Source organism: Actinoplanes sp. NPDC049548 (assembly GCF_040676695.1).
In the GTDB taxonomy this organism is placed as follows: domain Bacteria; phylum Actinomycetota; class Actinomycetes; order Mycobacteriales; family Micromonosporaceae; genus Actinoplanes.
The window spans coordinates 57,672-173,014 of the sequence record NZ_JBFAPM010000016.1 but is presented as its reverse complement, the minus strand read 5'-3'; the positions used below and the strand labels follow the sequence as shown (position 1 = coordinate 173,014).

General features: G+C 71.7%; 79 protein-coding genes and 2 pseudogenes (2 of these 81 cut by a window edge). 46 read left to right on the top strand and 35 right to left on the bottom strand.

Annotation, left to right across the window (positions count from 1 at the left end):
- From AB0J80_RS27770 to AB0J80_RS27760, 3 genes are all read left to right on the top strand, one after another.
- Positions 1-475, top strand: the 3' portion of a protein-coding gene (locus AB0J80_RS27770) for a MauE/DoxX family redox-associated membrane protein (RefSeq protein WP_364710492.1). Its footprint begins 50 nt before the window's first position; only the last 475 of its 525 coding nucleotides appear in the window; the start codon falls outside the window, past its left edge; its stop codon occupies positions 473-475.
- A gap of 453 nt (positions 476-928) precedes the next feature.
- Positions 929-1,243 (top strand): STAS domain-containing protein, encoded by a 315-nt coding sequence (locus AB0J80_RS27765; RefSeq protein WP_364710490.1) that lies wholly within the window; start codon positions 929-931, stop codon positions 1,241-1,243.
- Entirely contained in the window at positions 1,134-1,643 is a 510-nt protein-coding gene (locus AB0J80_RS27760; RefSeq protein ID WP_364710487.1) for a protease inhibitor I42 family protein, read from the top strand. Before AB0J80_RS27765 ends, AB0J80_RS27760 begins: the two co-directional genes overlap by 110 nt.
- Positions 1,644-1,647: 4 nt before the next feature.
- Here AB0J80_RS27760 and AB0J80_RS27755 read toward each other — a convergent pair whose 3' ends face one another.
- Together AB0J80_RS27755 and AB0J80_RS27750 are read right to left on the bottom strand one after the other, a co-directional pair.
- Positions 1,648-2,085: a hypothetical protein gene (locus AB0J80_RS27755; protein ID WP_364710486.1), complete on the bottom strand. Its 438-nt coding sequence runs from the start codon at positions 2,083-2,085 to the stop codon at positions 1,648-1,650.
- 20 nt (positions 2,086-2,105) lie between these two features.
- Positions 2,106-3,197 carry a C1 family peptidase gene (locus AB0J80_RS27750; protein ID WP_364710485.1) on the bottom strand — a complete coding sequence of 364 codons (1,092 nt, stop codon included), beginning with the start codon at positions 3,195-3,197 and terminating at the stop codon, positions 2,106-2,108.
- Positions 3,198-3,797: 600 nt separating this feature from the next.
- Between AB0J80_RS27750 and AB0J80_RS27745 the strand changes: the two genes are divergently transcribed.
- A complete protein-coding gene (locus tag AB0J80_RS27745; RefSeq protein WP_364710483.1) occupies positions 3,798-4,460 on the top strand; it encodes a hypothetical protein in 663 nt (220 codons plus the stop codon).
- A gap of 104 nt (positions 4,461-4,564) precedes the next feature.
- Here the strand turns inward: AB0J80_RS27745 and AB0J80_RS27740 are convergent, their stop codons facing one another.
- Positions 4,565-5,371 (bottom strand): slipin family protein, encoded by an 807-nt coding sequence (locus tag AB0J80_RS27740; protein WP_364710481.1) that lies wholly within the window; start codon positions 5,369-5,371, stop codon positions 4,565-4,567.
- Positions 5,372-5,618: 247 nt separating this feature from the next.
- Positions 5,619-6,269, bottom strand: a complete 651-nt coding sequence (locus AB0J80_RS27735) for a fasciclin domain-containing protein (RefSeq protein WP_364710479.1) — start codon at positions 6,267-6,269, stop codon at positions 5,619-5,621.
- A 108-nt stretch (positions 6,270-6,377) separates the two neighbouring features.
- On the opposite strand from AB0J80_RS27735, the gene AB0J80_RS27730 reads away from it, so the two are divergent.
- Positions 6,378-6,758, top strand: a complete 381-nt coding sequence (locus tag AB0J80_RS27730) for a YccF domain-containing protein (RefSeq protein ID WP_364710476.1) — start codon at positions 6,378-6,380, stop codon at positions 6,756-6,758.
- 9 nt (positions 6,759-6,767) lie between these two features.
- Here the strand turns inward: AB0J80_RS27730 and AB0J80_RS27725 are convergent, their stop codons facing one another.
- The 4 genes from AB0J80_RS27725 to AB0J80_RS27710 form a co-directional block, all read right to left on the bottom strand.
- On the bottom strand, positions 6,768-7,448 hold the full coding sequence (locus AB0J80_RS27725) for an SGNH/GDSL hydrolase family protein (RefSeq protein ID WP_364710474.1): 681 nt from the start codon (positions 7,446-7,448) through the stop codon (positions 6,768-6,770).
- A 14-nt stretch (positions 7,449-7,462) separates the two neighbouring features.
- On the bottom strand, positions 7,463-8,473 hold the full coding sequence (locus AB0J80_RS27720; protein ID WP_364710470.1) for an alpha/beta hydrolase-fold protein: 1,011 nt from the start codon (positions 8,471-8,473) through the stop codon (positions 7,463-7,465).
- Positions 8,470-9,336, bottom strand: a complete 867-nt coding sequence (locus AB0J80_RS27715; RefSeq protein ID WP_364710467.1) for a hypothetical protein — start codon at positions 9,334-9,336, stop codon at positions 8,470-8,472. Before AB0J80_RS27715 ends, AB0J80_RS27720 begins: the two co-directional genes overlap by 4 nt.
- Positions 9,337-9,398: 62 nt before the next feature.
- The gene (locus AB0J80_RS27710; RefSeq protein ID WP_364710465.1) at positions 9,399-9,788 is read right to left on the bottom strand and encodes a hypothetical protein; all 390 of its coding nucleotides are present in this window, start codon (positions 9,786-9,788) and stop codon (positions 9,399-9,401) included.
- A gap of 135 nt (positions 9,789-9,923) precedes the next feature.
- Here AB0J80_RS27710 and lysX point away from each other — a divergent pair, with 135 nt between their 5' ends.
- The 3 genes from lysX (at position 9,924) to AB0J80_RS27695 (ending at position 14,803) form a co-directional block, all read left to right on the top strand.
- The gene (lysX, locus tag AB0J80_RS27705; protein ID WP_364710462.1) at positions 9,924-13,322 is read left to right on the top strand and encodes a bifunctional lysylphosphatidylglycerol synthetase/lysine--tRNA ligase LysX; all 3,399 of its coding nucleotides are present in this window, start codon (positions 9,924-9,926) and stop codon (positions 13,320-13,322) included.
- Between the two features lie 77 nt (positions 13,323-13,399).
- The gene (locus AB0J80_RS27700) at positions 13,400-14,416 is read left to right on the top strand and encodes a UDP-glucose--hexose-1-phosphate uridylyltransferase (RefSeq protein WP_364710460.1); all 1,017 of its coding nucleotides are present in this window, start codon (positions 13,400-13,402) and stop codon (positions 14,414-14,416) included.
- Between the two features lie 12 nt (positions 14,417-14,428).
- Entirely contained in the window at positions 14,429-14,803 is a 375-nt protein-coding gene (locus AB0J80_RS27695; protein ID WP_364710457.1) for a hypothetical protein, read from the top strand.
- On the opposite strand, the gene AB0J80_RS27690 is transcribed toward AB0J80_RS27695, so the two are convergent.
- Positions 14,772-14,981 (bottom strand): hypothetical protein, encoded by a 210-nt coding sequence (locus tag AB0J80_RS27690; RefSeq protein ID WP_364710456.1) that lies wholly within the window; start codon positions 14,979-14,981, stop codon positions 14,772-14,774. The two genes, AB0J80_RS27695 and AB0J80_RS27690, sit on opposite strands and share 32 nt — an antisense overlap.
- A 161-nt stretch (positions 14,982-15,142) precedes the next feature.
- On the opposite strand from AB0J80_RS27690, the gene AB0J80_RS27685 reads away from it, so the two are divergent.
- Complete coding sequence (locus tag AB0J80_RS27685; RefSeq protein ID WP_364710454.1) at positions 15,143-15,922, top strand: sigma factor-like helix-turn-helix DNA-binding protein; 780 nt, start codon at positions 15,143-15,145, stop codon at positions 15,920-15,922.
- Complete coding sequence (locus AB0J80_RS27680) at positions 15,909-16,826, top strand: hypothetical protein (RefSeq protein ID WP_364710452.1); 918 nt, start codon at positions 15,909-15,911, stop codon at positions 16,824-16,826. The genes AB0J80_RS27685 and AB0J80_RS27680 overlap by 14 nt, the downstream gene beginning before the upstream one ends.
- 9 nt (positions 16,827-16,835) lie before the next feature.
- On the opposite strand, the gene AB0J80_RS27675 is transcribed toward AB0J80_RS27680, so the two are convergent.
- Positions 16,836-17,327: an NAD(P)H-dependent oxidoreductase gene (locus AB0J80_RS27675; protein WP_364710449.1), complete on the bottom strand. Its 492-nt coding sequence runs from the start codon at positions 17,325-17,327 to the stop codon at positions 16,836-16,838.
- Between the two features lie 50 nt (positions 17,328-17,377).
- Positions 17,378-19,423, bottom strand: coding sequence for a GGDEF domain-containing protein (locus tag AB0J80_RS27670; RefSeq protein WP_364710447.1), 2,046 nt, complete (start codon positions 19,421-19,423; stop codon positions 17,378-17,380).
- Between the two features lie 264 nt (positions 19,424-19,687).
- Between AB0J80_RS27670 and AB0J80_RS27665 the strand changes: the two genes are divergently transcribed.
- From AB0J80_RS27665 to AB0J80_RS27655, 3 genes are all read left to right on the top strand, one after another.
- On the top strand, positions 19,688-20,977 hold the full coding sequence (locus AB0J80_RS27665; protein ID WP_364710446.1) for a salicylate synthase: 1,290 nt from the start codon (positions 19,688-19,690) through the stop codon (positions 20,975-20,977).
- Positions 20,978-21,040: 63 nt separating this feature from the next.
- Positions 21,041-21,691 (top strand): DUF2238 domain-containing protein, encoded by a 651-nt coding sequence (locus AB0J80_RS27660; protein ID WP_364710443.1) that lies wholly within the window; start codon positions 21,041-21,043, stop codon positions 21,689-21,691.
- 119 nt (positions 21,692-21,810) lie between these two features.
- Positions 21,811-23,436, top strand: coding sequence for an FG-GAP-like repeat-containing protein (locus AB0J80_RS27655; protein ID WP_364710440.1), 1,626 nt, complete (start codon positions 21,811-21,813; stop codon positions 23,434-23,436).
- Between the two features lie 69 nt (positions 23,437-23,505).
- Here the strand turns inward: AB0J80_RS27655 and AB0J80_RS27650 are convergent, their stop codons facing one another.
- The 6 genes and pseudogenes from AB0J80_RS27650 to AB0J80_RS27625 form a co-directional block, all read right to left on the bottom strand.
- Positions 23,506-24,963: a hypothetical protein gene (locus AB0J80_RS27650; protein ID WP_364710439.1), complete on the bottom strand. Its 1,458-nt coding sequence runs from the start codon at positions 24,961-24,963 to the stop codon at positions 23,506-23,508.
- Positions 24,964-24,967: 4 nt separating this feature from the next.
- A pseudogene (locus AB0J80_RS27645) lies at positions 24,968-26,644 on the bottom strand (CHAT domain-containing protein); the annotation flags it as partial.
- A 188-nt stretch (positions 26,645-26,832) separates the two neighbouring features.
- Complete coding sequence (locus tag AB0J80_RS27640; protein ID WP_364710436.1) at positions 26,833-26,973, bottom strand: hypothetical protein; 141 nt, start codon at positions 26,971-26,973, stop codon at positions 26,833-26,835.
- Positions 26,974-27,130: 157 nt separating this feature from the next.
- Entirely contained in the window at positions 27,131-27,499 is a 369-nt protein-coding gene (locus AB0J80_RS27635) for a peptidase inhibitor family I36 protein (protein WP_364710434.1), read from the bottom strand.
- A gap of 15 nt (positions 27,500-27,514) precedes the next feature.
- Positions 27,515-29,965, bottom strand: a complete 2,451-nt coding sequence (locus AB0J80_RS27630) for an ABC transporter permease (protein WP_364710431.1) — start codon at positions 29,963-29,965, stop codon at positions 27,515-27,517.
- Positions 29,959-30,651: an ABC transporter ATP-binding protein gene (locus AB0J80_RS27625; RefSeq protein WP_364710429.1), complete on the bottom strand. Its 693-nt coding sequence runs from the start codon at positions 30,649-30,651 to the stop codon at positions 29,959-29,961. The genes AB0J80_RS27630 and AB0J80_RS27625 overlap by 7 nt, the downstream gene beginning before the upstream one ends.
- A 109-nt stretch (positions 30,652-30,760) precedes the next feature.
- Between AB0J80_RS27625 and AB0J80_RS27620 the strand changes: the two genes are divergently transcribed.
- Genes AB0J80_RS27620 through AB0J80_RS27610 form a run of 3 tightly spaced genes read left to right on the top strand, consistent with a single transcriptional unit; the run spans position 30,761 to position 32,981 of the window.
- Positions 30,761-31,930, top strand: coding sequence for a histidine kinase (locus AB0J80_RS27620; RefSeq protein WP_364710426.1), 1,170 nt, complete (start codon positions 30,761-30,763; stop codon positions 31,928-31,930).
- Positions 31,918-32,571: a response regulator transcription factor gene (locus tag AB0J80_RS27615; protein ID WP_364710423.1), complete on the top strand. Its 654-nt coding sequence runs from the start codon at positions 31,918-31,920 to the stop codon at positions 32,569-32,571. Before AB0J80_RS27620 ends, AB0J80_RS27615 begins: the two co-directional genes overlap by 13 nt.
- Positions 32,572-32,600: 29 nt before the next feature.
- A complete protein-coding gene (locus tag AB0J80_RS27610) occupies positions 32,601-32,981 on the top strand; it encodes a VOC family protein (protein ID WP_364710420.1) in 381 nt (126 codons plus the stop codon).
- A gap of 8 nt (positions 32,982-32,989) precedes the next feature.
- Here AB0J80_RS27610 and AB0J80_RS27605 read toward each other — a convergent pair whose 3' ends face one another.
- Entirely contained in the window at positions 32,990-33,571 is a 582-nt protein-coding gene (locus AB0J80_RS27605; RefSeq protein ID WP_364710417.1) for a TetR/AcrR family transcriptional regulator, read from the bottom strand.
- A 67-nt stretch (positions 33,572-33,638) separates the two neighbouring features.
- On the opposite strand from AB0J80_RS27605, the gene AB0J80_RS27600 reads away from it, so the two are divergent.
- On the top strand, positions 33,639-34,643 hold the full coding sequence (locus AB0J80_RS27600; RefSeq protein ID WP_364710414.1) for a hypothetical protein: 1,005 nt from the start codon (positions 33,639-33,641) through the stop codon (positions 34,641-34,643).
- Here the strand turns inward: AB0J80_RS27600 and AB0J80_RS27595 are convergent.
- Together AB0J80_RS27595 and AB0J80_RS27590 are read right to left on the bottom strand one after the other, a co-directional pair.
- On the bottom strand, positions 34,630-35,457 hold the full coding sequence (locus AB0J80_RS27595) for a hypothetical protein (protein ID WP_364710412.1): 828 nt from the start codon (positions 35,455-35,457) through the stop codon (positions 34,630-34,632). The genes AB0J80_RS27600 and AB0J80_RS27595 overlap by 14 nt on opposite strands.
- The gene (locus tag AB0J80_RS27590) at positions 35,454-35,891 is read right to left on the bottom strand and encodes a DUF4247 domain-containing protein (protein WP_364710410.1); all 438 of its coding nucleotides are present in this window, start codon (positions 35,889-35,891) and stop codon (positions 35,454-35,456) included. Before AB0J80_RS27590 ends, AB0J80_RS27595 begins: the two co-directional genes overlap by 4 nt.
- A 136-nt stretch (positions 35,892-36,027) precedes the next feature.
- On the opposite strand from AB0J80_RS27590, the gene AB0J80_RS27585 reads away from it, so the two are divergent.
- Complete coding sequence (locus AB0J80_RS27585; RefSeq protein WP_364710407.1) at positions 36,028-36,291, top strand: hypothetical protein; 264 nt, start codon at positions 36,028-36,030, stop codon at positions 36,289-36,291.
- A gap of 7 nt (positions 36,292-36,298) precedes the next feature.
- Here the strand turns inward: AB0J80_RS27585 and AB0J80_RS27580 are convergent, their stop codons facing one another.
- The 5 genes from AB0J80_RS27580 to AB0J80_RS27560 all read right to left on the bottom strand — a co-directional run bounded on the left by AB0J80_RS27580 (position 36,299) and on the right by AB0J80_RS27560 (position 42,173).
- Entirely contained in the window at positions 36,299-37,717 is a 1,419-nt protein-coding gene (locus AB0J80_RS27580) for a HAMP domain-containing sensor histidine kinase (RefSeq protein ID WP_364710405.1), read from the bottom strand.
- A complete protein-coding gene (locus AB0J80_RS27575; RefSeq protein ID WP_364710402.1) occupies positions 37,714-38,430 on the bottom strand; it encodes a response regulator in 717 nt (238 codons plus the stop codon). Before AB0J80_RS27575 ends, AB0J80_RS27580 begins: the two co-directional genes overlap by 4 nt.
- 86 nt (positions 38,431-38,516) lie before the next feature.
- Positions 38,517-40,055: an FAD-dependent oxidoreductase gene (locus AB0J80_RS27570; protein ID WP_364710400.1), complete on the bottom strand. Its 1,539-nt coding sequence runs from the start codon at positions 40,053-40,055 to the stop codon at positions 38,517-38,519.
- Between the two features lie 69 nt (positions 40,056-40,124).
- Positions 40,125-41,453 carry a dipeptidase gene (locus AB0J80_RS27565; RefSeq protein WP_364710397.1) on the bottom strand — a complete coding sequence of 443 codons (1,329 nt, stop codon included), beginning with the start codon at positions 41,451-41,453 and terminating at the stop codon, positions 40,125-40,127.
- 18 nt (positions 41,454-41,471) lie between these two features.
- The gene (locus AB0J80_RS27560) at positions 41,472-42,173 is read right to left on the bottom strand and encodes a VOC family protein (RefSeq protein WP_364710394.1); all 702 of its coding nucleotides are present in this window, start codon (positions 42,171-42,173) and stop codon (positions 41,472-41,474) included.
- A 321-nt stretch (positions 42,174-42,494) separates the two neighbouring features.
- Between AB0J80_RS27560 and AB0J80_RS27555 the strand changes: the two genes are divergently transcribed.
- The 3 genes from AB0J80_RS27555 to AB0J80_RS27545 are packed head-to-tail and all read left to right on the top strand — an operon-like array spanning position 42,495 to position 47,912.
- On the top strand, positions 42,495-44,294 hold the full coding sequence (locus tag AB0J80_RS27555; RefSeq protein WP_364710391.1) for a stealth family protein: 1,800 nt from the start codon (positions 42,495-42,497) through the stop codon (positions 44,292-44,294).
- The gene (locus AB0J80_RS27550; protein ID WP_364710388.1) at positions 44,287-45,843 is read left to right on the top strand and encodes a stealth family protein; all 1,557 of its coding nucleotides are present in this window, start codon (positions 44,287-44,289) and stop codon (positions 45,841-45,843) included. Before AB0J80_RS27555 ends, AB0J80_RS27550 begins: the two co-directional genes overlap by 8 nt.
- 8 nt (positions 45,844-45,851) lie before the next feature.
- On the top strand, positions 45,852-47,912 hold the full coding sequence (locus AB0J80_RS27545; RefSeq protein ID WP_364710385.1) for a glycosyltransferase family 4 protein: 2,061 nt from the start codon (positions 45,852-45,854) through the stop codon (positions 47,910-47,912).
- A 19-nt stretch (positions 47,913-47,931) separates the two neighbouring features.
- Here the strand turns inward: AB0J80_RS27545 and AB0J80_RS27540 are convergent, their stop codons facing one another.
- Positions 47,932-49,971, bottom strand: coding sequence for a PIG-L family deacetylase (locus AB0J80_RS27540; RefSeq protein WP_364710382.1), 2,040 nt, complete (start codon positions 49,969-49,971; stop codon positions 47,932-47,934).
- 177 nt (positions 49,972-50,148) lie between these two features.
- On the opposite strand from AB0J80_RS27540, the pseudogene gvpJ reads away from it, so the two are divergent.
- The 8 genes and pseudogenes from gvpJ to AB0J80_RS27500 form a co-directional block, all read left to right on the top strand.
- Positions 50,149-50,343, top strand: a pseudogene (gvpJ, locus tag AB0J80_RS27535) (gas vesicle protein GvpJ); the annotation flags it as partial.
- 182 nt (positions 50,344-50,525) lie between these two features.
- Positions 50,526-51,281: a GvpL/GvpF family gas vesicle protein gene (locus AB0J80_RS27530; RefSeq protein WP_364710379.1), complete on the top strand. Its 756-nt coding sequence runs from the start codon at positions 50,526-50,528 to the stop codon at positions 51,279-51,281.
- Entirely contained in the window at positions 51,281-51,526 is a 246-nt protein-coding gene (locus AB0J80_RS27525; protein WP_364710376.1) for a gas vesicle protein GvpG, read from the top strand. Before AB0J80_RS27530 ends, AB0J80_RS27525 begins: the two co-directional genes overlap by 1 nt.
- A gap of 6 nt (positions 51,527-51,532) precedes the next feature.
- Positions 51,533-51,790, top strand: a complete 258-nt coding sequence (locus tag AB0J80_RS27520) for a gas vesicle protein (protein WP_364710374.1) — start codon at positions 51,533-51,535, stop codon at positions 51,788-51,790.
- Complete coding sequence (locus AB0J80_RS27515; protein WP_364710372.1) at positions 51,787-52,527, top strand: GvpL/GvpF family gas vesicle protein; 741 nt, start codon at positions 51,787-51,789, stop codon at positions 52,525-52,527. The genes AB0J80_RS27520 and AB0J80_RS27515 overlap by 4 nt, the downstream gene beginning before the upstream one ends.
- Positions 52,524-52,706, top strand: a complete 183-nt coding sequence (locus AB0J80_RS27510; RefSeq protein ID WP_364710369.1) for a gas vesicle protein — start codon at positions 52,524-52,526, stop codon at positions 52,704-52,706. The genes AB0J80_RS27515 and AB0J80_RS27510 overlap by 4 nt, the downstream gene beginning before the upstream one ends.
- Positions 52,700-53,050 (top strand): gas vesicle protein K, encoded by a 351-nt coding sequence (locus AB0J80_RS27505; RefSeq protein WP_364710367.1) that lies wholly within the window; start codon positions 52,700-52,702, stop codon positions 53,048-53,050. Before AB0J80_RS27510 ends, AB0J80_RS27505 begins: the two co-directional genes overlap by 7 nt.
- Positions 53,004-53,513 carry a GNAT family N-acetyltransferase gene (locus tag AB0J80_RS27500; RefSeq protein ID WP_364710365.1) on the top strand — a complete coding sequence of 170 codons (510 nt, stop codon included), beginning with the start codon at positions 53,004-53,006 and terminating at the stop codon, positions 53,511-53,513. The genes AB0J80_RS27505 and AB0J80_RS27500 overlap by 47 nt, the downstream gene beginning before the upstream one ends.
- Here AB0J80_RS27500 and AB0J80_RS27495 read toward each other — a convergent pair.
- From AB0J80_RS27495 to AB0J80_RS27485, 3 genes are all read right to left on the bottom strand, one after another.
- A complete protein-coding gene (locus tag AB0J80_RS27495) occupies positions 53,501-55,147 on the bottom strand; it encodes a sodium:solute symporter (protein WP_364710363.1) in 1,647 nt (548 codons plus the stop codon). The two genes, AB0J80_RS27500 and AB0J80_RS27495, sit on opposite strands and share 13 nt — an antisense overlap.
- A gap of 1 nt (position 55,148) precedes the next feature.
- Positions 55,149-55,406 carry a DUF3311 domain-containing protein gene (locus tag AB0J80_RS27490; protein WP_364710361.1) on the bottom strand — a complete coding sequence of 86 codons (258 nt, stop codon included), beginning with the start codon at positions 55,404-55,406 and terminating at the stop codon, positions 55,149-55,151.
- A gap of 89 nt (positions 55,407-55,495) precedes the next feature.
- Positions 55,496-56,725 carry a helix-turn-helix domain-containing protein gene (locus AB0J80_RS27485; RefSeq protein ID WP_364710358.1) on the bottom strand — a complete coding sequence of 410 codons (1,230 nt, stop codon included), beginning with the start codon at positions 56,723-56,725 and terminating at the stop codon, positions 55,496-55,498.
- 65 nt (positions 56,726-56,790) lie between these two features.
- On the opposite strand from AB0J80_RS27485, the gene AB0J80_RS27480 reads away from it, so the two are divergent.
- The 7 genes from AB0J80_RS27480 to AB0J80_RS27450 all read left to right on the top strand — a co-directional run bounded on the left by AB0J80_RS27480 (position 56,791) and on the right by AB0J80_RS27450 (position 63,496).
- Positions 56,791-57,417, top strand: a complete 627-nt coding sequence (locus tag AB0J80_RS27480; protein WP_364710355.1) for a hypothetical protein — start codon at positions 56,791-56,793, stop codon at positions 57,415-57,417.
- Positions 57,417-58,124 (top strand): TetR/AcrR family transcriptional regulator, encoded by a 708-nt coding sequence (locus AB0J80_RS27475; RefSeq protein ID WP_364710352.1) that lies wholly within the window; start codon positions 57,417-57,419, stop codon positions 58,122-58,124. Before AB0J80_RS27480 ends, AB0J80_RS27475 begins: the two co-directional genes overlap by 1 nt.
- A gap of 109 nt (positions 58,125-58,233) precedes the next feature.
- The gene (locus tag AB0J80_RS27470) at positions 58,234-59,472 is read left to right on the top strand and encodes a hypothetical protein (protein WP_364710350.1); all 1,239 of its coding nucleotides are present in this window, start codon (positions 58,234-58,236) and stop codon (positions 59,470-59,472) included.
- 266 nt (positions 59,473-59,738) lie between these two features.
- Complete coding sequence (locus AB0J80_RS27465) at positions 59,739-60,209, top strand: hypothetical protein (protein WP_364710349.1); 471 nt, start codon at positions 59,739-59,741, stop codon at positions 60,207-60,209.
- A 126-nt stretch (positions 60,210-60,335) separates the two neighbouring features.
- A complete protein-coding gene (locus tag AB0J80_RS27460; RefSeq protein ID WP_364710347.1) occupies positions 60,336-61,607 on the top strand; it encodes an alkaline phosphatase in 1,272 nt (423 codons plus the stop codon).
- Positions 61,608-61,700: 93 nt separating this feature from the next.
- Complete coding sequence (locus AB0J80_RS27455) at positions 61,701-62,354, top strand: response regulator transcription factor (RefSeq protein WP_364710343.1); 654 nt, start codon at positions 61,701-61,703, stop codon at positions 62,352-62,354.
- A 32-nt stretch (positions 62,355-62,386) separates the two neighbouring features.
- The gene (locus AB0J80_RS27450; RefSeq protein ID WP_364710340.1) at positions 62,387-63,496 is read left to right on the top strand and encodes an ATP-binding protein; all 1,110 of its coding nucleotides are present in this window, start codon (positions 62,387-62,389) and stop codon (positions 63,494-63,496) included.
- Here AB0J80_RS27450 and AB0J80_RS27445 read toward each other — a convergent pair.
- Genes AB0J80_RS27445 through AB0J80_RS27435 form a run of 3 tightly spaced genes read right to left on the bottom strand, consistent with a single transcriptional unit; the run spans position 63,465 to position 66,207 of the window.
- A complete protein-coding gene (locus AB0J80_RS27445; protein ID WP_364710337.1) occupies positions 63,465-64,658 on the bottom strand; it encodes an ABC transporter permease in 1,194 nt (397 codons plus the stop codon). The genes AB0J80_RS27450 and AB0J80_RS27445 overlap by 32 nt on opposite strands.
- Positions 64,655-65,728: a peptidoglycan-binding protein gene (locus tag AB0J80_RS27440; RefSeq protein WP_364710335.1), complete on the bottom strand. Its 1,074-nt coding sequence runs from the start codon at positions 65,726-65,728 to the stop codon at positions 64,655-64,657. Before AB0J80_RS27440 ends, AB0J80_RS27445 begins: the two co-directional genes overlap by 4 nt.
- Positions 65,728-66,207, bottom strand: coding sequence for a hypothetical protein (locus AB0J80_RS27435; protein ID WP_364710332.1), 480 nt, complete (start codon positions 66,205-66,207; stop codon positions 65,728-65,730). Before AB0J80_RS27435 ends, AB0J80_RS27440 begins: the two co-directional genes overlap by 1 nt.
- Positions 66,208-66,328: 121 nt before the next feature.
- On the opposite strand from AB0J80_RS27435, the gene AB0J80_RS27430 reads away from it, so the two are divergent.
- On the top strand, positions 66,329-66,823 hold the full coding sequence (locus AB0J80_RS27430) for a YbaK/EbsC family protein (RefSeq protein WP_364710330.1): 495 nt from the start codon (positions 66,329-66,331) through the stop codon (positions 66,821-66,823).
- A gap of 12 nt (positions 66,824-66,835) precedes the next feature.
- Here AB0J80_RS27430 and AB0J80_RS27425 read toward each other — a convergent pair whose 3' ends face one another.
- A complete protein-coding gene (locus AB0J80_RS27425; RefSeq protein ID WP_364710328.1) occupies positions 66,836-67,780 on the bottom strand; it encodes a TauD/TfdA family dioxygenase in 945 nt (314 codons plus the stop codon).
- A gap of 159 nt (positions 67,781-67,939) precedes the next feature.
- Between AB0J80_RS27425 and aroF the strand changes: the two genes are divergently transcribed.
- Entirely contained in the window at positions 67,940-68,995 is a 1,056-nt protein-coding gene (gene aroF, locus AB0J80_RS27420; RefSeq protein ID WP_364710325.1) for a 3-deoxy-7-phosphoheptulonate synthase, read from the top strand.
- Here aroF and AB0J80_RS27415 read toward each other — a convergent pair.
- Together AB0J80_RS27415 and hppD are read right to left on the bottom strand one after the other, a co-directional pair.
- Positions 68,984-70,114, bottom strand: a complete 1,131-nt coding sequence (locus tag AB0J80_RS27415) for an alpha-hydroxy acid oxidase (protein ID WP_364710323.1) — start codon at positions 70,112-70,114, stop codon at positions 68,984-68,986. The two genes, aroF and AB0J80_RS27415, sit on opposite strands and share 12 nt — an antisense overlap.
- Entirely contained in the window at positions 70,098-71,192 is a 1,095-nt protein-coding gene (gene hppD / locus AB0J80_RS27410) for a 4-hydroxyphenylpyruvate dioxygenase (RefSeq protein WP_364710320.1), read from the bottom strand. The genes AB0J80_RS27415 and hppD overlap by 17 nt, the downstream gene beginning before the upstream one ends.
- A gap of 81 nt (positions 71,193-71,273) precedes the next feature.
- Between hppD and AB0J80_RS27405 the strand changes: the two genes are divergently transcribed.
- The 8 genes from AB0J80_RS27405 to AB0J80_RS27370 all read left to right on the top strand — a co-directional run.
- Positions 71,274-72,143 carry a prephenate dehydrogenase gene (locus AB0J80_RS27405; protein ID WP_364710317.1) on the top strand — a complete coding sequence of 290 codons (870 nt, stop codon included), beginning with the start codon at positions 71,274-71,276 and terminating at the stop codon, positions 72,141-72,143.
- 84 nt (positions 72,144-72,227) lie between these two features.
- Positions 72,228-72,881: a response regulator transcription factor gene (locus AB0J80_RS27400; RefSeq protein WP_364710314.1), complete on the top strand. Its 654-nt coding sequence runs from the start codon at positions 72,228-72,230 to the stop codon at positions 72,879-72,881.
- Positions 72,882-72,898: 17 nt separating this feature from the next.
- Positions 72,899-74,095 carry an ATP-binding protein gene (locus AB0J80_RS27395; protein WP_364710311.1) on the top strand — a complete coding sequence of 399 codons (1,197 nt, stop codon included), beginning with the start codon at positions 72,899-72,901 and terminating at the stop codon, positions 74,093-74,095.
- Between the two features lie 80 nt (positions 74,096-74,175).
- Positions 74,176-74,700 (top strand): hypothetical protein, encoded by a 525-nt coding sequence (locus tag AB0J80_RS27390; protein WP_364710308.1) that lies wholly within the window; start codon positions 74,176-74,178, stop codon positions 74,698-74,700.
- Complete coding sequence (locus AB0J80_RS27385) at positions 74,700-75,752, top strand: peptidoglycan-binding protein (RefSeq protein WP_364710305.1); 1,053 nt, start codon at positions 74,700-74,702, stop codon at positions 75,750-75,752. Before AB0J80_RS27390 ends, AB0J80_RS27385 begins: the two co-directional genes overlap by 1 nt.
- A gap of 50 nt (positions 75,753-75,802) precedes the next feature.
- On the top strand, positions 75,803-76,453 hold the full coding sequence (locus tag AB0J80_RS27380) for an ABC transporter ATP-binding protein (protein WP_364710561.1): 651 nt from the start codon (positions 75,803-75,805) through the stop codon (positions 76,451-76,453).
- Position 76,454: 1 nt separating this feature from the next.
- Positions 76,455-77,651 (top strand): ABC transporter permease, encoded by a 1,197-nt coding sequence (locus AB0J80_RS27375; protein ID WP_364710303.1) that lies wholly within the window; start codon positions 76,455-76,457, stop codon positions 77,649-77,651.
- Positions 77,652-77,942: 291 nt separating this feature from the next.
- On the top strand, positions 77,943-115,343 hold the 5' portion of the coding sequence (locus AB0J80_RS27370; protein ID WP_364710300.1) for a non-ribosomal peptide synthase/polyketide synthase. Its footprint extends 2,553 nt past the window's final position; 37,401 of the gene's 39,954 nt are visible here — the first part of the coding sequence; it begins with the start codon at positions 77,943-77,945; its stop codon lies off the right edge, out of view.

Below are 115,343 nucleotides of genomic sequence, written 5' to 3'. Positions count from 1 at the left end.
CACGGCAGCCATCGGCAAGATGCGGCCCGGCGGCTTCGCCGGCTTCGTGGCGTCCCTGGCGCCGATCCGATGGATCGGCGCGGCGGCCCGCCGCCCGGCGGCTGTCGCCACGGTGGCGGCCGAGGCAGCGGCCATCCTGCTTCTCTGGATTCCCGGTACGGCCTTGGCCGGCTACCTGCTCGCCGTGGGAGCCCTGGCCGTCTTCACCGCCACCCTGGTCATAGGTCTACGACAGGGTACGACGCTGCGGTGCCGCTGCTTCGGTTACGACGCCGGACCGGTTCGGCCGCATCATGTGGCCCGCAATCTCGGACTCGGCGTCGTGGCTGTGCTGGGCCTCGCCGCCGCGGCCACGACCACGATGGCCACCGACCCGGCAGGCTGGGCCATCGCGATCCTCGTCGGAGCCGTCGCCGGGTTGGTGACGATCCGATGGGACGACCTCGCCTTCGTGCTCAGCTCACCCACCCGATAGTCGACCATCCGGCACGCGAGGCATCGCGTCCCCGCACCGTCAGGCTCCGCGGAAGGTTCTGTTCGTGTGTTCAGTGCATGGAAGGGCTGTCGCGCCGAGCGGAGGCCAGCCGTTGTTCGGCGCGGTGGACGGCTGCGCGGAGCAGGGGCGCGCGCCGGGCGTGTGCTGCGGGCGTCGGCGACCGCTGATCGTTCGTGGGGGAAGGGCGCGAGCTGCTCGGCGAGTCCGCGGACTCCGGCGACGATGAGCGCTTCCGAGTGGTGTGCCATGAGTGCGGCGAGCCGCAGCTGGCACCCGTGGGCGAGCAGGTAGCGGGCGCCGTCGAGTGGCGCGCTGGAAGCGCAGGTTCACGTCGAGGTAGCGGTGGCGGCGCGATCCGTGAAGACCGACAGTTTCGTACAGAGCCCCCTCGGGTAGGCAGCTGCGCACAAGTAGCGGAACGAAGGGGTCCGGATGTTCTCCATGGTGCGTCTCGACCGGGCGGCTCTGTTCTGGGCCGACGGCCCCCTCGGCGGCGCCGAGGCGCCGGGCCTGCACTCCGCCCTGGAGGCGGCCATCACCGACGGTGCGAAGCCGGTGGTCGTCGACCTCGTCTCCGTGCCGGGCGTCGACGAGGGTGTCGTCGCGGTTCTCGCGGCGGCGGCGGACCGGCTCGGCCATGCCGGCCAGAGCCTCGAGCTGCGCCTCGCGAGGGGCCGCCGTTTCAAGATCAAGAATGCGTTCGAGCTTCGCACCGCCATCGCGCAGGGGTACCCCAGCGCGGCGTGACGAGTGGTTGCCGCATCCCCGCGACGGTGCCATAGTGCACCGAGACGTGCAGTTCGCCGTGGTGAACCCTTGCGGGGGGTCCAGCATGCACACCTTGACCGAGACCGACAGCGGGCGTGAGATCAGCCTGCGGCCAGCCGAGTCCGTCGTGGTGGAACTCGAGGAGAACGCAACTACCGGCTTCCAATGGACGGCCGCCGCGAGTGCAGGCTGCGTCGTGGTGGAGGACTCGGGGTCCCTGGCTCCGTCCGGAGCGGCGCCCGGCGCCGCGGGAGCCCGTACCTTTCAGGTTCGGGCCGCGACGCCGGGCACATGCGATGTGGAGTTCCGACTCGGAAGATCGTGGGAGTCCGACCGCCCACCGGCGCGATCGGTACGGATGCGCTTCCGGGTCGAATGACGATCTACCAGAGGTAGATCTCGTAGATCATTGCGTCCGCCTCTTCGCGCATCGAGGTGGCCCGCCCGGTCTGCCGGGCCTGGCCGGCCAGGGCGACGAGCGCCATGTACGCGCCGTCACGGCCGTTGTAGATCTTCCGCCAGCCCACGTTCTGGATGTTGATCCAGGCGTTACGGGTCTCGTTGATCGACCACATCGCCGTGACGGTGAGGTTGGTGTGCCAGGTCGCCGTGACGGCCTGGGCCGCCGCGAGCGCTCCCTCCGCCCCCTCGGCGGACGGCGGCAGGAGCGTCGGCCGGGTGGACTGCTCGGCCGCCGTGGTCCGTGCCTCCACCTCGTCCGGCGAGAAGCGCGCCGGCCGGGTCTGTCCCGGGATGTCGGTGACGACCGCGTCTCCCGACGGCGGTGACTGCTGCGGTCCGGTCTCCGTTTCGGTGCTCATGGGTCCTCCTTGGGCTGCGGTCACCAGGCGTAGATCTGCTGGACGGATCCGTCGTCCTCGAACAGGCCGACGGCACGGTTCGCGGCCTTCGAGGCGGCGAGTTCGGCGAGCATGGCCTGGTTGGTCACCAGGTTGCCGCCATCGAGCTTGAGCCAGCCCCGTACGGACCCGTAGGTCCACACGTTGCCGTCGGCCTCGTTGCTCCAGAGGCTCACGACCTGCTGGTCGGGCAGCCACGCGCGGAGCCGGACGCCGGTGGCGCCGATGGTCTGGTAGCTCTCGATCCGGCACTCGCCGTACGCGATCTTGAAGTAGCCACCCGTTCCCCAGCCGCGACCCCAGCTGTTCTTGGCGATCCAGCAACCCGCGCTGTCGTCGTAGCCGACCAGCACCACGCAGTGTCCGCCGGCGTACCCGCCGCTGACGTGCCGGTAGACGCCTCCGCCGTAGCTGAAGAAGTCCTGGAAGACGTCGAGGCAGGCGGTGATCGACCCGTACGTGGAGATGAACTCCTTCATCCGGGCGGGATTGTTGTTCAGGTTCTCCCAGCTCACGACGCGGGCCAGCCGGTTCGGCCAGTCGGCGTTGAGCCCGCTGCAGGCCTGGTCGCCCGCGGTGTACGGGTAGTAGTCCCCGAACGTGATCCCGATGTCCCGGCACGCGTTGTAGGCCTGGTCGGGCCACCAACCCGTGTTGCACCGCGCACCGGCGTTCCGGCCGTGACAGTAGAAGAGATGAGCCTCGGAGAAGTCGACGGCCAGGCCGGCCGCCCGCCGCGTGTAACGCGCGACGTGTTCCATGGCGCCGGCGACACCGAACGCCACGCACGACCCGCAGCCGCCCTGGTCCTTCACCCGCGTGGTGTAGTCCGCCCCGGCGCTGCGCAGGTCGAACGCCGCCGGCGCACCTACGGAGTCGGCGGTCGCCATGCGAGCCGCCTGTGCCCGGGACTCCTTGTCGTTCTCCAGCTCCTCCGGGTCGAGGCCGGGGGTCGGCGGGACACCGAGCCGCAGAACGCGCTCCTCTTCCGTGAGCGCCGTCATCGAGGTGTAGGAGATCTGCCAGGGAGCGCCGGCATCGTCGAGTGCCGCCCGCAGCAGTCCCAGGTCCATTGATTGATTGATGGGCATATTTCATCCCTCCGGAAAGGTGGTGATCGGCGGCGCCGCCACCAAGGGGGGATCCATTGCGGCCGGAGGTGTCGGCGTCATGCAGCCAAAGGCGCGCGCCAAATTAGGTTCGGTCCGCGACTCGCATTTCCGCAACCGCACTGTCGTTGATCGGACGCCGAGGGCGGCGAGAAATGCCAGATGCCCGAAAACGCAATCCGCGCCGAGCACTGGAAAAGGTCTCACCGCTGCGCGGTTGTCCGGTCGGCCGCTCAGCCGCCTGCACATCCTCCGAACGGTCCTCCGCGCCTCGGGCGGCCGTCGAATGTGGCGGCTCCCCGATAGTCGAATGTCGGCGAACGGCGTGTCCGCACCGCTTTATCTCTTTCCCCGTGACTCGTGAGAACGACGGCTTCCCGGTTCAGTCTTCGGTGGACGAGCGGATCACGGGTGCGTGGACCCATGGGGGAACCCGGCCGGAGTGCCGCCGGTGCAGTCACGCCCGGATGCCCGGCGCGTCGGGAGCGTCTTGGCTCTGGTGGCCGAGACTGAGAGACTCTGCTGGGTCACGTTCCGGGTGGTACGGGACCAGGTCATACGTGAGTGGAATTCGCGCTGGGGGCGTTTATGAACGGGTGGGTCATCGCGCTGGTTGCGTACTTGTCTCTCGCGATTCTGACTTTTCTGCCCGTCCTGCGAACCATTCTCAAGAAGGTGCCGCTCTTCGCCGGCGGACCCTCCTTCGAGGACTCTCCACACTTCAGCGAGAGCTGCCGGCAGGTCCTGGCGCAGAACTTCAAGCGGATCAACGGAACTCTGGTCTTCTGGAAGACGCGCGCCGAGCGTTACCGCCGGTTCCACCTGTACTCGCTCATCTGGGTGACCATCTCCACGGTGAGCGTTCCCGTCCTGGCGCAGACCATCACCGCCGATCCCTGGGCCAAGTGGCTGCTGACCGTCGTGTCAGGCCATGCGGCCCTGCTCCTGGCCCTGACGCGCGGCTTCCGCGTGGAGGCCAACTACAAGGCGTTCAGGAACGGCGAGTCCGACTTCTACGACCTCTACCGCCGCATGCTGGACCGGCCGCAGACTTTCGGGGCTACCGAAGCCGAACAGGTGGCCCGTTATCTGGAGCAGGTGGAGATCGTGCGGCGGGTCGTCAGGTCGGCCGAGACGGACAACCTGCCGGCCATTGAAGAGGTGGCGGCGTCCAGGCCGCCACGGTCACCGATGCTGCCGGCCGATGAGCCGGCGCCGAAGCCATGACGTGATCGGATCGCCGGCGGCGAAATCTGACCGATGAAGCCTGGGGCCCCGCGCTGCACCGGGGAGGCGACGAACGCCACCCGGTGCCGCGCGGGGAGTGCCGGTCAGTCGGCCACGTGCTTGTCGAAGCCGATGTACAGGCGGGCCGCCGCGTTCTCGCCCAGCGCGCCTAGCGTCTCCAGTTCCCGGAGCCGCAGCAGGGCCGGGTGCTGCGCGTACGCCTCGGCTGCCGCCGCCAGCCGGCGCAGGGCGTCCACCTCGGCGTCGGCGCGGATGCGCTTGGCCTCGGCGTCCGCCTCGGCGCCCACCCGGGTCGACTCGGCGCGGGCGGTGGCCTCGAGGGTTTCGCGGTCGGCGCGAGTGCGGGCCTCGACCATCTGGGCCTCGGCCATTCGCTGGGCGGTGAGGACGCGGTTCATGACCTCCTGGAGGTTGCCCGGGAAGACCAGGTCCTTCACGTCGGCGCGGATGATCTCGACGCCGTAGCCGGCCGAGACGCCTTCGACGTCGCGGAGGATGTCCTCGCTGAGCTGGTTGCGGTTGGTCAGGATGGCCTCGAGGGTCATCGAGGCGAGCGACCGGCGTGCGGCCAGCTGGACATCGCTGTAGATGCGGTCGTCGAAGTCGGCGACGCGCTCCTTCGCGGCGACGGGGTCGACCACCCGGAAGTGCGTGATGATGTTGACCCGCACGGCCACCTTGTCGGCGGTCAGGATCTCCTGGCCCTTGATGTTGAGCTCGCGTTCGCGGACGTCGACCGGCACGATCTCGACCTGCGGTACGCGCCGGTCCCAGACGCGCCGACGGGGCAGCTCGTAGCGGCCCGGCTCGAGCACCTCGTCGAACCGGCCGTCGACGTAACGAAGGCCACGGAAACCGCTGCGAATGATCACCTCTGGGTGGTTCTTCATGGAGCACCTCAATACGAAAAGACAAGAATGGGGTGGCCCCGTAGCGGATCCGATGGGAAGGATCGGTCGCCATGAAGGCGGGCGGATAAGCGTGGTGTGATCGCCAGTGCATCCGCCGCGGAGGCGCTTTCTTCTGAGTCCGCCGGGGCCGAGAAAAGGATCTCAAGGCCCCCGGTCATCCACAACGCAATATCCACGGGGGAGGGGCGCGGTCCGTGACGGACCGCGCCCCTCTTCCGCTGGTGGCTCAGGGCAGGTCGGACGGGCGCAGCACGCGGTCGATGGCGTGGGCGATCTGCTTGTTGCCCTTGTTGATGTCGAAGCGGACCACCCGCGGGTTGCGGTCGCTGCGGTCGGCGTCGATCAGGGCGATGCGCTTGTGCCGGTGGCCGTAGACGTCGACCTTGATCGACGCGCCGGTGGCCGTCTTCAGGGCGGCGCCGTCGGACTTGAGCGCGGCCTTGCGGTCGATCGTGCTGCCCGGGACGACGTGGTAGAGCAACACAGCTTCGACGGTGTCGATGCCGAGGCCGGCGACGGCGGTGAACGCCTTGCTCTCGCTGGGCAGGCACCGGGTGCGCTGGATGTCGGCGACCAGCCTCTCGAATGCGCGGTCGTTCGGGATGAACGCGGTCAGCGCCGTGCCGCCGTCGGCGAGGACACCGACCGGGCTGGACGGCTTGGCCTTCAGCACCGCCTGGACGGCGGCGGTCAGGACGTCGAAGTCGTTGCCGTTGCGGTCGAAGCCGCTCTTGTCCGCGGTCAGCACCGCGGCGAGGGACCTGGTACCCGGCTGGGTCTTGCCGTGCGCGGCGGCCGGTGCGGCGGAGAGGGCGGAGGCGACGACGGCGGCGGTTGCCACGACGGCGGCCTGCATGCCGACTCGGGTGATCCTCATCTACGTGCGTCCTTCCGGAAAAGGGAACAGGAACCATCCACCCCGTCCTTCGCCGCCCGGGAGCCGGTTGGATGCACCCGGGTGGCGTGCCCCGGTCATGCTGAACGTGTGCGCTTGATCCTGAACGTCCTGTGGTTCGTCCTCGGTAGCGGCTTCGTGCTCGCCCTGGGCTACGGCCTGGCCGCGCTGATCTGCTTCGCGCTGATCGTCACCATCCCGTTCGGGATCGCGTCGATGCGCCTGGCCGTCTACTCGCTGTGGCCGTTCGGCCGCACGATCGTCAGCCGCCCCGACGCGGGCGTGGGCTCGGGCATCGCCAACGTCCTGTGGGTGGTCGTGGCGGGCTGGTGGCTCGCCCTGACCCACATCGCCGCCGGGATCGCCCTGTGCGTGACGATCATCGGGATTCCGTTCGGCATCGCCAACTTCAAGCTGGTGCCCGCCGCGTTCTGGCCGCTGGGACGCGAGATCGTGGAGCTCGAGGGCTGAGAGACGGCGTCAGGAGCGGCTGACCGGCGGCAGGAGCCGCGCGATCGCGTTGTGGCCGGCGGAGTTGGGGTGGTCGCCGTCGGCGATGAGCAGCGCCGTCGGGTCCTGGCTGCCGTCGAGGCCGTGGAACGCCGGCTCGGTGGAGAGGTAGACGGCGCCGCCGTCGTCGGCGGCCGCGGCGAGCGCGTCGTTGACGGTCCCGGTCGCCCGGGTGGAGACCTCGACCCCTTTCTCCCCGTACGTCGTGACGCCGACCCGGCCGTCGCGGACGACGTTCCAGTAGCCGAGCACGATGACGAGGGTGTGGTGGAGCTGCTGGATGCCGTCGATGGTCGCCCGGACGTTGGTGCGGATCGTTCTCGCCCCGGACGCCACCGCATCGTCGTCGGTGAACGAGTCCGCCACGTCGTTGGCGCCGATCATGATGACGACCTCGTCGGCCTGCAGCAGGGAGTCGCGGACGGCCGGGAGGCGCAGCTCGGCGCGTACGTCGGCGGAGGTCAGGCCGGGTGCCGCCAGGTTGATCGACACCGCGTGTTCGTGGCGGGCGTACAGCTCGGGGAAGGCGGCGCAGGTGCATCCCGTCCCCGCCGGTACCGAGTCGCCGAGCGTGACGATCGTGGGCGGCTGGGGCGTCGCCCGGGGCTCGGGGCTGTGCGGCCCACATCCGCTCAGAAGCCCCAGCAGCAAGGCCGCCGCCGCGGTCAGGGCAGCGGCCGGGCCAGGTGGGCGGAGAGCCAGTCGAAGGCCGGGCCCTCCATCTGGCGCCAGACCGCGTGGCTGTGGCCGCCGCGTTGCACCATGGCCGTGGTCACGGAGACCGGCGGCCGGGCGGCGCGGGCGATGCGCAGGGCGTCGCGGCGGGTGCCCTGTTCGTCGTCCGCCCACCCGATCCAGAGTGCCACAGGCGGGCGGGGCAGGTGCTCCAGCCGCCAGACCACGTTGTGCAGCGTGTCCTCCGTACCGTCTCCCACGACGATCTCCGGTCCGGCCAGGCCCGACATGCTGGCGGCGGCCGCGTAGCGGTCGGGATGCCGCAGGGCCAGGCTGCTGGCGCAGTAGCCGCCGGCCGAGTAGCCGATCAGGCCCCACCCGGCGCGGTCGGTGCGGACCCGGAAATGGGCCATCGCGTACGCCGGCACGTCGACGGTGAGGAAGGTCTCGGACTGCGGGCCGCCACGCAGGTTCGTGCACTCCGTGTCCAGCAGTTGCCGCGGCGTGTTCGGGGCGAACAGCACGACGGCCGGTGCCATCCGTCCCTCCGCTATCTCGGTGTCCAGGCGGGATCTGACCTGCAGCTTCCTCAGCCACGTACGCGGAGATCCCGGGTAGCCGTGCAGCGCTTCCATCACCGGGAACCGTTGCGTCCCGGTGCGGTAGGCGGCGGGCAGGTAGACGTACATGGTCGAGGTGAGACCGCTCGCCTTCCCCGCGACGGTGACCGTCAGGAGCTGGCTGCCGCCCGGCGTCTCCTCGGCGGCGGGCTCCGGCCCCGCCTCGGGCTCCGGCTCGGCGTCCGTCGAGTACGCCTCCGTCATCCGGTTGAGCTGGACCAGCACCGTGGCGCTCACGCTGAGCAGGGCCGCGACGACGGCGACCAGGCGCAGGGGCCAGCGCAGCCGGCCTCCGCGATCCCAGCCGACCGCGATGAGGACGGCCGTCAGCGCCACCGCCACCAGGGCGAGGACCAGCAGCGGGGTCCCGTCGGGGCTCACGGCGCGGAGCCCGTCGGCAACAGCAACGGCGGCGTCAGGGCGGGGCCGAGCTGGGTGCCCGTCCAGGTCATGGCCGTCTGCCAGGCCGTCGGTGCGCCGGCGGTCAGCGTGACCACGCCGGGCGCCGACGTGCCGGTGTGCCCGGGGGCGGCGGCCGGGCGCACGATCGCCAGCGCGGTCCCGGGCGGTGTGCGGCCCAGGGACGCGAGCGTGGCCACTGGTGACCGCTCCACCACGGCGATCGCCCGGAACAGCCCCGGCGAGGTCCGCGCGAGGTGCCCGGCGAGCGCAGCCTGGTCCGCGCCGGCCACCATGACCCAGCCGCCCGGTGTGACCCGGACGTCCTTGCCGAGATCGGCGACCAGGCTGCGCAGGGCCGTGGCGGTCGTGGCCGCGGTGGGCCTCAGCGCGACCGTCACCGCCCCGGCTTCCGGCGCGGTGACGGCGGTGTCACCCAGCACGAGGAGGACGGGGAAGCGGGCGGTGCCGCGGGTGGGATAGTCCGGCGGCACGAAGGCTTTCGGGGGTGCCGCCAGGTGCCAGCGGCGCAGGTCGCGGGGGTGCCAGTCCAGCTCGGACCGTCCGGCGAGGGCCGAGTCCAACGCCCCGGCGCGTACCGGGGCGGTCGCCGATCGTGTGCCGGTGTCGCCGGCCAACGCAGCCCACGACGGGTAGAACTGCTGGGACCGGTTGACCACCAGCCCGGCGCAGAGGACCAGCGCGGCCTCGGTCACCAGGATGCCGAGGGTACGGACGACGTAGCGCCCGCGCCCGGACCTGGACCAGAGCAGGGCAGTCGCGGCACCACACACGACCGCCGACAGCGCCACCACGATGATCAGAGGGATCCCCGTCAGGCTCATGAACCTGCCCGCTGCCGTGTCATGCAGGCCATGATTGCCGCTGAACGCAAGTCTGACGGTTGTCAGGTGTGCCGGCGCAGCGCCACCCGCCCGAGCATCAGGGCCAGCGGCACCTCGACCGCCGCGCAGGCCAGGCCGATCAGCAGGTCCGGGGTGCCGGCCGCGGTCATCACGTCGAACCAGGCGTCGCAGAGCAGCAGGACCGCACTGGTCTGGGCGGCCAGCGGCAGCAGGGCCGCGCGGCGCCAGGCGGTGTAACCCACGGCGGCGAAGCTGCACAGCAGAAGGACGTCGAAGCCGATCCAGGCGGCGTTCCACCGGTGCACGACGTACCGGGCCGGCAGGTGCTGCGCGAGGACGACGATCCACACCGCGAGGGCCGCGCAGGCGGAGGCCGCCAGCACGACGAGCCGGCGGCGCCGGCTGGAAGGGTGTGCCGTCGATATCGCCATGGGTCCTCCCGCCGTTCGTGCCCTCTCATTACCGCTGCGGCGGGCCGGTAATCCTGGGAGTGGCGGCCGTCTCGTATCGTCGCCTCTCGTCGATGACAGGGGCGGAGATACAGGGTGCATGCCACGGCCGAAAAGGTGACTGACCGGGACGAACGGCCGCCCGAGGCGCCGCGGGCCCCGGGCCGGGACTGGCGTACCGCCGTGCCCAAGGTGTCCGCCGGGGTCCTGTTCGCGGTGGCGGTCGTCTGCGCGCTGGCCGCCGTCAGCGCCGCGTTCGGCGCCCGCCTGCTTCCGATCCGCCGGCTGGTCGACGAGCTGCTGATGCCGGCGCCGGCGAACCTCGGGTACGCGGTGTTCCTCGGCATGCTGGCCGTCGGCGTCAACCACCGCAAGCGGGTGGCGTACTGGTTGCTGACCACCTATTTCGCGCTGCAGCTCGGCACCGACGTGGTGCTGGCGGTCGTGCTGGCCCAGCGGCCGGCGACGCGCTGGGCCCGCGTCCCCGTCGAGCACCTGTGGCTGCTCGGCGGCAACCTGCTGATCACGGCGGTGGTGCTCGTCGTGCTCGCGCGTACGCATCGGCAGTTCTACGCCAGGGTGCAGCGCGCCAGCGTTCCCAAGGCCCTCGCCACCGTGACCGGTCTGATCGCCGTCTTCTCCGTGATCGGCTGGGGCCTGGTGGCCGCCTTCCCGGGCTCGCTGCACCCGGGCGGCGGTCGCCGGCTCGCGTACGCGTTCCGGCAGGTCACCGGCGGCGCCCTGGAGTTCCACGTGCACCGGTCCGGGATGGCGCCCGGCTGGATCAACCTGGTCCTCGGCTTCTTCGGGGCCCTCACGCTGCTCACGGGGCTCGCCGTGCTGTTGCGGTCCCAGCGCGCAGCCGCGTCGCTGGACGCCGAGGAGGAGCGCCGGGTCCGGGAGCTGATCGACGCCCACGGCCGGGACGACTCGCTCGGCTACTTCGCGACCCGGCGGGACAAGGAAGTCGTCTTCTCCCCGTGCGGCCGGGCCGCCGTGACCTACCGGGTGGTCGGCGGGGTGAGCCTGGCCAGCGGTGACCCGATCGGCGAGCAGCGGGTGTGGCCGGCCGCCATCGGGGCCTGGCTGCAGGAGGCCCGGGAGTACGCCTGGACGCCCGCGGTCATGGGCGCCGGGGAGGCCGGTGCGACCGCGTACGCGCGAGCCGGCATGCGGGTCCTCGAGCTCGGCGACGAGGCGATCCTGCACCCCGCGGAGTTCAGCCTCGAGGGCCGGCAGATGCGGCACGTCCGGCAGGCCGTCGCGCGGGTCGAGCGGGCCGGCTACACCGTCCGTATCCGCCGGCACGGCGACATCCCCGCCGCCGAGATGGACCGCATCGTCTCGCTGGCGGCCCGCTGGCGGGACACCGAGACCGAACGGGGCTTCTCGATGGCCCTCGGCCGGCTCGGTGACCCCGCCGACGGCGCGTGTGTCCTCGTGGAGGCGCTGGGGCGGGACGGCACCGAGGCGGCGTTGCTCTCCTTCGTGCCGTGGGGCCCCGACGGTCTGTCGCTCGACCTCATGCGCCGCGACCGTACCCTCGACAACGGCCTCGTGGAGTTCATGGTCGCCACCCTCATGGCCGAGGCGCCGCGGCTGGGCGTGACCCGGGTGTCGCTGAACTTCGCCGTGTTCCGGGCGGTCTTCGAGGAGGGCGCGCGCATCGGTGCCGGGCCGGTGCTGCTGGCGTGGCGGCGGTTGCTGCTGTTTTTGTCCCGGTGGTTCCAGCTGGAGTCGCTGTACCGGTCGAACATCAAGTATCAGCCCCGGTGGATCCCGCGCTTCCTCTGCTTCGAGGACGTCCGCGACCTGGCGAAGGTGGGGTTCGCGTCGGCCGTCGCCGAGGGCTTCGTCGAGGTACCGAGCCTCCGGACGCTCCGGCGGCGGGGAAAGCTCGTCACGGACCCGGCGGCGGCACCCGTGCCACGGATCCCGTTGCCGCGCGTACCCTTGCCCGCCGAGACCGACCTGCCGCTGCCCGCCGCCGCGACCGCGGGGCGCAGTGAGCAGACACGAATCCGGCTGGCGAAGGTGTCGGCGTTGCGCGCCGAGGGGGTTGATCCTTACCCCCCGGGATTCGACCGTACGCACACCTGCGACGCGGTCCGGGCGGCGCACGCAGGCTTGGAGCCCGGCGCCGTCACGGGGGAGCGGGTGTCCGTCGCCGGACGGCTCGTCCTGCAGCGCGACCACGGCGGCGTATGTTTCGCGACGCTGCGCGACGGAAGCGGTGACCTGCAGATCATGCTGACCGTCGACCGGCTGGGACGGCAGCAGCTCGGCCGCTGGCGCCGCAGCGTGGACCTCGGGGACCACATCGGCGTCGCCGGCGAGGTGGTCGCCTCACGCCGCGGCGAGCTGTCCGTGCTGGCGGACTCCTGGACCGTCACCGCGAAGTGCCTGCACCCGCTGCCCGACAAGCGCCGCGGACTCGCCGATCCGGAGATGCTGGGCCGGCGGCGGCACCTCGATCTCATCGTGCACCCGGCCGCCCGGGACATGCTGCGGATCCGGTCGGCGGCCGTGCACGCGGTGCGGACGACGCTCATCGGGCGCGACTTCCTCGAGGTCGAGACCCCGATCCTGCAGCCGGTCCACGGCGGCGCCAACGCCCGGCCGTTCGTCACGCACAGCAACGCGTACGCCATGCCGCTCTACCTGCGCATCGCGCCGGAGCTCTACCTCAAGCGGCTGGCGGTGGGCGGCGTCGAGAAGGTCTTCGAGATCGGCCGGGACTTCCGCAACGAGGGCGTGGACGCCACCCACAACCCCGAGTTCACCATGCTGGAGGCGTACGAGGCGTACGGCGACTACTCCTCCATGCGGACGCTGGCCCGTACCCTCATCCTGGCGGCGGCGACGGCCGCGCACGGCGCCCCGGTGGCCCGCCGCGACGGCGTGGAGATCGACCTGGACACGCCGTGGCCGGTGGTCACCGTTCACGACGCGGTGTCGAAGGCCGTCGGCTCGCCGGTCGGTCCCGGCACCGGCGTCGCCGAGCTGCGCCGCCTCGCGGCGGGCGCGGGCGTGGCTCTGCAGCCGGAGTGGAGCGCCGGGCAGATCGTCCTGGAGATGTACGAGAAGCTGGTGGAGAAGCAGACCGAGGCGCCCACCTTCTACACCGACTTCCCGATCGAGGTCTCCCCGCTGACCCGCAGCCACCGGCGGGATCCCCGGCTCGCCGAACGCTGGGACCTCGTCGCCTTCGGAATGGAGCTGGGCACGGCCTACACCGAGCTGGTCGATCCCGTCGAACAGCGCCGCCGGCTCACCGCCCAGTCCCTGTGCGCGGCCGGAGGCGACCCGGAGGCGATGCAGCTCGACGAGGACTTCCTGCAGGTCCTGGAGCACGCCATGCCCCCGACCGGCGGGCTCGGGCTCGGCGTGGACCGCCTGATCATGATGCTGACCGGCCGGAGCATCCGCGACACCCTGGCGTTTCCGCTGCATCGCCCGGCGGCCGCCGGCGTGGCCGCCCCCGATCAGGGAGGCCATGGATTATTTTCAATCTGATGGTTGATAGCTCCGGTGAGAGGTGTCTCCGCCGCGGATGCTGACACTCCTCACGCCCTACCGGCGAAGGAGACACGATGGCCACCACCATGGACGCCGTCCCGCACCGCCGTCTCAACCGGCTCACCGGCGAGTACGTCCTGGTGTCGCCGCACCGCACGGCGCGCCCGTGGCAGGGCCAGGTCGAGGAACCGGTGCGGGAGAGCCGGCCCGCGTACGACCCCGCCTGCTACCTGTGCCCGGGCAACACCCGGGCAGGGGGAGCGCGTACGGCCACCTACTCCTCGACGTACGTCTTCGACAACGACTTCGCGGCGCTGCTGCCGGACATCGCCGCGGCCGAGTCACCGGCGCACGGCCTGCTGCAGGCCGAACCTGAGCGGGGGATCTGCCGCGTCCTCTGCTTCTCACCCCGCCACGACCTGACCCTCGGCGCGATGGACACCGCGGCGATCCGGCGGGTGGTCGACGCCTGGACCGGGCAGTACGCCGAGCTCGGCGCGATCCCGTGGGTCCGCCACGTCCTGATCTTCGAGAACCGCGGCGCGATGATGGGTGCCAGCAACCCACACCCGCACGGACAGATCTGGGCCGAGGAACGGCTGCCGAACGAAGCGGTGAAGGAGCTGGCCCAGCAGGAGGCGTACGACGGCTGCCTGCTCTGCGACTACCTGGCGGTGGAGCTGTCGGAGGGCACGCGCATCGTCACGGCGAACCCGGAGTTCGTGGCGCTGGTGCCGTTCTGGGCGGTGTGGCCGTTCGAGACGCTCGTCCTGCCCCGGACCCACACCGGGGCGCTGCCCGCCCTGACCGGCGCCGGCCGCGACGGGCTCGCCGACATCCTGGGGCGGCTCACCCGTCGCTACGACCGGCTGTTCGGCGTGACATTCCCGTACTCGATGGGTCTGCACCAGACGCCGACCGACGGGACGCCGTATCCCTCGTGGCATCTGCACGCGCACTTCTATCCGCCGTTGCTGCGGTCGGCGACCGTCCGGAAGTTCATGGTGGGCTACGAGCTGCTCGCCGGACCGCAAAGGGACATCACACCGGAGCGGGCCGCGGCACAGCTGCGCGGCATGCCCGAGGACTGAGGAGAGTGCCTCATGCCGACGAGCCCGGCCGTACCGCTGCACTGGCGTGCCGACGGGGTGAGCCTCGTGCTGGACTGCGCCGCCCCGCTGCTGCCCCGGGTGCTGCACTGGGGCGCCACCGGCGCGTGGTCACCGCCCGGACGGGTACGCCTGCCGGGCCTCGACCCCGACGCCGTCTACCAGGTCCGGCCGCTGCCGCCGGGCGAGGAGCCGCATGGGCCGACGGGGCATCCGCTGCCATGGTGGAGCAAAGACGTCCAGCTCAGCGGGCAGCTGCTCGGCGTCGTCGGCGTGCAGGCCCCCGTCCTGTTTCCCGAGCGGCTGGTACTCATCCGCAGCCCGGATGGGGAACACCTCATGAGGCCGACCGTTCGTCGTCGCCGATGATGCTGTGGAGGAGGAGCACCGCGCTGCCGGCTGCGCCGGCGCCCACGAGTACGGCCTGCGAAACCGACGCCGAGTCCAGGTACGACAGCACACCGGCGACGACACCGACGACCACCGCTGCCAGGAACACAACTGTTGCCCGTACGGTCAGGAGCGGGCGGCTTTGAGACGAGTTCACGGTGACCTCCGACGATGAGTTGTGGTCATTCGTAGGAGCCGTTCGTGCGACCGACCCCCGCTGGACGCCGGACGAATCCACAATCGGCCGACCGTGGGGTGCCGAGCTGTGCGTACCTATGACGGGATGAGCGCGGCATTGGCGGGAGGAGGTGGCCGACGGTGGCTTACGACGATCGCGAGGGCCTCCGCGCCGTCGCACGGTGGTCGGACCTGACCGGCGCGGACGGCGGCGAGCTGACGACCGCCGACCGGCGCGCCGCCGACCAGGAGCTGGTCGAGGTTCTCGCCGTGCGCGGCTTCGAAGGACCGGCCTACGAACGTTTCGAGGCTGCGCTGGCCGCCTACGCTCTGGCGCGGCTTCCGGGCATGATCCGGACCGGAGCCGTCTCCGTGCGTATCGCAGGGGCCGGACCGCCGGTCCGGCCTACCACGACCGAGCTCGATGCCATGTCCCGCGATGCGGCCATCCTGGACGACCTGACCGACATGACGGTCGCCAGGGCACTCGTCCTGTTCCGCCGACGCGCCATGATCGGCGGCGAGTGGCGACCCGGCGGCGGCGCCAGCCTCACGACCTACTTCATCGGCGCATGCAAGCTCATGTTTCGCGCTGAGATGTCCGGTTACCGCGCCGCACTGGCGCGGGACAGCAGGAGTTCGCCCTCCACGCCGGAACAGTTCGCGGGCGTTGCCGACGGCACGCCGGAGGGCGACCCCGCCTCAACCGTCGTGGCGAACCAGCAGGTCCGGGAAGAGCTCGACCGGCTGGAGGAGCCGGCCCGGACTATGGTGGCGATGACGCTCGACGGACACAGCCAGAGGAAGATCGCCGATCGTCTGGGCACGTCCGAGCGGGCTGTGGAGGGGGTCCTGCGCCGGTGGCGAAGGAAGGCCCAGCGCCGTAGGTCCGACGGAGGTGACGAGCATGACCAGCGCTGATGACGCCCGGATCGAGGAGCTGATCGAGCGGTCCTCGCTCGGCACGCCGGAAGCCCGCGCAGCACGCGACCGCGTCGACGAATCACGGGTGGTCGCCGTTCAGCGTATGGCCCGGCTGCGCGACCGCGTCGAGCATGCCGCGCAGGTGACCGACGTGGTCGCCGCCGCCGTCGAGCTCGTCGACCTCCTCGAGGAGTCGGGCCGCGTACACGCCGTCAGTCCGGTGTTCGCGGCTGCGATCACGGCCTGCCGCCCGCAGGTCGGAGCCGCAGGTGCCCGCCGTTTGATCGCCGAGCGGTACCGGGCCACCGAGCGGCCGGTTCCGGCGATCCTCTGGTTCGTCGATGCCGCGAAGGCCGGTGACCGAGCCGCCTTCGACGAGGCGTTCGCGCTTCTCCGCGAGCTGGATCTGCCACCGGCCGGTGCCGACATGCGAGAGCGGCTCGTGGAGCTGGTGGAACCGCAGCGGAAGATAGTCGCGATGACCACGTTCCTGGACGTCGAGCTGCCGGAGGCTGCCCAGATCGCAGGAATGTCACCCGAGGCGACGCGTACTCATGAGTTGGCGGGGCTGGCGACGCTCGCCGGGCGCGCCGCGACGGGTACCGCCCTGCTGGAGCGCCCGGTCACCGCACCGCTGGACCCGCCCACCATCGGCGGCGTCGTGCGTACCGGCGGTTTCGACGCGGACTTCGAGGATCCCGCGAACATGCCGGGCCAGGTCATCGGCGGCACGCTCAGCGACGACGAGCGGGCGATGATCCGGCTGATGGATCCGAAGGACCGCGCGCGGTACCTGCTCCGTAAGCGCATCCAGGAGAAGGCTGAAATGGCGGTGCTGCTCTCCGAACTGCAGTCCCTTCGCCACCGGACCGCGCTGGCGGTCATCGCCGACATCCGCTGAACCCGCTGGTCAGGAGCCGTAAGCCGCCACGTACTGGTCGGCGACGAAGGAGGGGTCGATCAACTCCGACTGGGTCGCGGTGAGTCCGAAGTCGACGACGTCGGCGCCGAGGGCGCCGAGCAGCCTGGCCAGGAACGTCTCCGCGAGGTCCGCCATCGGCTGGACGTCCGCGGTCACGACGGGGACCGCCACCACGCCGGCCAGGGCGTTGGCCGGCAGGCGGTCGAGGAGCGCCTTCAGCGCGCCGGCGTAGGAGCCCTTGCACGCCGGCGACGCGACCACCAGCACGGTCGCCTCCTGGACGTCCAGAAGAGCCTGATCGCTGGCCTCGTCACCCGGCGTGAGGACGCCTGCGCCGAGCTCGGCGACGTCCACGAGGACCGGCGGCGTGTGCCCGCGCTGTTCGGCGAGTCGCTCGCCCACCAGGGTGGCCAGGTGCAGAGTCCGCGATCCGGGCTGGGGGTCTCCCGACACCACGACGATGTCCGACACTGAGCGCATCCTCTCCTTCACGGATAGGAAACAAGCATGACGCTCCGGCCGGTGGTTGGCTACTCGGCGAACGGCCGACCCCGTGTCAGTTGCGGAAGGTGGCGGCCAGGCGGGTGAGCTCGGTCGACATGCTCCTCACCTCGGTGGTGAGCCTTCTCTGCGTACAGGCGGGCGTCGGCAGCGGTGTAGAGGGTGTCGAAGTCCTCGCCGTCGATGTCGAGGACGGCGGCGCCGATGCTTGCGGGAGTACGTTCGGCCAGGGCGGTGCGGAGGTGCTCGGCGGTGGCGGTGGCCTCGTCCGGGGGGCAGTTGCCCACGAAGGCGACGAACTCGTCACCGCCGAGACGGCCGACGACGTCGTGCGGGTGGAGCCGCCCGGTCATCGTGCTCGCCACCCAGCGGAGCAGCTCGTCACCGGCGGCGTGGCCGTGCCGGTCGTTGAGCTGCTTGAAGTCGTCCAGGTCGAGCAGGAACAGAGTGGCCGGGCGGCGGGTGCGGCGCGCGTGGGCCGCCTCGGCGATGAAGCGCTCGGTGAAGCCCCGCCGGTTGAGCACCCCGGTGAGTGGGTCGTCCTTCGACATCCGGGTCAGCAGCGACCGCTGCCGTGCGGCGGTACGGCCCTGGGTGGCGCAGGCGACGCCGACGGCCAGCATGCCGAGCAGATGCGTCACGACGTACCAGGCGCTCGAGACACCCACCGTGACGGCGACGCCGATGTACAGGGCGGAGGCGCCGGCCACGATGGGAACGGCCGTACGGACCGGCATGCCGAGGGTGATCAGCGGCAGCGACAGCAGCATGCCGAGGCCCAGCGCCGAGCCGACGCCGCCGTCGAGGGCGGCGATCAGCATCGAGCTGAGGAACTGACTGACGGTGAAGGCCATCATCAGCCACCGCCGGGCGGGCGCCCGGCTGAGCCGGCCCGCTCCCAGGAGTACGGCCACCGCCAGCACCGTGCCCCACAGGCACAGCACCGCGATCTCCGTCCGGAACGGGTGTCCGGTGGCGAAGAGCAGCAGGTACGTGAAGCCGATCGTGGTCTGTGCCAGCGAGATCCAGCCGGCGTCGGCGATGGCGTGGCGGCGGCGTTCCCCGTGCGAGACCACGGCGGGGCTGTCCGCGACGAGCTTCTTCCGGGCCGCCGCTACTCCGTCGCCGGTGGGCGGCTGCCGGTCATGGGAGACCTTGTCGGCGTAGAGCCGCTCGTCGGCCAGCGGGGTCAGCTCCTCGGCCGTCTGCGCATCGGCCGGGTACACGGCGAAACCGAAGCTGGCCGGGGCGCCCGGGCCGAGCCTCGCGCGGAGCCGGTCGACGACGACCTCGGCCCCCTCGCCGGCGGTGTCGGCCAGGACGGCGGCGAACTCGTCGCCGCCGAGGCGGCCGATGGCGTCGTGCACGCGCAGCTCGTCGCGGAGCGTGCCACCGATCCAGGCCAGCAGGTCGTCGCCGGCGCGGTGGCCCCAGGAGTCGTTGACCTCCTTGAACCGGTCCAGGTCGAGCAGCACCAGCGTCACCGCGTCGCCGGTGCGCGCCGCCTCGGCCAGCTCCTGATCCAGCCGCTCGGAGAAGCCGCGACGGTTCAGGCAACCGGTGAGAGGGTCGGTCCGGGAGATGTCGGCGAGGCGGTGACGCAGCGACACCAGGGCACCGGAGTACCGCAGACACAGGTACGCGACGCCGCCGCAGCCGAGCGTGTACACCAGCGGGTAGCCCGCCGGCGCCGGCCCACCGGCCGCGACGACGGTCCAGTACGCGGCCAGGCCCAGCGCTGCCGCACCGGCGAACACCCGAGGCGGCACCACGCTCGCCAGGAACAGCAGCCACATCGGCACCAGCGCTCCCAGGGGTCCGGCGACACCCCCGTCGAGGATGCCCAGGGCCGCGGAGCCGCCCACGGTGATCACCATGCTGGCGACCTGCACGAGGACACGCCAGCGGGACCGGGCCAGGGCTGCCGCCGTCCACCAGCCCACGCCGGCACCGGCGAGCAGGACGCCGGCTATGGCGAGCATCACGGGACGGTGGGGTTCTGCCGGCGTACCCAGCAGGTAGATCACCGCCAGCCCGGGGCCGACCGCAGCCCGTACCGCGCCGGCACGGATCACCGATATCCGCGCCGACGGCGTCCCCAGCGGCCTCAGCAGAGACCTGGTGATCCTCAGCAAGCGCTTCTCGGCCTTTCCGATGACAGAGCGGCGGAAAGCCGCTATCCGTCCATCGGTTCCGGCGACCGGATCCTGAGGGAAGGACCGAAGGGGCACGCCCGGCGATCGTCGGTGCACGACGCCCGCGGTCCCGAAGACAAGCGGGTCGTATCCCACTAGATCTTGATACCGGTACGTGTGCACGAGATGCGGAGGAGAGTTCCTGTGGTTCTACCCGGTGTCGAGGATCCGCTCCAGCTGGCCACCGCGCTGGCCCGGTCGACGCGTGGGCCGTTCGTCCTCTATGAGAACGACGGCACATGGTCGCTGGCTTCGGGACCGGCGTACGAGCTGGTGCTCCACGCCGACGAGATGCGGGTCCGCGACGGCGACGGCTGGTCGGCCCGCCCCGTCGGTGCGGATCCGCTGCAGAGCGTGGCGGATGCCCTCGAGGATCGCCTGGCCGGGGGAGCGCGGGCGTACGGCTGGGCGGGATTCGGCCTCAGCCACCTGCTCCACGGCGATCCGGCCGCGGCCGACGGACCCCTGCTGCATCTCGTCGTCCCGAGCCGGGAGGTACGCGTCTCCGCCGACGCCGTCGAGGTCCGCACGGACGACGCCGCGGATCTGGTGATGCTGACGTCCGCGGTGGAAGCCGCCTCCCGGGCCGTCGCCGCTCCCGCCACGCCGGTGCCGCCGCCGAGCGCCGAGCATGATGCCGAGTTCTACCGCAAGGCGGTGGCGTGTGCGGTCGACGAGATCGAGGACGGGCGGTACCGCAAGGTGATCCTGTCCCGGCTCGTGCCCGTCGAGGGTGACGTCGACCTGTTCGCGACCTACGAGGCGGGGCGCCGGGCCAACACTCCGGCGCGCTCGTACGTGCTGGAGCTCGGCGGCGTACGCTGCGCCGGTTTCAGCCCGGAGACGGTCGTGGAGGTCACCGCGGCCGGTCAGGTCTCCACGCAGCCGCTCGCGGGAACGCGGGCCCGGCACGGCGACCCGGTGCGCGACGGCGCGCTGCGGGCCGATCTGGAGGCGGACCCGAAGGAGGTCTTCGAGCACGCGATCAGCGTCAAGCTGGCCCTGGACGAGCTCACCGCGGTCGCCGCACCCGGAAGCCTCACGGTCGACGACTTCATGGACGTCAAGGAGCGAGGCAGCGTGCAGCACCTCGCATCGCGGTTCAGCGCCACCCTGAGAAACGGGCTGAACGCCTGGCACGCGCTCGCCGTGCTGTTCCCGGCGATCACCGCCTCCGGTGTGCCCAAGGCCGCCGCGTGCGAGGCCATCGACCGCCTCGAGAACGCGCCGCGGGGCCTGTACAGCGGGGCGGTGCTCACGGTCGGCGCGGACGGCTCGATGGACGCGGCTCTGGTGCTGCGGTCGGTGTTCCAGCAGGGTGACCGGACCTGGCTGCGCGCGGGCGCCGGCATCGTCCCACAGTCCACGCCGGAGCGCGAGCTCGAGGAGACCGCCGAGAAGCTGCGCAGCGTCAGCCGCTACCTGCACCGCTGATGCGCAGGGCCGGTGCGAGGTGTTTCCGTACGAGAGCTGCAGACGATCATTAGAGTGCGCGGGGTGCCTACGTTCCCTCCCGCGTACCGTTGGACCCTCGGCGTCTTCCTGATCGTGGTGGCCGCGACCTGGTGGCGGCCCCTGTACCCGGCCGAGCAGGCCCTGCATCACTCGCTCACCGTGCTCGGGCTGGTGGCGCTGGTCCTCGTGCAGCGCCGCCGGCCGCTCCCGTACCCTTCGTTCCTGCTGATCGTGATCTTCCTGGTCCTGCACTCGGTGGCGGCCCGGTGGATCTACTCGTTCGTGCCCTACGACGACTGGACCGACTCGCTGCTCGGCGTACGCCTCAACGAGCTGTTCGGCTGGCGGCGCAACAACTTCGACCGCCTGGTGCACCTGTCGTACGGCCTGTGCTTCGGTCCCGTGCTGTTCGCCCGGCTGCGGGAGTCCGGGCGCGGCATTCGCTCGGCGGCGCTGACGTCGGTCGAGGTGGTGCTGTCCACGAGTGCGGCGTACGAGCTGTTCGAGTGGGCTGTCGCGCTGACCCTCGCGCCGGGGGCGGCCGAGGCCTACAACGGCCAGCAGGGCGACATGTGGGATGCGCACAAGGACATGGCGCTGGCCACGTGCGGAGCCGTGGTCGCGGTGGCGGCCGCCGCCGCGGTCGCCTACCGGCGCATCGGCTCCATAGCAGCTCAGTCGTCGCCCGGCTGACTGTATCCCGGCTTTGTGCCACATAGAGAACTTTGATGGTCCACAGGCGACGGTAAGTTATTGGATCGCACCATCCGCTTCGCAAGGAGCGGCGTACGTTCGTGAACGGGGAGAAAGTCTTGATCAAGAAGTATGCGGCTGCGGCCGCAATGTCCAGCACCGTCCTCGCCGTCCTGGCTCCGGCCGCCGCCCACGCCGCCCCGGCGGCCCAGACCATCACCCGGGACGGGGCGTCCATCACGTTCCAGCGGGTCGACGCGCCCGCGACGCCGAAGTCCGGCACCGGACCGACCTCGTCCGACTTCGACGGCGACGGTCTCGACGACATCGCCGCGGCGGCTCGCGGCGGCGTGGTGGTGCGCTACTCGTCCGGCGGGCACACCGACTACATCGGGAAGACCGCCGGCGGCGGCGCCATCACGCTGGGCGCCGCCATCGCCGGCGGCGACTTCGACAATGACGGATACGACGACCTGGTGGTCGGTGACCCCACGGAGGCCGACGGCGCCAACGGTACGTCCGCAGGCGGCCTGTGGATCCTGCCCGGCTCGTCCGGCGGCCTGCGGGCGTCCGCGATCCGCCACCTCAACCAGAGCAGCGCCGGTGTGCCCGGCACCGCCGAGGGCGGCGACGAGTTCGGCGCGGCGCTCGCGGCCGGCGACATCAACGGTGACGGCCGCGCCGACCTGGCCGTCGGCGTGCCCGGCCAGAACATCGGATCCGCCTCCGACGCCGGTGGGGTGGTCACGTTCCTGAGCAACGCCCAGGGTGTCAGCACGACCGGTGCGCGCTGGCTGGACCAGGGCACGGCGTACATGCCCGGATCGCCGACCAGCTTCGACCGCTTCGGTGGCGAGCTGGCGATCGGCCACTTCAACCATGACAAGTACGGCGACCTCGCGATCGCCAGCCCCGGCGAGAACGAGGGCGGAACGGGCCCGAGCCGCGGCATGGTCAACCTGATCCTCGGCGGCAGCAGCGGCCTCAACGTGATCGGCGTCTTCTCCGTCGAGGGCGACGACTTCGGCAAGGTGGCCCCGACCGTGCGCCCGGTGCGCCTCGGCTACGGCGGCCTCACCCTGGCCGACGTCAACGGCGACGGCGCGGACGAGCTGGTCGCCGGTACGCCCGAGGCGACCGTGGCCGGGCAGGCCAACGCCGGCATGGTGGCGGTCCTGGAAGGCAACAACGACGGCATCTTCGTCACCGCGTCCTCGGTCGTGACCCGCAACACCGCCGGCGTACCGGCCGACCCCAAGGCGGGCGACGCGTTCGGCGCCGCGGTGGCCGCCGGTGACGTCACCGGCGACGGCCTCGGCGACCTGGTGGTCGGCGTACCCGGTCAGGACGTCGTGGACGCCCCGACGGCACCGCCCGGCACGGTCCGCGACGCCGGTGTGGTCAGCCTGTTCCGCGGCTCGGCGGCCGGTCTCGTGTCCCACGGCTACGACATCTCCCAGGGCTACGAGTACGTCGACGGCACCTCGGAGGCCGGCGACCGCTTCGGCCACGACGTCCGCATCGTCAACCTGGACGGCCGCGACGGCCTCGACGCGGTGATCGCCTCCCCGGGCGAGCGCGGCATCGACCGGGGAGCCCCGGCCCCGCCGGCGGGCGACACCCCGGGCGCGATCTACGAGTGCCTCGGCGGCGACCCGAACTTCATGTACGGCACCCACCGCACCACCGGCACGGAGGTCGCGGTGCCGGGCTTCAACACCAACATCTACGGCTACGTGCTCTGACGGCGAGGCCGCCCGGATCAGCGATCCGGGCGGCCTTCGCCGTTCAGGGCTGTGCTCCGGGCCCGCACGCTACGGCCTCAGAAGAAGTTCGGCGACCTCGGTCAACACATCAGAGTGGTTGGCCTGGATGAAGAGGCGGGCCCCCGCGGGGATGCGCCAACCCTTCTCTTGGAGATAGTCGCGATGACGGCCATAGGGCACCGGCGAGGCGAACGTGAAGAGCTGTTGCGCTCCTGGCGCCCAGCTGGGTGATGCGGCCGCCGGCAGGGATCGCACTCGCTCTACTACATCCACTGGGCCGATGTAACAGGAAACGATCGTGGCCCCGGCGCGCCGCAGAGAGGCGATCTCCGCCAGCGGCTCCCCGTCGGTGCTCTCGCCATCCGAGATGATGAAGAGGATCTCCGAGGCGCCCCGCGCCGCGGACCGTCGTGTACGCGTGATCTTTCGCCAGAGCATGAGGCGGACAGCAGCTCGCACGTATGCCCGAACACGCGGCGGACCTGCCTGTGCGATCCGGAAGACCGCCTTGACCATGGCCGAGAGGGTCGCCCGGCCGGCAGCACGAACGGCACCCGGAAAGGCGCGGACGGCAGCCCGAGCGGCAATCAACCATTCACCAAGGCTCCACCTCGCCATCGGCTTCGCCACCTCACGGCCCCCGAGTCCCCAGCGTGTGGCAATGCGTTCCGCCCTGAACCGTTGGGCTGCGCCATGCACCGCCGCAGTCAGCGGCGTGACCCCGTACAGGAATTCGCCCAGCTCAGAGTCCACCGAACCCGCTCGGGCCAATCGGCTGAGGATGCCCGCCAACTCCCCGACTGTGAGCATCGTGGAGCCGGCGGCTTTGAGGCGTTCCTCGAGTAGGTCAGCGAACGTCATCCGCCGGCTCGCCACCGTACGAACCATTCGCTCCGCCTCGCGGGTCTTCGCGCGGAAACCGCTCAGCTCGGCTTTCAACCACAGCCTGAAGGCGCGATAGGCGTACAGGGGCCCGCCGGTGATCAGTTTCCGCCAGTTGTGCGCATCGGCAACCTCGAACTCCTTCTCGGAGAGGTTGGGAAGGCTACTGGCGATCTCGCGCTGCACCCGCGGTGAATTCTGCACGTTGGCCAGGAGCGTCGTGGCCTGACGCCAGTCCAGATGCTTCCGAGCCCACAGTGCCCACCCCTCCTTACCATGATGCATGGCGAGACGCGCGAGCTCGGCGTACGGATCGTCGAGCGGCCTGCCCCGCAGGCTGCGCGGCTCTGCAGGCCCGCTGTCGCCGTGCTTGTCGCGGAGACTCAGCAAGGTCAGCAGGTCGATCACCGGTCCGATGCGCCGGGTGCCGAATGCTAGAGCGAATACTCTGATGGACGGCGTCTCGGACGGCTTTTCCGACACTTCGGCGTGAGACTTCTGCGCGGCCCGGCGTAAGGCTTCCGTCCAGCCGTCCAGGCGGCTGAGGGTCTCCTTCGTGTCGTTGCGCAAGCTGGTCTGCATCGACGCGGAGACGTCGACCAGCAGTCCGACGAGAGTCGGCAAGGCGTCAGCGACCCTTGGGCAGCATGTGAGCCATGCCAGGGGCAGGCGTGGGAAGCGCGCGGACGAAACCGTCCAGGGCGTCGGAGTGGTTCACTTGGACGAAGCAGGCCGCATGACGTTCGATTGCCCATCCCTCTCGCAGAAGCCGGCGGCCCAGGGGCGAATCGATGTCGAGTCGAGACGCCATGCGGAACAGACGGGCGGCGCCGTCGGGCCAATCGGCCGACTCTCTTGCACGCATTCGCTTGGGTGAGGCGAGGTCGAAGCTCGTCAGATAGCAGGAGACGATCGTGACGCCCATGCCACGGATCTCGGCGGCCAACGGTTCCGGATCACCATCGGTTGGCTCACCGTCGGAGACCAGTAGGAGCAGGGCGTTCGCGTCGGGAGTCTTGTTCAACTCCCGTGCGAATCGGTCACGGACCGCGGTGAGGGCGGCTCGCATTGGGGTATTCCCGTAGATCAAGGGCTCGGCATCGGCCAGTCGTTGGGAGCTGCCCTGCCACAGCCTTGCGAAGTCCCGGATGTCCAGAGTGCTGTCACCGAGAACAGCGAGGCGCTGGTTCAACCTCCGCTGGGCCTCTCGCGCGACTCGCTGCTTGATCTCGTGGCGAGCGAGGTCCTCAGCCTGATTGACAAGCGCACCCAGGCCGAATTCTCGGGCCAGCCCGCCGAGGTTGCCCCAGCCGCCGCCCGCATACTGGGCCTTCAACTCCGCGGCGTACTCCTCGCCGAGAGCCCGCGCCTCGTCCGGCGACATCACCTCGGAGGCGGCTTCAAGCAGCGAGAACAAGTCACAGACTTCGCCACTGCGGAGCCCGAACGCGTACCCGAAGATCAAGGCACCGTGCTCAGGCGAAGTGTCCGCTCTCAGGTCGGCGTCCGCGAATCGGCTCAACGACTGGCGTACTGACTCCAGCCGGCTTCTCACGTCCCCATCGCGGTTGTCGAAGCTCTCTTCCATGGACCCCGATACATCAAGGGCCAAGCCGATCATCAGCCGTCCGGGAGCATCGGCGACCTGGCTTCGGCCGCCGGTCGCGGGTGTAGGGGCGGCCGGCTCATGCGTCTCGTGCCGCCGGAGAAGCACCGGGACGTCGCGGTCCGGGTCGGACGACAGTCGCAACTGGTGAATGCCTTGACGAAAAGAGAATTCGACGTCCTTGCCGGCTCCGATCGAGTCGTAGAAGGCGGCGGAGAAGTTGATTGCTGCGCGGTCCGAGATCGGCTGTTCCATCCCGATGGTGAAGGGGACGCCCATGGACACCAACCGACCTTGGCTCACTGAGTAACATGCGTTCAGCAGCACGCACTCCAAAGGTGGCGCGTATTCGGCGAGCAGATCAGCGAGTGCGTCCATGGGGGGCACCGCCCATGCCTGGCTCGCGTCCTCGAAGATCAGCCCCGTCCTCGTGCCGTGACCCGAGAAATGCACGATGGTGTAGTCATCTTCGAGTAGAGCACGGCGAACATCGTCGACGGTCGCGGCAAGGCATGAGTGCAGGCTGATGCCGTCTCGGTAGCGACTGCGCTTGATGCACTCGCGGATCGCGCGCTCCTCCGCGTCCAGGCGCAGCCGGGTACTTCCGCTGGGATTGGCGAAGACCGCCAAGACCTTCTTCATGACGGGAGAAGCGTAAGGGATGACAAACCGCTGGACTCTGTCGGAACTTCGACAGCGACGGGACGATGGGGCAGTGACCTCCCTCGATCATCCACCGCACGCTTCCCGGCCGCCGGCATACGCCGACCAAGTCGCCTCAAAATAGGCCGCGACCAAATCGTTTCCGTCCTCCGATCCCAGGTGATCACGTTTCGGGTCACGACTCGCTGAGTGTCGCCGCCCGAGGGCCCGCGGGAGCCCGCCGCCTAGTTGTCGTGCGGCGGCTCGAGGGCCGTCTGCTCGGGAGGCTCGATGCCGAGGCGTCGCAGGGCGGACGCCTGCACCTGCCACACCCACAGACATTCCGCGCCGCTGCCGTCGCGTGTCGGCACGCGGGAGTGGCTCATGCGGTCCTCGCCGATGCGGAAAGGGTCCCAGTCGATGCCCCAGAGCCGCAGTCAACCCTGCCGGGCGCGGTGGACCTCTCGCGCCGGTACGCCGCTGCGCCACCACAGGATCGTCACCCAGCCGGACTGTTTCACGCGCTCACGATACCGGCCGTTCTCAACACCAGACGCTGTGGTACGTGGCGCTGGTCGTCTTGTCGTTGGCGGCGTCGCCCACGTTCGCGGCGGCGGAGTTGGGGGCGATGACCATGAGCTTCTGGCCTCCGTAGCCGTCGTGCTCGAACAGGCACCACTGCATGCCCGTGTGGTTGCTGAAGGAGGTCGTCTTGTCGTTGAACCACGAGCCGATGTTCGTGGTGCTGGAGGTGAGGATCATGACGTTCCCGCCCCAGGACGTGTGCTCGTACAGGCAGAGCACGTTGGCCGGGCAGTCGGCCGCCTGCGCCGGCCAGGCCTGCGCCACCGCGGCGCCGGTCGCGGCCAGCATCACCGCCATCGAGAGCGCGATCTTGTTCCTGGTTCGCATCGGATTTCCTCTCGGTCAGAGTCTCGGGGATGCGTATCCAACGGGCCGACGCCGGGCCGGGTTCACGCTCGAGCGGGCGGGCAGCACGCTGGACACCAGGGCCAGCAGCAGGCAGAGCCCGATGGTCAGCGCCATGGTGGACCAGGGCAGGTTCAGGCTGACGTCGGTGCCCAGCTGTGCGGAGAGCCCGGACCGGATGCCCAGCAGGGCGACCAGCGCGACGCCGAGCCCCAGCGCTGCGCCGATGCCGGCCGAGAGGGTGGACTCCGCCGCGACGATGCCCAGCACCTGCCGCGGGGTGGCGCCCGAGAGCCGCAGCACGGCGAGGTCGGGCGCCCGGTCCGCGGTCGCCATCAGCATCGTGGTGGCGATCGCGAGGCAGGTGTATCCGAGCGACGTCCCGATGAGGACCAGCAGGAAGATCTGGACCAGGCGGTCGTCATGGGCGTCCGTGCGCTCGGCGTACTCCCGGGCGCTCATCGCCTCGGCTCCCAGCGTGGCGGGCACGTCGGGCCGTTTCGCGCCGGCGACGAAGACGACCTGGGTGAGCGCGTCCGGTGCGTGCCGGCGGACGGTACGGCGGGGGAGCAGCACGCTCGCCGAGGACGAGTCGTCGGTGATCACGGTGGCCACCCGTACCGTCCCGGTGGTGCCGTCCTCGAACGTGACCGGCACCGGGCGGCCGGGGGTCCAGCCCAGCCACGCCGATGTGGAGGCGCGGACGATCATCGTGTCGTCGTCGAGCCCGTCCAGCGAGCCGGTCACGACGGTCATCCGCTCGCGGGCCCTGGCAAACGCCGCGTCGCTCATGCCGACCGCGCCGATGTGCCGGCCGTCGCCCGCGTACAGCTCGGTGGGCAGCAACGACGCTCCGGAGGGGACGGCCTCGACCGCGGCGTCCGACAGCCCCGGTGTGTCCCGCGGGGTGACCACGGAGGTGGCCTGCTGGGACACCGTCTCCTCCAGCGCGTAGCCGCGGGCCCGGATCTGGAACATTCCGGCGATCAGGACCGCGAAACCCACCGTCACGAGGACGGGCGCGGCCGTGGACGCGGTACGCCGTACCGATGTCAGCGCGCTCTCCCGGGCAACCAGGCCGGTCGCGCCGCGCAGCCGGCCCAGCGGCCACCAGGCGGCCCTGACGGCGAGCGGGATCACCGCCGGCGCGGCCAGCGTCAGCCCCACGATGAGGGCCATCGCCGCGTACAGGACATTGTTGATCATCCGGTCGGGGTCGCCGGTCGCCGCGACGAGCACGAGGGCCAGGCCGAGCGTGGTGCAGCCGATCGCGCCGATCCAGCGGGTGCGCGTCATCGGCCGCTTCTCCAGCGCTGCCTCCCGCAGCGCTTCCAGCGGGGCGATGCGGGCTGCCCGGCGCGACGCGGCCCGGACCCCGGCCAGGGCCACCACGAGACCCAGAACGAACGAGCCGATCAACGGCGGCGGCTGCAGCCGGACCGTGAACCCTTCCGGTTCCAGGCCGCCGGAGACCAGCAGGCGCGCGAGCATCGGAGCGAGCACGATGCCCAGGACCACGCCGGCGACGGCCGCGGTCACGCCGACCGCGAGGGCCTCGCCGTGGATCATCCGGCGGATCTGCCGCGGGGTCGCGCCGATCGTGCGGAGCAGCCCGAGCTCCCGGCGCCGCTGGACGATGCCGAACGCGAAGGTCGAGGCCACGACGAAGATCGACACGAACGTCGTCAGGCCGGCCATGGCGGTCAGGATCTGCATGCCGATCCACCGGGTCTCCGCGGCGAAGGTGGCCTCCAGCCGGGTGAGCGCGTTCCCGGTGAGGACCTCGCCGGCGCTGCCGACGACACCGGCGGCCGCGGAGGCCACGGCTGCGGGGCCGGCGCCCGGCTCGGTGATCAGGCCGATGATCCGTACGCCCGGAGCCAGCCGCTCGGCGGTGCCCTCGGACAGGTAGAACGCGGTCGAGTCCACGGTTCCCGAGACGGTGTAGACAGCCGGCCCGTCGGCGGTCAGCAGGGTTACGCGGGAGCCGGGCTGCACGCCGAGGGCGGAGGGCACGACCGCCTGGCTGGCGCCCTCCGGTGCCGCACCCGCCGTGAGCTCGTCGGGGCCCAGGGCGGCGGCCGACCAGGGGTGGCCGCGAAGGTCCGCACCGGGGTTGCCGACCGGCTGGCCGCCCACGACCGCCTGGACGTAGAAGGAGCGGTCCGGCACCGCGGACGCCACGCCCGGCACCGACGTCAGTGCGGTGACCAGCTCCCGCGTCCGGGCGGGCGGCCAGGGCAGGGTGTCGGTGAACGTGCCGTCCGACTGGTCGACGGCGGGGCTCTGCACCACCACCCGGACGCCGGCGTACCGCTGCGGCGTCGCCGGTCGGGCCGAGGTGAGCACCAGTGCGGTCATGCACAGGATGGTGACGCCGAGGAACAGGGCGGTGAACGTACCGAGGAACGACGCCCAGCGCCGGCGTACGGTCGCGAGGCTCAGCACGGGCCCGCCTCGTCGACGACGCGCCCGTCGGCGAGCAGCAGCACGCGGTCCGCGTAGGCCGCCGCGGCCGGGTCGTGGGTGACCATGACGACGGTCTGGTGGTGCCGGTCGACGATGCCTCGCAGCAGGGCGAGCACGTCCCGCGACGTTTCCGTGTCGAGCGCGCCCGTCGGCTCGTCGGCGAAGAGCACCGCGGGACGGGTGACCAGGGCCCGCGCGATCGCAACGCGCTGCTGCTCGCCGCCGGACAGCTCGCTCGGCCGGTGGGTGGCGCGATGGCCGAGCCCCACCTCGGCGAGCGCCGCCCGCAGCTGCTCGCGGCCGGGCCGCCGGCCCGCCAGCCGCAGCGGCAGGGCGATGTTCTGTTCCGCCGTGAGCGCGGAGACGAGGTTGAAGGCCTGGAAGACGAATCCGACGCGGTCCCGGCGTACCAGGGTCAGCGCGGTCTCGCCGAGGCCGCCGAGCTCGGTGCCGTCGATCTCGACCGTGCCGTCGCTGACCCGGTCCAGTCCGGCCGCGCAGTGCAGCAACGTCGACTTGCCGGAGCCCGAGGGCCCCATGACGGCGGTGAAGGTGCCACGGGTGAAGGTCGTGGTGACGTTGTCGAGGGCGGTGACGGTCTGCGGACCCGAGCCGTACCGCTTCGTCGCGGACGACAGCCGCACGACGTCAGGGGAATTCTTCATGGTTCCAGCGAAACGTGCCGGAGGACCTCGCCGCAGGGGCGTTGAGGGGAGACCCGGGGTAGACCTAGCACCACTGCGGGCCTCCCGTACGAGGCTCTACGGTCGGTGGGTGATCGCGCGCAACACGCTGGATGCCTTGGCTCAACGCCCGTTGAGGTTCCTCGTGTCCGGGTGGCCGTGGCGGTCTGCCGGCTACCTGCTGACGAGCGCGGCGATCGGCGCCGGCGCGGGCCTGCACGCCTGGGCGTTTGCCCGGGTGTGGGGTGGTCCGGGTCCGTCGGCCGCCGCGCTTCTGCTGGTGCCGCTGCTCGGGACGGCGTGGGTGGTGTCGGCGTACGAACGCCTTCGCCTGCCGCTGGTGATGGACCGGGCGACGTTGCTGCGGTCCCGGGGAACGCTCCGCGAGATCGCGTACGGCCTGGTCGCCGTCCTGCTGCTGTGGTGGATCGACCTGGGCGTGCTCGGCGTCGCGGCCGGCCTGCCGCTCTTCCTGATGGCGGCACCCCTGCAGCCCACCGCGAACGCCGCCGTCGCGTGGTCACTCGCGGTCCTCGGCGTCGTGCTGCTGCCGATCGCGGCCTATCCGGTCGCCACGTGGGCGGGGGTCCGCGCCGCCATGGCCCGGGCGGTGCTCATGCCCGGCGACAGCGAGCTGCACCGGGTCATCGAGTCGCGCGCCCGGCTGGTGGACGCGTTCGAGGTGGAACGCCGTCGCATCGAACGCGACCTGCACGACGGCGCCCAGCAGCGGCTGGTGACGCTCGCGATGAGGCTGGGACTGACCGGACTGGACCTCCCGCCGGAGTCGAAGGCCGCCCGCGAGGTCCGCGAGGCGCGCGACCAGGTCCGGCTGGCACTGGCCGAGATCCGCGAGCTCATCCACGACATCCATCCCCGGGTGCTCACCGACGTGGGCCTGGAGGCGGCGGTCCGCGACGTCGCCGGCCGGTCGATGGTGCCGGTCGACGTGGACGTCGTCCTGCCGGTGCGGCTCTCCACCCAGGTGGAGACCACGGCGTACTTCGCCGTCTGCGAGGCGCTGGCGAACGTCAGTAAACACAGCGGGGCCGCTTCGGCGGGTGTACGCGGCCGGCTCGTCGATGGGCGCCTCGTGATGGAGATACGCGACGACGGCACCGGTGGCGCGGACGCGGATGCCGGTGGCACAGGCCTGGTCGGCATCGCGGACCGTCTCGCCGTCGTCGACGGCCGGATGGAGCTGCATTCGCCCGCCGGCGGACCGACCGTTCTGCGGATGGAGATTCCGTGCGACCCCTGAGACTGGTCATCGCCGAGGACTCGGTTCTGCTGCGCGAGGGGCTTGCCGGCCTGCTGGAGCGCTTCGGGCACGAGGTCCTCGCCGCAGTCGGTGACGCGACCTCGCTCGTCGCCGCCGTCGCGGATCACCGTCCGGATGCGATCGTCGTCGACGTCCGTATGCCGCCCGGCAACACCGACGACGGGCTGCGGGCGGCGCACGCGTTGCGTTCGGCGTACCCGGATCTGGCCGTGCTGGTCCTGAGCCAGTACGTCTCCCAGGGGTACGCGTCGGAGCTGATCGCCTCCAGCGCCTCCGGGGCGGGCCTGGGTTATCTGCTCAAGGACCGGATCGCTGAGGTCGAGGAGTTCATCACCGCTCTCGACGACGTCGCGGGCGGTGGCACCGTGGTCGACCCGGAGGTGGTGCGGCAGCTGCTCAGCCGCCGGCACGCGCCGATGCAGCGGCTGAGCCCGAAGGAGCGGGAGGTGCTGCAGCTGATCGCCGAGGGCCGGTCGAACGCCGCCATCGCCCGGCGGCTGGTCGTCACCGAGGCCACCGTCTCGAAACGGATCGCGGCGATCTTCACCAAGCTGGACCTCGCTCAGGCCCCCGATGACCACCGCCGGGTGCTGGCCGTGCTGGCCTACCTCGGATCATGACGCGTACGGGTGCCCTCTATGGTGGGTCGATGGCGTCGGTCAGGCAGTTCCAGGTCACCTTCGACTGTGCGGATCCCGGGCGTGTGGCCCGGTTCTGGGCTGAGGTCTTGGGGTACGTCGTACCGCCGGACCAGGACTCCTCGTTCGCCTGCACCGACCCGACGGGCGTGGGCCCGCGGCTGTACTTCCAGCGCGTACCCGAAGGCAAGGTCGTCAAGAACCGGGTGCATCTCGACGTGCGGGTCGGCACCGGGCTCGTGGGTGAGGAGCGCCTGGCCGTCCTCGAGGCCGAATGCGCGCGCCTGGTCGCGCTCGGGGCGACGCGCGGGCCGCTGCTGCTCGCCGACGAGGAGAACGAGTCGTGCCAGGTGATGCAGGACGTCGAGGGCAACGAGTTCTGCCTCGACTGAGGGGCATGTCAGCCGCGGCCGCGGACGAGGGGCAGGAAGACCTCGTCCACGATCTCGACCAGCACCTCGTCGGGGACCGACGGGATGCCCCGCATCGCGTACTCGGCGCGCAGCAGCATCATCGGCGTGGTCGCCACCCGGGGGTGTGAGGCCGCCGGGGGCGCCTCGCCGCGGGCGGCGGCCCGTTCGAGCATCGCCAGCCAGGCGCGGTCCATGGTGTCCGCGCCCGAGCGTTCCCGCATGAGGGTGAGGAGCTCCGGGTCGTCGGCCGCGGCGGCGAGCAGACCGCGCAGCACCGCTCCGTGCGGCGAGGACCAGGTCTCGTTCGCGCGCCGCAGCATCTCCAGCGCGTCGCCGCGCAGGGTGCCGGTGTCCGGGTTCGGCATCACCGCGTCGGACAGGTGGCGGTACGCCGCGACGCCCAGCGCCGCCCGATGCGGCCAGCGCCGGTAGATGGCGTTCTTGTTCGTGCCGGCCCGGGCGGCGACCCGGTCCATGGTCATCTTCGCGTAGCCGTTCTGCCGCAGCTCCTCCGCCGCCGCGTGCAGGATCGCGCGTTCCAGCTCCTCGCCCCGGCGCCTCGTGCTCATGGCTTGCAGGGTACTGGACGTACCTTGTAGGGTACGGGGCGTACCTTACGGACGGGGGAGGCTTCCCATGCGCGTCTTCGGCATGAACTACGACACCGGCTTCGTGAGCGCCGGTTCCACGACCCACGAACCCTTCGACCCCGACACCGTGCGGCGGGACCTGCGTGTCATCCGCGACGAGCTGCACTGCGACGCGGTACGCATCACCGGCGGTGTCCAGGACCGGCTCGAGCTCACCGCACACCTCGCGGCCGAAGCCGGGCTGGAGGTGTGGTGCTGCCCGTTCACCAACGGCCTCGACCGCGACGAGCTCCTGGCGTTCCTCCTCGACGGTGCCGAGCGGGCCGAGCGGCTGCGGCGCAGCGGAGCCTCGGTCGTCTACCTCACCGGTTCCGAGATCTCTCTGTTCACCGACGGCTTCCTGCCCGGGCGCGACCTGACCGAGCGCATGGCGCTGGTCACCGATCCGCTGCGGATACGCGAAGCAGTCCCGGCCGCCCGCGCCGCGGTGCGCGACTTCTTCGCCGAGGCGGTGCCCGCGGTGCGGGAGCGGTTCGGCGGCCCGGTCGGCTACGCGTCGATCCCGCTCGAGGGCGTCGACTGGGCGGCGTTCGACATCATCGCCAGTGACGCCGGCTACCGTGACGCCACCAACGCCGCGACGTTCCCGCAGACCCTGGCGGCGGCGGTCGGCCAGGGCAAGCCGTACGCGGCGACCGAGTTCGGCTGTTGCACGTTCCGCGGCGCCGCCGACGTCGCGGGCGGAACCGAGCCGGTGACGTTCGACGAGCACGGCCGCGCCGCCAAGCTCACCGCGGCGCTGGAGCGTGACGAGGAGGGCCAGGCCCGCTATCTCGTGGACCTGCTGCGCGACTACGAGAGCGGCGGGGCCGAGGCGGCGTTCGTGTACACGTTCGCGAACCGTCATCTGCCGACCACCGGCGACCCGGAGCGCGACTTCGACCTGGCCGCGCGCGGGATCGTCCGGGTGCTGCCGGACGGTTCCTGGACGCCCAAGGCCGCCTTCCACGCTGTCGCCGCGTACGGTCGCTCGCGGGCTACGTCCGCCTGACGGGACGACTTCGTGAAGGCCGGGTGCGCCACCGCCGCGCCGGTGGGAGCCTGACGTACCGGTCCTTCCGGGTCCACCGCCAGATCCCGCGGGCGGCCACCGCCGACGGGATGGCGCCGACCAGGGTGAGCGCCAGACCCAGGAGCAGGGTGAAGAACCGATCGCGGAGGAGATCGCCGTCCACCGCGGGCAGCTGCTGAGCGGGGGCGGCCACCGGAGCAACGGGTACGGTCACCGCCGCCTGCCCTCGCTTCTCCCGGACGAGCAGGGGCAGCGCGAGTGCCGCGCGTACCGTGTGGACGCTCGGCCGCCAGTCGATGTCGTCCTCGTCGAAGCCGATGGCGGCGAGGTCCGCGGTGCTCGGTGCGTCGGCGCCGAGCCCGCCCGATCGAACGCGGACCTTCGTGTGATGGCCGCCGCCACGCCCGCTCCACCTCCGGATGCCGACCTGAACCTCGGCCCAACGCGGACAGCTCGGCGCGCCGGATGCTCGGATCGTGGCGCCGAGGTTGGAGCCGCCCGTCTCCCTGGGTGCCTTGTAGGTGGCCTTGTCCTCGGAGGAGAACCAGCCGTAGCAGACGCCGTCCGCCGTCGAGGCGCGCGAGAGCTCCGCGACGGCGGCCGCCACCTGATCGTCGTCCGGTGGACCGAACGGATCGGGATGGTCGGAGGTGGTCAGCTCGATGCGGCCGAGGACGTACCCGAAACCGCTCAGTCCGCCTACGCACGTGGCGACGAGGATCAGCGCCAGCAGAGCACCGAACAGCGAACCCCGGCCGGACTCCCGCCGATGCGTGCGTGGGATGCGGCTCATCGCTCGGCCTCCCACACCGGATCCGGCCCGGGTGGCTCGGGCCATCGGCGCCACGGCCCCTCGAGGACAGACCGGTAGCGCGGGTACGCCGTCGACGTGGCCTCGACGAGGATCAGCGTGCCACCACCGGCCAGCGGCCGGATCACCACCGTGTCGTCCGCATAGCGCAGGTACACCCCGCTCGCATCGACGTGCCGGGCGGCGGGCCGCCACGCATCGATCACTTCGGCGGTCACCCGGCTCACCGGCTCGGTGGCGACGAAGGCGCGCGCCTGCCCGTCGATGTCACGGGCCGGATCCCGGCGGTAGCGATCGACGACCAGCCCGGCCGGGGACCCGCCGCCGGCCAGCAGCGCCGCCCCGGTGAGGACGAGGCCCGCAAGAAGCCCTGCGAAGGCGAGCGCATACAGACCGAGACGCACTTTCCGGGACACCGCTCCATGGTCGGGCCCGGCGTATCCCGCCGGCATCCGTGCGTGCACGGATCTTCCGTGCTCCGGGCTTGCATCCGGTACCGCGGTACGGGCTTACCGTCGATCGGACAAGCCACCGACTCCCCGGAGGAACCGCATGGGCCAGCCCGTCGACAACGCACCACCACGGCGTACCAGGATCACCGGAGGTCTCGCCGCGCTGGCGTGCGCGGCCTGCTGCGCGCTGCCGGTTCTCATCGCCGCCGGTGTGCTGACCGGCGCGGGCGCCGCGATGGTCCGCCAGACGCTCCTCGCCGTCGCGGCGGGCCTGGCCGTCCTCGCTCTGGGCATGTGGTGGCTGCACCGGCGCGGCTCGGCTCGGCGTGGGACAAGGACGGAATGCGGCTGCGGCTGCGGCTGACGGCTTGTCACAGCAGGGCGAGATGCTCCGATACGACGGTGGGGTCCGCGGTCGGCGGTTCCGTGTCCCCGGGAAGGACGACGATGGCGTCCAGCCCTGCCGTGGTGCGCGGTTGCAGCCGGGCGTGGCCACCTCCCGCCTCGGCGAGCTTGCGGACCAGCGGCAGGCCGAGGCCGGTGCCGTCGTTGGCGCTGCCGGGCGCCCGCCAGAACGGGTCCATGGCCCGGCGGCACTGTTCGGCGCTCAGGCCGGGGCCGTCGTCGCTCACCTGGATGCGTACCGTCGGATCGGCGCCGGTCTCCGGCAGCCAGCTGATGGCGACGGTGCCGCCGGGTGGGGTCGCGCGGAGCGCGTTGGAGAGCAGGTTGTCGAGGATCTGGTCGACGGCCGTGGGCAGCGTCCAGACGTGCGCGGCAGGACCGGAGGCGGTGAGCCGGACGGCTCGGCGGGTGGCCAGAGGTGTCCAGAAGTCGATGCGTTGCGCGACCGCCGACCGCAGGTCGATGCGCTCGCGCGGCAGGGTGGTCTGCTCGCAGCGGGCCATCACCAGCAGCGCCTCGACCATCTGGGCGAGCCGGTCGGTCTCCACCAGCGCCGCCCGCAGGTTCTTGTCCCCGGCCGGGGCGATGTCGGGCTCCAGGTTCTCCAGCCGCAGCCGCAGCGCGGCCAGCGGCGTCTTCAGCTGGTGCGAGGCGTGCCCGATGAAGGACCGCTGGGAGGCGATCAGGTCGCGCAGACGTTCGGCGGTGGCGGCGAACGTCGCCGCGAGCCGGCGCAGCTCCGGAGGCCCGTCGGTGACGCAGATCGGCGGCGGGGTCGTGGTGTCGTCGGCGAGGCTGCGGGTCGCCTGCTCCAGCGCCCGGACCGGGCGGCTGATCCACCGGGCCAGCGCGACGGCGATCAGGGCCGCGGCGGCGAGGGCGAGCAGGCCGACCGTCGCCAGGATGAGCCACACCTGGTGGACCCGCTGGTCGACGAAGGTGGACGGGACGGTGACGCGGATCGCGCCCTGCGGCACCAGGCCGGGGTGAACGGTCACCGCCACCGACATCATGCGCCCGGTGCCCGAGCCGGTTATCCGCGAGCTGACCCGTCCCCGTCCGCGCAGCACGGCACGGATGTCGGCGTCCTCGGCGGCGCCGTCCGACGGCAGCGTGGTCACCAGCATCCTGCCGAGGCCGTCGACGATCTCCACGCGGCCGCCCAGCCGCTGCGCGGTCGCCTGGGCCAGCGCGTCGACGTGGGGCAGGTCGTGCCGGTGCAGGTCGGCGTCCACCACCACGGCCAGCACCTCGGCGTCGTGCTCCAGCTGGGACAACGCCTGGTGCTGTTCGCTGCGCTGCTGCAGCAGACCGAGCGGTACCTCCAGGCCCAGGACGATCAGGAGCGCGAAGGTCAGGTACGTCAGCAGCAGCCGGTGGGTCATGCGATGCGCCCCGCGTAGGTGCGGCGGCCCACGGCGCGGATCCGGGCGACCAGCTCCCGCACGCTGAACGGCTTCGCCAGATAGTCGTCCGCGCCCAGCTCCAGCCCGACCACCCGGTCCGTCTCGTCGCCGCGGGCGGTCAACATGATCACGGGTACGTCGTGGGCCGAGCGCAGCTCGCGGCACACCTGCAGCCCGTCCATGTCCGGCAGCCCCAGGTCCAGGAGCACGAGCGCCGCCGGTGGGGCCGCGAGCGCCGCCGCCCCGGTGGACACCCGGTCCACGCGGATGCCGTACCGGGCCAGACCGTCGATCAGCGGCTCGGCGATCGCGTCGTCGTCCTCCACCAGCAGCACCCGGTCCCGCACCGCCCCGGCGCCGGCCGCCAGCGCGGCAGCGACCGTCGTCTCCAGGGCCGCGGGAGTCAGCTGCGTGCTCACCACCCGCCGGCCGCCGGGCACGACGGGATCGCAGACCACGATCGGGATGTCGGCGGTGGCCGGCTGGGCGTCCATCGCCTCGCACACCTGCGCCACGCTGAGGCCGGGGACCCGGCCGTCCACGATCAGCAGATCGGCGGTCCCGTCCGCCACTTCCGCCACAGCCGTCGCAGCATCACCGAAGACCAGGTACGTGTGACCGGCCCGCTGCAAGGTCTGCTCGGCCACGTGCCGCCTCTGCGAGGTCGCGAATACGGCAACAACGAACGCCATGAGTGTCAGCCCTTCACCGGCGGTGATCCGAGGTGGCCCACCTTCTCGCTTCGTGCTTTGGGACGGCTGAGCGCCGGCTGAGAGGTCTACCCGTCGGCGATGTCGCGCTGTTCGAGGGGCTCGTTGGCCGGGCCTTGGAGGACGGCGCCGTCGATGCCGAACCGGGAGCCGTGGCAGGGGCACTCCCAGGCCCGCTCGGCGTCGTTGAAGTGGACGATGCAGCCGAGGTGCGTGCATCGGGCCGAGACGGCGTGGATCTGACCGGTGTCGTCGCGGTAGGCCGCGCACTGCCGTCCGCGTACCCGGACGACGGCGCCGGTGCCCGGCTCGATGTCGTCGACCGAGTCGGCGTGGGACGGCCGGACCCGGTCACCGACGAAATGGCCGGCCACCTTGGCCTGCAGTTTCAGCATCGAGGCCGCCTCGCGCACCGGGTGGAGCCGGCGAGGGTCGTACAGGCCGGCCCAGGGTGGTTCGGCTCCGGTGATGCAGGCGGCGAGCAGCTGGCCGGTCAGGACGCCGGTGCTCATTCCCCAGCCGCCGAAGCCCGTGGCGACGTGGACCCGGTCCGTGCCGGGATGGAAACGACCGATGAAGGGCACCTGGTCGGTCGTGGTGTTGTCCTGGGTCGCCCAGCGGTAGGCGATCTCCGTGCCGGGGAAGCGCTGCCGGGTCCACTCGGCGAGGCGCTGCCAATGGTCGGTGACGTCTCCGCTGCCGGGCGTGAAGTGCTCACCGGTGACGATGAGCAGGCGGCGGCCGTCGCCGTACGGGGCGGTGCGGACCGATCGGGTGTTCTGCTCGGGGGTGAGGTACACGCCGCCGGGGTCCTTGTCGGCCGGAATCGCCGCGGCGACCACCAGCTCACGCCGTGGCTCGAGGCGGGCGAACAGCAGCGCGCGGTCGAAGACCGGGTAGTGGGTGGCGACGACGACCTGCAGGGCGGTGATCGTGTGCCCACCCTCGGTGGTCACCGTGCACGGGTCTCCTTCGCCGAGCCCGGTCGCGCGGGTCCGCTCGAAGATGTGCCCGCCGCGGCGGGTGAGGTCCTCCGCGAGGGCGAGCAGGTACTTGCGGGGATGGAACTGGGCCTGGTCCTCGACCCGGACGGCGCCGGCGACCGGGAACGGCAGGCCCGTCTCCGTGACGAACGAGGCGGCCAGCCCGGCCTCGGCGGCGGCCTCGGCCTCGGCGCGGATCCGGTCCAGGCCGCCGGGGGACTCGGCGTACGTGAACGCGGGCACCCGTTCCAGGTCGCAGTCGATCGCCAGCCGCGCGGTCACCGCGGCGACCCGCTCGACCGCCGCCTGCTGGGACTCGGCGTAGAGCCGTGCCGCCTCCGGACCGGACGAGGAGCGGATCTTCTGGTAGATCAGCGTATGCAGCACCGACAGTTTCGCCGTGGTGTACCCGGTGACGCCCGCCGCGATCCGGTCCGCCTCCACCAGCGCCACGGTGAGCCCGGCCTCGGTGAGCTCCCACGCGGTGCAGAGTCCGGCGATGCCGCCGCCGACGACGGCCACGTCGACGTCGAGACCGGAGGTCAGCGCCGGGTAGGCGGTCGCCGAGGCGGTCTCCATCCAGTACGAGTCGTCGGTTCCCGGCAGCGTGAACGAGTCGGCCACGAGGCGCTCCTAACGGTGTCGTCAGCTCGGGGACCGGCGCGTACCCGGACATCGGGCGGGCAAACAGGTCTACCGCCGGCCCAGGTACTGCAGCAGGAGCGCCTCGGCGAGGCAGGTCCGGGTGAAGTCGGCGAGATGCAGGCTCTCGTTCGGCCCGTGGGCGGCGCAGAACGGGTCCTCGATGCCGGTGACCAGGATCGCCGCGTCGGGGAACCGGGCCTGCAGCAGCGCCACGCAGGGAATCGAGCCGCCGATACCGACCTCGACCGGGGCGGTGCCGTCCCAGGCGTCGCTGAGGGCGGCACGCGCCGCGTCGTACACCGGACCGGTCGCATCGATGACGCACGGTGCCCCGCCGCTCTCGAGCGTCACGGTCAGTCGCGCTCCCCACGGCACATGCTTCTCGAGGTGGGCGCGGACGGCCGCGTACGCGGAGGAGGGGTCGTCGCCGGGCGCCAGCCGTACGCTGATCTTGGCCGTTGCCGAGGACACCAGGGCGTTGGGCGCCGCACCGGTGGCTGGTGCGTCGATACCGAGCACCGCGATGGCGGGCTTGGTCCACAGCCGGTCGGCGAGCCGGCCGCGACCGGTCAGCCGAACGCCGTGCAGGACCCCGGCCTCACGACGGAAACGGTCCTCCGGATACTCCACTGTGGTGGCCTCGCGGCCGGCGAGGCCCTCGACGGCCACCTCGCCGTCGTCGTCGTGCAGGCTGCCGAGGAGGCGGGCCAGCACGAGGAGCGCATCCGGCACCGGGCCGCCGAACATGCCGCTGTGCACGGCGCTGTCCAGGGTCCGGACCTCGGCGAAGCAGCTGACCATGCCGCGCAGTGACGTCGTCAGGGCCGGCCGGCCGATCTCCCAGTTGTCGGAGTCGGCGACGACGATCACGTCGGCGCGCAGCCGGTCCGCGTGCTCCGTGAGGATCCGGTCCAGGGACTGCGAGCCGTACTCCTCCTCGCCCTCGATGAGCACGACGACGCCGACGGCAAGGTCGTCGCCCAGGGCCCGCAGAGCCGCGACATGGGCCATCACGCCGGCCTTGTCGTCCGCGGCGCCCCGGCCGTAGAGCCGTCCGTCGCGCTCGACCGGTGCGAACGGGTCGCCGTCCCAGAGGGCGGGGTCGCCGGCCGGCTGGACGTCGTGGTGGGCGTACAGCAGCACGGTGGGCGCGCCGGGCGGTGCCGGCCGGTGCGCGATGACCGCGGGCTGGCCGCCGGAGCGTACGACGCCCACGTCGAGTCCGCAGCCGCTCAGCAGCTCGGCGACGGCCGCCGCGGACCGCTCGACCGCTGAGTGGTCGAAGCCATCGAACGCGATGCCCGGGATGCGGATCAGGCGTTCCAGGTCGGCGCGGACTCCCGGCATCACCCGCTCGACCGCCGCGCGCACATCCATCCCAGCCGGCATGGCCCCTCAGTCCCGTACGCAGAACTCGTTGCCGTCCGGATCCGAGAGCACGACCGCGCCGTCCCGGCCGGCCGGCGGTCGGCCGGCCCCCAGGGCGATCAGCCCGTCGACGGTCGCCGGCAGGTCGCCGGTGACCGGGACGAGCTCGAAGCGCTGGCGGTTCGGCTCCTCCCTCGGGGCTACGGGCGGGCCGCCCCAGGCGACCTTCGTGCCGCCGAGCGGTGACTGGACGGCGGTCTCCCCGTCCTGGTCCCACACCAACGGCCAGCCCAGCACCTCGCTCCAGAACAGGCCGACGTCCCGGGTGCCGTCACACGCGACCTCACCGAGGAAGCCGCACCCGGCGAGGTAGGCGTTGTCCGGCTCGATCACGCAGAACTCGTAGCCCGCGGGGTCGGCCAGGACGATGTGCCCCTCCTCGGGGCGCTGCCCGACGTCGAGATGGCGGCCGCCGAGCTTCAGCGCCGTCGCCACCGTGCGCTGCTGGTCGTCGAGGTCGCTGCTGGTCAGGTGCAGGTGCATGCGGTTCGCTCCGAGGCGTCCCGCGCGGCCGGGGACGAACCGGAGACCGAGCTGGGTGTCCGTGCCCGGCAGAAGGACGCCGGAGGCGTTCTCCACGATGTCCCGGCGGAGCAGTCCGGCCCAGAACTCGGCCGCACGCATCGGGTCTTGCGTCTCGGTCCTCACTGCCAGCAGTCGCGCACGCATCGTCAGACAATACGCGTGCGGACAATGGGCAGACGCGGGAACGCTCCCAGGTAAGACCGAGGATTCCGTCTATTCCCCGACTCTCGCGCCCGTAAAAGTCCTATATCGCGGACTTGCCTGTAGCTATCGACTGAGACGCTCGACACAAACCCGTCGATGTGCGGTGGATCAGCAAAACAGAGATTGTCTCGCTTCTGGAGTTTGACTACCCTGCAACAGCCCGAGGCGGGATCGAGACATGCTCATGCTTGGGTGAACGACAGGTAACTCACGGGGGAATGGCACGGTGCTGCACAAATACATTCTTGAAAGTAAGAGCGCATGATCGCGCTGCGTCTGTACCGGCTGCTTCCCAAGACGCATCGCCTGCGGCTGATCGAGCTGCTGCCGCCGCATCGCCAGCTGTGGCTGGTCCGCCGGCTCACCCGGCAGCGGCCGCTGCCCACACCGGCCAAGGCCGGCGAGCTCGTCAAGGTGCGGGACAACGGCCGCACCCTGCGTGCCCGCGTCGTGCCCGACATGACGCCCGCCGCCGCGTGGCAGCGCAATCTCGACGCGGTCACCGCGGTCCTCGACCGAGCCGGCATCGACTACTTCTGCGTCCGTCCACTGAAGGACGTGCACAGCGCGGTGGCGGTGCACCGCCGCGACCGCGAGCGGACCCTGGCGGCATTGCGGGCGGACCCCGAGCTTGCGGGAGCCGAGATCTGCCCCGGTGAGGTGGGGGACGAGGGTTTCCGCGCGACCCGGAACGGCAAGACAGGCGTCCAGGTGTACTTCGCGATCACCAGCCCGTACGGCACCACCGTCCTCGGCCGGGGCTCGGCGTGCGAGATCGAGTTCTGGCACACCGTGAAGGGCAAGGACGGCGCTCCCGACGTCATCGCCTCGCCGCGCCGGAACCGGGTGGGCAGCACGCTGCCCGCGGAGGGGGAGCACCGCCTGGCCCCGCCGACCGCTCTCAGCTCCGTCATGCCGCTGTCGGACACCGTGGCGCGTTACCGGACCCGTTCGGAGTTCGCGGAGGTTCCCGCCGAGGACGTCCGGTTCCCGATCGACATCGTCTACACGTGGGTCGACGGCAGCGACCCCGACTGGCTGCAGCGCAAGAACGCCTCCCTCGCGGCCGTCGGCGAGCAGCAGATCAACACCATCGCCACGAACGCGTCGCGCTTCATCAGCCGGGACGAGCTGAAGTACTCGCTGCGGTCGATCGTCGCGTACGCGCCCTGGGTGCGCCGCATCTTCCTGGTGACCGACGACCAGATGCCGCCGTGGCTGGACCACACCGATCCCCGGCTCACCGTGGTCAGCCACCGGGAGCTGTTCGGCGACACCGGTGTGCTGCCCACGTTCAACTCGCACGCGATCGAGTCCCGGCTGCACCGCATCCCCGGCCTCGCGGAGCACTTCATCTACTTCAACGACGACATGTTCCTCGGGCGTCCGGTGCCGCCCAGCGCGTTCTTCCACGCCAACGGCATCGCCAAGTTCTTCCCGTCGTCGGCGCAGCTGGAGGCCGGCGCGGCCAGTGTCTTCGACGCCCCGGTCACGGCGGCCGGCAAGAACAACCGCCGGCACATCCTGGAACGCTTCGGGCGCACCATCACGCAGAAGATGCAGCACGTGCCGTACCCGTTGCAGAAGAGCGTGCTCGAGGAGATCGAGCGGGTCCTGCCGGCCGAGGTGCGGCAGACCTCGGAACATCCGTTCCGGCACCCGGGCGACCTGTCGATCCCCTCCTCCCTGCAGCACTACTGGGCGTTCCTGACCCAGCGGGCGGTGCCGGGATCCATCAAGTACACGTACGCGGACCTGGCGCACGCCTCGACGCCCGTCCAGCTGGCGTTCCTGCTGTCGCGCCGGCACTGCGACGTGTTCTGCCTCAACGACACCGACTCGGCGGTCGTCGCGCACAGCGAGCAGGCCGCGATGCTGGCAGACTTCCTTCCCCAGTACTTCCCGTTCCGCTCGCCGTTCGAGCTGCCCGACGACGTCGCCGCGCAACGGGCGGCGTCCAGCGCGACCGCACTGGCCCGGGCGGCGCAGGCGGCCCGGCCGTCGGTTCCCAGCCAGCGCATCGCGCTGCCCGACACGCGGACGGGTGGCCGGCGTGCCTGAGGTGAACGTGGCGGACAGGGTGGAGCTGCCCATCCACCTGATGCCGCGGACCGTGCATGTGCATCCCGGGCTGACCCCGCTTGCCGCGCGGGCCCTGAACCATGCCGCGGTGGCGCAGGCCCTGACGGCCGCGGGCATCGACCACTTCACCGTGCGCGGTCTCGACGACCGGAACCCCGTGATCGGCGTACGCGCGACCGACCGTTCCGCGGTCCTGGCCACGCTGGCGGAACTGGGCCGCGCGACGGCGGCGTACCTGGCGCCGGTGCTGCCCAAGCCGGCCGTTCGCGACCTGCTGTCCGACGCCGCCGACGACGGCGCCTGGGCGGGCGTGGCCGACGCCAAGGTCCTGCGCCTGGTGTGGTTCCGCACCGATCCCACGCACAGCCTGATCTTCGGGCGTGAGTACGGCTGCGACATCGAGTTCTGGGGCCTGGGCCGCGACCGGCAGCGCATCTGGGCGCCGCGACCCAACCGCGTGACCCGGATGCTGCCCGCCGACGGCGAACCGGTCGAGGCCCCGGCGGAGCAGTTCACCCGGCTGGCCGGGCGGCCGGGCGGCGCCACGCGGGTACGCACCCGCCGCGAGATGACCCCGGCGCTGCCGGACGACGTCACCTTCCCGATCGACGTGGTCTACACCTGGGTCGACGGCACGGACCCGGTGTGGCAGCAGAAGCGCGCGGGCGTGACCGGCGAGTCGTACCACGCCGAGTCGGCGAGCGCCGCCCGCTTCCTCAGCCGCGACGAGCTGCGCTACTCGTTGCGGTCGATCCACGCCAACGCGCCCTGGGTCCGCAACGTCTACATCGTCACCGACGAGCAGACGCCGCCGTGGCTGGACACGAGCCGCCCCAACCTTCGGGTGGTCAGTCACAAGGAGATCTTCGGCGACGCCGGTGTGCTGCCGGTCTTCAACTCGCACGCCATCGAGAGCCAGCTGCACCACATCGACGGCATGGCCGAGCACTTCCTGTACTTCAACGACGACATGTTCATCGGCCGGCCCCTTGCACCGCAGGCCTTCTTCCTGGCCAACGGGTTGTCGAAGTTCTTCCTCTCGCAGGGGCGGGTGCCGATCGGCCCGATCACCGCGGAGGACACCCCGGTCGACGCCGCGCACAAGAACAACCGCCGCCTCCTCGAGGGCAGGTTCGGCCCGACCAGCGTCCAGGTGTTCCAGCACGTGCCGTACGCGCTGCGGCGCAGCATCATGACGGAGATCGAGACGGAGTTCGCCGACGAGTACGCCGCCACGATGGCGTCGAGGTTCCGCAGCACGACGGACCTGTCCCCGGTCTCGAACCTGTATCACTACTACGCGTTCCTCAGCGGCCGTGCCGTGCCGGGCACGGTGAAGTACGGCTACATCCAGCTCGCCGTGCCGGACCTCGCCGCACGGTTGGCGCGTGCCCTGGACCGCCGCGACTGGGACGCCTTCTGCCTCAACGACGCCTACTCGACCGAGGAGGAGCTCGAGTCCCAGGCCACCATCCTGCGGCCGTTCCTGGAGAGCTACTTCCCGGTGCCCAGCCCGTACGAGAAGTGAGGGGCGAGATGCGCATCTCCATCCTCGTCCACAACGTCTACGGCGTCGGTGGCACCAACCGCACGGTCATCAACCTGGCGACCGAGCTGTCGCGGCGGCACGACGTGGAGATCGTGTCGATCCTGCGCCGCCTCGACAGCCCGATGCTGGACGTCCCGGCGCGCGTCACCGTCACCGGGCTGGTCGATCTGCGCAAGGGGTCCGCTGACCTGAAGGATCCCCGCCATCGCGAAGTGTCGAAACTGGTGCCGCGGGAGGAGGAGTTCTTCCGCTTCTACAGCCGGCTCACCGACGAGCGCGTCTCCGAGTATCTGAGCCGTACCCCGTACGACGTGGTCGTAGGCACGCGTTCCGCCCTCAACCTGTACGTGGCCAAGCTGGGCCGGGCGACCAGCGTCCGCATCGCTCAGGAGCACATGACCCAGGACATGATCCCGGCGTCCGTGCACGAGGAGATGCGCCTGCACTATCCCGAGCTCTCCGCCGTCACGACTGTCACCGAGGCGGACGCGGCTGCGGTGCGCACCGCGCTGGGGGCGGCCGGCCCCACCGTCGTGGCCGTCCCGAACAGCGTCCCGCGGCCCGAGGTCGCGCCGGCCGACGGCGCCAGCAAGATCGTCGTGGCGGCCGGCCGGCTCGACCCGATCAAGCGCTACGACCTTCTGGTACGCGCCTTCGCGAAGGTCGTCACCGAGCGCCCGGACTGGACGCTGCGCATCTACGGCAGCGGCGGCCAGTCCACCCCGCTCGGCATCCTCATCGCCGACCTGGGCCTGCAGAACCACGTCTTCCGGATGGGCAGCTACACCCCGCTCGACGCGGAATGGGTGAAGGGATCGATCGCCGCGGTCACGTCGGACAAGGAGTCGTTCGGCATGACGATCGTCGAGGCGATGCGCTGCGGGCTGCCCGTGGTCAGCACCCGGTGCCCGGTGGGTCCGCAGGAGATCATCCAGGACGGGGTGGACGGCCTGCTCGTGCCGATGGGTGACGTCGACGCCATCGCCGGGGCCCTGCTGCGGCTGATGAACGACCAGGAGCTGAGAACCGAGCTGGGGAGAGCCGCGCTGGAGAATTCCGCCCGCTACGACCCGGTGTCCATCTCGGCCCGGTACGAGCAGCTGTTCGAGCAGTGCCGGGCGAACGGGCCTCGGCGGACGCGCGTGGCGCGGCTCCGGATGCCGACAGGCCGGGCGCTGATGCGCCGGCTGTCCGATGCCGGCGCCGGTCTCCGGCGGAACCCCGCACCGGTGGGGCATGTCCGGACGCAGGACGGGCGGGCCGTCGTCATGGTGCCCGGCGACGGACTGCCCCGTCACATGAGCCATCTGCTCTGCCGGCCACGCCGGATCGAGGGCGTCCGCAAGGCGGTCAAGCTGTCGTTCGACGGCGGCCCGCAGCAGTGGCAGGCCGCCTTCCCCACCGGTTCGGGCGTCTTCGCCGAAGGCCGCTGGGACCTGTTCGCCGTGGACCGCCGGAACCGGACGTACCGGCTCCGTGCGGGTGTCCTCGACGTCCGGGACCTCATCGGCGGCGCGTTCGAAGCGCCGTTCGCCCGTAACGTTCCCTATCGGACGGCGGACGGCTACCTCGCCGTGGCCGCCTGGCAGCGCCCCGAGCACGCCGAGCTCGGCTCCCTCTGGTTCGGGTCCCGGGCGATCACGGTGACGGGCCGGCTGACCGGCGGGGACTTCGGCGAACACGCGCCGGTCCTGACGCTGAGCCGGCGCGAGGTCCCGGGCGAGCTCGTCGTCCCCGGTGTCAGCACCGATCCGGGACACTTCCGTTTCGAGGTGCCGGTCGAGCGCCTGGCCGCCCTGCGCATCCGCCGGTACGAGGACTGGGACGCCGCGGTGAGCCGAGGTCCGGACGGCGAGCCCGTACCGGTCGCACGGCTGATGGACGACATCGTGGAGCGCAAGCGGATCCACGCCTTCACGTCGGTGCTCGTCCCGGACGACCAGCCGGTCGACTGGTACGAGGAGACGCCCTCGGCCGAGATCCGCGTGCGTCCCTACCTGACCGTGCAGAGCGGCCTGTCGTTCGTCGTGACCGACCGCCCGGCCTGACCGCCGCCGGGCCGGCCGGTCACACCGTCGTCCACGGACCGAACCGGCTCGAGGGGTCCGCCTCGCTCTGGCGGCGGACATGCAGGCGCCCGTCGAGCCCGATCACGGCCAGCACCGCCCGCCCCGTGACATCGGCGGCGAGGGCGGGACCACCGCTGATCATCCCCGGCAGCGGCCGCCAGGAAGCGCCGTCGGGGGAGGCCGGCGGAACGGACACCCGTACCGTCCACGAGCCGTCCCGCTGCGCCATCACGAGGTCGGCGGCGCCGGCGTCACTGCGGCCCAGCACGGCGACCGGTCCCACCCCGTCCGTATCGCCGAGATCGCGCGAGCGTCCCGGCCAGGTGCCGGGAACCGCGTGCTCGCGGTAGGCCTGGACCCGCCCGGTCTCGTCCTTGCCGACGCCGTCACCCGGCCGGAATCCCCGGCGGAAGAAGAGGCACGCCCGATCGCCGGCGGTGAAAGCGACGTGCAGTCCGCCGCTGGCCACCGGCGCGGTCTTGAGCGAGTCGTCCGGCTCCAGCGGACCACCGTGCTTCTGCTGCCGCCAGTGCATCACCGAGTGCTTGCCCGCGGCGAACACTCGGACCAGTCCGTCCTCTGTGGTGGCCGCCGCCGCGACGTCCTGCAGCAGAATGCCCCCGAGCGACTCCCACGGTTGCCATTCACCGCCCGCCTGACGCCGGAAGGCCATCCGGCCCGAGAACCCGCGCGCGAAGACCCACAGGTCACCGTCGCCGTCCACCGTCGCCGCCGGAGCGCCGACCTCCCGCTGCCGGCGCCGGTCGAAGTGTGCTGTGTCCGGGCCGGCGAGCGACTGCCATCCGGACAACCGGCCTGTCCCGTCCACGGTGAAGTGCCCGAGCTCGACCTCGGCGGAGGTCCGCACATCGGTGCGGCGCATCGCCACCACGTGCACGGGTCCCGTACGCCCGGCCGCTACCGCCGGGTGCGGCATGAACCCGGACTCGGCGCTGAGATGCGGTCCCTGCCACCGATCCGACCCGGGCGCCGACTCGTGCCACACCGCCAGCCGGTCGCCGAGCACCGCGAACGCCGCCAGCGCGCCGGAGGGCAGCCGCGTCAGCCAGGTCGACCGGGGGACGTAGCGCTCGGCCATCGAGTACATGTGGCTGCTGCGGTACGGGTCGGTGCCCAGCTGGTAGTCGCCGTGGCCGTACGGCAGCTCGGGCTTGGGCTCGCCGTCCGCCCCGGCGTAGGTCGCCAGGTACTGCGCCTTCTCGTCGTGCGAGCGCGGCGAGAGGTTGGCGGGCCAATAGCGGTTCGCGTACGCCCGGTAATACTCCACCACCGGCGGCGCGGACGAGGTCCGGCTCACCGCGCTCACGGCCTCGATGGCGAACCGGGCGGTCGCGGTGTGATCGGCGTGGTCCGAGACGACGAAGTCCTCGCGACCCCAGTCGTGCTCCGGGTCGGGGTCCATCGTCCGGATCACGGCCGGCCGGTGCGCCTCGATCACGTCGACCAGCGACGCCACGAGCAGGCACCGGGTGACCAGCTGGGGGTCCGCGGGCGTGTCGAGGGCGGCCATCGTGAAGAGCCGGTCCATCGTCCCGTCGTACAGGGGAAGCAGTGACGTGCGCCGCTTGCCGTCGATCTCACGATGCGCGGCGTTGAAGAAGTAGAGCACCACCTCCGGCCGTGCCTCGAGATGCGCCCGCGCGACCGCCAGTCCTGAGGCGAGCGTCACGAGCTCCTGCTTCCAGGGGCTCGCCACGGGCAGGCCGGCCATCCGCGCGTACGCCCGGCGCAGGCCCACCTGCCGCGCGGTCGCATAGCCGGCGTGGTCCACCGGCGTCTCGTTGCGACCCGGATCGTTCGTGTCGACGTTCCGGCCGTCCCCCTCCGCCGACGTGAGCACGACGCCGACCACGGGCACGCCGGCGCCGATCGCCACGCTGATGCCGGGATTGAGGAAGTAGAGGTCGTCGTCCGGATGGGCGACGATGCTCATCACCGTGCCGGGCTCCCAGCCCTCCTCCGGCTGCTCGAGCGTGCGCCCGGCCATCCGGCGAATGCGCTCGGTGAAGCTCGTCAACTCGTCACCCCGTTCCGACGTGCAGATCTCCACCAACCTAGCGGCCCCGGTCAAATGTCGATCTTGACAGTACGGCCGGAATGCGGAGGTTTATCGACCTTCATCCTGGCAACGACATCGAGACCTCTCAATGTCGCGGGGTTTCACGGTCATGTCGTCGCTGAAGGTGGTGGGGGAATGAACCTGCAGACCGGCCAACTCGAACGGGCCGCCTCGGGCGGACTCTCGGAGGTCGTCGGGATGATCCTGGACAAGGGCGTCGTGGTCGACGCGTTCGCGCGGGTCTCGTTGGTCGGCATCGAGGTGCTGACCGTGGAGGCCAAGATCGTGGTGTCCAGCATCGACACGTATCTCCGGTACGCCGACGCGATCGCGCAGCTCGACGGCGCCCGTCCGGCGGCGCCGGGTATCGCCGGGATCGTCGAAGGCGTGGCGGGCGGCCTGAGCACGGCGGCCATCGCGGTGCAGCAGGCGGCGGGTGCGGCCGGGAATGCCGCCGAGTCCGTCGTCGGACTCGTCGCCGCCGCCGAGGAGCCGGCCCCGGAGGGACTGCGATGAGCACGGCGACCGTCAACGGCTGGTATCTCTACGGCATCGTCCCCTCGGCGGCCCGCCTGCCCGCCTCCCTGCTCGGCGTCGGCGCGGCCGCTCCGCACACGGTGACCCACGGCGCGATCGCCGCCGTGGTCAGCCGGGTGGATCAGCCCCGGGCTCTCGGCAGCCGCCGTGACCTGCTCGCGCACGCCCGGATCCTCGACGAGCTGGCCGGGTCCACGTCCGTGCTGCCGGCGCGCTTCGGCACGGTCTTCGACGAGCCCGAGGCCATCGTCTCGCACCTGCTGGAACCACGCCGGGAGTCGTTCTCGGACGCCCTCGCCCGGCTCGCCGGCCTGGTGCAGTTCACCGTGTCCGTGCGCCACGTCTCCGCGGTCGTGCTGAGGGAGATCCTGGATGCGGAACCCGAGATCGCCCGGCTTCGCGATCTGGTCCGGGCCGGTGCCGGGCGGCCGGAGGTACGGGTACGCCTCGGCGAGCTGGTCGCCGGCGCGGTCGCGCGTACCCGGGCCGAGGACGCGCGGCACCTCCACGCGGTGCTGGAGCCGTACCGGGAGGCGGCAGTCGATCGCCCGGTGACCGGCGGCGAGCCGGCCGTGACGGCGGCGTTCCTGGTGCAGCGGCACGGCCGGGCACGGTTCGAGATGGCCGTCGCCCAGCTGGCCGCGGAATGGGCCGGGCGGACCCGGGTACGGCTGCTCGGACCGCTCGCCCCGTACGACTTCGCCGGCGCGGTGCTGGAAGGAGCGCAGTGATGGGGCTGCTCACCTTGCCGCTGGCGCCGCTGCACGGGCTGGTGTGGCTGGCCCGGATCCTCGCCGACCAGGCGGCGGCCGAGTGCGACCCGGCGGTGGCGATCCGCGGACGGCTGGCCGAGGCGGAGCAGGCCCTGGCCGCCGGGCTCATCACCGAGGACGAGTGCGCGGCCGTCCAGGACGAGCTCCTGGAACGGCTGCTGCAGCTGACGAAGGCGCCGGTCGCCGGCGCGCCGGGGGAGTGAACCGCCGTGACCGACCTGTTCGCCGCCCGGGGCGCCGCCACGCCGCAGCCGGCCGACCTCGGCGACATCCTCGAGCGCGTCCTGAACACGGGAGTCGTGATCGCGGGCGACATCAAGGTGAAGCTGCTCGACATCGAGCTGCTGACGATCCAGCTCCGGCTGCTCGTCGTCTCCGTCGACAAGGCCCGGGACATGGGCATCGACTGGTGGGAGCACGACCGGTCGCTGTCGTCCGGACCCCGCCGACCGGAGGTACGGCGATGAGCGACGCCTGCGGCATGTGGGTCTATGCGGCCGTACCGCCGCACAGCCCGGTTCCTGAGCTGACCGGGGTGGCGGGTGAGCCGTTGTCGGTGGTCCGCGCGTCCTCGCTGGGCGCGGTCGTCGGCTGGGTGCCCTTCACCGTGGCAGAGGGCGACCGGGACCGCGTCGAAGGGATCGCGCGCGCTCACCATCGGGTCGTCACCGAACTGCACCGGCACACCGCGGTGGTCCCCTTCCGGCTCGGCACGGTCGTCGCCGACGAGGCGGGCGTCGGGGCGATGCTGGAGGCGTACGCGTCTCAGCTCCTGGACGGCATCCGGCTGGCGACCGGTCGTACCGAATGGGGTGTCAAGGTGTTCCTGCGCGATGTGCCCGCGCAAGCCGCCGGGCAGCCGGCCGCGAGCGGTGGTAGCGGGAAGGCGTACCTGATGCGGCGCCGGGCCGAGCGGCAAGCGAGCGAGGTGCACCGCCACCGGGTGGCCCAGCACGCGGATCGCGTCCACGAGGCTCTGAGCCGATATGCCGCGGTGAGTCGCCGTTATCCGGCGCACGGCCCGCAGATCGCCGTGCTCAACGCCGCCTATCTCGTGCCTGCCGACGACAGCAGCCGCTTCGTCGCAGCGGTTGCGGAGGTGGAGAACGCGAACCCAGCGCTGCGGACGGAGCTGACCGGGCCGTGGCCACCGTACTGTGTCGCGGTGCGCCTCGATGACCGGGCGGGAGCGGGGCGGCGGTGAGCGCCCCGCCGGTCCCCCTGGTCGACATCCTCGACCGGGTGCTCGCCCGGGGCGTGGTGGTCGAGGGAGACATCGTGCTCTCCATCGCGGACATCGACCTGGTACGCATCTCGCTGCGGGCACTGGTCAGCTCGGTGCACGCGCAGCTGTCCGGCATGCCGGAGGAGGAACGGTGGTGACCCGTGACGCCACGCGCCTGGCGCTGGAGGAGGAAACCGTGGGCCGGGGGCTCGCGACTCTGGTGCTGACCGTCGTCGAGCTGCTCCGCCGGCTGATGGAGCAGCAGGCGTTGCGCCGCGTCGACGAGGGGGACCTGTCCGAGGAGCAGATCGAGAAGCTGGGCAGCACGCTCATGGCGCTGGAAGAGGCGATGGTCGAGGTGTGCGGGCGGTTCGGGCTGACGCTTGCCGACGTCGACATCGACCTGGGGCCGCTCGGGCCCCTGCTCGGTCCGGCCTGCCCGCAGAATGACTGCCATGACCATCGAGACGGAACGCCTGGAACTGCGCCCGATCTCCACTGAGGACCTCCCGGGCTTCCTCGGCCTGCACGCCGACCCGGAGGTCAGCCGCTTCATCGGCAGGCACGACGCCGAGTCCGCCGCACGGCGCCTCCGGGAGGCCGAGGAGAGCTGGGCGGCGTCCGGCTACGGCATGTTCGCCGTGCTCGAGCGGCGGACGGGCGAGTTCCTCGGCCGCTGCGGCCTGGTCCACTGGCCGGAGCTCGACGAGACGGAGATCGGGTGGGCGCTGCACCGGCAGGCGTGGGGCCGCGGCTACGCCACCGAGGCGGCGCGCGCGTGCATCGCCTGGACCTTCGCGAACACGCCGCTGACCCGGATCACCGCCATGATCAACCCGGCCAACCCGCGCTCCCGGGCGGTCGCCGAGCGCCTGGGCATGACGTGGTCGCGGTCCACCCCGTTCCACGGGGCGGTCGTCGACGTCTACGAGCTACGCAAGCCCCGGGTCACTCATCGGGCGTGAGTCGGCAGTCCCGCGTCGCCGTCGACCAGTTCGGTCATGCGGTGCAGCGCCGGGTCGCCCTCGTCGGCGGTGTAGTCCTCGGGGTGGGTGACGTCGGGGCCGGACGGGACGCCGCGCCGGCGCAGCAGGGGAGTGACGGCGACGGCGACGGCGAGGTTCACCACCAGCGCGAGCACGCCGACGTAGACGGCGGCGTCCGTCGGCAGGCCCAGATGGGACAGCGGCCAGGCCGAGCCGCCGAAGTGGGCCCGCACGACGGTCCGCCCGTCGGCGCCGAGCTGGGGGATCTGGTAGAGCATGACGAGGCCCGTGAGCAGGCCCGCGACGAGGCCGGCGAGCAGCGCCCGGCGGTGGAACCAGGCGGTGAACAGGCCCAGGCCGACGGCCGGAACCGTCTGCAGGACGATGACGCCGCCGATGAGCTGCAGATCCACCGCGAACTGCGGGTCGAGGAGCAGGATGCAGCCGACGGCGCCGAGCTTCACGCCGAGGGACGCGTACCGGCTCACCCGGGCCTCCTGGGCCGGCGTGGCGTGCGGCCGCAGGTACTCCCGGTAGATGCTGCGGGTGTAGAGGTTGCCGGCGGCGATGGACATGACGGCGGCGGGCACCAGGGCGCCGACGCCGATCGCGGCCAGGGCGATGCCGGCGAACCAGTCCGGGAACACCTGGTGGAACAGCATGGGCACGACGGTGTTCAGGTCGCCGTCGAGCGGCACGACGCCCTTCGACAGCGCGACGTAGCCCAGCAGCGCGATCAGGCCGAGGGCGATGGTGTAGACGGGGAGTGCCGCCATGTTGCGCTGCAGCGTCGCCCGGTTGCGGGCGGCGAGGACGCCGGTGAGGACGTGCGGATAGGCGAACATCGCCAGTGCCGAGCCGACCGCGAGGGTGGCGTAGCTCAGGTGGTTGGCCGATCCCAGCAGCAGGCCGTCGCCGCTGTTCGGGGTGAGGTCGAAGTGCTCCTTGGCCGTCCGGAACGCGTTCGCCAGCCCGCGGGGCGTCATCGCGATGACGAGCATCGCGGCCAGCACGGTCCAGAGCAGCAGGAGGTCCTTGACGATGGACATCAACGCGGGGGCGCGCAGCCCGGACCGGAAGGTACAGGCCGCCAGCAGCGTGAACGCCGCCACGAGCGGCCAGTCGCCGGTGATGCCCATCGTCGCGAGCACGACGCTGAGGCCGACGAGCTGCAGGGCCACGTACGGCATGGTGGCGACCAGTCCGGTCACCGCGACCATCCCGGCGAGGCTGCGGGAACCGAACCGGGCGCGGACGAACTCGGCCGGGGTGACGAAGCCGTGCACGTGCGCGACCGACCAGGCGCGGGTGACCAGCAGGTACACCAGCGGCGTGGTCAGGACGGCGAACGGCACGGCGAAGAACCCCACCGCGCCGATGCCGTAGACCAGCGCCGGCACCGCCACCAGCGTGTACGCCGTGTAGATGTCGCCGCCGAGCAGGAACCACGTGACCCAGTTGCCGAAGGCGCGGCCGCCCAGCCCCCATTCCTCGAGGCTGTGCATGTCCTGCGGGCGGCGCCAGCGCGCGGCCCAGAAGCCGAGCATGACGACGAGGGCCAGCACGGCGGCGAAGACGGTGAACTCGATGCGATGTCCGGCGAGCACGTGCATGTCAGTCCCGCACCCGGGTGAGCTGGTACACCAGGGCGGTGGTCACCATGGTCAGCACGATCCCGACTAGCTGCACCCAGTAGAAGAACGGGATGCCCCACAGCTGCGGCTCGGCCCGGTCGTACAGGGGCGTGAGCAGCGGAAAGACCACCGGTACGGCGAGCAGCCAGTGCCACCGGCTCCGGTCGCGCCCGGCGCGCCGCCGCGTCCGGGCACCGTAGCCGGGGAAGGGGTCGGGGCGTGGCGTGCGGGGAGGCATGGTGAGAGAGCATCGGGCCGACCCGCGCACTCGACAATGTCCGCGGTGCACAGCTTTGGCGGTGCCCGGCTGGGCACTGTGCACTCCGCTCAGGAGGCGGATGCCAGCCCCGGCGCCGGTGTATCGAGGGGCATCTCTGCCGGCAGGAGCCGTACGGCCGTCAGGGCGAGGAAGCAGCACAGGACGTGCCGGTCGTCGTCGAGCGAGCCACCGGTCATGGCCTCGATCCGGCGGAGCCGGTTGGTGACCGTGTTGCGGTGGCAGTGCAGGGCCGCGGCGGCCGCGGCCACCGAGCGCCCGCCCCGCAGCCAGACCTCCAGCGTGTCGACGAGGATGCGGCGCTCGGCCGGGGCCTGCTCCAGCAGCCGGCCGAGGACGCGTTCGCTCAGCCGGCCGGCGAGCCGGGGCTGCGAGACCACCAGCGCCTCCGGCAGCCGGTCGTCGATCCGGTACACCCGGGGCGGTCCGGGTGCCGCGGTGGCGAGCGCCGTCTCCGCGGCCCACCGCGCCTCGGCCAGCGAGCCTAGACCGGTGACCGGCCACGACACTCCGGCGCAGCGGGGCAGCAGCGACTCCAGCAGGGCGTCGACGGTGGCCGGCGAGTGCTCACCCAGGGCGAGGACCCCGAACTCCCGGTCGCCTGTGGTGCGCCAGGCCGATGGGATGCCCCGCACGGCGAGGGCGTCGCCCGGCACCGTCAGCGGGCGGTCGACGGCAGCGTCGTAGCGCAGCGCCACCACCGCGAACCGGCCGTGCGGCGGCAGGCCCAGCGCGACGGCGGCCGCGGCGGCGGTGGCCGGGTCCGGGGCGGTGTCGTTCAGCAGGGCGTCGACCAGGGCGGCCCGGCGGTCGTCGTCGCGGGTGCCGAGCTCCGCCTCGGTCGCCCGGTAGGCGTCGGCGACGACGAGGGAGTAGCGGTGCACCAGCTCCAGCACGCTGCTCGTCGCCTCGGTCGCCACCTCCACGCAGCCCGGCGGCCCGTTGCGCGCCTCGCTGAGCAGCGCCTCCCAGATGGTGGAGGTGCCCAGCCGGTACGCGTGCAGCACCGCCTCGAGCGGAACGCCCTGCACGGCGCGCCGGCGGCCGGTGGCGCGCGGCGCCTCGAGCGGATCGACGCCGTCCGGCACCGAGCCGGCGAGGACCTGCAGGATCCGCTCGAGGTTGTCGTGGCAGGAGTCGAGCAGGTCCGCGCGGGTCACCCGGTCCCGGTGGCCGTACGCCCGGTTCTCGTCCTCGATGCGCTCAGCGAGGTCCCGTGCCAGGTCGGGCAGGCGGCCGAGCAACGCCGAGACGAGCAGCCGCAGCGATGTCTGCGCCATCACACCACGCTACTTGACACCTCTGTCAGTTTCAATGACGCTGTGTCAAACCGGGAGGGGGCGCGATGGCGGCAGCGGACACACAGGTCGCGGTGGTGGTCGGCGCGGACCCGGTGGCGCCCGCGCTCGCACGGCGCCTGCGCGCCGACGGGACCCGCGTCTGCCTGGTCGGCGCCGAGCCGGCCGACGGGGACGCCGACGCCGACTGGACGCTGACGGGTGACCCGGCCGACGTCGACCTGCAGAGCCGGGCCATCCGGGCGGTCGTGGACCGCTGGGGGCGGCTCGACCTGCTCGTCGTCCACACGCCCGAGCTGGGCTCCGAGCCACTGCTCGAATGTGACCCGATCGCCCTCCAAGCGCTGGTACGAGGCAGCGTGGCCGCGCCGCTCGGGTGGGCGCAGCGGGCGTACTGGCTGGCGATGGCGGGCGGAGGCGGACGCGTCCTGCACCTGGCCACCTCCGTGCGGACGGGCGGCGTGGCCCTCGGTGCCTCGATGCTGCGCGGGCTGACCCGGCTGATCGCCGCCGAGCTCGCCCCGGCGGTACGGGTCAACGGGCTGACCGTGCCGGCGGGAACCGCTCCCGAGCTGTTCGCCGACCTCGCGTACCTGCTGTCGCGCAGCACGGTGGCCAGCGGCGAGGTGGTCGAGGCCGGCACCGCCGCCGACCAGCTCCAGCAGGTGGCCTGATGCCCGCGCAGGCGACCGGGCGTACCCGCCGTCGCCGCGGCATCGTCGAACAGGAGATCTACGAGCACGCCGCGCGGCTCTTCGCCGAACGCGGCTTCGCCGCCACCAGCCTGCAGGACATCGCCGTGTCGATGGGGCTGACCCGCACCGCGATGTACCACTACGTCGACAGCAAGGACGCCCTGCTCGAGAAGATCGTCACCGAGGTGACGCTCGAGGGTGTGGCACTGTTGCGCGCGATCCGTGGCCGCGCCGACCTCGACCCGCGCGGCCGGCTGCGCCTGGCGGCGTACGAGATGGCCAGCCGCAACGCCGCCAACCCGGCACGCTTCCGGCTCTGGCACATCGGCCAGATGGAGCTGGGCGAGCCGCTCGCCGGCCGCAACGAGCGGGCCAAGCGAGGGGTCCTGGCCGAGCTGCGCGGACTCATCGACGACGGTGTGCGGGCCGGAGTCCTGCGTCCCGTCGACTCCCGCACCGCCGCCCTGGGCATCCTCGGCATGTGCAACTGGATCGCCTGGTGGTTCCGGCCCTCCCCGGAGCACCCGGTGGAGCCGGTGGCGGACGCGCTCGCCGAGATGGCGGTGCAGGGGCTCCTCGCCGCACCCGCCGGAGTCGCCGGCCCGCAGCCGGAGGCGGCATCGGCCCTCGCGGCGGTCCGTGCAGAGCTCGACCGGCTGGAGGCCGTGCTGCACGCCGCGGGATAGCGACGTCTCGCGCATTTGGTCATAGCCACGGATGGATGCTTGGATCCCCGTCGTGGAAGATCGTTCACTTTCGCGAGGGCGCCGTCGTGTCCTCGCGATCATCGCCGGTGTGGCAGTCGCTCTCGTGGCGTTCAGTGCTGGGGTCGTCCTGCTGTGGCCGCATGGCGAGTCCGCGGCGGTGGCCCAGCACCACCCGGAAGCGAGCTCGCCGACGCCGTTCGAACAGGCCGTCAAGATCCTGGACCAGCAGGCGGCGGCTTTGCTGAAGGGCGATGAGAAGGGGTGGATCGCCCCTGTCGATCGAAGCCGGCCGGCGCTGGTGGCCCGGTACCGAAGAATCTTCCGGAACCTGCGTGCCCTCGACGTGAGCCACGCCGAGTACCACGCCTTCCCGAGACAGGACGGCAAGCCCGGCGCCGTGACCGCCAACGCGGTGTTCGGCTACTGCTTCAGCGGCGTCGTCTGTCCCGGCTGGCGCGATGAGTTCAGCGAAGGGCCACCGAAGACCGCTCAGCTTCTCACCTTCGAGCTGATCAAGGGCCGATACGTGGTCACCGACATGGCGGCCGGCATGGGCGCCGGCGGAAACCACCTGCAGCGGGCCCCGTGGGACGGCGGCGACCTGGTCGTCGCCCGCGGCGAGCGGGTCACGGTCGCCGCCACTCGCAGCCAGAGCAAGCACGTGCGGGAAGTGCTGACAGCTGCCGAGAAGGCGGTGGTCGTCGCCGACCACTTCGCGGGCTACGTGGGCGGATCGCAGCGGCACCACCGCATCTACCTGGCCGACGAGCAGGCATGGGATTCCTGGTACGGCGGGGGACCCGACTGGGCATTCGGCCACGCGCTGCCCTTGAACGCGGTGGGCGCCGACGTGGTGCTGAGAGCCGGCGAGGTGCTGAGAACCCGCCGCCAGCTCGCCTTCTCCATCCAGCACGAACTCGGGCACGTGGTCACCCTGTCCGGCCTCACCGACTGGGAGACCGACCACCAGTGGCTGGCGGAGGGCATCGCCGACTACATCGGCGCCTACCCGCGCAAGCCGGAGACCACCGGCAACCGGGACGTCCTGGCAGCGGAGTTCCGGCGCCGGAACGCCCCGACGACGATCGCTACGAAACCGCTCACCGGCGACGCCGACGACCGTACCGTCCACCGGCTCTATGCCATGGGGCACTTCGCCGCCACGTGCATGGCCGACACGTACGGCGAGCGCAAGCTGTTCGCCTTCACCGACCGTGTTCTGCGGCGCGGGGACACGCTGGACACTGCGGCGCGCGCCGCGTACGGGACGTCGTTCGACGCGGTCGACAAGACCTGCCTGAAGTGGATCAAGCAACGGGTCAGGTGACGGAAGCGCCACCGTGGCACGTTCTGGAGATTCGTAGCGCGCAAGATGGCGACCTACGACGACGTGCGGTTCGTCTCGTTCCGCTAGCTGGTCGCGTGGCTCGAGGCCCAGGATCCGCAGGTGCTGAGCCGGCTGCGCTCCCTGCCGGTCGGCCGGGCACCGAAGGGCGGAGGTCGTCGTTCGCGGACGGCCGGTAGAAGGCGACGGCTCCCATCGATGATCTGGTACGTTGCCACGCTGAGCTGAAGATCATCGGGGGAGTTGTAGTGCGGCGTTCTCGTTCCGGCATTGTCGTTTCGTCCGTCATCGCGGTGGCGTTCCTGTCGGGCTGCACGACCGAGTCCGACCAGCCGGCCACCGTCGCGGCACCGGTGAGCGCGCCGGCCTCGGCGGCGCCCAGCCCGTCGGCGGCCGGCCTCGACGCCGCCACCAAGAAGGCGTGCAAGGGTCTGCTCGCTGCGGTGAAGGACACCACCGCGAAGGTGGCCGACGCCGAGAAGATCGGCCCGCCCGCCGGGCACTTCGCCGTGGGGGCGGCCTACGCCGCCGGCTCCGCCCAGCTGGCAGCCGAGTCGATCGGCAGCACCGACGAGCGGGTCTCGGCCGCCGCGGACGGGGTGTCCGCCGCGATGATGGATCTCGACAAGGCTCAGCAGAAGGACCCCGAGGGCAAACCCAGCAAGGCGAAGCTGAAGGCGGCCGTCGCCGACCTGAAGAAGGTGTGCTCCGCCGGGTGAGCGGCCGCACGACTTCGGCGAGTTCCACCAGTTCCTCACGGACGTTCATCTGGCAGCCATGCTCCGTACCAGGGACATGTTGTTGGCTGGACCGGTCGAGGCACCAACCGATCCTGGAGGAACCACGTGTCGACCCGCACCACCCGGTGGCTCGCCGCGCCCCTGCTCGCCGGAGCTCTCGCTGCCGCCGGCATGACGCTCGTCAACCCGCTGAGCGCGGCGGACGCCGGCCCGGCCGCGAAGCACCCGGCCAGGGCGCGCAACGTCATCTTCATCAACGGCGACGGCATGGCCGCCGCCCAGCGCGAGGCCGCCCGGCTGTACTACGCCGGCCTGGACGGGCAGCTCACCATGGACAAGCTGCCGGTGTCCGGCCAGCTGACCACCAGCCCGCACGACCCCAGGACCGCGATCACCGACTCGGCCGCCGCCGCCACCGCGTGGGCCACCGGCGAGAAGACCTACAACGGCGCGATCAGCGTCGACGTCGACGGCAACCCGCTGCCCACGCTGGGCGTGCAGGCCAAGGCCGCCGGCAAGGCCACCGGCCTGGTCACCACCGCGCAGGTGACCGACGCCAGCCCGGCCGCGTTCTTCGCCAACACCGCGAACCGCTCCGCCCAGGACGAGATCGCCCGGCAGTACATCGAGGTCAGCAAGCCGGACGTGATCCTCGGTGGCGGCGAGGACTGGTGGCTGCCGGCGGGCAGCCCCGGCGCGTACCCGGACAAGCCGGCGGAGGACCCGGCCGAGGCCAGCAAGGGCACCAAGGGCGACCTGATCGCGGCGGCGAAGCGGCGCGGCTACCAGTACGTCTCCACCGCCGGCGAGCTCGCCGCGGCCCGCAAGGGCAAGGTGCTCGGCCTGTTCGGCAACGAGGAGCTGTTCCAGCAGCGGCCCGAGGGCGAGGGCGACGTCTACAACCCGCCGGTCAGCCTGGCCACGATGACCACCAAGGCGCTGGGCACGCTCGAGCGCGACCGGGACGGCTTCTTCCTGCTCGTCGAGGAGGAGGGCGTCGACGAGTTCGCTCACGAGAACAACGGCACCCGGATGCTGCAGGCCCTCGGCGAGCTGGAGAAGGCGGTCGCGGTGGCCCGCGCGTACGCGGCGGCGCACCCCGACACGCTGGTCGTGGTGACCGGCGACCACGAGTGCGGCGGCCTGACCGTCGAGGACACCGCCACCACCGACGAGTCCGGCGACGGCATCTCGGCCGAGGACGGGCCGTTCCCGGTCAAGAACAGCAGCCTGACGTTCAAGCTGGACTGGACGACCTCCGGGCACACCGGCGTCGACGTGCCGGTCACCGCGTACGGCCCCCTCGCCGACCGGTTCACCGGCAAGCACCCCAACTCGTACGTGCACGACGTGCTCGCGGCGGCGTTGACCCGCTGACAGGCTGAACGTCAGGGCCCTGTCGCCAATCGGCGGCAGGGCCCATGCCGTGACGCTCACCTTCTCCCCAGCGGAGTGCGCGATGATGGCGCGATGCGGGTGCTGGTGGTGGAGGACGAGCGGTTTCTCGCCGAGATGATGGCCGAAGGGCTGCGCCACGAGGCCATGGCCGTCGATGTGGCGTTCGACGGGGGCGCGGCGCTGGAACGGCTCGGCGTCAACGACTACGACGTGCTCGTGCTCGACCGGGACCTGCCGGTGGTGCACGGCGACGACGTCTGCCGTCAGCTTGTCCGGCGCGGGGACGACCTGCGGATCCTCATGCTGACCGCCTCGGGTGGGGTGCACGAGCGGGTGGCCGGGCTCAACCTCGGCGCCGACGACTACCTGACCAAGCCGTTCGCTTTCGAGGAGCTCGTCGCGCGGGTGCGGGCGCTCGGGCGGCGGGCCGTCGCGCCTGTGCCGCCGGTGCTCGAGCATGCCGGCATCACCGTCGACTTCGGGCGGCGGCTCGTGTATCGCGAGGGGCGGCCGGTGCCGCTGTCGCGGAAGGAGTACGCCGTCCTCGAGGTGCTCATGCGGGCGCGGGGCACCGTCGTGAGCGCCGAGGAGCTGCTGGAGCGGGCGTGGGACGAGAACGCGGACCCGTTCACCACGGTCGTCAAGGTGACCATGAGCAAGCTGCGCGCCAAGCTGGGCGACCCGCCGGTCATCACCACGGTGCCGGGGAGCGGATACCGGCTATGAGGATCCCGGTCCGCGGCTCGCTGCGACTCCGGATGACCCTTCTGTACGGCACCCTCTTCGCGGTGGTGACCACTGTGGTCCTGGTCGTCGTGCAGCGCTTCCTGCTGGCCGCCGTACGGCAGAAGGTGCAGGGCATCCCGCTGCCCTCGCCCGCGGTGGCGACCACGCAGCCGCCGCCGGTGCGTGACAGCGACCTCCAGCACAGCATCGCGGCCGCGCAGGAGGGGATCGCCAGCACCCAGCGGGCGCTCACGCTCGCCACGGTCGTGGTCGTCGCCGTGCTGGCGTTCGTGGTGTGCTGGTGGCTGACCGGGCGGCTGCTCCGGCCGCTGCAGCGCATCAACGGCACGGCGCGCCGCCTGTCGCTGTCCAACCTGCATGAGCGGATCGCCCTGACCGGCCCGGACGACGAGCTGAAGGACCTCGCCGACACGTTCGACGCGATGCTCGACCGGCTGGAGCGGGGCGTGGAGGCGCAGCGCCGGTTCGCCGCGAACGTCTCGCACGAGCTGCGGACGCCGCTGGCCGTGCAGCGTACCGCCGTCGAGGTCGGACTGGCCGATCCGACGCCCGAGCGGCTGGCCCGGGTACGCCGGGAGCTGCTGCGCACCACCGAGCGTTCGGAACGGCTCATCGAAGGGCTGCTGGCGCTCGCGCAGGGTGAGCGCGGGTTGCAGGATCCGGGCCCGGTCGATCTCGCCGCCCTCACCACGCGAGTCGTCGAGCAGCACCGGGCGGCGGCCGAGCGGGCCGGCGTACGCCTCGACGTCACCGTCGGCGCGCTCACGGTGACGGGGGACGAGGTGATGCTCGCCCAGCTGGTCGGCAACCTGGTGCAGAACGCCGTCCGCTACAACGAGGCCGGGGGCAGCGTCGCGGTCACCCTGTCGTCCGCGGGCGGCCTGAGCGTGCGCAACACCGGCCCTCGGGTGCCGCCCGAGCGGGTGGACGAGCTCTTCGAGCCGTTCCGGCGGCTGCACGCCGAGCGGACCGGGCCGGCCGAGGGTGCGGGGCTCGGCCTGTCCATCGTGGTGGCCATCGCCGGCGCCCACGGCGGCGAGGTCGGCGCGGCGGCGAACCCGGACGGCGGGCTCACCGTCACCGTCACGTTCAGGTCGTCGCGAGGGCCTCGGTCGGGGTGAGCCGGGCGGCCCGGCGCGCCGGGTAGACGCCGGCCAGGGCGCCCACCGTGATCGCGGCGGCGGCCCCGCCGGCGATGGCGTCGGCCGGCAGCGCGAGCGGCCAGTCGCGCCACCACGCGAAGCCCAGGCAGGCGGCCAGGCCGAGCAGGACACCGGCGACGCCGCCCAGCGCCGACAGCGCCATGGACTCGGTGAGGAACTGCAGCCGGATCTGGCCGGTCGTGGCGCCCAGGGCCCGGCGCAGCCCGATCTCCTGGCGGCGCTCGAGGACGGCGATCACCATGATGTTGGCGATGCCGACCCCTCCGGCGAGCAGGGTGATCACGCCCAGGCCGAAGAAGAGGCCGGTGAACGTACGCTCGGCGGCGGCGCGGGCGGTCAGCACGTCCGACGGACGGCTCACCTGAACCTGCTCGGGATGTTCCGGGTCGACCGTCGCCGCCAGCACCGACCGCACCGCGCCGACCGTGTCGTCGGTGGAGCGCTCGTACAGGGTGGTGGCGTTGCCGTCGAAGCCGAGCCGGCGGGCGAACTCCCAGCCGATGAGGGCGGACCGGTCGATCTCGGCGGCCGCCGGCAGCTGGTCGGCCACCCCGATCACCAGGAACCATCGGCCGGCGATGAACACGTGCTCCCCGGCCGAGTCGATGCCGAGCCGCCGCGCGGCGGTCGAGCCGAGCACCACGGCCGGGTACCGGCTGGTCGCGGCGTTCAGGAAGGTACCCGTGCGCATCGACCCGCCGAGCGCCGACAGCAGGGTGGTCCGGGCGGCCTGCACCGCGATGCCACTGGTCGTGCTCGGGTCGACCAGGTCGGTCCGGCGTACCGTGGTGTTCTTGACCGTCCCGGTGGCGGTGACCCCGGTGACGCCGGGAATCCGCGAGACCATGCCTTCGGCGGTGGCCGGCAGGGTGGCCTGCTGCCCGGTGATCGACGTGCCGGCCGTGACGGTCAGCAGGTCGGTGCCGATCGCGTCGATCTGGGCGAGCAGGGCGGCCCTGCTCACCGCGCTGATGCCGACCAGCCCGACCATGGTGGCGACCCCGATCGCGATGCCGAGGGCCGACAGCGCGGCGCGCAGCGGGCGGCCGCGCAGCCCGGTCAGGCCGACCGCGGCCACGTCGCGCAGGCGCAGACGCGCCGGTTCCGGAGGCGCCGTCATGACTGCGGAACCCGAACCTTGTCCCCGGCGTTCAGGGCACCGGTCACCTCGACGTTGTCGCCGTCGAAGATCCCGAGCCGCACCGGCACGGATCTGACCGGCCCTGAATCCGGCACCACCTCGACCGAGTACGTGGTGTCGGAGGCCGCCAGCAGCGAGTTGATGGGCACGGCGAGCACGTTCTCGTGCACGGCGCTCGCGAAGGCGACGGTCACCGGGGCGCCGTCGAGAGCGGCCACCGCCGACGCCTCGAGCGTCACCGTCACCGTGATCTTCGCGTTCCCGGTGTCCGAACCGGACGATGCATCGGCGGCGGCGACCGTACCGATCGACGAGACGGTCCCGCGCACCTTCCTCCCGCCCGGCAGCGTGACCTCGACCGCCGCGCCTTTGCGGGCGAGCGTCTGGGCGTCGCTCACCGAGAGGTCGGCGGTGACCTGCCGCTGCGTGCCGGTGACCGAGTAGACGACACCGCCGGCCCGGCCGGACAGCGACGCCCGCACCTCGGCCACCCGGACGGCGCCGGGCTGGACCACGACGTCGCCGGGCTCCAGCGTGCCCGTCCTCGCCATGCCCATGGCCCTCTGCCACTTCCGGACGGCCCGCTTCGTCGCGGCGGTGAACGTGCGGTCGACCGTGATGTGGTCGCCGTACCCGAGAGCGTCCAGGTTGCGCTCCAGCTCCAGCACGTCGTACCCGTCGGCCATGCCGTGCCGCAGGGTGCGCCAGAACGGCGTGCTGCCGTAGAACAGGCCGATGCCGTGCCCGTCGACGCCGTACGCCCGGTCGCCGCGCTCGAGCACCGCGCCGGCCGAGGGCAGCCAGGTGATCCGCCCGCTCGCCCCGGCCAGGACGCTGCGCCGGGGCCCGAAGCCCAGCGTGCCGTCCTCGTCGGCCCGGCTGACCAGCTCGGTGCGGATCACCTCCGCGGTGGGCAGCGTGGTCGTGGACGTGGTTGAGGCGGCTGCGGTGCTGTGGTGCTGCCAAGCGTACGCGCCGCCGCCCGCGGCGCCGATCACCAGGAGGGCGGCGCCACCGATCGCCGCCGCACGTTTGCGGCCGGTGGTCATCACTCGCCGCCGTCCGGCACGGCGGGAACCTGCTGGTTGCACACGGAATAGGCCGTGGTCAGCTTCTCGTGCGAATAGGTGGCCCCGTCCGCGAGGGAGACGATCGTGCTGCCGGCATCCGGGTCCTTGGCGTCGATGCCCTGCCCGCGCAGGCACTCCGCCAGCTTCAGCGCGCGTTCCTGCTCGGCGTCGCTCGGCGCGTCCTGGGCGTCCACCGGCGGCGCGAACCGGGCGCAGGCCGACAGGGCCGCGAGGTTGCCGGGGTCGCTGGTGCTCAGCGCGACCACGGCCGGCTCGTTGCCCGGGCCGGGATCCGGTACGTCGACGCCCGCGCTGCGCATGCACTGTCTGTACTGGGCCACCTTCTGCGCGTCCACGCTCGACGGCGCGGACGGGGCGTCGGATCCCCGACCGCACCCGGCGAGGCCCACGACCCCGGCGGCGCCGAGGATCATCGCGTACCGCATGACGGTTCTCATGGCGGCCAGCGTGGTCCGGAGAGGGTTTCCGCGCGGTGAACGTCCGGCACGTGCAACTGCTGCTCGACGAAATGCACCGGCGCCGGGGAGGCTGTCGAGCATGCTGAGCGGGGTGTGCACCGTGGACCGTGACGAACCCGGATATGCGCAGCTCATCGGGCTGCTCGACTCCGACTACATCTCCTATCGCCTGATCTCCCATCGCCCCGAGGGCCGCACCGACGCGGCCAGCGCGCTGCGGGGGCATCCGCTGGACCAGGCCGCGAAGTCGGTCATGGTCCGGGTGGCGTCCGGCAAGCGGTCGCGACGGTACGTGCTGGCGGTCGTGCCCGGAGACCGGCGGGTCGACCTGCGGGCCCTCGCCGACCGGTACTCCGCCCGGGAGGCGGCGTTCGCGTCACGGCACGTGGCGGAGCGCCTCGCCGGCAGCGTGAGCGGGTCGTTCGCCCCGTTCGCGTTCTCCCCGGACCTGGACCTGCTCGTCGACGACCGGCTGCTGGCGCACCGGGAGATCTACTTCAACGCGTGCCGGCTCGACCTGTCCATCGCCCTGCCGGTCGCTCACTACCTGGCGCTCGCCCGCCCGCAGATCGCGCCCATCGCCACCGCCACCTGACCCGGGCGGCCGTCAGCCGGACATCGCCACCAGGACGCGGCGCGCGCCCTCGAACGGGCGCCTGCCGTGCGCGACGAGCACGTTGTCGATCAGCAGGACGTCGCCCCGCTGCCACGGCACGTCGACGGCGAGCTCCAGCGCGCGCTGCTGGATCTGCTCGATGAACGCGTCCGGGATCGGGCTGCCGTCGGCGAACGTGACGTACTGCGGGAACTCCTCGGGATCGAGGATGTCGTACAGCTCCGCCGCCGTCCGGTCGCCGAGACCGGCCGGATGGAACTGGTCGGCCTGGTTGAACCACACCTCGGCGCCGGTGACCGGATGCCGGACGGTCGCCGGCCGGTACTGGCTGATCCGCAGGCCGTCCGGGCCCCACTTCCACTGCGCCTGCGAAGCGTCGAGGAACTCCTCCACCGCGGCGCGGTCGTCGGTCTCGAACGTCTCCTGCCAGCTCTTCCCGAAGCCCAGTCCGTCGTGCAGGTTCTGGATGTAGCAGAGCCCGCCGGCGAACGCGTCGCGGATCTCGCCGTCGAGCGCCGAGAGCCACAGCTCGCCGTCCAGCACCGGGGTCGCTCCGCCGCTCTCCGCGGCCGTTTCGCAGAAGAACACGAGGCGGGCGGGCCAGCGGTGGGCGTACGCCATCTCGTTGTGCAGGGAAATGGTGAACTGCGGCGGATATTCCGTCGAAGTGTAGAGGTTGCCGCCCACTTTGGTCCGTGGCGAATTGCCGTGGACATAGGGCAGGCGACCGGGCACCACCAGGTCCAGCACCGGGTCCAGCGAATCCGGCGACAGCTCGAATCCCCGGAACACCAGCGCCTTCCGCTCGATCAACAGGTCTTCGAGCCGGTCCGGGCCGAGGGTGGCCAGCCAGGACGCGAGATCCGGTGTGCCGGCGGCCGCGCTGCTCACCTCGTACGGTGTCCAGGCGTTGCCGTTTTCCGCGGCGATTGTCATTGCGCTCCCCGATGTCAGCCGGCCGCAATGCCTGCGAGTATGTGGCCGGAGTTGGCGTGCGTTCATCGTTGCGCTCGAATGCCGCTCGTCCAACCGGCGCGATGCCGCAGTTGGACGCCGGGAACCGATCGACAGGTGCAGAAACCGGGGGTAATGATCATGGTGGTGGTGATGGCGCCGGAGGCGACGCCGGCGGATGTGGAAGCGGTCGTCCGGGTGGTCGAGTCGGCGGGTGGCCGGGCGTTCGTCAGCCGGGGGCTGTCGCGGACCATCGTCGGCCTGGTCGGCGACGTCGCCGACTTCGAGGTGCTCAACCTGGGCAGCCTCGCGGGCGTGCTGCAGGTGATCCGCGTGTCGGTGCCGTTCAAGCTGGTCAGCCGCGAGCACCACCCGGCGCGCTCGGTGATCCGGGTCGGCGGTGTGCCGATCGGTCCCGGCACGCTGACCGTGATCGCCGGGCCGTGTGCCGTGGAGTCGCCGGAGCAGACGCTGCGGGCGGCGCGCATGGCCCAGGCGGCCGGGGCCTCGCTGCTGCGCGGCGGTGCCTACAAGCCGCGCACCTCCCCGTACTCGTACCAGGGTCTGGGCGAGGACGGCCTGCGCATCCTGGCGGACGTCCGCGCCGAGACGGGCCTGCCGGTCGTCACCGAGGTCATCGATCCGGGCAGCGTGGAGACGGTGGCGTCCTACGCCGACATGCTGCAGGTCGGGGCCCGCAACATGCAGAACTTCGCGCTGCTGCAGGCGGTCGGTTCGGCGGGCCGGCCGGTGCTGCTCAAGCGCGGCTTCAGCGCGACGATCGAGGAGTGGCTGAGCGCCGCCGAGTACATCGCGCAGCGCGGGAACCTCGACATCGTGCTCTGCGAGCGCGGCATCCGGACCTTCGAGACCGCCACCCGCAACACCCTCGACATCAGCGCGGTACCGGTGGCGCAGCGGCTCTCCCACCTGCCGGTGATCGTCGACCCTTCCCACTCCGGTGGGCGCCGGGACCTGGTGCTGCCCCTGACCCGGGCGGCGATCGCCGTGGGCGCCGACGGGCTCATCGTCGACGTGCACCCGGAGCCGAACACGGCGCTCTGCGACGGTGACCAGGCGCTGCAGGAGTCGGACATCCGCGAGCTCGCCGACGTCATCGCGGGCATGCCGCCGTTGATGGGCCGGATGCTCGCGATGTCGCGCGACGGGTCCCGGCGGCCCGCGTCAGTCGGCTGACGACGGTCGTCCCACCGGCGCAAACCCGCGGTGGGACGACCACCGGACGGTACGCAGCCGGCCGGCGGCTGCGATGTCCTCGCAGCCGGCCAGCCCCATGACGTCGCGCAGCTCGGCTCCCAGCAGCTGCAGCACCCGCGCCGCCCCGGCCTCGCCGGCGGCCGCCAGGCCCCACATCAGCGGCCGGCCGAGCAGGACGCCCGAGGCACCCAGGGCGAGCGCGCGCAGGACGTCCGTTCCGCTGCGGATGCCGCTGTCCAGCAGCACCTCGCAGTCGCCGGCCACCGCCTCGACCACCTCCGGCAGGGCGTCGGCGCTGGCCACCGCGCCGTCGAGCTGACGGCCGCCGTGGTTCGACACCACCACCGCCGCCACGCCGTACTCGACCGCCCGCCGGGCGTCCTCCGGCGCGAGCAGTCCCTTCACGACCAGCGGCAGCCGGGTCCGTTCGCGCAGCCGCGCCAGTGCCGACCACGTGAGGGCGGGGGAGAACTCCTGGCTGGTGTGGGCGGCCACCGCGGACCCGGTCCCGGCCCGATCGTGCGCGGCAGCGGTGGTCGTCAGGTTGGCGGCCCGGACGTGCGCCGGCAGCGCGAAGCCGTTGCGGATGTCCCGCAGCCGCCGGCCCATCCAGGGCACGTCGACGGTCACCACGACGGCCTCGCAACCCGCGTCCTCGGCCCGGCGGACCAGATCCAGGGTGGCGGCGTCGTCCCGCAGCCAGTAGAGCTGGAACCACACCCTCCCGCCGATCGCGGTGATCCGCTCGATCGGCACGCTGCCGAGGGTGCTGGCGATGAACGGGACACCCGCCGCCGCGGTGGCGCGGGCCGTGGCCGTCTCGCCGTCGGGATGCAGCAGACGCTGGTACGCCACCGGCGCGGCCGCGACCGGAAGCTCCACCGGGCGGCCCAGCAGGGTGGACCGGGTGCTGCAGGCGGAGACGTCGCGCAGCATCCGGGGTACGAGGAACACGTTGTCCAGAGCCGCACGGTTGGCCTCGAGCGTCGTCTCGGCGCCGCTGCCCCCGCTGACGAAGTCCCAGACGTCGGCGGGCAGGCACGCGGCGGCGAGGCGCTCGAAGCCGGCCGCGGTGACCGGCTCAGCGCAGGGGTCCACGCTGACCGGTCCGTTCCCGCTCCACCGCCTCGTAGAGGGCCTTGATGTTCGCGCTGCCGAAGGTGCCGGCACCCTGCCGTTCGATGATCTCGAAGAAGATCGTGTGCCGGGGGTGGGTGGAGGCGGTGAAGATCTGGAACAGCTGCCCCTCGGCGTTCTCGTCGACCAGCACGTTGGTGGCACGCAGGCTCTCGACCTTGGCGTCGGGCAGGTGCACCCGCTCGCCCAGCAGGTCGTAGTACGCCGGCGGGGTGGTCAGGAACGGGACGCCGCGGCGGCCGAGCACCCGGACGGTGCGCACCACGTCGGGCGAGGAGAACGCCACGTGCTGCACGCCGGCGCCCTGATGGCTCTTGAGGAACTCGTCGATCTGCCCGGGCTGCGCCGACTCGTCCGGCTCGATCAGGGTGAGCGTCACGGCGCCGGAGCCGCTCTGCACGACGGTCGACTCCATCACCTGCGCGCCGACGGAGATGCGTTCCTTGAAGATGTCCCGGAAGCCGAGGATCCGGCGGTAGTGGTCGACCGTCGGCAGCAGCGAGCCCGCCGTCAGGCACACCGCGATGTGGTCCACCTGCTGCAGGGCGGCGGCGTCCGGCCTGGTCTCACCCGTCTTCAGAGCCGCCCGGAACCCGACCGGCAGGCCGGGACCCGCGCCGGCGGGCCGCTCGACGAGCGTGTGCACCACGTCGCCGAACCCGCCGATCGCGGCGGTGACCGAGGGGCCCGGGCCGCCGTGCCGCACCGGCCGCCGGACGACCTCGGCGCCGCCGGCCACCGCGGCCCGGAACGTCGCCTCCACGTCGGTGGTGCGCAGTGCGATGTCGGCGACCCCGTCGCCGTGCTCGAGCAGGTACGCCGAGGCCGGATGGTGATCGGACGTGGGCTCGGTGAGCACCAGGGTGATGTCACCCTGGCGCAGGGCCAGGCTGCGGTGGTCGGCGGACCCGCCGGATCCCGCCACGGTGAACCCGTACTGGTCGACCCAGGTGAAAGCCGCTTGATCGAGGTCGTCGACATAGAACTCGAGATAGTCGATCGAGGCGATTTCCCGTGAGCCTGTCTGGGAATCAAGCATCGTCGCTCCCTGTCGGTGAGGCGAGGTCTTTGGGACTGTAGGGCCGCATCCCGGTGTCTGGCCAAAAGCGTGGAGCGCACAATGATTCGTACGATCGTCGTCATCGGGACGGGCCTGATCGGCACGTCCGTGGCGTTGTCCGCCCGCCGGGCCGGGGTGACGGTCTTCCTCTCGGACCGCGACCCCGAGGCGGCCCGGCTGGCGGAGGCGATGGATGCCGGAGTGGCCTGTGCGCCGCCCCGGCAGGCCGATCTGGCGGTGCTCGCCGTGCCTCCCTCGGCGGTCGGCCCGGTGCTCCGCGACGCCCAGCTCCGCCGGCTCGCGTCGGGCTACACCGACGTGGCCAGCGTCAAGGGCGAGCCGGAACGGGCGGTCCTGAGCCTGGCCCCGGACCCGGCCGCGTACATCGGGGGGCATCCGATGGCCGGGCGGGAACGGTCAGGTCCGCTGGCGGCCCGCGCCGACCTGTTCGCCGGGCGCCCGTGGGTGCTCAGCCCGTCGGAGCGCACGTCCCCGGACGCGGCCGAGCGTGCGCGGACCCTGGTCGAGCTCTGCGGCGCCGTCCCGGTGGTGCTGCAGAGCCGGGTGCACGACGAGGCGGTGGCGCTGACCTCGCACGTGCCGCACCTGGTGGCCAGCCTCATGGCGGCACGGCTGACCGACGGGTCGGAGCAGGCGCGCACGCTGGCCGGCCGGGGCGTACGCGACGTCACCCGGATCGCGGCCGGGGACCCGGGGCTGTGGTCCGACATCGTCCGGGCGAACGCCCCGGCCATCGCCCCGGTGCTGCGGAACCTGCAGGCCGACCTGTCCCGCCTCGCGCAGGCCGTGGAGGAGCTGGCCGATCCCGCGTGCGAGGGACGACCGGCGGCCCTGCGTACGGTCGTGGACCTGTTGAGCCGCGGCGTGGCGGGGGTGTCGGAAATCCGGCACGGCGACGAGGACCGGTGAGCCGGCCCGGCCGGTGTGACACTTATGTGACTGTCTCGTCCGTACGCTGGCGTTTCGGACCGTCGGCGGGCAGGAGAGGAACGCATGAGGATCCTGGTGGTCGAGGATCACGTACGCCTGGCCGACTCGGTGGCTCGCGTGCTGCGCCGCGAGGGCATGGCGGTCGACGTGGCCTACGACGGGTCGGCCGCGCTCGAGCGGACGATCGACACCGACTACGACGTCGTGGTCCTCGACCGGGACCTGCCCGGCGTCCACGGTGACGAGGTGTGCCGCCGGTTGATGCAGCAGCCCGTGCGCACCCGGGTCCTCATGCTGACCGCGGCCGGCACCATCGCCGACCGGGTCGACGGCCTCACCCTCGGCGCCGACGACTACCTGCCGAAACCCTTCGCCTATCCCGAGCTGGTGGCGCGCATCCGCGCGCTCGGCCGGCGCAACCAGCCCGCCGTGCCGCCCGTGCTCAGCCACGGGGACCTGACGCTCGACCCGGCCAAGCGTGTCGCCAGCCGCGCCGGTACGCAGCTCCCGCTCAACCCCAAGGAGCTGGCGGTCCTCGAGTACCTGCTCGCCGCGCAGGGCCGGGTGGTCTCCGCGGAGGAGCTGCTCGAACGGGTGTGGGACTCGGCCACCGACCCGTTCACCACGACGGTGAAGGCCACCATGAACCGGCTGCGGTCCAAGCTCGGCGAGCCGCCGGTCATCGAGACCGTCCCGCGGGCCGGCTATCGCATCTGAACGGGAGGGACATCCTCATGGGCCTCAAGGCCAAGATCTCCGGCATGCGGGTCCGGCTGCGGCTCACCCTCCTGTACGGCGTGCTGTTCCTGCTCTCCGGCGCCGTCCTGCTGGCGATCACCTACCTGCTGGTGGCGCACGCCGGCACGAACCTCGTGGTCTCCACGCAGAGCACGTCCCCCAACGGCGGGCAGAACATCAGCACGTACGTGCTGGGCAGCCTGCCCGAGGTGGACCAGCTGCCGGAGGCCGAGCGGCGCATCACCGAGGCGCTCCAGGCACAGGCGACCCACCAGCAGGCGGACATGATGCACAAGCTGCTGGCGCAGTCCGGCCTGGCGCTCGCCATCATGTCGGTCGTCTCGGTCGTGCTCGGCTGGCTGGTCGCCGGGCGGGTGCTGCGGCCGCTGCAGACCATGACGAGCACCATCCAGCTCATCTCGGCGCGCAACGTGCACGAGCGGCTGGCCGCCGCCGGACCGCGCGACGAGCTGAAGGACCTGGCCGACACCATCGACGGCCTGCTCGGCCGGCTGGAGGCGGCGCTCGACTCGCACAAGCGCTTCGTGGCCAACGCCGCCCATGAGCTGCGGACGCCGCTGACGCTGGAGCACGCCCTGCTGGAGGAGGCCGTCATCGATCCCCACGCGACGGTCCACTCGTACCGTGCCCAGTTCGAGCAGCTGATGGTCGTGAGCGAGCAGCAGGCCCGCCTCCTCGAGTCACTGCTGGTCCTGGCCACCAGCGAGCGCGGCCTGGACCAGCGGGAGAACGTCGATCTGGCGAAGTTGACCGGCGCTGTGCTGCGCGCCGCCGAGCCCAAGGCCCGCAAGCGCGACGTGGCCATCGGGGCGCAGGTCGAGCCGGCGTCGGTCACCGGCGACGCCGCCCTGGTCGAGCGGCTGGTGGCCAACCTGGTCGACAACGCGACCAGCTACAACATCCCGTACGGGTGGGTGCAGGTGGAGACCGGCGTGCAGGACGGGCGGTCCTTCGTGACCGTGACCAACAGCGGCCCGCCGGTCCCGCCCGACATGGTGGACCAGCTGCTCAGCCCGTTCCAGCGGCTCAACCGCACCGCCGACGACGGCCACCACGGCCTCGGCCTGTCCATCGTCAAGTCGATCGTCGCGGCCCACGGGGCGGACCTCACGGTGCAGGCCCGGCCCGAGGGCGGCCTGGGCATCCGCGTGGTCTTCCCGCCCGCGGAGTAGCCGTTTCCTTGTGCCCGTCGTGTGACCGGCCGGCGCGTAGAACAGGACGCATGACGACGATAATCAGGAAACGACGTCCCATGGTGGTCCTTTCCGCAGTCGCCCTCACGTTCGCGATGGGCCTGGCGGGATGCGGTAAGGAGAAGGATCCGTCGGTCGCGACCGCCAACCCCGGAGCGCCCAAGGCCGCGGCCAGCGCGGCGCCTCAGGGCGACGACACGGGCCTCAAGTTCTCGCAGTGCATGCGGGACCAGGGCATGAGCTGGTTCCCGGACCCGGGCGCGGACGGCGGGCTCAAGGTCAGCATCCCCGAGGGCACCGACCAGAACAAGTACGACAAGGCCGAGGAGGCGTGCAAGGCGTACGCCCCCGGCAGCGGGAGCCAGGGCGGCCGGCTCAGCGACGAGGACCTCGGCAAGATCCGGCAGATGGCGCAGTGCATGCGGGACAAGGGCTTCACCAACTACCCGGACCCCGACTCCAACGGCTCCATCCAGATCAACGAGGACACCGTCGGCATCTCGCCCGACGACCCGGCCTTCCAGAAGGCGATGCAGGAGTGCCAGAAGTACATGCCGCCGCGCCGGGGCGGGGGGAACTCCTGATGGGCGCAAGGCGCACCGCGGGTGCGGTCGCCGGCGTGGTCGCGGTCGGCGCTGTGGCCGCCGCGATCACCGTCTTCAACCTGCCGACGGCGGAGGAGAAGCCCGACTCCGCCGCCGGCGCGCCGGCCGCCACCGCGGACATCGTCAAGACGACGCTGACCGACCGGGAGAACCACGACGGCACACTGGGGCACGGCGACACCACGACGTTCTCGACACGCGGCGGCGGCACCATGACGTGGCTGCCCTCCGAGGGCGCGACGGTCGGCCGCGGCAAGGCGCTCTACCGCCTCGACAACAAGCCCGTCACCCTGCTCTACGGCTCGCTTCCCGCCTACCGCACCCTCAAGTCGGGTGTGAAGGGCACCGACGTGCTGGAGTTCGAGCGGAACCTGTGGGCGCTGGGCTACCGCGGGTTCACCGTCGACAAGACGTACTCGTACTCGACCGCCGTCAAGGTCCGGGAGTGGCAGAAGGATCTCGGCCTGACCCGGACCGGCACCGTCGACCCCGGCCAGATCGCGTACGCCGACGGCGAGGTGCGCGTCGACTCGCTGAGCACCCAGGTGGGCACCGTGGTCGGACCCGGCACCGCGGTCGAGAAGGTCACCGGCACCGTGCCGCTGGCCACGGTGGGGCTGGACATGACCTCGGCGCGGCTGGCCAAGAAGGGCGCGGCGGTGCGGGTCACGATGCCCGACAAGAAGGTCGTCGGCGGCAGGATCATCAAGGTGGTCACGGTCGTGAGCCCGGGCGAGAACGCCCAGACGGCCACCACCAAGATCGCGGTGACGATCCGCTTCGACGCCAAGGTCGAGAGCGCCGGCGCGGCCGCGGTCAGCGTCGCCTTCACCTCCGGTGAGCGCAAGAACGTGCTGGCCGTTCCGGTGGCCGCATTGCTCGCGCTCGCCGAGGGCGGATACGGCGTCCAGGTGGTCGAGAACGGCACGACGAAGATCGTGGCGGTCGAGACCGGCCTGTTCGCCGACGGCAAGGTGGAGATCAAGGGCAACGGCCTGCAGGCCGGCATGAAGGTGGCGATGCCGTCATGAGTGCCGTCGAAGCCGTGGTGCCCGCCGCGGACACCGACGTCGGCCACCCGGTGATCGAGCTCGCCGGCGTCGGCAAGACCTACTCCGGCGGGGTCACCGCGCTGCGATCGGTCGACCTGGTCGTCGAGTACGGCGAGCTGCTGGCGATCGTCGGGCCGTCCGGATCCGGCAAGTCCACGATGCTCAACGTGATCGGCACGCTGGACCGGCCGTCGCAGGGCACCGTCCGCATCGACGGGTACGACGTGGCGACGCTGTCCGACCGGCAGCTGTCCGCGTTGCGGGCCCGGCGCATCGGCTTCGTCTTCCAGCAGTTCCATCTCGCGCCGGGGCGCGACGCGCTCGGCAACGTCGCGGACGGCCTGCTCTACAGCGGTATCGGCAAGCGGGAACGCGAGCAGCGCGCCGAGGCCGCCCTGGTCCGGGTGGGCCTGGGGGACCGGCTCACGCACCGCCCGTACCAGCTCTCCGGCGGCGAGCGGCAGCGGGTGGCGATCGCCCGGGCGGTCGCGGGGGATCCGCCGCTGCTGCTCGCGGACGAACCGACGGGCAACCTCGACTCCGTCTCCGGGGCCGGCGTGATGGAGCTCCTGCGCGAGCTGAACGAGGCGGGTACGACGATCCTCATCATCACGCACGACCGGGAGATCGCGGACGGCCTGCCGCGGCAGGTCCCGATGCGCGACGGGCAGGTGGTCTGAGATGGCTCGCAACGGACGCTCGCTGGTTCCGGCCCGGCTGCGCCCGTCGGACCTGGCCCGGCTCGGCGGATACGGCCTGCGCTCCCGTCCGCTGCGGGCCGTGCTGTCCGCCCTGGGCATCGCGATCGGCATCGCGGCGATGACGGCGGTGGTCGGCATCTCCGCCTCCAGCCGCGCCGACCTCGACCGCGAGCTGGACAAGCTGGGCACCAACATGCTCACCGTCTCGCCCGGGCGCACGATGCTCGGCGAGCAGGCCACCCTGCCCGACGAGTCGCTGGCGATGATCAAGCGGATCGGGCCGGTGCAGTCGGCGACGGCGACCGGTGTGCTCAGCAAGACGTACGCCTACCGCAACGACCGGATCCCGGCGGCGCAGTCCAGCGGCCTGTCCGTGGTCGCGGCCAAGCTCGACCTGCTCCAGACGGTCGGCGGCGCGCTGCGGCAGGGCGCCTGGCTCAACGCGGCGACCGACCGCTATCCGGCGGTGGTGCTCGGGGCGAAGGCGGCCGAGCGGCTCGGCGACGTCCCCGCCGTCTACATCGGCGGCCGCTGGTGGGTCGTCGTCGGGGTGCTGGACGACGTGCTGCTCGCGCCCGAGCTCGACTCGTCGGTGCTCATGGGCTGGCCGGCCGCCGACAAGTACCTGGGCTTCGACGGACATCCGACAACCGTGTACACGCGCTCGGTCGAGTCACAGGTCGAGGCGGTCCGGGCGGTGCTCGGGGCCACGGCCAACCCGTCGGCGCCGAACGAGGTCAACGTGTCGAAGCCGTCGGACGCGCTGACCGCGCGCCGGGCCGCCGCCGCGACCTTCACCGCGCTGCTGCTCGGGCTCGGCGCGGTCGCACTGCTCGTCGGCGGGATCGGGGTCGCGAACACGATGGTGATCTCGGTGCTGGAACGGCGCTCGGAGATCGGCCTGCGCCGGTCGCTGGGGGCCACCAGGGGCCAGGTCCGCGTGCAGTTCGTGGCGGAATCCCTGCTCCTGTCGCTGCTCGGCGGCGCGGCGGGCGCGCTGCTCGGCTATCTGGTGACCGGTGTGTACGCCACCGCCCAGACGTGGCCCACGGTCGTGCCGCTGTGGGTCCTCGGCGGCGGTGTGGCCGCCACGGTGGCGATCGGCGCCATCGCGGGGCTGTACCCGGCGATCCGCGCCGCCCGGCTGGCGCCCACGGAGGCCCTGGCGACAACCTGACGACGGATGTTCCGGGGAGGCCCGCGCGGCCTCCCCGCAGTGTTCCCACGACGACGACCCCCTTGTGCAACTGCGGTGATCCGGCGGTTGAACGGCAGCCCTCGCTGTTCGACCGCTCGCCTTGTTCAGCAGTCGGTCATGCGCTGGAATTTCGACGCCAGCGAATCCGGGTGCCCGTGCAAGGCAGCGGAGTGGTCTCGGCGTGCCCGGCACGCGATCACCCCCCGTTCGCGGCGGATCAGATTTCCGGCAGCCGAAGATCGCGCCGCGTTCTTTGCGAGGGGGATTGCCTTGTTGATTCCGTTGTCGTTCGCCCAGCGCCGGTTGTGGTTCCTGGGTGAGCTGGACGGGCCGAGCCCGACGTACAACTACGTCATCGCGGCGCGCATGCGAGGCGAGCTCGACGCGGTGGCGCTCAACGCCGCGCTGCGCGACGTGATCCTGCGGCACGAGTCGCTGCGTACGGTCTTCCCGGCCGTCGACGGTGAGCCGCACCAGCGGGTGCTCAGCGCCGAGGAGCTCGTCTGGCAGCTGGAGATCGAACCGATCGCCGCCGGCGAGGTGTCCGAGGCGGTCGGGCGGGCCGCCCAGCACGCCTTCCACCTGACCCGGGAGATCCCGGTCCGCGCGTGGCTGTACAGGATCAGCTCCCGCGAGCACGTGCTGGTGCTGCTGCTGCACCACATCGCCAGTGATGCCTGGTCGAACGCGCCGCTGGGCCGGGACCTCGCGCGCGCGTACGCCGCCCGGAAGGCCGGCACGGCACCGCAGTGGGAGCCGCTGCCCGTGCAGTACGCGGACTACACGCTCTGGCAGCGGGAACTGCTCGGCGACGACACCGACCCGGACAGCCGGATGGCGAAACAGCTCGGCTACTGGCGTACGGCGCTCGCCGGGATCCCGGAAGAGCTGCAGCTGCCCACCGACCGCCCCCGCCCGGCCGTCTCCGGCGGCGAGGGACACGCCGTGCCGCTGGAAGTGCCCGCCGACGTCCACAGCCGGCTCGTGGACCTCGCGCGCGCCGCCGGCGTCACCCCGTTCATGGTGCTGCAGAGCGCCTTCGCGGTGCTGCTGTCCCGGCTCGGTGCCGGCCGCGACATCCCCCTGGGTTCGTCGATCGCCGGCCGCACCGAGGAGGCCCTGCACGACCTCATCGGCTTCTTCGTCAACAACCTGGTCATCCGCGCGGACCTGTCCGGGGATCCGAGCTTCCGGGACGTGCTCGAGCGCGTCCGGGAGACGAGCCTCAATGCGCTGGCGCATCAGGACGTACCGTTCGAGCGGCTCGTCGAGGAGCTGGCGCCGGCCCGCTCGCTGGCCCGGCACCCGCTGTTCCAGGTCATGCTCACGCTCGACAACACCGCCCGGGCCACCCTGGAGCTCGCCGGCCTCACCGTCGAGGTGCTGCCGAACGCGCTGCCGGCGGCGAAGTTCGACGTCGACGCCTGGTTCACCGAGACGTTCGCGGACGACGGCACTCCGGCCGGACTGCTCGGCCGCATCACCGTCGCGGCGGACCTGTTCGATTCACGCACGGCCGAGGCGCTGGTCCGGCAGTTCGGCCGGGTGCTGCAGGCGGTGACTTCGGCTCCGGATCTGCGGGTACGGGCGGTGCCGGTGCTCGATGCCGCCGAGCGGGAGCTGGTGCTGCGCGGCTGGAACGACACGGCGGCTGAGGTGCCGGCGTCGAGTGTGCTGGATCTGTTCGAGCGTCAGGTGGCGGCGTCGCCGGAGGCGGTGGCGTTGGTCGCCGGTGGCGTGTCGCTGACCTATGGCGAGTTGTCGGCTCGGGCGGATGGCATCGCCGGTCATCTTCTCGCTTCCGGGGTGGAGGCGGAGTCGGTTGTCGGGTTGGCGCTGCCGCCCGGTGTGGAGACGATCGCGGCGATTCTGGGTGTGTGGAAGGCGGGTGCGGCGTATCTGCCGTTGGACCCGGCTCTGCCCGCGGAGCGGTTGGAGTTCCTGATCGCCGACAGCGGCGCCCGGATCGTGCTGAACCAGGAAACGCACGCGACCGCTGTGGCCCTGCCGTCGGTAGTGGCGTCGCAGCTGGCGTATGTCATCTACACCTCGGGCTCGACCGGTGTGCCCAAGGGCGTGGCCGTCACGCACGGCGCCCTGGCGAACTATGTGGTGTCGGTGTCGCAGCGGCTGGGCTGGAGCTCGCCGGGGATGCGGTATGCGTTGTTGCAGCCGCAGGTGACCGACCTGGGTAACACGGTGTTGTTTGCCGCGCTGGCCACTGGTGGTCAGGTGCACGTTCTTGACTCGGACATGGTCGTGGACGCCGAGGCGGTCGGCGCGTATCTGGACCGTGAGCGCATTGATGCGGTGAAGGTGGTGCCGTCGCACGTGATGGCGCTTGGCGGTTTGCGTCCGCGGCATTCGTTAGTGCTTGGTGGTGAGGCGGCTCCGGCGGGCCTGGTGGAGGAGCTGGCCGCCGGCGGGTTGCGGGTGTTCAACCATTACGGGCCGACCGAGACGACGGTCGGCGTGGCCACGACTGAGGTGACGGGTGGCGTCATCCCGGTCGGGCGGCCGCTGGCGAACACCCGTCTGTTCGTGTTGGACGACGCGCTGCAGCCGGTGCCGCCGGGTGTGACGGGTGAGTTGTATGTCGCGGGTGTGCAGGTGGCGCGCGGGTATGTGGTCCGGCCTGGGTTGACCGGGCAGCGGTTTGTGGCTTGTCCGTGGGGTGCCGGGGAACGCATGTATCGCACCGGTGACCTGGCGAAGTGGACCGCGGATGGGCAGGTCGTGTTTGCCGGGCGCGCGGATGACCAGGTGAAGGTGCGCGGGTATCGGGTCGAGCCGGGTGAGGTGCAGGCTGCGCTGACCGCGCATCCGGCGGTGGCGCAGGCGGCGGTGATTGCCCGTGATGACCGGCTGGTCGCGTATGTGGTCGCGTCGCAGACCGCTGGGTTGCGGGAGCACGTGGCCGAGCGGTTGCCGGAGTACATGGTGCCGTCCGCGGTGGTCGCGCTGGAGGCGTTGCCGTTGACGGCCAACGGGAAGCTGGACCGGGCGGCGCTGCCCGCGCCGGAGTACACCACCGGTGGCGGGCGCGGGGCGGTGTCCGTACAGGAAGAGTTGTTGTGTGGGTTGTTCGCTCAGGTGCTCGGGCTGGACGCGGTCGGGGTGGGGGACAGCTTCTTCGAGCTCGGCGGGCATTCGCTGCTCGCCGTCCGGCTGGCGTGGCGGATCCGCACGACGCTGGGCGTGGACGTGCCGCTGCGGCTGTTGTTCGAGGCGCCCACCGTCGCAGCGCTGAGCGCTCGCCTGGCCGGAACCCGCACCGGTGACACCGTCGTCCCGTTGCGGGCGAGAACCCGGCCCGACCGGATCCCGCTGTCCTTCGCGCAGCGGCGCCTGTGGTTCCTGGCCCAGCTCGAAGGCCCCAGCCCGACCTACAACGTGCCGGGACTGGTGCGGCTCGGCGCCGACCTGGACGTCGCCGCCCTGACCGCCGCTCTGCGCGACGTCGTTGCCCGGCACGAGTCGCTGCGCACGGTCTTCCCGGTCGCGGACGGTGAGCCCTACCAGCGCGTGCTCGATCCCGAGGGGCTGGACTGGGATCTGCCGGTCACCACGGTGGATCCGGACGAGCTCGCCGGCGCGGCGGCATCGGTCGCCCGGCACACCTTCGACCTCGCCACCGAGATCCCGCTGCGCGCCCGGCTGTTCCGAGTCGAAGCGCCGGCCGCCGAGTACGTCCTCGTCGTCGTGATGCACCACATCGCCACCGACGGATGGTCGTCGCCGCTGCTGAGCCGGGAGATCTCCACCGCGTACGCCGCCCGCGTACGCGGTGCCGCGCCGGAGTGGACGCCACTGCCGGTGCAGTACGCCGACTACGCGCTGTGGCAGCGCGAGGTTCTGGGTGACGCCGACGACCCGGAGAGCCGGTTGTCGCGGCAGGTCGCCTACTGGCGGCAGGCGCTCGAGGGGGCGCCGGACGAGCTGACCCTGCCCACGGACCGGCCGCGCCCGGCGGTGGCGAGCAAGGACGGCCACCGGGTGCCGGTGACGGTGCCGGCCGAGACGCACCGGCGGCTGCTGGAGCTCGCCCGCGACGAGGGCGTCACGCCGTTCATGGTGGTGCAGTCGGCGCTGGCCGTACTGCTGTCGCGGCTGGGCGCGGGCACGGACGTCCCGATCGGTGTGCCCGTGGCCGGCCGCTCCGACGAGGCGCTGGCCGACCTCGTCGGCTTCTTCATCAACACGCTTGTGATCCGTACGGACCTGTCGGGCGACCCGGAGTTCCGGCAGCTCCTCACCCGGGTCCGCGAGGCTACGCTCGGCGCCCTCGCGCACCAGGACGTGCCGTTCGAGCGGCTCGTCGAGGAGCTTGCGCCGTCGCGGTCGCTGGCCCGGCACCCGCTGTTCCAGGTGATGCTGAACGTGCAGAACACCGAGCAGGCCGTGCTGGACCTGCCGGGCGGTACGGCCGCCGGGAGCGGCGACGCCCTTCCGGTGTCGGCCCGGTACGACCTGCACGTCGGCTTCGTCGAGACCTTCGACGACGCCGGGCGCCCGGCCGGTCTGCGCGGCTGGCTGACCGCGAGCGCCGACCTGTTCGCCGTCGACACCGCCCGGGCGCTCGCCGAGCGGCTGGTCCGCGTGCTCGCATCGGTGACCGCCGCGCCGCAGCTGCCGGTGCACGCGGTGCCGGTGCTCGACGCCGCCGAGCGGGAGCTGGTGCTGCACGGCTGGAACGACACGGCGGCTGAGGTGCCGGTGTCGAGTGTGCTGGATCTGTTCGAGAGTCAGGTGGCGGCGTCGCCGGATGCGGTGGCGTTGGTCGCTGGTGGTGTGTCGCTGACCTATGGCGAGTTGTCGGCTCGGTCCGAGGGCATTGCGGGTCACCTGCTGGCTTCCGGTGTGGAGGCGGAGTCGGTTATCGGGTTGGCGCTGCGTCCGGGTGTGGAGACGATCGCGGCGATCCTGGGCGTGTGGAAGGCCGGTGCGGCGTATCTGCCGCTGGATCCTGCGCTGCCCGCGGAGCGGTTGGAGTTCCTGATCGCCGACAGCGGTGCCCGGCTGGTGCTCACCGAAGAGGTCCAGGCGACCCCTGTGGCCCTGCCTGCAGTGGCGGCGTCGCAGCTGGCGTATGTCATCTACACGTCGGGGTCGACGGGTGTGCCCAAGGGTGTGGCGGTCACGCATGGGGCGCTGGCCAACTATGTGGTGTCGGTGTCGCAGCGGTTGGGTTGGAGCTCGCCGGGGATGCGGTATGCCCTGCTGCAGCCGCAGGTGACCGACCTCGGCAATACGGTGTTGTTCGCGGCGTTGGCCACTGGTGGTCAGGTGCATGTCCTCGATGCGGACATGGTTGTGGACGCTGAGGCGGTCGCCTCCTACCTGGACTGTGAGCGCATTGATGCGGTGAAGGTGGTGCCGTCGCACGTGATGGCGCTGGGCGCTTTACGTCCGCGGCATTCGCTGGTGCTTGGTGGTGAGGCGGCTCCGGCCGGGTTGGTGGAGGAGCTGGCCGGCGACGGGTTGCAGGTGTTCAACCATTATGGGCCGACGGAGACGACGGTGGGTGTGGCGACCGCGTCGGTGACCGGTGGAGTGATCCCGGTCGGGCGGCCGTTGGCGAACACCCGTTTGTACGTGTTGGACGATGCGTTGCAGCCGGTGCCGCCGGGTGTGACGGGTGAGTTGTATGTCGCGGGTGTGCAGGTGGCGCGCGGGTATGTGGGCCGGCCTGGGTTGACCGGGCAGCGGTTCGTAGCGTGCCCGTGGGGCGAGCGGATGTACCGCACCGGTGACCTGGCGAAGTGGACCGCGGATGGGCAGGTGGTGTTCTGCGGCCGCGCGGATGACCAGGTGAAGGTGCGGGGGTATCGGGTCGAGCCGGGTGAGGTGCAGGCCGTGCTGACCGCGCATCCGGCGGTGGCGCAGGCGGCGGTGATCGCCCGTGATGACCGGCTGGTCGCGTATGTGGTGGCGTCGGACACCGCTGGGTTGCGGGAGTACGTGGCCGAGCGGCTGCCGGAGTACATGGTGCCGTCGACGGTGGTCACGCTGGAGGCTTTGCCGCTGACGGCCAACGGCAAGTTGGATCGGGCGGCGTTGCCGGCGGTGGAAGAGCGGGTGGCTAGTGCTGAGCCGGTGAATGAGACGGAGGTGTTGCTGGCGGGGATCTTCGCGGAGGTGCTGGGGCGGGAGTCGGTCGGGCGTGAGGACAACTTCTTCGAGCTCGGTGGGCACTCGTTGCTGGCGATCCGGTTGCTGTCGCGGATCCGGGCGCGGCTCGGCGCCGAGGTGAAGATCCGGATGCTCTTCGAGGCCCCCACGGTGTCCGCCCTGGCGGCGCGGATCACGGGCGCCGACGCGAGTCCGGCCCGGGTCGCTCTGCGCGGCAGGGTACGGCCGGAGCGGGTGCCGCTGTCGTTCGAGCAGCGCCGCATGTGGTTCCTGGCCCAGATGGAGGGCCCCGACCCGACCTACAACGTGTCGCTGCTCGTGCGGCTCGCCGGCGATCTGGACACCTCCGCGTTGCGGGCTGCCGTCCGGGACGTGCTGGACCGGCACGAGTCGCTGCGGACCGTGTTCGAGGTCGCCGACGGTGAGCCGTACCAGCGGGTCGTCGCGCCGGGCGAGCTGGACTGGGCGGTGGAGTTCGCCGAGGTGGGACCGGACGGCCTCGGCGCGGCGGTGGCACAGGCGGCGCGGCACGCGTTCGACCTCGCCGCCGAGGTACCGGTCCGGGCGTGGCTGTTCCGGATCGACCGCGACACCCACGCGCTGCTGCTGGTGGTCCACCACATCGCCAGCGACGGCTGGTCGCGCGCCCCGCTCGGCCGGGACCTCTCGGCCGCGTACGCCGCACGCCTGCGCGGGCACGCTCCGGCCTGGGCGCCGCTGCCCGTGCAGTACGCCGACTATGCGCTGTGGCAACGCGACCTGCTGGGCGACGAGAACAACCCGGACAGCGTGCTGGCGAAGCAGGTCGACTACTGGCGGCAGGCGCTCGCCGGCGCGCCGGAGGAGCTCAGTCTGCCCGTGGACCGGCCGCGTCCCGCGGTGTCGGCCAACCGGGGGGTCCGCGTGCCGCTGCACGTGCCCGCCGAGGTGCACCGGCGGCTGCAGGACCTGTCCCGGGCCGAGGGGGTCACCGTCTTCATGACGGTGCAGGCCGCGCTGGCGGTCACCCTTTCGCGGCTGGGCGCCGGCACGGACATCCCGATCGGTACGGCGGTCGCCGGGCGCACGGACGAGGCGCTCAACGACCTCATCGGCTTCTTCATCAACACGCTGGTGATCCGTACGGACCTGTCCGGCGACCCGGAGTTCCGGGACGTCCTCGGGCGGGTCCGGGAGGCCGGCCTGGCCGCGCTGGCGAACCAGGATGTGCCGTTCGAGCGGCTGGTCGAGGAGCTGGCACCCACCCGGTCGCTCGCCCGGCACCCGCTCTACCAGGTCATGCTGACCGTGCAGGACCCCGAGCGGGGCGCCGTGGAGCTGCCCGGCGTGACGGTCACCGGCGAGTCCGCGGCCGGCGACGGCACCGACACGATCCCCGCCCGCTTCGACCTGGACGTGACGCTCGTCGAGACGTTCGACGAGCAGGGCGACCCGGCCGGCCTGCGCGGCGCCGTGACGGCCGACGCCGGCCTGTTCGACGAGTCCACGGTCCTGCGGTTCGCCGGCTGGTACGCCCGCGTGCTGGAGACGGTGTCCGCCGCGGCCGAGGTGCGGGTGCACGCGATCGACCTGCTCGACGCCCCGCAGCGCCGGCAGGTTCTGACCGAGTGGAACGACACCGCGGCCCCGGTTCCGGCCCGAAGCGTGGTCGAGATGGTCGCCTCGCAGGTGGCGGCGACGCCGGACGCGGTCGCGGTGAGCGCCGACGGCACCGACATGTCCTACCGGGAGCTGGACGAAGCGGCGAACCGGCTCGCGCATTACCTGGTGAAGCAGGGCGTGGGCGCCGACTCCGTCGTCGGGCTGTGCCTGCCCGCCGGAATCCAGCTGGTCACCACGATCCTGGCGGTGTGGAAGGCCGGGGCGGCCTACGTCCCGATCGATCCGGCGTATCCGATGGAGCGGATCACGTTCACGCTGGCCGACAGCAAGGCAGTGCTGCTGCTGACCGACGAGCAGACGTCTGAGGATCTGCCGGTGTCCGGGCGTACTCGGATGGTGGTGCTCGACGACGCGCTGGTGGCGATGCAGCTGGCCGCCGCGCCCGCGACCCCGCCGCAGGTGCCGGCGATCGATCCGGCGTCGCTGGCGTACGTGATCTACACGTCCGGGTCCACCGGCAGGCCCAAGGGTGTCGCGGTCACCCACGGCGGGCTCGTGAACTACGTGAGCTGGGCTGCCGACGCCTACGGGGTGTCGGGCGGGGGTGGGGCACCGCTGCACTCGTCGATCGCGTTCGACCTGACGGTGACCAGTGTGGTGGTGCCGCTGGTGGCCGGCTCACCGGTCGTGGTGACCGGTGACCTGCCCGCGCTGCTGCGGGAGGGCGGCTGGTTCGAGCTGGTGAAGCTCGTCCCGGCACACCTGGCGATGTTGTCCGAGTCGCTGTCCGCCGAGCAGGTGGCCGGGGCGGCGTGGACCTGGGTGGTCGGTGGCGAGGCGCTGCCCGGTCCCCTGGTGCGGTCGTGGCTGCAGCGGGCGCCCGGCTCGGTGGTGGTCAACGAGTACGGCCCCACCGAGACCGTCGTCGGCTGCTGCGTGTTCGAGGTGTCCGCCGGCCGGCAGGTCGGGGCCTCGGTACCGATCGGGCGGCCGATCGCCAACACCCGCCTCTACGTCCTCGACGAGGGTCTGCGGCCCGTCCCGCCCGGGGTGGCAGGGGAGCTGTACATCGCCGGTGCCCAGCTGGCCCGGGGGTATGTGGGCCGCGCCGGGCTGACCGCCGAGCGGTTCGTGGCGTGCCCGTATGCGGCCGGGGAGCGGATGTACCGGTCCGGCGACCTGGCGAAGTGGACCGCCGACGGGCAGCTGGAGTTCCTGGGCCGTGCCGATGAGCAGGTGAAGATCCGCGGGTTCCGGATCGAGCCGGGTGAGGTCGAGGCGGTCCTGGCCGAGCATCCGGCGGTGGCGCAGGCGGCGGTGATCGCCCGCGATGAGCGGCTGGTCGCCTACGTCGTGGCCGCGCAGGCCGACGGCTTGCGCGAGTTCGTCGCCCGGCGGCTGCCCGAGTACATGGTGCCGGCCGTGGTGGTCGCGTTGCCGGAGCTGCCGTTGACGACCAACGGCAAGGTCGACCGGGGTGCCCTGCCGGCGCCCGAGACCACCCAGGGACAGGGGCGCGCGCCGGCTTCGGTGCTGGAAGAGCTGCTGTGCGGCATGTGCGCGCAGATCCTCGACGTCGATGTAGTGGGCGTCGAGGACAACTTCTTCGACCTCGGCGGGCACTCGCTGCTCGCCGTGCGGCTGATCTCCCGGGTACGGGCGGTGCTGGGCGTCGAGCTGCCGCTGCGGGTGGTGTTCGAGGCCCCGACCGTCGCCCAGCTGGCCGCGCGGCTCACCGAGCTCGGCGGCACCGGGACCAGGGCAAGCCTGCGCGCGGTGCGGCGCCCCGAGCGGGTGCCGCTGTCGTTCGCGCAGCGCCGGCTGTGGTTCCTGGCTCAGCTGGAGGGCCCGAGCGCCACCTACAACCGGCCGATGGTGCTGCAGCTCAGCGGCGACGTCGACGAGGTGGCGCTGAACGCCGCGCTGCGCGACGTCCTCGCCCGCCACGAGTCGCTGCGGACGATGTTCCCGTCCGTCGACGGCGTGCCCTACCAGCACATCATCGACCCGGCCGAGCTCGACTGGCGCCTGGAGGTGGCCGAGGTCGCCGGCGATGAGCTGCCCGGTGCGGTGGCCGAGGCGTCGGCGTACGCGTTCGACCTGACGCGGGAGATTCCGGTCCGCGCGTGGCTGCTGAGGCCGGGACCCGACGCCTGCGTCCTGGTGCTGCTCGTGCACCACATCGCGACCGACGGCTGGTCGATGGGCCCGCTCGGGCGCGACCTGTCGGCGGCGTACGCGGCACGCGTGCGCGGAGAGGCACCGGACCAGGAGCCGCTGCCCGTGCAGTACGCGGACTACGCGATCTGGCAGCGCGACCTGCTCGGCGACGAGGACGACCCGCAGAGCCTGCTGTCGCGGCAGGTCGCGTACTGGCGGGAGGCGCTGGCGAGCGCCCCGGAGGAGTTGCGGCTGCCGGCCGACCGACCCCGTCCGGCGGTGCTGAGCAACCGCGCGCACCGGGTGCCGCTGCAGGTGCCCGCCGAGGTGCACCGGCGGCTGACCGAGCTGGCGCGGGACGAGGGCGCCACCGTGTTCATGGTGATGCAGGCCGCGGTCGCGGTGACCTTGTCGCGGCTGGGGGCCGGCACCGACATCCCGATCGGCTCCGCGGTGGCCGGCCGCTCCGACGAGGCGCTCAACGACCTGGTCGGGTTCTTCGTCAACACCCTGGTGATCCGTACCGACCTGTCGGGTGATCCGGAGTTCCGGGAGGTCCTGGCGCGGGTGCGGGAGACGACGCTGGGTGCGCTGGCCCATCAGGACGTGCCGTTCGAGCGCCTCGTCGAGGAGCTGGTTCCGGCCCGGTCGATGAGCCGTCACCCGCTTTTCCAGGTGATGCTCGCCGTACAGAACAACCAGCGTGCCGTGACCGACCTGCCCGGAGCCGCGGATGCCGACGTCTCGGACGCGGTGGCGACCGCGGCGAAGTTCGACCTGGACGTGTCGGTCCGGGAGATGCTCGACGACCAGGGCCGACCGGCGGGCCTGCGGGGTTCGCTGACCGCCGCGGCGGACCTGTTCGACGAGGCGACCGTGCACCGGGTGGCCGGATGGCTGGTGCGCGTACTCGAGGCGGTGACCGCGGCGCCGGAGGTCCGCGTCCGCGCGGTGCCCCTGGTGGATGCGGCCGAGCGGGATCTGCTGCTGCGCGGGTGGAACGACACCGCGGCGCAGACCCCGTCGGACAGCGTCGTGGACCTGTTCGAGCTGCGGGTGGCGACGGATCCCGGCGCGGTCGCGGTGGTCGCGGACGGCGGCTCGCTGACGTACGCCGAGCTGGCCGGTCAGGCGGACCGGATCGCCGGTTTCCTGCTGGCGTCGGGTGTGGGCGCGGAGTCGGTGGTCGGCCTGTGCCTGCCGCGCGGTGCGCGGATGGTGGCCGCGATCCTGGGCGTGTGGAAGGCCGGTGCTGCGTACGTACCGTTGGATCCGGAGCTGCCGGCCGAACGCCTGGAGTTCCTGGTCGCCGACAGCGGGGCGGGCGTGGTTCTCGACGATGACGTCGTCGAGGAGGCGCTGACCGGCGATCCCGCGGTGCCGGTGGCGGTGCTGCCGGACCAGCTGGCCTATGTGATCTACACGTCGGGTTCGACGGGTGTGCCCAAGGGCGTCGCGGTCTCGCAGGCCTCGCTGAGCAATCTGGCGGCGGTGTTCGCCGTCGAGCCGGGTGTGGGCGTGCTGCAGTTCGCCTCGTTCAGCTTCGACGCGTCCGTACTCGATGTGGCGGTCGCGCTGAGCTCGGGCGCCACGTTGGTGATCGCGGCCGACCGGGAGCGTCACGAGCCCTCGCTGCTGGCCGGGCTGCCGATCCAGGCGGCCAGTGTGGTGCCGTCGCTGCTGCGGGTGCTCGAGCCGTCGGATCTGGCCGGCGTGCAGCGGCTGCTGGTGGGTGCTGAGGCCATCGACGAGGCGACCGCGCGGGCCTGGGCGCACGGCCGGGAGCTGGTGAACACGTACGGTCCGACGGAGACCACGGTGATGGTGGCTTCCGGCGTCGTGGACCGGGAGCGGCCCGGTGCCGTGCCGTTCGGCCGGCCGATCGCGAACACCCGCCTGTTCGTGCTGGACGATGCGCTGGAGCCGGTGCCGGCCGGGACGACCGGCGAGCTGTACGTCGCGGGCGTGCAGGTCGCCCGCGGATACGTGGGCCGGGCCGGGCTGACCGGTGAGCGTTTCGTGGCGTGCCCCTATGCGGCCGGGCAGCGGATGTACCGCACCGGCGACCTGGCGAAGTGGACCACCGACGGGCACCTGGTGTTCGCCGGGCGCGCGGACGAGCAGGTGAAGATTCGTGGGTTCCGGGTGGAGCCGGGCGAGGTCGAGGCGGTGCTCGCCGGGCATCCGGAGGTGGAGCAGGCAGTCGTCGTCGTGCGCGATGAGCGGCTCGTGGCCTATGTCGTGGGTTCACAGGTCGACGGGTTGCGGGAGTTTGTCGCACGGAGGTTGCCGGAGTACATGGTTCCCGCGGCGGTGGTTCCGTTGGCGGCCATTCCGCTGACGGCCAATGGAAAGCTCGACCGGTCCGCGCTGCCTGCCCCCGAGTTCGGCGGCGCCGTCAGCCGGGGTCCCGCGTCGGTGCAGGAAGAGATCCTCTGCCGGGTCTTCGCCGAGGTGCTCGGGCTGGAGTCGGTGGGCGTCGACGACAACTTCTTCGAGCTGGGTGGGCACTCGCTGCTGGCGGTGTCGCTGGTGGAGCGGCTGCGCGCGGCGGGCGTGTCCGTGTCGGTGCGGGCGCTGTTCGAGTCGCCGACGCCGGCCGGTCTGGCCGCCGCGGCAGCACCGGACGTGGTGGCGGTGCCGGAGAACGGTATCCCGGAGGGCGCTGAGCGGATCACGCCGGAGATGCTGCCGCTGGTGTCGCTGACGCAGCCGGAGATCGACCGGGTGGTCGCGACGGTCGACGGCGGCGCGGCGAACGTCGCGGACGTGTACCCGCTGGCGCCGCTGCAGGAGGGTCTGCTCTTCCACCACCTCCTCGCCGACGGCCGCGAGGACGCGTACGTGACGGTCCGTGTCCTCGAGTTCGACACGCGGGATCGGCTCGACGGGTTCGTGGCGGCGCTGCAGCAGGTGGTGGACCGGCACGACATCTACCGCACCGGCGTGGTGTGGGAAGGCCTCAGCGAGCCGGTCCAGGTCGTCTGGCGGCGGGCGCGGCTGGCGGTGGGAACGGTCCAGCTCGACGACGCCGATGGGGACGGGGTCGCGGCGTTGATGGCGGCGGTCGGCTCGGTGATGGATCTGCACCGGGCGCCGCTGCTGGACGTGCACGTGGCGTCGTCCGGTGGTGGCCGGTGGCTGGGCCTGGTGCGGATGCATCACATGACCCAGGACCACCTCGGCATGGACGTCCTGCTGGGCGAGCTGCGGGAGGTGCTGTCGGGCCGCGGTTCGCAGCTGGCGCCCGCGATGCCGTTCCGGAACTTCATCGCTCAGGCGCGGGGCGGGCTGTCGCGGGCGGAGCATGAGCGGTTCTTCGCCGAGCTGCTCGGTGACGTGGCGGAGACGACCGCGCCGTTCGGGCTGACCGACGTCCGTGGTGATGGTTCGGCGGTGGTGTCCACGACGGTGCCGTTGCCGGAGTCGGTGGAGGCGCGGCTGCTGCGGGTGGCGCAGGTTTTGGGGGTCAGTCCGGCGACGGTGCTGCACGTGGTGTGGGCGCGGGTGCTGGGTGTGCTGGCGGGTCGTGACGACGTGGTGTTCGGCACGGTGTTGTTCGGCCGGATGAACGCGGGCGCTGGAGCCGACAAGGCGCTGGGGCCGTTCATCAACACGCTCCCGGTGCGGGTCCGTACCCGGGTGGGCCTGCGGTCCGCGGTGGAGCAGATGCGCGCCCAGCTCGCCGCGCTGCTGGAGCACGAGCACGCGCCGCTGGCCGTGGCTCAGCGGGCGTCGGGGCTCGTCGGCAACGCGCCCCTGTTCACCTCGATGTTCAACTACCGGCACGGCGGGCGGCAGCAGGCCGACACCGTCGAGGGCGTTCGCAACGTGTTCTCCGAGGAGCGCACGAACTACCCGCTGGCGGTGGCGGTCAACGACAACGACGAACGCATCGGCTTCACCGTGCAGGTGGTGGATGCCGTTGACCCGTACGCGATCGGCCGGATGTTGTGCACCGCGACCGAGCGGGTCGTGTCGCTGCTGGAACAAGGGTCGGACGTCGCCCTGAACACCGTCCCGGTGCTGGACGACGCGGACCGGGACCTGGTGCTCCACGGCTGGAACGACACCGCGGCCGACATCGCGGCGGTCGACGTGGTGGAGGCGTTCTCGCGGCAGGTGGCGGCCCGGCCGGATGCGGTGGCCGTGGTCGCCGACGGGGTGTCGCTGACCTACGCCGAGCTGGGGGAGCAATCTGCCCGGATCGCGGGTTACCTGCGCGGTGCCGGTGCCGGCGCGGAGTCGGTTGTCGGTCTGCGTCTGCCGCGTGGTGCGGGGATGGTGGCCGCGATCGTGGGTGTGTGGAAGGCGGGGGCGGCGTATGTGCCGCTGGACCCGGAGCTGCCTTCGCCGCGCCTGGATGTTCTTGCCAGCCGGGCGAGCTTGGTCCTCGTTGAGGACACCTTGGTCGAGGCGCTGCGCAGCGACCCGGTGGTGCCGCGGCCGTTGTTGCCCGGACAGCTGGCGTACGTGATTTACACGTCGGGTTCGACGGGTGTGCCCAAGGGCGTCGCGGTTTCGCATGCCTCGCTGAGCAATCTGGCGGCGGTGTTCGCGGTCGAGGCCGGTACCGGGTTCTTGCAGTTCGCGTCGTTCAGCTTCGACGCCTCGGTGCTGGACGTGGCGGTGGCGTTGTCGTCGGGGGCGGCGTTGGTGGTTGCTTCTGACCGGGAGCGGCAGGAGCCTTCGTTGCTGGCTGGGCTGCCGGTTCAGGCGGCGAGTGTGGTGCCGTCGCTGTTGCGGGTGCTGGACCCGGCCGCGCTGCCGGGGGTGCGGCGGTTGCTGGTCGGTGCTGAGGCGATCGATGAGGCGACCGCGCGGGCGTGGGCGGGCGGCCGGGAGCTGGTGAATACGTACGGGCCGACGGAGGCCACGGTGATGGTGGCCGCGGGTCCGGTGGATGGGGAACGGGCGGGTGCCGTGCCGTTCGGGCGGCCGATCGCGAACACCCGCCTGTTTGTGCTGGATGAGGCGTTGCAGCCGGTGCCGGTGGGTGTGGCCGGGGAGCTGTATGTCGCGGGTGTGCAGGTCGCGCGGGGTTATGTGGGCCGGCCGGGGCTGACGGGTGAGCGGTTTGTGGCTTGTCCGTTCGGGGCCGGTGAGCGGATGTATCGCACCGGGGACCTGGCGAAGTGGACCTCGGATGGGCAGCTGGTGTTCGCGGGTCGCGCGGATGAGCAGGTGAAGGTTCGCGGGTTCCGGGTGGAACCGGGGGAGATCGAGGTAGTGCTCGCCGGGCATCCGGATGTGGAGCAGGCGGTCGTGGTCGTGCGCGATGAGCGGCTGGTGGCGTACGTCGTGGGCTCGCGGGTCGATGGGTTGCGGGACTTTGTCGCGCAGCGGTTGCCGGAGTACATGGTGCCGGCGGCGGTGGTTTCGCTGGCGGCCATCCCGCTGACGGCCAACGGGAAGCTCGACCGGTCGGCGCTGCCGGATCCTGAGTTCGCCGGTGTGCGCAGCCGGGGTCCGGTGACGGTGCAGGAGGAGGTTCTGTGCCGGGCCTTCGCCGAGGTGCTCGGTGTCGAGTCGGTCGGGGTCGACGACAACTTCTTCGAGCTGGGTGGGCACTCGTTGCTTGCGGTGTCGCTGGTGGAGCGGCTGCGCGCGGCGGGCGTGTCCGTGTCCGTGCGGGCGTTGTTCGATGCGCCCACGCCTGTCGGTCTTGCCGGTGCGGTGGCACCCGAGTCGGTGCCGGTGCCGGAGAACGGCATTCCGGAGGGCGCTGGGCGGATCACGCCGGAGATGCTGCCGTTGGTGTCGCTGACGCAGCCGGAGATCGACCGGGTGGTCGCGACGGTCGACGGCGGCGCGGCGAACGTGGCCGACGTGTATCCGTTGGCGCCGCTGCAGGAAGGCCTGCTCTTCCACCACTTGTTCGCCCCGGAGGGCGTGGACACGTATCTCACCGTGCGGGTGCTGGAGTTCGACGCGCGGGACCGGCTCGACGCCTTCGTGGCGGCGCTGCAGCAGGTGGTGGACCGGCACGACATCTACCGCACCGGCGTGGTGTGGGAAGGGGTACCCGAGCCGGTGCAGGTGGTCTGGCGGCAGGCACGCGTGCCGGTCCGCCAGGTGGCGCTGGAGCACCGCGGCGAAGACCGGATCCCTGCCCTGATCGCGGCGGCCGGCTCGGTCATGGACCTGCACCGGGCGCCCCTGCTGGACGTGCACGTGGCCTCGTCCGAGGGTGGCCGGTGGCTGGGCCTGGTGCGGATGCATCACATGACCCAGGACCACCTCGGCATGGACGTGCTGCTCGGTGAGATGCGCGAGGTGATGGCCGGTCGTGGGGCGCAGCTGGCGCCGGCGATGCCGTTCCGCACCTTCATCGCCCAGGCACGCGGCGGAGTGCCGCGCGCCGAGCATGAGCGGTTCTTCGCCGAGCTGCTCGGTGACGTGGCGGAGACGACCGCGCCGTTCGGGCTGACCGATGTCCGTGGTGATGGTTCGGCGGTGGTGTCCACGACGGTGCCGTTGCCGGAGTCGGTGGAGGCGCGGCTGCTGCGGGTGGCGCAGGTCTTGGGAGTCAGTCCGGCGACGGTGCTGCACGTGGTGTGGGCGCGGGTGCTGGGTGTGCTGGCGGGTCGTGACGACGTGGTGTTCGGCACGGTGTTGTTCGGCCGGATGAACGCGGGCGTGGGAGCCGACCGGGTGCTCGGTCCCTTCTTCAACACGCTGCCCGTTCGCCTGCGGAACCGCCTCGGCGTGCGGGCCGCGGTCGAGCAGATGCAGACGCAGCTGGCGGGGCTGCTGGAGCACGAACACGCCCCGCTCGCGGCGGCGCAGAAGGCGTCCGAGCTTCCCGGGAACACGCCGCTGTTCAGCTCGCTGTTCAACTACCGGCGCGGGAACCGGCGGCAGAACGAGCACGAGGCCGTCGACGGGGTGCGGATCGTGTTCTTCGAGGAGCGCACGAACTACCCGCTGACCGTCGCGGTGAACGACGAGGGCGCTCGGATGAGCTTCACCGTCGAGGTGGTGGATGCCGTTGACCCGTACGCGATCTGCCGGATGCTGTGCACCGCGACCGAGCAGGTCGTGTCCCTGCTGGAACGGGAGCCGGACGCCGCGCTGAGCAGCGTCACCGTGCTGGACGCCGCGGACCGGGACCTGGTGCTCCACGGCTGGAACGACACGGCGGCCGCGATCGCCGCGGACAGTGTCGTCGAGTCGTTCGAGCGCCACGTGGCGAGGGACCCGAGCGCGACAGCGGTGGTCGCCGACGGAGTGTCACTGACCTACGCCGAGCTGGAGGAGCAGTCCGCGCGGATTGCCGGCTATCTGCGCGGTGTGAGTGCGGAATCAGTGGTCGGGTTGCGCCTCCCTCGGGGTGCGGGGATGGTGGCCGCGATTCTGGGTGTGTGGAAGGCGGGGGCGGCGTATGTGCCGCTGGACCCGGAGCTACCCGCGTCGCGCCTGGACGTTCTGGCCGGTGAGGCGCACCTGGTTTTGGACGAGGACACCCTGGTCGAGGCGCTGCGCAGCGATCCCGCCGTGTCGGTGCCGGTCCTGCTGGATCAGTTGGCGTATGTGATCTACACGTCGGGTTCGACGGGTGTGCCTAAGGGCGTGGCCGTCTCGCACGCCTCGCTGAGCAACGTGGCGGCGGTGTTCGCGGTCGAAGCCGGTACCGGGTTCTTGCAGTTCGCGTCGTTCAGTTTCGACGCGTCCGTGCTCGATGTGGCCGTGGCGCTGACGTCGGGTGCGACGTTGGTGGTGGCGTCCGACCGGGAGCGGCACGAGCCGTCGCTGCTGGGTGGGCTGCCGGTTCAGGTGGCGAGTGTGGTGCCGTCGCTGTTGCGGGTGCTGGATCCGGCCGCGCTGCCGGGGGTGCGGCGGTTGCTGGTCGGTGCTGAGGCGATCGATGAGGCGACCGCGCGGGCGTGGGCGGGCGGCCGGGAGCTGGTGAATACGTACGGGCCGACGGAGGCCACGGTGATGGTGGCTGCGGGTCCGGTGGATGGGCAACGGTCTGGTGTGGTGCCGTTCGGTCGGCCGGTCGCTAACACGCGGCTGTTTGTGCTGGATGAGGCGTTGCAGCCGGTGCCGGTGGGTGTGGCCGGGGAGCTGTATGTCGCGGGTGTGCAGGTCGCGCGGGGTTATGTGGGCCGGCCGGGGCTGACGGGTGAGCGGTTTGTGGCTTGTCCGTTCGGGGCCGGTGAGCGGATGTATCGCACCGGGGACCTGGCGAAGTGGACCTCGGATGGGCAGCTGGTGTTCGCGGGTCGCGCGGATGAGCAGGTGAAGATCCGTGGGTTCCGGGTGGAGCCGGGCGAGGTCGCCGCTGTACTTGCTGCGCATCCCGATGTCGCCGAGGCAGTCGTCGTCGTGCGCGATGAGCGGCTCGTGGCGTACGTCGTGGGTTCGCAGGTTGATGGGTTGCGGGAGTTCGTCGCGCAGCGGTTGCCGGAGTACATGGTGCCGGCGGCGGTAGTCCCGCTGGCGGCCATCCCGTTGACGCGTAACGGGAAGGTGGATCGGTCCGCGCTGCCGGACCCGGAGTTCGGCGGCGAGATCGGCCGGGGTCCGTCGAGCGTGCAGGAAGAACTGCTGTGTGGGGTGTTCGCGCAGGTGCTCGGGGTCGAGTCGGTGAGGGTGGACGACAGCTTCTTCGACCTCGGTGGGCATTCGCTGTTGGCGGTGCGGTTGATCTCGCGGCTGCGGGCGGTGCTCGGGGTCGAGGTGCCGCTGCGCGTGCTGTTCGAGGCGCCGACGGTGGCTGGGCTGGCGGCGCGGCTCGCTGATTCCGGTGACAGGCGTGTCAGGGCGAGTCTGCGGGTGGCGCAGCGTCCGGAGCGGGTTCCGTTGTCGTTCGCGCAGCGGCGGCTGTGGTTCCTGGCCCAGCTGGAGGGGCCGAACGCCACCTACAACAGCCCGATCACGCTGCGGCTGCCCGGCGACGTGGACGTCGCGGTGCTCGAAGCGGCGCTGCGGGACGTGATCGGGCGGCACGAGTCGCTGCGTACGGTGTTCCCGGCCGTCGACGGTGAGCCGTACCAGCGGGTGCTGAGCCTGGACGAGCTGGACTGGGGTGTGGAGGACGGTGCCGGCGAGCTGTCCGCGGCTTCGGCGTACGCGTTCGACCTGTCGCGTGAGGTGCCGGTCCGGGCGTGGCTGTACCGGGACGCCGACGAGTACGTGCTGGCGTTGGTGCTGCACCACATCGCGACCGACGGCTGGTCGGCGGGCCCGCTGAGCCGCGACCTGTCGACGGCGTACGCGGCCCGCAAGCAGGGCGAGGCGCCGGTGTGGGAGCCGCTGCCCGTGCAGTACGCCGACTACGCCATCTGGCAGCGTGAGCTCCTGGGCGACGAGTCCGACCCGGAGAGTCTGCTGTCGCGGCAGGTCGCGTACTGGCGGGACGCGTTGGCGGGTGCGCCGGAGGAGCTGGCGCTGCCCGTCGACCGGCCCCGTCCGGCAGTGGCCTCGTACCGGGGGCATCTCGCGCCGTTGCAGGTGCCGGTGGAGGTGCACGAGCGGTTGGCGGAGTTGGCGCGGGCCGAGGGCGTCACCATGTTCATGGTGTTGCAGGCCGCGGTGGCGGTGATGCTGTCGCGTCTGGGTGCGGGTACGGATGTCCCGGTCGGTGCGGCGGTGGCGGGGCGTTCGGATGAGGCGCTCAATGATCTGGTCGGGTTCTTCGTGAACTCGTTGGTGATCCGTACGGATCTGTCGGGCGATCCCGACTTCCGCCAGGTGCTGGCTCGGGTGCGGGAGACGAGCCTGGGTGCGTTGGCGCATGCGGATGTGCCGTTCGAGCGGCTGGTCGAGGAGCTGGCGCCGGCGCGGTCGCTGGCGCGGCATCCGCTGTTCCAGGTGATGCTCACCTTCCAGAACGCCGACCGGGTGGTCCTGGACGGTGCCGTGGAGCCTGCCGCGACCTCGGGCTCCGGACCGGTGGCGGGACGGTTCGACATCGACGTGATGGTCGGCGAGGTCTTCGACGGCCAGGGTCGGCCCGCCGGTCTGCGCGGTTCGATCATCGTCGCGGACGACCTCTTCGATGCGCGGACGGCGCAGCGGTTCACGACCTGGCTCACCCGGGTACTCACCGCTGCCGTCGCGGATCCGGACCGGCCGGTGCACGCGATACCGCTCCTGGATGACGTCGAGCGTGATCAGGTGTTGCGGGTCTGGAACGACACTGCGGTGCCGGTTGCGGCGTCCAGCGTGGTGGAGATGTTCGCCGGGTCTTTCTACCGGGAGCTGGATGAGGCGTCGAACCGGCTCGCGCATTACCTGGTGAAGCAGGGTGTGGGTGTCGACTCCGTCGTGGGGTTGTGCCTGCCCGCCGGAACGGAACTGATCACCGCGATTTTGGCGGTGTGGAAGGCCGGAGCGGCCTACGTGCCGATCGACCCTGCCTATCCGTTGGAGCGGATCACCTTCACGCTGGCCGACAGCAAGGCGGTGTTGCTGCTGACCGACGAGGAGACGTCGGAGGATCTGCCGGTGTCCGGGCTGGCCCGGATGGTGGTGCTGGACGACGCGCTGGTGGCGATGCAGCTGGCCGCCGCGCCCGCGACCGCGCCGCAGGTGGCGGTTGATCCGGCGTCGCTGGCGTATGTGATCTATACGTCGGGTTCGACGGGTACGCCGAAGGGTGTCGCGGTGACTCATGGCGGGCTGGTGAATTATGTCAGCTGGGCTGCCGACGCCTACGGGGTGGCCGGTGGTGGTGGCGCGCCGTTGCATTCGTCGATCGCGTTCGACCTGACGGTGACCAGTGTGGTGGTGCCGCTGGTGACCGGGTCGCCGGTGGAAGTGAGCGACGATCTCGTCGAGCTGCTGCAGGAGCGTGGCGGGTTCGAGCTGGTCAAGCTGGTCCCGGCGCATCTGGCCCTGCTGTCCGAGTCGCTCACCGATGCGCAGGTCAACGCCGCGGCGAAGACCTGGGTGGTCGGTGGTGAGGCGCTGCCGGGGCCTCTGGTGCGGTCGTGGCTGCAGCGGGCGCCGGGCTCGGTCGTGGTGAACGAGTACGGGCCGACCGAGACCGTTGTGGGTTGCTGCGTGTTCGAGGTTGCGGCGGGTGATGAGGTCGGGGCGTCGGTGCCGATCGGTCGGCCGATCGCCAACACCCGCCTCTACGTGCTCGACGACAATCTGCAGCCGGTTCCGCCCGGGGTGGCGGGGGAGCTGTACATCGCCGGCGCGCAGCTGGCGCGCGGGTATGTGGGCCGCGCCGGACTGACCGCGGAGCGGTTCGTGGCCTGTCCCTACAGCGCCGGAGAAAGGATGTACCGGTCCGGGGACCTGGCGAAGTGGACCGCCGACGGGATCTTGGAGTTCCTGGGCCGTGCCGATGAGCAGGTGAAGATCCGCGGGTTCCGGATCGAGCCGGGTGAGGTCGAGGCGGTCCTGGCCGAGCACCCGGCGGTGGCGCAGGCGGCGGTGATCGCCCGCGATGAGCGGCTGATTGCTTATGTAGTGGGTGAACAGGGCGACGGGTTGCGCGAGTTCGTTGCCCGGCGGCTGCCCGAGTACATGGTGCCGGCCGTGATCGTGACGCTGGCAGAGTTGCCGTTGACCACCAACGGCAAGCTCGACCGCGGCGCGCTGCCCGACCCGGAGTTCACCGTCGGTGGCGGCGAGAACCGGGCGCCGGAGACCGTCGAGCAGACGCTGCTGTGTGCGGCGTTCGCTCAGGTGCTCGGTGTCGAGTCGGTCGGGCTCGATGACAGCTTCTTCGACCTGGGTGGGCACTCGTTGCTGGCGGCTCGGCTGGTGTCGCGGATCCGGGCCACGCTGGGTGCCGAGGTTGAGATCCGTACGGTGTTCGAAGCGCCGACGGTGGCGCAGCTGGCCGTCCGGCTCGCGAGCGCCGGGTCGGAGCAGGCGCGGGTGGCGTTGCGGGCGGTCGAGCGGCCCGAGCGGATCCCGTTGTCGTTCGCGCAGCGGCGTTTGTGGTTCCTCGCCCAGCTCGAAGGGCCCAGCCCGACGTACAACCAGCCGCTGACGATCCGGCTGAGCGGGCCGCAGGATGTGGCCGCGCTCGATGCGGCGTTGCGCGACGTGATCGGCCGGCACGAGTCGCTGCGTACGGTGTTCCCGGCGGTCGACGGCGAGCCGTACCAGCGCATCCTCGACGCGGCCGGGCTGGACTGGCGCCTCGACGTGGTCGACGTACCCGCCGGCGAGCTGCCCCAGCGGGTGGCCGAGGCGTCGGCGTTCGCGTTCGACCTGACGAGTGAGGTGCCGATCCGGGCCCGGCTGTTCCGGGCGGACCCGGACGAGTGCGTGCTCGTCCTGCTCGTCCACCACATCGCGACCGACGGCTGGTCGATGGCGCCGCTGGGCCGCGACCTGGCGGCGGCGTACGCGGCCCGCAAGCGCGGCGAGGCCCCGGCGTGGGAGCCGCTGCCCGTGCAGTACGCCGACTACGCCATCTGGCAACGCGGTCTGTTCGGCGCGGAGGACGACCCGGACGGTCTGCCGGCCCGGCAGGTGGCGTACTGGCGGCAGGCCCTCGAGGGGGCGCCCGAGGAGCTCGCACTCCCGACCGACCGGCCGCGCCCCGCGGTGACTACGCATCGGGGTTATCGGGCGCCGCTGAACCTGCCGGCCGAGGTGCACGCCCGGCTCACGGCACTGGCCCAGGCCGAGGGTGTCACCACGTTCATGGTGCTGCAGGCGGCCCTGGCGGTCACCCTGTCGCGGCTCGGCGCCGGCACCGACATCCCGATCGGCTCGGCCGCGGCCGGCCGCACCGACGAGGCCCTGAACGACCTGGTCGGCTTCTTCGTCAACACCCTGGTCATCCGTACGGACCTGTCCGGCGACCCGGAGTTCCGGCAGGTCCTGGCGCGGGTCCGGGAGACGACGCTGGGTGCGCTGGCGAACCAGGACGTGCCGTTCGAGCGCCTCGTCGAGGAGCTCGCGCCGGCGCGATCCATGAGCCGGCACCCGCTGTTCCAGGTCATGCTCACCGTGCAGAACAACGAGCGCGCCGTCGCCGACCTGCCCGGAGCGCGCGCGGCCAACGCCGCTGACCTCACCGGCGACGACACGGTGGCGGCTCGCTTCGACCTCGAGGTGATGGTCGACGAGGCGTTCGACGAGCAGGGCCGGCCCGCCGGTCTGCGCGGGTTGCTGGTCGCCGCCACGGACCTGTTCGACGTCGCCTCGGCCCGGGCGCTGGCCGAGCGGCTGGCGCGGGTGCTGCGCGCGGTCGCGGCGGATCCGGGGCTTCGCGTACGGGCGGTGCCGGTGCTGGACGACGCCGAGCGCGACCTGGTGCTCCACCGCTGGAACGACGCGGCCGCCGACGTGGCGGTGGGCAGTGTCGTGGATGCGTTCGAGCGCCGGGTGGCGACGGATCCGGGCGCGGTGGCCGTGGTGGCGGACGGGGTTTCGCTGACCTATGCCGAGCTGGGGGAGCAGTCCGCGCGCATCGCCGGCTATCTGCAGGGTGTGGGTGCGGAGTCGGTGGTCGGCCTGTGCCTGCCGCGAGGCGCTCGGATGGTGGCCGCCATCCTGGGCGTGTGGAAGGCGGGGGCCGCGTATGTGCCCTTGGATCCGCAGCTGCCCGCGGAACGCCGGGAGGTCCTCGCCGCCGGGACGAGCCTGGTCCTGGACGAGCACACCCTGAATGAGGCGCTGCACAGCGATCCTGCGGCGCCGCGGCCGGTGTTCCCCGGCCAGCTGGCGTACGTGATCTACACGTCGGGGTCGACCGGTGTGCCCAAGGGCGTAGCGGTCTCGCACGGTTCGCTGAGGAACCTGGCCGCGGTGTTCGCGGTCGAGGCCGGTACCGGGTTCTTGCAGTTCGCCTCGTTCAGCTTCGACGCGTCCGTGCTCGACGTGGCCGTTGCGCTGACCTCGGGTGCGACGTTGGTGGTCGCCACCGACCGGGAGCGGCACGAGCCGTCGCTGCTGGCCCAGCTGCCGATCCAGGCGGCGAGCGTGGTGCCGTCGCTGCTGCGGGTGCTGGACCCGGCCGCGCTGCCGGGAGTGCGGCGGCTGCTGGTCGGTGCCGAGGCCATCGATGAGGCGACCGCGCGGGCCTGGGCGGACGGCCGGGAGCTGGTGAACACGTACGGTCCGACCGAGACCACCGTGATGGTCGCCTCCACCGTGGTCGACGCCGACCGGCAGGGTGCCGTGCCGTTCGGCCGCCCGATCGCCAACACCCGCCTGTTCGTGCTCGACGAGGCACTGCAACCGGTGCCGCCGGGCGTGGCCGGGGAGCTGTACGTCGCGGGTGTGCAGGTCGCGCGCGGGTATGTGGGCCTGCCCGGCATGACCGGTGAGCGGTTCGTAGCCTGCCCGTTCGGAGCGGGCGAGCGCATGTACCGCACGGGGGACCTGGCGAAGTGGACCGCCGATGGGCAGCTGGTGTTCGCGGGTCGCGCGGACGAGCAGGTGAAAGTTCGTGGGTTCCGGGTGGAGCCGGGTGAGATCGAGGTAGTGCTCGCCGGGCATCCGGATGTGGAGCAGGCGGTCGTGGTCGTTCGCGATGAGCGGCTGGTGGCTTACGTCGTGGGTTCGCGGGTCGATGGGTTGCGGGAGTTCGTCGCGCAGCGGTTGCCGGAGTACATGGTGCCGGCGGCGGTGGTCCCGCTGGCGGCCATCCCGCTGACGGCCAACGGGAAGGTGGATCGGTCCGCGCTGCCGGACCCGGAGTTCGGCGGCGAGATCGGCCGGGGTCCGTCGAGCGTGCAGGAAGAGCTGCTGTGTGGGGTGTTCGCGCAGGTGCTCGGGGTCGGGTCGGTGGGGGTGGACGACAGCTTCTTCGATCTGGGCGGGCATTCGCTGTTGGCGGTGCGGTTGATCTCACGGCTGCGGACGGTGCTCGGGGTCGAGGTGCCGCTGCGCGTGCTGTTCGAGGCGCCGACGGTGGCTGGGCTGGCTGCTCGGCTTGCCGGTTCCGGTGGTACGGGCGTGCGGGCGAGTCTGCGGGTGGCGCAGCGTCCGGAGCGGGTGCCGTTGTCGTTCGCGCAGCGGCGGCTGTGGTTCCTGGCCCAGCTGGAGGGCCCGAACGCCACCTACAACCAGCCGCTGATCCTCCGGCTGAGCGGGCAGCAGGACGTCGCCGCGCTGGATGCCGCGCTCCGCGATGTGATGGGCCGGCACGAGTCGCTGCGTACGGTCTTCCCGGCCGTCGACGGTGAGCCGTACCAGCGGATCCTCGACCCGGCCGAGCTCGACTGGGCGCTCGACGTGGTCGAGGTCGCCGAGGACGACCTGCCCGCCGCGGTGGCCGAGGTGTCCCGGTACGCCTTCGACTTCGCGGACCACGTACCTGTCAAGGCCTGGCTGTTCCGTCCCGCCGCGGACGAATACGTCCTGGTGCTGCTCGTTCACCACATCGCGACCGACGGCTGGTCGACCGTGCCGCTCGCCCGAGACCTCTTCACCGCGTATGCGGCGCGCAAGCAGGGCGAGGTCCCGGTGTGGCAGCCGCTTCCCGTGCAGTACGCCGACTACGCCATCTGGCAGCGCGAGCTCCTCGGCGACGAGTCCGATCCTGACAGCCTGTTGTCGCGGCAGGTCGCGTACTGGCGCGAGACCCTCGCCGGTGCGCCGGAGGAGTTGAGCCTTCCCGTGGACCGGCCGCGTCCCGCGGTGGCTTCACATCGGGGTCATCGGGCCTCTCTGCAGGTTCCGGCGGAGCTGCATCAGCGTCTCGTCGAGCTGGCCCGGGCCGAGGGCGTCACGACGTTCATGGTGTTGCAGGCTGCCCTGGCCGTGACGTTGTCCCGCCTCGGTGCCGGAACCGATATCCCGATCGGGTCAGGTGTGGCGGGGCGTGCCGATGAGGCGCTCAACGACCTGGTCGGGTTCTTCGTGAACTCGCTGGTGATCCGCACGGATCTGGCGGGTGAGCCGGACTTCCGTCAGGTCCTGGCGCGGGTACGGGAGACGACGCTCGGGGCGTTGGCGCATGCGGATGTGCCGTTCGAGCGCCTGGTCGAGGAGCTGGCGCCGTCGCGGTCGTTGTCGCGGCACCCGATCTACCAGGTCGTGCTGACGTTGCAGAACAACGAACGTGCCGCGGTGGAGCTCCCGGGTGCACGGTCCGCGGGCGTGTCCACGCTCGACGCGGTGGCGACCGGCGACATCGACGTGATGGCCGGCGAGGTGTTCGACGAGCGGGGCCGCCCGGCCGGAATCCGGCTCTCCCTCACGGTCGCCGCCGACCTGTTCGACGCGGCGACGGCCGACCGGCTCTCGGACTGGCTGGCACGCGTCCTGACGACGGTGGTCACGGAGCCCGCGTTGCCCGTGCACGCGGTGCCTCTGCTGACGGACCGCGAGCGCGAGCGCCTGCTCGTCCGTTGGAACGAGACTGCGGCCGAGGTCGAGGCCGGCAGTGTGGTGGAGCTGTTCGAGCGTCGGGTGGCGGCTGCGCCGGACGCTTTGGCGGTTCTGGCCGAGGGTGTGTTGCTGACCTATCGGGAGCTGGACGCCCGGGCGAACCAGCTCGCGGGTTATCTGCGCCGGTTCGGTGTGGGCGCAGAGTCGTTGGTGGCGGTCGCCGTGCCGCGCGGTGTGGATCTGGTGGTGTCGCTGCTGGGCGTGTTGAAGGCGGGCGCTGCTTACCTGCCGCTCGATGTCAAGCAGCCCGCCGAACGGATCGCGTTCATGATCGCTGACAGTAGGGCGATCGTGGTGCTGGGCACCGAGGAGGTGCTCGACGATCTTCCGTTGCGCGGTGTGCTGACGGTCGACATCGCGGATGTGGACGGGCCCGCGGACAGACCGGACGCGGTGGTGCGTCCGGACGGGCTTGCGTATGTGATTTACACGTCGGGTTCGACGGGTGTGCCGAAGGGTGTGGCGGTCACGCACCGCAGCGCGGTGAACCTGGTGTCTGCGCAAGCGACGCGGTTTGAGGTCGGTGGCGGCGACCGGGTGTTGCAGTTCGCGTCGCCGAGTTTCGACGCCGCGGTGTCGGAGGTGCTGGTCACGTGGTGTGCCGGTGCCGCGTTGGTGCTTGCGGACGCGGACCGGTTGTTGCCGGGCAACGGTCTGGTGGAGGTGTTGCGGGACTTCGAGGTGTCGCAGGTGACGTTGCCGCCTGCGGTGCTCGCGGTGCTGGAGCCCGAGGCATTGGGGTCGGTGCGGACGTTGGTGTCTGCTGGTGAGGCGTTGCCGCAAGCAGTGTTGTCGCGGTGGGCGACCGGCCGGCGGTTGATCAACGCGTATGGGCCGACGGAGACGACGGTGTGCGCGTCGATGTCGATGCCGCTCGCGTCCGGGGATGCCCCGGTGATCGGCCGGGCGATCAGCAACGGCCGGGTGTTCGTGTTGGACGGGGCGTTGCAGCCGGTTCCGGTCGGTGTTCCGGGTGACTTGTATGTGGCGGGTGTGCCGCTGGCGCGTGGTTATGTGGGTCGGGCCGCGCTGACGGGCGAGCGGTTCGTGGCGTGCCCGTTCGGGTCCGGGGCGCGGATGTACCGCACCGGTGACGTGGCCAAGTGGACTTCGGAAGGGCAGCTGGCCTACATCGGCCGGGCGGACGATCAGGTCAAGGTTCGTGGCTACCGGATCGAGCCGGGAGAGATCGAGGCGGTGCTCACCGGGCACCCCGCGGTGACGCAGGCGGCGGTCGTCGCCCGTGACGAGCGGCTGGTCGCCTATGTCGTGGGAGAACAGGCCGACGGGTTGCGGGAGCACCTTGCCCAGCGGCTCCCCGAGTACATGGTGCCGTCCGCGATCGTCACCCTGGCGGCTCTGCCCCTGACGGCCAACGGCAAGCTCGACCGAAAAGCGCTGCCCCTCCCGGACTTCGCCGCGTCCGGCACCGGAGCGGGCGTCGGCCGAGCGCCGGCCACAGTGCAGGAAGAGCTGTTGTGTGACGCCTTCGCGCAGATCCTGAATGTCGAGTCGGTCGGCGTGAACGACAGCTTCTTCGACCTGGGCGGGCACTCGCTGCTCGCGGCCAGGCTGGTGTCGCGGATCCGGGCCACGATGGGCGTGGATCTGGAGATTCGTACCCTGTTCGAAGCGCCAACGGTGGCCGGGCTGGCCCGCCATCTCGCCGATGCCGGGCAGGCCCGGACCGCGTTGCAAGCGGTCGAGCGGCCCGAGCGGGTCCCGTTGTCGTTCGCGCAGCGGCGGTTGTGGTTCCTGGCCCAGCTCGAAGGACCGAACCCGACCTACAACAGCCCGACCACCCTGCGGCTGCCCGATGACGTGGACGTCACGGCCCTCGAGACAGCGGTACGGGACGTGCTGGGCCGGCACGAGTCCCTGCGTACCGTGTTCCCGGCGGCCGACGGTGAGCCGTACCAGCGGATCCTCGATCCGGCCGGGCTCGACGCGCGGATCCCCGTCGTCGACGTCGACGGTGACGCCCTGCCCGATGCGGTGGCCGAAGCCTCGCGGTACGCGTTCGACCTGGAGCGGGAGATCCCGGTCCGGACCTGGCTGTTCCGCTCCGGATCCGGCGAGCGCGTGCTGCTGGTGCTGCTGCACCACATCGCCACCGACGGCTGGTCCACCGGGCCGCTGAGCCGGGACCTGCTGACGGCGTACGCGGCCCGCAAGCAGGGGCAGGCCCCGGTGTGGGAGCCGCTGCCGGTGCAGTACGCCGACTACGCCATCTGGCAGCGGGACCTGCTCGGCGCGGAGGACGACCCGGACAGTCTGCTGTCCCGCCAGGTGGCCTACTGGCGGGAAGCGCTCGCGGGCGCCCCGGAGGAACTGAGCCTGCCGGTCGACCGGCCGCGCCCTCCGGCGGCACGGCACCTCGGACACCGGGCGCCGCTGGTGGTCCCGGCCGAGGTGCACGAGCGGCTGGTTGAGCTGGCCCGGGCCGAGGGTGTCACCACGTTCATGGTCCTGCAGGCCGCGGTCGCGGTCCTGCTGTCGCGGCTCGGTGCCGGCACGGACGTCCCGATCGGGTCGGTCGTGGCGGGCCGGTCCGACGAGGCCCTCGACGACCTGGTCGGCTTCTTCGTCAACACGCTGGTCATCCGCACGGACCTGGCGGGCGACCCGGAGTTCCGGGACGTGCTCGCCCGGGTGCGGGAGACGACGCTCGGCGCCCTGGCGCATCAGGACGTGCCGTTCGAGCGCCTGGTCGAGGAGCTCGCCCCTTCGCGGTCGCTGGCGCGGCACCCGCTGTTCCAGGTGATGCTCGCCGTACAGAACAACGAGGGCGCCGCCGAGACGCCGGCCGGACGCACCACCCTGGGTCCCGCCCGGTTCGACCTGGACATCAACGTCACCGAGGCGTTCGGGGAGGACGGCCGCCCGGCCGGGCTGCGCGGCTTCGTGCTGGCCGACGCCGACCTGTTCGACGCCGCCTCGGCCGAGACCTGGGTGCGGCGGCTCGTCCAGGTGCTGGCGGCCGTGACCGCCTCCCCGCGGATGCGCGTCGGCGCGGTGCCGGTGTTGAGCCCGGCGGAGCGGGAGCAGGCGCTGCACGAGTGGCACATCCCCCTCGCCGGCGTACCCGAGGTGACGCTCCCGGAGCTCTTCGAGCGGCAGGCAGCGGCCGCCCCCGAGGCGGTGGCGGTGGTGGCCGGCGACGTGTCGCTGACCTACGGGGAGCTCGACCGGCGGGCGAACCGCCTGGCGCGCCACCTGGCCGACTCCGGCGTGACCGCCGGATCGCTGGTCGCGGTGATGATGGAGCGCGGCGCCGAGGTGGTCATCGCCCTGCTGGCGGTGCTGAAGGCCGGCGCCGGCTACGTGCCGGTCGACCCGCGGACTCCCGCGCAGCGCGTCGGCGTGGTGCTGTCCGACGCGGCGGTGTCGGCGGTGCTGACGTCCGCCTCGTGCGAGGCGCTGATCCCGGAGAGCCCCGCGCCCGTCGTGGTGTTCGAAAGGTCGGCGGGCCGGTCGGACGCGCCGGTGTCGACGGTGACGCTGCCGGACCAGGCGGCGTACGTGATCTACACATCCGGCTCGACCGGTACGCCCAAGGGCGTCGTCGTGACCCACCGCAACGTGGTGACCCTGCTGACCGCGCTGGCCGACAAGTTCGAGCCGGGCGACGTGTGGACCTGTTTCCACTCGTTCGCGTTCGACTTCTCGGTGTGGGAGTTGTGGGGTGCGCTGCTGCACGGTGCTCGGGTGGTGGTGGTGCCGTTCGAGGTGTCGCGTAGCCCGCAGGAGTTCGCGGCGTTGTTGGCGCGGGAGCGGGTGACGGTGCTGAGCCAGACGCCGTCGGCGTTCTACCAGCTGCCGTCGTTGCCGGCATCGGTGCGGTTGGTCGTGTTCGGTGGTGAGGCGTTGGAGCCCTCCCGCGTCTCGGGCCGGCTGTCCAAGGGCGGCCTGCAACTGGTCAACATGTACGGCATCACCGAGACCACGGTGCATTCGACGCAGTGGCAGCTCACCGGTGGCGAGACGGGCAGTGTGGTGGGTCGTGGCCTGCCGGGCACGCGGATGCTGGTGCTCGACGGCCGGTTGCAGCCCGTGCCGCCCGGCGTCGTCGGCGATGTCTACGTGGCCGGGCCGCAGGTGTCGCGCGGGTATCTGGGCCGTCCGGGGCTGACCGGTGAGCGGTTCGTGGCGTGCCCGTACGGATCCGGGGAGCGGATGTACCGCTCGGGGGATCTGGCGAAGTGGACCGGGGACGGGCAGTTGGTGTTCCTGGGCCGCGCGGATGACCAGGTGAAGATCAGGGGCTTCCGGATCGAGCCGGGTGAGATCGAGGCGGTGCTCATCGCACACCCGGCCGTCGCTCAGGCGGCGGTGGTCGCCCGCGACGACCGGCTGGTCGCCTATGTGGTCCCGGCCGATGAGACGGTGCCGGACCTGCGCGAGTTCGCCGCCGAGCGGCTGCCGGGATACATGGTGCCCGCGGCGGTGGTCAGGCTGCCGGTGCTGCCGCTGACGGTGAACGGCAAGCTGGATCGCAAGGCCCTGCCCGAACCCGAATACGCCGGAGCCGACAGCCGGGGCCCGGCGACGGTGCAGGAAGAACTGCTGTGCGGCGTGTTCGCGCAGGTCCTCGGCGTCGACACGGTCGGCGTCGACGACAGCTTCTTCGACCTCGGCGGCCACTCGCTGCTCGCCGTACGGCTGATCTCCCGGATCCGTGCGGTGCTCGGCGTCGAACTGCCGCTGCGCGTGCTGTTCGAGGCGCCGACGGCAGCGAGGCTGGCGGCGCGACTGACCGGATCCGCGGACCACCACGTGCGTACGGGTCTCCGAGCGGTCGAGCGTCCCGAACGGGTGCCGCTGTCGTTCGCGCAACGCCGGCTGTGGATCCTCGACCAGCTGGAAGGGCCGAGCCCGACGTACAACCTGCCGCTGATCCTCGGGCTGGACCCGCACGTGGACGCCGGCGCCCTGGACGCGGCGCTGCGGGACGTGATCGGCCGGCACGAGTCGCTGCGCACGGTGTTCCCGGCGGTCGACGACGAGCCGTACCAGCGGATCCTCGACTTCGAGCTGGACTGGCACCTGCGGCCGGTCGAGGTTGCCGCGCACGAGATGGGCGCGGCGGTGACCGAAGCGGCCGGGCACCCCTTCGACCTGTCCGACGAGCCGCCGGTCCGCGCATGGCTGTTCCGCACCGGCGCGGAGACGTGCGTGCTGGTGCTGCTCGTCCACCACATCGCTACCGACGGCTGGTCCATGGGCCCGCTGGCGCGCGACCTGTCGACCGCGTACGCGGCACGCTCGCGCGGCCAGGCACCGGACTGGGAACCGCTGCCCGTGCAGTACGCCGACTACGCCATCTGGCAGCGGGAACTGCTCGGAGCGGAGGACGACCCGGACAGCTTGCTCGCCCAGCAGGTGGCGTACTGGCACCGCACGCTGGACGGCGCGCCGCAGGAACTCGCACTGCCGGTGGACCGGCCGCGTCCGGCGGAGGCGAGCCACCGCGGTCATCGGGTGCCGGTCGCGGTGCCCGCAGAGGTGCACCAGCGGCTCGTCGACCTGGCCCGCGCGGAGGGCGTCACCGCCTTCATGGTGGTGCAGGCAGCCGTGGCGGTGCTGCTGTCGCGGCTCGGCGCCGGCACGGACATCCCGATCGGTTCCGCGGTGGCCGGCCGCACCGACGAGTCCCTCAACGAGCTCGTCGGGTTCTTCGTCAACACGCTGGTGATCCGCACCGACCTGTCGGGCGACCCGGAGTTCCTGCAGCTTCTGACCCGGGTCCGCGAGACGACGCTGGGCGCGCTGGGGCACCAGGACGTGCCGTTCGAGCGGCTCGTCGAGGACCTGGCGCCGGCCCGGTCGCTGGCCCGCCACCCGCTGTTCCAGGTCATGCTCACCTTCCAGAACACCGAGCACGCCGTCGTGGACCTGCCGGTCGAAGCGTCGCACCTCGCGGAGGCGATGCCGGCGCCGGCGAAGTACGACCTGCACGTGACCGTGGGCGAGGTGTTCGACCGGGCCGGCCGTCCGGCGGGTCTGCGCGGTTCGCTCACCGCGCCGATGGATCTCTTCGACGAAGGTACGGCGCACCGCCTGGCCGACTGGCTGGTGCGGGTCCTGGACGTGGTGACCGCTGCACCGGAGGTTCGCCTCCACGCGGTGCCGGTGCTCGACGCCGCCGAGCGGGAGCTGGTGCTGCACGGCTGGAACGACACGGCGGCCGAGGTGCCGGCGTCGAGCGTGCTGGAACTGTTCGAGCGTCAGGTGGCGGCGTCGCCGGAGGCGGTGGCGCTGGTCGCCGGTGACGTGTCGCTGACCTATGCGGAGCTGTCCGCGCGGGCGGATGGCATCGCCGGCCACCTTCTGGCCTCCGGGGTGGAGGCGGAGTCGGTTGTCGGGTTGGCGCTGCCGCCCGGTGTGGAGACGATCGCGGCGATCCTGGGCGTGTGGAAGGCGGGTGCGGCGTATCTGCCGCTGGATCCTGCTCTGCCCGCGGAGCGGTTGGAGTTCTTGATCGCCGACAGCGGTGCCCGGATCGTGCTCACCGAAGAGGTCCAGGCGGCGGCCGTGGTCCTGCCCTCGGTGGCGGCGTCGCAGCTGGCCTACGTGATCTACACGTCCGGCTCGACGGGTGTGCCCAAGGGTGTGGCGGTCACGCACGAGGCGCTGGCCAACTATGTCGTCTCGGTGTCGCAGCGGTTGGGTTGGAGTTCGCCGGGGATGCGGTATGCGTTGTTGCAGCCGCAGGTCACCGACCTCGGCAACACTGTGCTGTTCTCCGCGCTGGCCACCGGTGGTCAGGTCCACATCCTCGGCCCGGACATGGTCGTCGACGCTGAAGCGGTCGCCTCCTACCTGGACTGTGAGCGCATTGATGCGGTGAAGGTGGTGCCGTCGCACGTGATGGCGCTGGGCGCTTTACGTCCGCGGCATTCGCTGGTGCTTGGTGGTGAGGCGGCTCCGGTGGGCCTGGTGGAGGAGCTGGCCGCCGGCGGGTTGCGGGTGTTCAACCATTACGGGCCGACCGAGACGACGGTCGGCGTGGCCACGACTGAGGTGACGGGTGGGGTCATCCCGGTTGGGCGGCCGTTGGCCAACACCCGTCTGTTCGTGTTGGACGATGCGTTGCAGCCGGTGCCGCCGGGTGTGACGGGTGAGTTGTATGTCGCGGGTGTGCAGGTGGCGCGCGGGTATGTGGGCCGGCCTGGGCTGACCGCGGACCGCTTCGTGGCATGCCCCTACGCGGTCGGTGAACGCATGTATCGCACCGGTGACCTGGCGAAGTGGACCGCGGATGGGCAGGTGATGTTTGCCGGGCGCGCCGATGACCAGGTGAAGGTGCGGGGGTATCGGGTCGAGCCGGGTGAGGTGCAGGCCGTGCTGACCGCGCATCCGGCGGTGGCGCAGGCGGCGGTGATCGCCCGGGAGGACCGGCTGGTCGCGTATGTGGTCGCGTCGCAGACCGCTGGGTTGCGTGAGTTTGTGGCCGAGCGGTTGCCGGAGTACATGGTGCCGTCCGCGGTGGTCGCGCTGGAGGCGTTGCCGTTGACGGCCAACGGCAAGTTGGATCGGGCGGCGTTGCCGGCGGTGGAAGAGCGGGTGGCTAGTGCTGAGCCGGTGAATGAGACGGAGGTGTTGCTGGCGGGGATCTTCGCGGAGGTGCTCGGGCGGGAGTCGGTCGGGCGTGAGGACAACTTCTTCGAGCTCGGTGGGCACTCGTTGCTGGCGATCCGGTTGTTGTCGCGGATCCGGGCGCGGCTCGGCGCCGAGGTGAAGATCCGGATGCTCTTCGAGGGGCCGACAGTGGCCGCGCTCGCGGCGAGGCTGGCGAGCACCGACACGAGCCCGGCCCGGGCCGCTCTGCGCGGCAGGGTACGGCCGGAGCGAGTGCCGCTGTCCTTCGCGCAGCAGCGGTTGTGGTTCCTCGGCGAGCTGTCGGGACCCAGCTCGACGTACAACTCCCCGGTCGTCGTGCGGCTCGACGCCGGCGTGAACGTGCCCGCTTTCGGCGCCGCGCTGCGAGACGTCATCGGACGCCACGAGTCGCTGCGGACGATGATCCCGGCGGTCGACGGTGAGCCGTACCAGCGCATCCTCGACCCCGACGAGCTGGACTGGCGCCTCGAGGTGGTCGAGGTCGCGGCCGGCGAGCTGGCCGGTGCGGTGGCCGAGGCTTCGGCGTACGCGTTCGACCTGGCGCGTGAGGTGCCGATCCGGGCATGGCTGTTCCAGCCCGGTACGGCCGAGCCGACGCTGGTGCTGCTGCTGCACCACATCGCGACCGACGGCTGGTCGACCGGTCCGCTGGCCCGGGACCTGTCCGTCGCGTACGCGGCGCGGCTGCGTGGCGAGGCACCCGGCTGGGCACCGCTGCCCGTGCAGTACGCCGACTACGCCCTCTGGCAGCGCGACGTCCTGGGCGACGAATCCGACCCGGACAGCGTGCTGGCGAAGCAGGTCGGCTACTGGCGGCAGGCCCTGGAAGGGGCACCCGAGGAACTCGCACTGCCGGTGGACCGGCCGCGGCCGCCCGCCTCGGGCCACCGCGGGCACCGGGTCGCGCTGCACGTTCCCGAGTCCGTGCACCGGCAGGTGGTGGACCTGGCCCGGGCCGAGGACGTCACCGTCTTCATGGTGCTGCAGGCCGCGCTGGCCGTGACGTTGTCGCGGCTCGGCGCCGGCACGGACATCCCGATCGGCTCCGCGGTGGCCGGTCGTTCCGACGAGGCGCTCAACGACCTGGTCGGGTTCTTCGTCAACACGCTGGTGATCCGTACGGATCTGGCGGGTGACCCGGACTTCCGGCAGGTTCTGGCGCGGGTGCGGGAGACGACGCTGGGTGCGCTGGCGAACCAAGACGTGCCGTTCGAGCGGCTGGTCGAGGAGCTGGCGCCGTCGCGGTCGCTGGCGCGGCACCCGTTGTTCCAGGTGATGCTCACCGTGCAGAACAACGAGCGTGCCGTCGCGGATCTGCCCGGGGCGAGGACCGCGGGCGTCGCGGAGCTCGTGGCCGACGGGACGGTCGCGGCCCGCTTCGATCTGGAGGTGACCGTCGGCGAGGCGTTCGACGAGCAGGGCCGCCCGGCCGGCTTGCGGGGTTCGCTCACCGCCAGCACCGACCTGTTCGACACGGACTCGGTAGCCGTGCTCGCCGAACGGCTCGTACGGGTGCTGCGGACGGCGGCAGCAAGCCCGTACCTGCCCGTGCGGGCGGTGCCGGTGCTCGACGACGCCGAGCGGGAGCTGGTGCTTCACGGCTGGAATGACACCGCTGCCGAGTTTGCCGCCTGCAGCGTCGTCGAGTCGTTCGAGCGCCGAGTCGCTACGGATCCGGGTGCGGTGGCGGTGCTCGCCGACGGGGTCTCGCTGACGTATGCCGAGCTGGGAGAGCAGGCGGCGCGGATCGCGGGGTTCCTCCGCGGTGCCGGTGTGGGCGCGGAGTCGGTGGTGGGACTGCGTCTGCCGCGTGGCGTGGAAACGGTGGCCGGAATCCTGGGTGTGTGGATGGCCGGAGCGGCCTATGTCCCGCTGGATCCGCAGCTGCCCGCCGAACGCCTGGAAACACTGGCCGCGGACGCGAGCCTCGTCCTCGACGAGGACGGCATCGAAGCCGCGTTGCACAGCGATCCGGTGATGTCGGTGCCGGTGCTGCCCGGGCAGTTGGCGTACGTGATCTACACGTCGGGGTCGACGGGTGTGCCCAAGGGAGTAGCCGTCTCGCATGCTTCGCTGAGCAACCTGGCGGCGGTCTTCGCGGTCGGTGCCGGGGTCGGGTTCCTGCAGTTCGCGTCGTTCAGTTTCGACGCGTCGGTGCTTGATGTGGCGGTGGCGCTGAGTGCGGGTGCGACATTGGTGGTGGCTTCGGAGCGGGAGCGGCAGGAGCCGTCGCTGCTGTCCGGCTTGCCGATTCAGGCCGCGAGTGTGGTGCCGTCGCTGCTTCGCGTGCTTGACCCGTCGGACCTGACGGACGTACGGAGGCTGCTGGTCGGTGCCGAGGCCATCGACGAGGCGACCGCAAGGGTGTGGGCGCGGGGCCGGGAGCTGGTCAACACCTACGGGCCGACCGAGACCACGGTGATGGTCGCCTCCGGCGTGGTCGACGCGGATCGGGAGGGTGCCGTCCCGTTCGGGCGGCCCATCGCCAACACCCGCCTGTTCGTGCTCGACGAGTTCCTGCAGCCGGTGCCGCCCGGCGTGGCGGGCGAGCTGTATGTCACGGGTGTGCAGGTGGCTCGCGGCTATGTGGGCCGTCCCGCGCTGACGGGTGAGCGGTTCGTGGCGTGTCCCTATGCGGCTGGGCAGCGCATGTACCGCACCGGCGACCTGGCCAAGTGGACCGTCGACGGGCAGCTGGTGTTCGCGGGGCGTGCGGACGAGCAGGTGAAGGTTCGCGGGTTCCGGGTGGAGCCGGGGGAGATCGAGGCGGTTCTGCTGGCCCGTCCTGAGGTGGCCGAGGCGGTTGTCATCGTGCGCGACGAGCGGCTGGTGGCTTACGTGGTGGCGTCGCAGGCCGACGGGTTGCGGGAGTTCGTCGCGCAGCGGTTGCCGGAGTACATGGTGCCGGCGGCGGTGGTTCCGCTGGCGGCCATTCCGTTGACGCGCAACGGGAAGGTGGATCGACGGGCGCTGCCTGCCCCCGATTTCGGCGGCGCCGACGGCCGGGGACCGGCGACCGTGCAGGAAGAGCTGCTGTGCGGGGCGTTCGCGCAGGTGCTCGGTGTGGAGTCGGTGGGGCTGGACGACAGCTTCTTCGACCTGGGCGGGCATTCGCTGCTCGCGGTCCGGCTGGCGTCGCGGATCCGGGCCATGCTCGGCGTCGAGGTCGCGATCCGCACCCTGTTCGAGGCGCCGACCGTGGCCGCCCTCGCCGCCCGGTTGGCCGGCAGCACCGGCGAAGAGACGCGGGTGGCGTTGCGAACGGTGCAGCGGCCGGAGCGGGTGCCGCTGTCGTTCGCGCAGCGCCGGCTGTGGTTCGTCGGGCAGCTGGAAGGCCCGGCGCCGACGTACAACATGCCGACCGTGGTCCGGTTGCCCGGCGACGTCGACGTGGCCGCCCTGGACGCGGCGTTGCGGGACGTCATCGGCCGGCACGAGCCGCTGCGGACGGTGTTCGAGGTCGCCGACGGTGAGCCGTACCAGCGGATTCTCGACCTCGCGGAGCTGGACTGGCACCTCGACGTCGTCGACGTCGCAGCCGGCGAGCTGCCGCGGAAGGTGGCCGAGGCTCGCAGCTACGCGTTCGACCTGGCGCGGGAGGCGCCGATCCGGGCCTGGCTGTTCCGCACCGGCGGGGACGGGCAGGTGCTGATGCTCTTGCTGCACCACATCGCCAGCGACGGCTGGTCCTCGGAGCCGCTGAGCCGCGACGTGTCGGCCGCCTACGCGGCCCGTTCCCGGGGCGAAGCACCCGAGTGGGCGCCGTTGCCGGTGCAGTACGCCGACTACGCGATCTGGCAGCGGGACCTGCTCGGCGACGAGAGCGACCCGGAC

Excerpts from the sequence above, each read along its gene's own strand:
- AB0J80_RS27500 (WP_364710365.1), top strand. The coding sequence starts at position 53,004 with ATGACCATCGAGACGGAACGCCTGGAACTGCGCCCGATCTCCACTGAG.
- AB0J80_RS27515 (WP_364710372.1), top strand. The coding sequence starts at position 51,787 with ATGAGCGACGCCTGCGGCATGTGGGTCTATGCGGCCGTACCGCCGCAC.
- AB0J80_RS27395 (WP_364710311.1), top strand. The coding sequence starts at position 72,899 with ATGGGCCTCAAGGCCAAGATCTCCGGCATGCGGGTCCGGCTGCGGCTC.
- AB0J80_RS27695 (WP_364710457.1), top strand. The coding sequence starts at position 14,429 with ATGCCGACGAGCCCGGCCGTACCGCTGCACTGGCGTGCCGACGGGGTG.
- AB0J80_RS27435 (WP_364710332.1), bottom strand. The coding sequence starts at position 66,207 with ATGAGAACCGTCATGCGGTACGCGATGATCCTCGGCGCCGCCGGGGTC.
- AB0J80_RS27480 (WP_364710355.1), top strand. The coding sequence starts at position 56,791 with ATGGCGGCAGCGGACACACAGGTCGCGGTGGTGGTCGGCGCGGACCCG.
- AB0J80_RS27700 (WP_364710460.1), top strand. The coding sequence starts at position 13,400 with ATGGCCACCACCATGGACGCCGTCCCGCACCGCCGTCTCAACCGGCTC.
- AB0J80_RS27385 (WP_364710305.1), top strand. The coding sequence starts at position 74,700 with ATGGGCGCAAGGCGCACCGCGGGTGCGGTCGCCGGCGTGGTCGCGGTC.
- AB0J80_RS27675 (WP_364710449.1), bottom strand. The coding sequence starts at position 17,327 with ATGCGCTCAGTGTCGGACATCGTCGTGGTGTCGGGAGACCCCCAGCCC.
- AB0J80_RS27585 (WP_364710407.1), top strand. The coding sequence starts at position 36,028 with ATGGGCCAGCCCGTCGACAACGCACCACCACGGCGTACCAGGATCACC.
- AB0J80_RS27425 (WP_364710328.1), bottom strand. The coding sequence starts at position 67,780 with ATGACAATCGCCGCGGAAAACGGCAACGCCTGGACACCGTACGAGGTG.
- AB0J80_RS27530 (WP_364710379.1), top strand. The coding sequence starts at position 50,526 with ATGAGCACGGCGACCGTCAACGGCTGGTATCTCTACGGCATCGTCCCC.
- AB0J80_RS27565 (WP_364710397.1), bottom strand. The coding sequence starts at position 41,453 with ATGGATGTGCGCGCGGCGGTCGAGCGGGTGATGCCGGGAGTCCGCGCC.
- AB0J80_RS27475 (WP_364710352.1), top strand. The coding sequence starts at position 57,417 with ATGCCCGCGCAGGCGACCGGGCGTACCCGCCGTCGCCGCGGCATCGTC.
- AB0J80_RS27490 (WP_364710361.1), bottom strand. The coding sequence starts at position 55,406 with ATGCCTCCCCGCACGCCACGCCCCGACCCCTTCCCCGGCTACGGTGCC.
- hppD (WP_364710320.1), bottom strand. The coding sequence starts at position 71,192 with ATGCTTGATTCCCAGACAGGCTCACGGGAAATCGCCTCGATCGACTAT.
- AB0J80_RS27580 (WP_364710405.1), bottom strand. The coding sequence starts at position 37,717 with ATGACCCACCGGCTGCTGCTGACGTACCTGACCTTCGCGCTCCTGATC.
- AB0J80_RS27450 (WP_364710340.1), top strand. The coding sequence starts at position 62,387 with ATGACCCTTCTGTACGGCACCCTCTTCGCGGTGGTGACCACTGTGGTC.
- aroF (WP_364710325.1), top strand. The coding sequence starts at position 67,940 with ATGGTGGTGGTGATGGCGCCGGAGGCGACGCCGGCGGATGTGGAAGCG.
- AB0J80_RS27400 (WP_364710314.1), top strand. The coding sequence starts at position 72,228 with ATGAGGATCCTGGTGGTCGAGGATCACGTACGCCTGGCCGACTCGGTG.
- AB0J80_RS27555 (WP_364710391.1), top strand. The coding sequence starts at position 42,495 with ATGATCGCGCTGCGTCTGTACCGGCTGCTTCCCAAGACGCATCGCCTG.
- AB0J80_RS27440 (WP_364710335.1), bottom strand. The coding sequence starts at position 65,728 with ATGACCACCGGCCGCAAACGTGCGGCGGCGATCGGTGGCGCCGCCCTC.
- AB0J80_RS27625 (WP_364710429.1), bottom strand. The coding sequence starts at position 30,651 with ATGAAGAATTCCCCTGACGTCGTGCGGCTGTCGTCCGCGACGAAGCGG.
- AB0J80_RS27405 (WP_364710317.1), top strand. The coding sequence starts at position 71,274 with ATGATTCGTACGATCGTCGTCATCGGGACGGGCCTGATCGGCACGTCC.
- AB0J80_RS27740 (WP_364710481.1), bottom strand. The coding sequence starts at position 5,371 with ATGAAGAACCACCCAGAGGTGATCATTCGCAGCGGTTTCCGTGGCCTT.
- AB0J80_RS27605 (WP_364710417.1), bottom strand. The coding sequence starts at position 33,571 with ATGAGCACGAGGCGCCGGGGCGAGGAGCTGGAACGCGCGATCCTGCAC.
- AB0J80_RS27560 (WP_364710394.1), bottom strand. The coding sequence starts at position 42,173 with ATGCGTGCGCGACTGCTGGCAGTGAGGACCGAGACGCAAGACCCGATG.
- AB0J80_RS27445 (WP_364710337.1), bottom strand. The coding sequence starts at position 64,658 with ATGACGGCGCCTCCGGAACCGGCGCGTCTGCGCCTGCGCGACGTGGCC.
- AB0J80_RS27455 (WP_364710343.1), top strand. The coding sequence starts at position 61,701 with ATGCGGGTGCTGGTGGTGGAGGACGAGCGGTTTCTCGCCGAGATGATG.
- AB0J80_RS27640 (WP_364710436.1), bottom strand. The coding sequence starts at position 26,973 with ATGAGCCACTCCCGCGTGCCGACACGCGACGGCAGCGGCGCGGAATGT.
- AB0J80_RS27755 (WP_364710486.1), bottom strand. The coding sequence starts at position 2,085 with ATGAGCACCGAAACGGAGACCGGACCGCAGCAGTCACCGCCGTCGGGA.
- AB0J80_RS27680 (WP_364710452.1), top strand. The coding sequence starts at position 15,909 with ATGACCAGCGCTGATGACGCCCGGATCGAGGAGCTGATCGAGCGGTCC.
- AB0J80_RS27710 (WP_364710465.1), bottom strand. The coding sequence starts at position 9,788 with ATGGCGATATCGACGGCACACCCTTCCAGCCGGCGCCGCCGGCTCGTC.
- AB0J80_RS27765 (WP_364710490.1), top strand. The coding sequence starts at position 929 with ATGTTCTCCATGGTGCGTCTCGACCGGGCGGCTCTGTTCTGGGCCGAC.
- AB0J80_RS27600 (WP_364710414.1), top strand. The coding sequence starts at position 33,639 with ATGCGCGTCTTCGGCATGAACTACGACACCGGCTTCGTGAGCGCCGGT.
- AB0J80_RS27750 (WP_364710485.1), bottom strand. The coding sequence starts at position 3,197 with ATGGACCTGGGACTGCTGCGGGCGGCACTCGACGATGCCGGCGCTCCC.
- AB0J80_RS27715 (WP_364710467.1), bottom strand. The coding sequence starts at position 9,336 with ATGAGCCTGACGGGGATCCCTCTGATCATCGTGGTGGCGCTGTCGGCG.
- AB0J80_RS27390 (WP_364710308.1), top strand. The coding sequence starts at position 74,176 with ATGGTGGTCCTTTCCGCAGTCGCCCTCACGTTCGCGATGGGCCTGGCG.
- AB0J80_RS27575 (WP_364710402.1), bottom strand. The coding sequence starts at position 38,430 with ATGGCGTTCGTTGTTGCCGTATTCGCGACCTCGCAGAGGCGGCACGTG.
- AB0J80_RS27485 (WP_364710358.1), bottom strand. The coding sequence starts at position 56,725 with ATGGCGCAGACATCGCTGCGGCTGCTCGTCTCGGCGTTGCTCGGCCGC.
- AB0J80_RS27495 (WP_364710363.1), bottom strand. The coding sequence starts at position 55,147 with ATGCACGTGCTCGCCGGACATCGCATCGAGTTCACCGTCTTCGCCGCC.
- AB0J80_RS27635 (WP_364710434.1), bottom strand. The coding sequence starts at position 27,499 with ATGCGAACCAGGAACAAGATCGCGCTCTCGATGGCGGTGATGCTGGCC.
- AB0J80_RS27760 (WP_364710487.1), top strand. The coding sequence starts at position 1,134 with ATGCCGGCCAGAGCCTCGAGCTGCGCCTCGCGAGGGGCCGCCGTTTCA.
- AB0J80_RS27610 (WP_364710420.1), top strand. The coding sequence starts at position 32,601 with ATGGCGTCGGTCAGGCAGTTCCAGGTCACCTTCGACTGTGCGGATCCC.
- AB0J80_RS27545 (WP_364710385.1), top strand. The coding sequence starts at position 45,852 with ATGCGCATCTCCATCCTCGTCCACAACGTCTACGGCGTCGGTGGCACC.
- AB0J80_RS27375 (WP_364710303.1), top strand. The coding sequence starts at position 76,455 with ATGGCTCGCAACGGACGCTCGCTGGTTCCGGCCCGGCTGCGCCCGTCG.
- AB0J80_RS27525 (WP_364710376.1), top strand. The coding sequence starts at position 51,281 with ATGGGGCTGCTCACCTTGCCGCTGGCGCCGCTGCACGGGCTGGTGTGG.
- AB0J80_RS27735 (WP_364710479.1), bottom strand. The coding sequence starts at position 6,269 with ATGAGGATCACCCGAGTCGGCATGCAGGCCGCCGTCGTGGCAACCGCC.
- AB0J80_RS27595 (WP_364710412.1), bottom strand. The coding sequence starts at position 35,457 with ATGAGCCGCATCCCACGCACGCATCGGCGGGAGTCCGGCCGGGGTTCG.